At 66.5% G+C, this 113024-nt stretch carries 106 protein-coding genes, 3 tRNA genes and 1 other RNA gene (2 of these 110 cut by a window edge); 69 read left to right on the top strand and 41 right to left on the bottom strand.

Annotation, left to right across the window (positions count from 1 at the left end):
- Positions 1-727, bottom strand: the 5' end (the start) of a protein-coding gene (locus JO391_RS03990) for a xanthine dehydrogenase family protein molybdopterin-binding subunit (protein ID WP_220662904.1). The gene continues 1511 nt to the left of window position 1, outside the view; 727 of the gene's 2238 nt are visible here — the first part of the coding sequence; its start codon is at positions 725-727; its stop codon lies off the left edge, out of view.
- Between the two features lie 3 nt (positions 728-730).
- Positions 731-1198, bottom strand: a complete 468-nt coding sequence (locus tag JO391_RS03985; protein WP_220662903.1) for a (2Fe-2S)-binding protein — start codon at positions 1196-1198, stop codon at positions 731-733.
- Positions 1199-1288: 90 nt separating this feature from the next.
- Between JO391_RS03985 and JO391_RS03980 the strand changes: the two genes are divergently transcribed.
- From JO391_RS03980 to JO391_RS03965, 4 genes are all read left to right on the top strand, one after another.
- Positions 1289-1912 (top strand): TetR/AcrR family transcriptional regulator, encoded by a 624-nt coding sequence (locus tag JO391_RS03980; RefSeq protein ID WP_220662902.1) that lies wholly within the window; start codon positions 1289-1291, stop codon positions 1910-1912.
- A gap of 175 nt (positions 1913-2087) precedes the next feature.
- Positions 2088-3209, top strand: coding sequence for an efflux RND transporter periplasmic adaptor subunit (locus tag JO391_RS03975; RefSeq protein ID WP_220662901.1), 1122 nt, complete (start codon positions 2088-2090; stop codon positions 3207-3209).
- Positions 3206-6334, top strand: a complete 3129-nt coding sequence (locus tag JO391_RS03970) for an efflux RND transporter permease subunit (RefSeq protein WP_220662900.1) — start codon at positions 3206-3208, stop codon at positions 6332-6334. The genes JO391_RS03975 and JO391_RS03970 overlap by 4 nt, the downstream gene beginning before the upstream one ends.
- 26 nt (positions 6335-6360) lie before the next feature.
- Positions 6361-6873: a flavin reductase family protein gene (locus JO391_RS03965; RefSeq protein ID WP_220662899.1), complete on the top strand. Its 513-nt coding sequence runs from the start codon at positions 6361-6363 to the stop codon at positions 6871-6873.
- A gap of 173 nt (positions 6874-7046) precedes the next feature.
- Here the strand turns inward: JO391_RS03965 and JO391_RS03960 are convergent, their stop codons facing one another.
- The 4 genes from JO391_RS03960 to JO391_RS03945 form a co-directional block, all read right to left on the bottom strand.
- Positions 7047-7631 carry a HupE/UreJ family protein gene (locus JO391_RS03960; protein ID WP_220662898.1) on the bottom strand — a complete coding sequence of 195 codons (585 nt, stop codon included), beginning with the start codon at positions 7629-7631 and terminating at the stop codon, positions 7047-7049.
- 274 nt (positions 7632-7905) lie between these two features.
- On the bottom strand, positions 7906-8778 hold the full coding sequence (locus JO391_RS03955) for an amidohydrolase family protein (protein ID WP_220662897.1): 873 nt from the start codon (positions 8776-8778) through the stop codon (positions 7906-7908).
- A gap of 86 nt (positions 8779-8864) precedes the next feature.
- Complete coding sequence (locus JO391_RS03950; RefSeq protein WP_220662896.1) at positions 8865-9857, bottom strand: HAD family hydrolase; 993 nt, start codon at positions 9855-9857, stop codon at positions 8865-8867.
- 175 nt (positions 9858-10032) lie between these two features.
- On the bottom strand, positions 10033-11595 hold the full coding sequence (locus JO391_RS03945) for an arylsulfatase (protein WP_220662895.1): 1563 nt from the start codon (positions 11593-11595) through the stop codon (positions 10033-10035).
- 293 nt (positions 11596-11888) lie between these two features.
- On the opposite strand from JO391_RS03945, the gene JO391_RS03940 reads away from it, so the two are divergent.
- Complete coding sequence (locus JO391_RS03940) at positions 11889-12404, top strand: Crp/Fnr family transcriptional regulator (RefSeq protein ID WP_375155682.1); 516 nt, start codon at positions 11889-11891, stop codon at positions 12402-12404.
- Positions 12405-12406: 2 nt separating this feature from the next.
- Here JO391_RS03940 and JO391_RS03935 read toward each other — a convergent pair whose 3' ends face one another.
- The 4 genes from JO391_RS03935 to JO391_RS03920 all read right to left on the bottom strand — a co-directional run bounded on the left by JO391_RS03935 (position 12407) and on the right by JO391_RS03920 (position 17630).
- On the bottom strand, positions 12407-12973 hold the full coding sequence (locus JO391_RS03935; RefSeq protein ID WP_220662893.1) for a sarcosine oxidase subunit gamma: 567 nt from the start codon (positions 12971-12973) through the stop codon (positions 12407-12409).
- Positions 12966-15977, bottom strand: a complete 3012-nt coding sequence (locus JO391_RS03930) for a sarcosine oxidase subunit alpha family protein (protein WP_220662892.1) — start codon at positions 15975-15977, stop codon at positions 12966-12968. Before JO391_RS03930 ends, JO391_RS03935 begins: the two co-directional genes overlap by 8 nt.
- Positions 15974-16297, bottom strand: coding sequence for a sarcosine oxidase subunit delta (locus JO391_RS03925; RefSeq protein WP_220662891.1), 324 nt, complete (start codon positions 16295-16297; stop codon positions 15974-15976). Before JO391_RS03925 ends, JO391_RS03930 begins: the two co-directional genes overlap by 4 nt.
- A gap of 85 nt (positions 16298-16382) precedes the next feature.
- A complete protein-coding gene (locus JO391_RS03920; RefSeq protein ID WP_220662890.1) occupies positions 16383-17630 on the bottom strand; it encodes a sarcosine oxidase subunit beta family protein in 1248 nt (415 codons plus the stop codon).
- Between the two features lie 211 nt (positions 17631-17841).
- On the opposite strand from JO391_RS03920, the gene ccmI reads away from it, so the two are divergent.
- The 4 genes from ccmI to JO391_RS03900 all read left to right on the top strand — a co-directional run bounded on the left by ccmI (position 17842) and on the right by JO391_RS03900 (position 20310).
- Positions 17842-19056, top strand: coding sequence for a c-type cytochrome biogenesis protein CcmI (gene ccmI, locus JO391_RS03915; RefSeq protein ID WP_220662889.1), 1215 nt, complete (start codon positions 17842-17844; stop codon positions 19054-19056).
- Positions 19053-19544, top strand: a complete 492-nt coding sequence (gene ruvX, locus JO391_RS03910) for a Holliday junction resolvase RuvX (RefSeq protein ID WP_220662888.1) — start codon at positions 19053-19055, stop codon at positions 19542-19544. The genes ccmI and ruvX overlap by 4 nt, the downstream gene beginning before the upstream one ends.
- A complete protein-coding gene (locus JO391_RS03905; protein ID WP_220662887.1) occupies positions 19534-19764 on the top strand; it encodes a DUF1289 domain-containing protein in 231 nt (76 codons plus the stop codon). Before ruvX ends, JO391_RS03905 begins: the two co-directional genes overlap by 11 nt.
- A 162-nt stretch (positions 19765-19926) precedes the next feature.
- Positions 19927-20310, top strand: coding sequence for a GFA family protein (locus tag JO391_RS03900; protein ID WP_220662886.1), 384 nt, complete (start codon positions 19927-19929; stop codon positions 20308-20310).
- 15 nt (positions 20311-20325) lie between these two features.
- On the opposite strand, the gene JO391_RS03895 is transcribed toward JO391_RS03900, so the two are convergent.
- A complete protein-coding gene (locus JO391_RS03895; protein WP_220662885.1) occupies positions 20326-22743 on the bottom strand; it encodes an arylsulfatase in 2418 nt (805 codons plus the stop codon).
- A 439-nt stretch (positions 22744-23182) separates the two neighbouring features.
- A complete protein-coding gene (gene tpa, locus JO391_RS03890; protein WP_220662884.1) occupies positions 23183-24556 on the bottom strand; it encodes a hypotaurine--pyruvate aminotransferase Tpa in 1374 nt (457 codons plus the stop codon).
- Positions 24557-24790: 234 nt separating this feature from the next.
- Between tpa and JO391_RS03885 the strand changes: the two genes are divergently transcribed.
- The 12 genes from JO391_RS03885 to JO391_RS03830 all read left to right on the top strand — a co-directional run bounded on the left by JO391_RS03885 (position 24791) and on the right by JO391_RS03830 (position 36602).
- Complete coding sequence (locus JO391_RS03885; protein ID WP_220662883.1) at positions 24791-25165, top strand: superinfection immunity protein; 375 nt, start codon at positions 24791-24793, stop codon at positions 25163-25165.
- A gap of 4 nt (positions 25166-25169) precedes the next feature.
- A complete protein-coding gene (locus JO391_RS03880; RefSeq protein WP_220662882.1) occupies positions 25170-26315 on the top strand; it encodes an HlyD family secretion protein in 1146 nt (381 codons plus the stop codon).
- A 16-nt stretch (positions 26316-26331) separates the two neighbouring features.
- Entirely contained in the window at positions 26332-27720 is a 1389-nt protein-coding gene (locus JO391_RS03875) for an efflux transporter outer membrane subunit (protein ID WP_220662881.1), read from the top strand.
- A 60-nt stretch (positions 27721-27780) separates the two neighbouring features.
- Positions 27781-28854 (top strand): LacI family DNA-binding transcriptional regulator, encoded by a 1074-nt coding sequence (locus JO391_RS03870; protein WP_220662880.1) that lies wholly within the window; start codon positions 27781-27783, stop codon positions 28852-28854.
- Between the two features lie 192 nt (positions 28855-29046).
- Positions 29047-30369, top strand: coding sequence for an ABC transporter substrate-binding protein (locus tag JO391_RS03865; protein ID WP_220662879.1), 1323 nt, complete (start codon positions 29047-29049; stop codon positions 30367-30369).
- Positions 30370-30447: 78 nt separating this feature from the next.
- Positions 30448-31395, top strand: coding sequence for a carbohydrate ABC transporter permease (locus JO391_RS03860; protein WP_220662878.1), 948 nt, complete (start codon positions 30448-30450; stop codon positions 31393-31395).
- Complete coding sequence (locus JO391_RS03855) at positions 31392-32333, top strand: carbohydrate ABC transporter permease (RefSeq protein WP_220662877.1); 942 nt, start codon at positions 31392-31394, stop codon at positions 32331-32333. Before JO391_RS03860 ends, JO391_RS03855 begins: the two co-directional genes overlap by 4 nt.
- Complete coding sequence (locus JO391_RS03850; protein ID WP_220662876.1) at positions 32330-32518, top strand: hypothetical protein; 189 nt, start codon at positions 32330-32332, stop codon at positions 32516-32518. Before JO391_RS03855 ends, JO391_RS03850 begins: the two co-directional genes overlap by 4 nt.
- Before the next feature lie 5 nt (positions 32519-32523).
- Positions 32524-32889 (top strand): bleomycin resistance protein, encoded by a 366-nt coding sequence (locus JO391_RS03845; RefSeq protein ID WP_220662875.1) that lies wholly within the window; start codon positions 32524-32526, stop codon positions 32887-32889.
- Entirely contained in the window at positions 32882-33979 is a 1098-nt protein-coding gene (locus tag JO391_RS03840; protein ID WP_220662874.1) for an ABC transporter ATP-binding protein, read from the top strand. Before JO391_RS03845 ends, JO391_RS03840 begins: the two co-directional genes overlap by 8 nt.
- On the top strand, positions 33972-34967 hold the full coding sequence (locus JO391_RS03835; RefSeq protein ID WP_220662873.1) for an ABC transporter ATP-binding protein: 996 nt from the start codon (positions 33972-33974) through the stop codon (positions 34965-34967). The genes JO391_RS03840 and JO391_RS03835 overlap by 8 nt, the downstream gene beginning before the upstream one ends.
- A gap of 12 nt (positions 34968-34979) precedes the next feature.
- A complete protein-coding gene (locus JO391_RS03830) occupies positions 34980-36602 on the top strand; it encodes a dihydroxyacetone kinase subunit DhaK (protein ID WP_220662872.1) in 1623 nt (540 codons plus the stop codon).
- Between the two features lie 6 nt (positions 36603-36608).
- Here JO391_RS03830 and JO391_RS03825 read toward each other — a convergent pair.
- Positions 36609-36685 (bottom strand) — tRNA-His (locus JO391_RS03825).
- 109 nt (positions 36686-36794) lie between these two features.
- Here JO391_RS03825 and JO391_RS03820 point away from each other — a divergent pair.
- The gene (locus JO391_RS03820; protein WP_220662871.1) at positions 36795-37019 is read left to right on the top strand and encodes a DUF6324 family protein; all 225 of its coding nucleotides are present in this window, start codon (positions 36795-36797) and stop codon (positions 37017-37019) included.
- Here JO391_RS03820 and JO391_RS03815 read toward each other — a convergent pair.
- From JO391_RS03815 to JO391_RS03780, 8 genes are all read right to left on the bottom strand, one after another.
- Positions 37006-37485, bottom strand: a complete 480-nt coding sequence (locus JO391_RS03815) for an MmcB family DNA repair protein (protein ID WP_220662870.1) — start codon at positions 37483-37485, stop codon at positions 37006-37008. The two genes, JO391_RS03820 and JO391_RS03815, sit on opposite strands and share 14 nt — an antisense overlap.
- 322 nt (positions 37486-37807) lie before the next feature.
- On the bottom strand, positions 37808-38137 hold the full coding sequence (locus JO391_RS03810; protein ID WP_220662869.1) for a hypothetical protein: 330 nt from the start codon (positions 38135-38137) through the stop codon (positions 37808-37810).
- Between the two features lie 96 nt (positions 38138-38233).
- Positions 38234-38623, bottom strand: a complete 390-nt coding sequence (locus JO391_RS03805) for an META domain-containing protein (protein WP_220662868.1) — start codon at positions 38621-38623, stop codon at positions 38234-38236.
- 263 nt (positions 38624-38886) lie between these two features.
- Positions 38887-39348: a transcription antitermination factor NusB gene (nusB, locus tag JO391_RS03800; RefSeq protein ID WP_220662867.1), complete on the bottom strand. Its 462-nt coding sequence runs from the start codon at positions 39346-39348 to the stop codon at positions 38887-38889.
- Positions 39345-39845, bottom strand: a complete 501-nt coding sequence (locus tag JO391_RS03795) for a 6,7-dimethyl-8-ribityllumazine synthase (protein ID WP_220662866.1) — start codon at positions 39843-39845, stop codon at positions 39345-39347. Before JO391_RS03795 ends, nusB begins: the two co-directional genes overlap by 4 nt.
- A 3-nt stretch (positions 39846-39848) precedes the next feature.
- Positions 39849-40943 (bottom strand): 3,4-dihydroxy-2-butanone-4-phosphate synthase, encoded by a 1095-nt coding sequence (gene ribB / locus JO391_RS03790; RefSeq protein WP_220662865.1) that lies wholly within the window; start codon positions 40941-40943, stop codon positions 39849-39851.
- 70 nt (positions 40944-41013) lie between these two features.
- Positions 41014-41583 (bottom strand): hypothetical protein, encoded by a 570-nt coding sequence (locus JO391_RS03785; protein ID WP_220662864.1) that lies wholly within the window; start codon positions 41581-41583, stop codon positions 41014-41016.
- Positions 41580-42182 (bottom strand): riboflavin synthase, encoded by a 603-nt coding sequence (locus JO391_RS03780; protein ID WP_220662863.1) that lies wholly within the window; start codon positions 42180-42182, stop codon positions 41580-41582. Before JO391_RS03780 ends, JO391_RS03785 begins: the two co-directional genes overlap by 4 nt.
- Before the next feature lie 188 nt (positions 42183-42370).
- Between JO391_RS03780 and JO391_RS03775 the strand changes: the two genes are divergently transcribed.
- The 3 genes from JO391_RS03775 to JO391_RS03765 all read left to right on the top strand — a co-directional run bounded on the left by JO391_RS03775 (position 42371) and on the right by JO391_RS03765 (position 46956).
- Positions 42371-43663 (top strand): capsule polysaccharide biogenesis protein, encoded by a 1293-nt coding sequence (locus tag JO391_RS03775; protein WP_220662862.1) that lies wholly within the window; start codon positions 42371-42373, stop codon positions 43661-43663.
- Between the two features lie 146 nt (positions 43664-43809).
- Entirely contained in the window at positions 43810-44901 is a 1092-nt protein-coding gene (locus JO391_RS03770; RefSeq protein ID WP_220664437.1) for a polysaccharide biosynthesis/export family protein, read from the top strand.
- Positions 44902-44907: 6 nt separating this feature from the next.
- Complete coding sequence (locus JO391_RS03765) at positions 44908-46956, top strand: capsule polysaccharide biogenesis protein (protein WP_220662861.1); 2049 nt, start codon at positions 44908-44910, stop codon at positions 46954-46956.
- A 35-nt stretch (positions 46957-46991) separates the two neighbouring features.
- Here JO391_RS03765 and JO391_RS03760 read toward each other — a convergent pair.
- The 4 genes from JO391_RS03760 to JO391_RS03745 all read right to left on the bottom strand — a co-directional run bounded on the left by JO391_RS03760 (position 46992) and on the right by JO391_RS03745 (position 50751).
- Positions 46992-47068: transfer RNA gene (locus tag JO391_RS03760), tRNA-Asp, on the bottom strand.
- A 31-nt stretch (positions 47069-47099) separates the two neighbouring features.
- Positions 47100-47176 (bottom strand) — tRNA-Asp (locus JO391_RS03755).
- 184 nt (positions 47177-47360) lie between these two features.
- Entirely contained in the window at positions 47361-48299 is a 939-nt protein-coding gene (locus JO391_RS03750) for a pirin family protein (protein ID WP_220662860.1), read from the bottom strand.
- 97 nt (positions 48300-48396) lie between these two features.
- Positions 48397-50751: a Hint domain-containing protein gene (locus tag JO391_RS03745; RefSeq protein WP_220662859.1), complete on the bottom strand. Its 2355-nt coding sequence runs from the start codon at positions 50749-50751 to the stop codon at positions 48397-48399.
- A 282-nt stretch (positions 50752-51033) separates the two neighbouring features.
- Between JO391_RS03745 and JO391_RS03740 the strand changes: the two genes are divergently transcribed.
- From JO391_RS03740 to JO391_RS03715, 6 genes are read left to right on the top strand one after another with little or no spacing between them, the layout of a single operon-like run.
- Positions 51034-52632 (top strand): ABC transporter substrate-binding protein, encoded by a 1599-nt coding sequence (locus JO391_RS03740; protein ID WP_220662858.1) that lies wholly within the window; start codon positions 51034-51036, stop codon positions 52630-52632.
- Between the two features lie 46 nt (positions 52633-52678).
- Complete coding sequence (locus JO391_RS03735; RefSeq protein ID WP_220662857.1) at positions 52679-53746, top strand: ABC transporter permease; 1068 nt, start codon at positions 52679-52681, stop codon at positions 53744-53746.
- Positions 53743-54645 (top strand): nickel transporter permease, encoded by a 903-nt coding sequence (nikC, locus tag JO391_RS03730; RefSeq protein WP_220662856.1) that lies wholly within the window; start codon positions 53743-53745, stop codon positions 54643-54645. Before JO391_RS03735 ends, nikC begins: the two co-directional genes overlap by 4 nt.
- On the top strand, positions 54642-55472 hold the full coding sequence (locus JO391_RS03725; protein ID WP_220662855.1) for an ABC transporter ATP-binding protein: 831 nt from the start codon (positions 54642-54644) through the stop codon (positions 55470-55472). The genes nikC and JO391_RS03725 overlap by 4 nt, the downstream gene beginning before the upstream one ends.
- Entirely contained in the window at positions 55472-56245 is a 774-nt protein-coding gene (locus JO391_RS03720; RefSeq protein WP_220662854.1) for an ABC transporter ATP-binding protein, read from the top strand. The genes JO391_RS03725 and JO391_RS03720 overlap by 1 nt, the downstream gene beginning before the upstream one ends.
- Positions 56246-56297: 52 nt before the next feature.
- Complete coding sequence (locus tag JO391_RS03715; protein WP_220662853.1) at positions 56298-57365, top strand: dipeptidase; 1068 nt, start codon at positions 56298-56300, stop codon at positions 57363-57365.
- Between the two features lie 48 nt (positions 57366-57413).
- On the opposite strand, the gene JO391_RS03710 is transcribed toward JO391_RS03715, so the two are convergent.
- On the bottom strand, positions 57414-58868 hold the full coding sequence (locus JO391_RS03710; RefSeq protein ID WP_220662852.1) for a biotin carboxylase: 1455 nt from the start codon (positions 58866-58868) through the stop codon (positions 57414-57416).
- Between the two features lie 238 nt (positions 58869-59106).
- Between JO391_RS03710 and JO391_RS03705 the strand changes: the two genes are divergently transcribed.
- The 4 genes from JO391_RS03705 to JO391_RS03690 all read left to right on the top strand — a co-directional run bounded on the left by JO391_RS03705 (position 59107) and on the right by JO391_RS03690 (position 64210).
- Positions 59107-60201 (top strand): C45 family autoproteolytic acyltransferase/hydrolase, encoded by a 1095-nt coding sequence (locus JO391_RS03705; protein ID WP_220662851.1) that lies wholly within the window; start codon positions 59107-59109, stop codon positions 60199-60201.
- Positions 60202-60215: 14 nt separating this feature from the next.
- A complete protein-coding gene (locus tag JO391_RS03700; protein ID WP_220662850.1) occupies positions 60216-61106 on the top strand; it encodes a carbon-nitrogen hydrolase family protein in 891 nt (296 codons plus the stop codon).
- Between the two features lie 28 nt (positions 61107-61134).
- Complete coding sequence (locus JO391_RS03695) at positions 61135-62790, top strand: flavin monoamine oxidase family protein (RefSeq protein WP_220662849.1); 1656 nt, start codon at positions 61135-61137, stop codon at positions 62788-62790.
- A gap of 220 nt (positions 62791-63010) precedes the next feature.
- Positions 63011-64210 carry an SH3 domain-containing protein gene (locus tag JO391_RS03690; protein ID WP_220662848.1) on the top strand — a complete coding sequence of 400 codons (1200 nt, stop codon included), beginning with the start codon at positions 63011-63013 and terminating at the stop codon, positions 64208-64210.
- A gap of 175 nt (positions 64211-64385) precedes the next feature.
- Here the strand turns inward: JO391_RS03690 and ssrA are convergent.
- From ssrA to JO391_RS03660, 6 genes are all read right to left on the bottom strand, one after another.
- Positions 64386-64739: a transfer-messenger RNA gene (gene ssrA / locus JO391_RS03685) on the bottom strand.
- A complete protein-coding gene (locus JO391_RS03680; RefSeq protein ID WP_220662847.1) occupies positions 64724-65848 on the bottom strand; it encodes an NUDIX domain-containing protein in 1125 nt (374 codons plus the stop codon). The genes ssrA and JO391_RS03680 overlap by 16 nt, the downstream gene beginning before the upstream one ends.
- A gap of 1 nt (position 65849) precedes the next feature.
- Entirely contained in the window at positions 65850-66296 is a 447-nt protein-coding gene (locus tag JO391_RS03675; protein WP_220662846.1) for a TrgA family protein, read from the bottom strand.
- Between the two features lie 18 nt (positions 66297-66314).
- Positions 66315-67526 carry an SAM-dependent methyltransferase gene (locus JO391_RS03670; protein ID WP_220662845.1) on the bottom strand — a complete coding sequence of 404 codons (1212 nt, stop codon included), beginning with the start codon at positions 67524-67526 and terminating at the stop codon, positions 66315-66317.
- A 58-nt stretch (positions 67527-67584) separates the two neighbouring features.
- Positions 67585-68934, bottom strand: coding sequence for a cryptochrome/photolyase family protein (locus tag JO391_RS03665; RefSeq protein ID WP_220664436.1), 1350 nt, complete (start codon positions 68932-68934; stop codon positions 67585-67587).
- A 199-nt stretch (positions 68935-69133) separates the two neighbouring features.
- A complete protein-coding gene (locus JO391_RS03660) occupies positions 69134-70363 on the bottom strand; it encodes an aminotransferase class V-fold PLP-dependent enzyme (RefSeq protein WP_220662844.1) in 1230 nt (409 codons plus the stop codon).
- Positions 70364-70734: 371 nt separating this feature from the next.
- Here JO391_RS03660 and JO391_RS03655 point away from each other — a divergent pair, with 371 nt between their 5' ends.
- On the top strand, positions 70735-71787 hold the full coding sequence (locus tag JO391_RS03655; RefSeq protein ID WP_220662843.1) for an extracellular solute-binding protein: 1053 nt from the start codon (positions 70735-70737) through the stop codon (positions 71785-71787).
- A 72-nt stretch (positions 71788-71859) separates the two neighbouring features.
- Here the strand turns inward: JO391_RS03655 and JO391_RS03650 are convergent, their stop codons facing one another.
- From JO391_RS03650 to JO391_RS03640, 3 genes are all read right to left on the bottom strand, one after another.
- Positions 71860-73035, bottom strand: coding sequence for a Gfo/Idh/MocA family protein (locus JO391_RS03650; protein ID WP_259444815.1), 1176 nt, complete (start codon positions 73033-73035; stop codon positions 71860-71862).
- Positions 73036-73147: 112 nt separating this feature from the next.
- Positions 73148-74203 (bottom strand): sugar phosphate isomerase/epimerase family protein, encoded by a 1056-nt coding sequence (locus tag JO391_RS03645; RefSeq protein ID WP_220662842.1) that lies wholly within the window; start codon positions 74201-74203, stop codon positions 73148-73150.
- Positions 74203-75273 carry a LacI family transcriptional regulator gene (locus tag JO391_RS03640; protein ID WP_220662841.1) on the bottom strand — a complete coding sequence of 357 codons (1071 nt, stop codon included), beginning with the start codon at positions 75271-75273 and terminating at the stop codon, positions 74203-74205. Before JO391_RS03640 ends, JO391_RS03645 begins: the two co-directional genes overlap by 1 nt.
- A gap of 314 nt (positions 75274-75587) precedes the next feature.
- Between JO391_RS03640 and JO391_RS03635 the strand changes: the two genes are divergently transcribed.
- The 16 genes from JO391_RS03635 (at position 75588) to JO391_RS03560 (ending at position 91528) form a co-directional block, all read left to right on the top strand.
- Complete coding sequence (locus JO391_RS03635) at positions 75588-76820, top strand: ABC transporter substrate-binding protein (RefSeq protein WP_220662840.1); 1233 nt, start codon at positions 75588-75590, stop codon at positions 76818-76820.
- Positions 76821-76954: 134 nt separating this feature from the next.
- Complete coding sequence (locus JO391_RS03630; protein ID WP_220664434.1) at positions 76955-77782, top strand: carbohydrate ABC transporter permease; 828 nt, start codon at positions 76955-76957, stop codon at positions 77780-77782.
- The gene (locus tag JO391_RS03625; RefSeq protein WP_259444814.1) at positions 77775-78710 is read left to right on the top strand and encodes a carbohydrate ABC transporter permease; all 936 of its coding nucleotides are present in this window, start codon (positions 77775-77777) and stop codon (positions 78708-78710) included. Before JO391_RS03630 ends, JO391_RS03625 begins: the two co-directional genes overlap by 8 nt.
- Before the next feature lie 7 nt (positions 78711-78717).
- Positions 78718-79797 carry an ABC transporter ATP-binding protein gene (locus JO391_RS03620; protein ID WP_220662839.1) on the top strand — a complete coding sequence of 360 codons (1080 nt, stop codon included), beginning with the start codon at positions 78718-78720 and terminating at the stop codon, positions 79795-79797.
- A 133-nt stretch (positions 79798-79930) separates the two neighbouring features.
- Positions 79931-82312: a beta-mannosidase gene (locus tag JO391_RS21695; protein ID WP_220662838.1), complete on the top strand. Its 2382-nt coding sequence runs from the start codon at positions 79931-79933 to the stop codon at positions 82310-82312.
- Between the two features lie 11 nt (positions 82313-82323).
- Positions 82324-83073 (top strand): sugar phosphate isomerase/epimerase family protein, encoded by a 750-nt coding sequence (locus tag JO391_RS03610; RefSeq protein WP_220662837.1) that lies wholly within the window; start codon positions 82324-82326, stop codon positions 83071-83073.
- A 4-nt stretch (positions 83074-83077) separates the two neighbouring features.
- Complete coding sequence (locus JO391_RS03605; RefSeq protein WP_220662836.1) at positions 83078-84208, top strand: Gfo/Idh/MocA family protein; 1131 nt, start codon at positions 83078-83080, stop codon at positions 84206-84208.
- Positions 84209-84475: 267 nt separating this feature from the next.
- Positions 84476-86059: a glycoside hydrolase family 43 protein gene (locus JO391_RS03600; RefSeq protein ID WP_220662835.1), complete on the top strand. Its 1584-nt coding sequence runs from the start codon at positions 84476-84478 to the stop codon at positions 86057-86059.
- Between the two features lie 84 nt (positions 86060-86143).
- Positions 86144-86803: a GntR family transcriptional regulator gene (locus tag JO391_RS03595; RefSeq protein ID WP_220662834.1), complete on the top strand. Its 660-nt coding sequence runs from the start codon at positions 86144-86146 to the stop codon at positions 86801-86803.
- Positions 86804-86961: 158 nt separating this feature from the next.
- Positions 86962-88212 (top strand): chromate efflux transporter, encoded by a 1251-nt coding sequence (gene chrA, locus JO391_RS03590; RefSeq protein WP_220662833.1) that lies wholly within the window; start codon positions 86962-86964, stop codon positions 88210-88212.
- Positions 88213-88294: 82 nt separating this feature from the next.
- A complete protein-coding gene (locus JO391_RS03585; protein ID WP_220662832.1) occupies positions 88295-88744 on the top strand; it encodes an SspB family protein in 450 nt (149 codons plus the stop codon).
- 5 nt (positions 88745-88749) lie between these two features.
- Positions 88750-89325 carry a class I SAM-dependent methyltransferase gene (locus JO391_RS03580; RefSeq protein WP_220662831.1) on the top strand — a complete coding sequence of 192 codons (576 nt, stop codon included), beginning with the start codon at positions 88750-88752 and terminating at the stop codon, positions 89323-89325.
- Between the two features lie 63 nt (positions 89326-89388).
- A complete protein-coding gene (fumC, locus tag JO391_RS03575) occupies positions 89389-90798 on the top strand; it encodes a class II fumarate hydratase (protein ID WP_220662830.1) in 1410 nt (469 codons plus the stop codon).
- Positions 90798-90977, top strand: coding sequence for a DUF4169 family protein (locus JO391_RS03570; protein ID WP_220662829.1), 180 nt, complete (start codon positions 90798-90800; stop codon positions 90975-90977). The genes fumC and JO391_RS03570 overlap by 1 nt, the downstream gene beginning before the upstream one ends.
- A gap of 34 nt (positions 90978-91011) precedes the next feature.
- Positions 91012-91242 (top strand): N-(5'-phosphoribosyl)anthranilate isomerase, encoded by a 231-nt coding sequence (locus JO391_RS03565; protein ID WP_220662828.1) that lies wholly within the window; start codon positions 91012-91014, stop codon positions 91240-91242.
- A 61-nt stretch (positions 91243-91303) separates the two neighbouring features.
- Positions 91304-91528 carry a ribbon-helix-helix domain-containing protein gene (locus tag JO391_RS03560; RefSeq protein ID WP_220662827.1) on the top strand — a complete coding sequence of 75 codons (225 nt, stop codon included), beginning with the start codon at positions 91304-91306 and terminating at the stop codon, positions 91526-91528.
- A 21-nt stretch (positions 91529-91549) separates the two neighbouring features.
- Here JO391_RS03560 and JO391_RS03555 read toward each other — a convergent pair whose 3' ends face one another.
- Both JO391_RS03555 and JO391_RS03550 read right to left on the bottom strand, forming a co-directional pair.
- Positions 91550-92212, bottom strand: coding sequence for an alpha/beta hydrolase (locus JO391_RS03555; RefSeq protein WP_220662826.1), 663 nt, complete (start codon positions 92210-92212; stop codon positions 91550-91552).
- Positions 92209-92841 (bottom strand): DNA-3-methyladenine glycosylase family protein, encoded by a 633-nt coding sequence (locus tag JO391_RS03550; RefSeq protein ID WP_220662825.1) that lies wholly within the window; start codon positions 92839-92841, stop codon positions 92209-92211. Before JO391_RS03550 ends, JO391_RS03555 begins: the two co-directional genes overlap by 4 nt.
- A gap of 48 nt (positions 92842-92889) precedes the next feature.
- Here JO391_RS03550 and JO391_RS03545 point away from each other — a divergent pair, with 48 nt between their 5' ends.
- The 3 genes from JO391_RS03545 to JO391_RS03535 all read left to right on the top strand — a co-directional run bounded on the left by JO391_RS03545 (position 92890) and on the right by JO391_RS03535 (position 95638).
- A complete protein-coding gene (locus JO391_RS03545; RefSeq protein ID WP_220662824.1) occupies positions 92890-94119 on the top strand; it encodes an MFS transporter in 1230 nt (409 codons plus the stop codon).
- Positions 94120-94186: 67 nt separating this feature from the next.
- The gene (locus JO391_RS03540; protein WP_220662823.1) at positions 94187-94981 is read left to right on the top strand and encodes a hypothetical protein; all 795 of its coding nucleotides are present in this window, start codon (positions 94187-94189) and stop codon (positions 94979-94981) included.
- 198 nt (positions 94982-95179) lie between these two features.
- Positions 95180-95638, top strand: a complete 459-nt coding sequence (locus tag JO391_RS03535; RefSeq protein ID WP_220662822.1) for a GNAT family N-acetyltransferase — start codon at positions 95180-95182, stop codon at positions 95636-95638.
- Between the two features lie 45 nt (positions 95639-95683).
- Here JO391_RS03535 and JO391_RS03530 read toward each other — a convergent pair whose 3' ends face one another.
- On the bottom strand, positions 95684-97099 hold the full coding sequence (locus JO391_RS03530) for an arylsulfatase B (protein ID WP_220662821.1): 1416 nt from the start codon (positions 97097-97099) through the stop codon (positions 95684-95686).
- A gap of 120 nt (positions 97100-97219) precedes the next feature.
- Between JO391_RS03530 and JO391_RS03525 the strand changes: the two genes are divergently transcribed.
- The 13 genes from JO391_RS03525 (at position 97220) to JO391_RS03465 (ending at position 109623) form a co-directional block, all read left to right on the top strand.
- Positions 97220-97996, top strand: a complete 777-nt coding sequence (locus JO391_RS03525; RefSeq protein ID WP_220662820.1) for a 23S rRNA (adenine(2030)-N(6))-methyltransferase RlmJ — start codon at positions 97220-97222, stop codon at positions 97994-97996.
- A gap of 14 nt (positions 97997-98010) precedes the next feature.
- Positions 98011-98910 carry a PhzF family protein gene (locus tag JO391_RS03520; RefSeq protein WP_220662819.1) on the top strand — a complete coding sequence of 300 codons (900 nt, stop codon included), beginning with the start codon at positions 98011-98013 and terminating at the stop codon, positions 98908-98910.
- Between the two features lie 86 nt (positions 98911-98996).
- The gene (locus JO391_RS03515) at positions 98997-99434 is read left to right on the top strand and encodes a tellurite resistance TerB family protein (RefSeq protein WP_220664432.1); all 438 of its coding nucleotides are present in this window, start codon (positions 98997-98999) and stop codon (positions 99432-99434) included.
- Positions 99431-100201 (top strand): phosphate/phosphite/phosphonate ABC transporter substrate-binding protein, encoded by a 771-nt coding sequence (locus JO391_RS03510; protein ID WP_220662818.1) that lies wholly within the window; start codon positions 99431-99433, stop codon positions 100199-100201. Before JO391_RS03515 ends, JO391_RS03510 begins: the two co-directional genes overlap by 4 nt.
- A 117-nt stretch (positions 100202-100318) precedes the next feature.
- Entirely contained in the window at positions 100319-101095 is a 777-nt protein-coding gene (locus tag JO391_RS03505) for an ABC transporter ATP-binding protein (protein ID WP_220664431.1), read from the top strand.
- A gap of 42 nt (positions 101096-101137) precedes the next feature.
- Positions 101138-101896: a transporter substrate-binding domain-containing protein gene (locus tag JO391_RS03500; RefSeq protein ID WP_220662817.1), complete on the top strand. Its 759-nt coding sequence runs from the start codon at positions 101138-101140 to the stop codon at positions 101894-101896.
- A gap of 71 nt (positions 101897-101967) precedes the next feature.
- Positions 101968-102849 carry an ABC transporter permease gene (locus JO391_RS03495; RefSeq protein ID WP_220662816.1) on the top strand — a complete coding sequence of 294 codons (882 nt, stop codon included), beginning with the start codon at positions 101968-101970 and terminating at the stop codon, positions 102847-102849.
- Positions 102846-103673 carry an ABC transporter permease subunit gene (locus JO391_RS03490; protein WP_220662815.1) on the top strand — a complete coding sequence of 276 codons (828 nt, stop codon included), beginning with the start codon at positions 102846-102848 and terminating at the stop codon, positions 103671-103673. Before JO391_RS03495 ends, JO391_RS03490 begins: the two co-directional genes overlap by 4 nt.
- A 167-nt stretch (positions 103674-103840) precedes the next feature.
- Positions 103841-105178: a glutamine synthetase family protein gene (locus JO391_RS03485; protein WP_220664430.1), complete on the top strand. Its 1338-nt coding sequence runs from the start codon at positions 103841-103843 to the stop codon at positions 105176-105178.
- Between the two features lie 122 nt (positions 105179-105300).
- Entirely contained in the window at positions 105301-105981 is a 681-nt protein-coding gene (locus JO391_RS03480; protein WP_220662814.1) for a type 1 glutamine amidotransferase, read from the top strand.
- Between the two features lie 36 nt (positions 105982-106017).
- Entirely contained in the window at positions 106018-107373 is a 1356-nt protein-coding gene (locus tag JO391_RS03475; RefSeq protein ID WP_220662813.1) for a glutamine synthetase family protein, read from the top strand.
- A gap of 7 nt (positions 107374-107380) precedes the next feature.
- Positions 107381-108682 (top strand): NAD(P)/FAD-dependent oxidoreductase, encoded by a 1302-nt coding sequence (locus JO391_RS03470; protein ID WP_220662812.1) that lies wholly within the window; start codon positions 107381-107383, stop codon positions 108680-108682.
- A 104-nt stretch (positions 108683-108786) separates the two neighbouring features.
- Positions 108787-109623: an EamA family transporter gene (locus JO391_RS03465; RefSeq protein WP_220662811.1), complete on the top strand. Its 837-nt coding sequence runs from the start codon at positions 108787-108789 to the stop codon at positions 109621-109623.
- Between the two features lie 4 nt (positions 109624-109627).
- On the opposite strand, the gene JO391_RS03460 is transcribed toward JO391_RS03465, so the two are convergent.
- The 3 genes from JO391_RS03460 to JO391_RS03450 are packed head-to-tail and all read right to left on the bottom strand — an operon-like array spanning position 109628 to position 111982.
- Positions 109628-110335, bottom strand: coding sequence for a CDP-alcohol phosphatidyltransferase family protein (locus tag JO391_RS03460; protein WP_220662810.1), 708 nt, complete (start codon positions 110333-110335; stop codon positions 109628-109630).
- Positions 110336-110363: 28 nt separating this feature from the next.
- On the bottom strand, positions 110364-111293 hold the full coding sequence (locus JO391_RS03455) for a tyrosine recombinase XerC (RefSeq protein ID WP_220664429.1): 930 nt from the start codon (positions 111291-111293) through the stop codon (positions 110364-110366).
- The gene (locus JO391_RS03450; RefSeq protein WP_220662809.1) at positions 111290-111982 is read right to left on the bottom strand and encodes a DUF484 family protein; all 693 of its coding nucleotides are present in this window, start codon (positions 111980-111982) and stop codon (positions 111290-111292) included. Before JO391_RS03450 ends, JO391_RS03455 begins: the two co-directional genes overlap by 4 nt.
- A 338-nt stretch (positions 111983-112320) precedes the next feature.
- Here JO391_RS03450 and JO391_RS03445 point away from each other — a divergent pair, with 338 nt between their 5' ends.
- On the top strand, positions 112321-113024 hold the 5' portion of the coding sequence (locus JO391_RS03445) for a DUF1194 domain-containing protein (RefSeq protein WP_220662808.1). 22 nt of this gene lie beyond the right edge of the window; the window shows 704 of its 726 coding nt (coding positions 1-704); it begins with the start codon at positions 112321-112323; its stop codon lies off the right edge, out of view.

Here is a 113024-nt window from a genome sequence, read left to right as displayed (position 1 = left end):
CGGTGCCGGTGACCTTTGCCAGCATGTCGGTGCGGGGCAGCGAGGTGCCGAGCAGTTTCCACTGGTCGCGGGGTTTCAGGGGCGGGTCCTGCGTGACCGCGACCTTGGCCGCGTCCGCCGCAAGTTCGGTATAGGCCAGCCGCCTGCCATCAGGGGCGATGACGGCACCGCCTTCGGTCTTCAACTGGTCGGCGGGAAGGCCCAGCCGGGTGGCGGCGGCCTGCACCAAAGCGATGCGGGCGGCGGCGCCGGCGAGGCGCATCTTTTCATAGGCGTCGGGGACCGAGGAGGAACCGCCGGTGATCTGGAAGCCCAGGAATTTGGCGGGCACGCGCATGGCCCCGCGCATGGTCTGCGCAAGCGAGCTTTCGTCGATGGGGGCGAAGGGAACGCCCTCTTCCAGCACCGCGGCGTTGTAATAGGCGGCGGAGGCGGGGCCGTGGATCACCTTCACCGTGGACCAGTCGAGGTCCATCTCTTCGGCCACGAGGGCCGCGAGGGTGGTGTGGACCCCCTGCCCCATCTCGGCCCGCGGCGCGATGAGGGTGACGCCGCTGGCGTCGATCAGGACATAGGGGTTGAGCGTGGCGCCGCCGTCCGGCAGTTCGGAGAGAAGCGGGTTGGCATAGGGCGTGCGGTACTTCCACCAGCCGAAGGCCACGCCGCCGGCGATGGCGAGCGAGCCGAGGAGGAAGCTGCGCCGCGCGATGGTTCCGACCTTGCCCATGGTTCAGGCCTCCGACAGGCGGCGGGCAGCGTCGTGGATCGCGGCCCGGATGCGGGGATAGGTGCCGCAGCGGCAGAGGTTGCCCTCCATCGCGGCGTCGATCTCTTCTTCGGTGGGATTGGGCGTCACGGCCAGAAGCGAGGCCGCTTGCATGATCTGGCCGGACTGGCAATAGCCGCATTGCGCCACCTGGGCATCGGCCCAGGCGGCCTGCACGGCATGAAGCGCCTGCGGCGATCCCAGCCCCTCGATCGTGGTGACGCTGGTTCCGGCGGCATCCGACAGCGGAACCTGGCAGGAGCGCACGGCCTGGCCGTCGATGTGCACGGTGCAGGCGCCGCAGGAGGCGATGCCGCAGCCGAACTTGGTGCCGGTGAGGTTCAGCCCCTCGCGCAGGGCCCACAGAAGCGGCATGTCGGGCGGAAGGTCGAGCGTGACGGACTGGCCGTTCACGGTGAGGCTGGTGGTCATGGCGTCTCTCTCCGGTTCGCTTTGACAGATTGAGCGCGAAATGTCAGGATGTCAATTGACATTCTGAAATCGTTTTGTCAGTCTGTCGGCATGATGGACGATGCCTCACCTTCCGACCGTCAGGACACGATCCTGGACGCAGCGTTTCACGCCTTTGCCACCTATGGCTTTCGCCGCACCTCGATGGATGACATCGCGCGCGGGGCGGGCCTGTCGCGCACGGCGCTGTACCTGCATTTCCGCAACAAGGAAGACATCTTCCGGTCGCTGGCGGTGCGCTATTTCGACGAGGCGCTGCGCGACATGGAGGCGGCGCTGAACCGGCCCGGTCTGGATGCCGAAGCGGCGCTGATGGCGGCTTTCGTGGCGAAGGACGGCAAGTTCATGGAGGCGGTGCTGAGCACGCCGCATGGCGACGAGTTGATGGATGCGGGGTTCGCGATCACCGGCGACCTGGCGGCGGAGGGCGAGGCGCGCATCGAGGCTTGCCTGGCGGAATGGCTGGGCCAGCGCGGCGTGCCCGAGGATCTGGGCGGGCCGGATGAGCTGGCGCACGACATCCTGGTGGCGCTTAAGGGGCAGAAGCTGGCGGCGCGGGATTTTCCGATGTATCGGGCCGGACAGGCGCGGATTGCCCGGATTTTCGCCCGCGTGCTGGATGCGCCGCCGGTTGCGGGCTTGGGCGGGCGGGACAAAGCCGCGGTGCAGCGATAGCCTGCCGATTGGCTCTGGTAAGTGACGCTGCGTTGCGAGATGATCCGCCGCGACGAACTGACGCTGCCAGGCGATCCTTCGCACATCTGTCCCCGCCTGCGCCGCAGTCTTGCCAAAGCGGCGCCTTCGGTGTCGGCGATCTCTGCGGCGTCAGCAGACAGTACAGGAATTGACCATGAGTTCGTTTTTCAGACCCCACCGGCTTCTGGCGTTCGCCGTGCTGATCGGCGCCGGCGCCTGGGTTCTGACCGGGGAGTTCGCCTCGGTCGGCGGCGGGCACGGCGGCGAGCCGGCCTCGGCCGAAGCCGCGACGACGCCCGAGCCTGTGCCGGCCGAGGCGACGCCGCTGACCCGGACGGTGGGCGTGGTGACGCCGCAGTTCCGCGACCATTCGCGCGCGATCCGTCTGTCGGGCATCACCGCCCCGGACAAGAGCACGATGCTGGCCGCGCGGACCGAGGGCATCGTGAAATCGCTGGATCTGGAAAAGGGCCAGATGGTCCCCGAGGGCGCGGTGGTGATGACGCTGGAAGGGCCGGAGGTCCATGCCCAGGTCAAGATGGCCGAGATCACGCTGGAACAGGCCAAGCGCGACCTGGACGTGGCAGAGCGGCTGTTCAAGGGCGGCAACAAGGCCGAGACGGCCTATAACGCAGCGGTGACGGCCAAGGAATCGGCCGAGGCCGCGCTGGCGCTGGCCAACGCCGCGGTGGACCGGCTGACGCTGCGCACGCCCTTTGCCGGGATGATCGACACGGTCGAGATCGAGCCGGGCGAATGGGTGCAGGGCGGCGCGCCGGTGGCGAGCCTTCTGGCGCTGGACCCGATCATCGTGAAGATCGAGGTGGGCGAGCAGGACGTGGGCTATTTCGCGCCCGGCGGCGCGGCCAAGGTGACGCTGGTCACCGGGCAAAGCCGCGAGGGCACGATCAGCTATATCGCGCGCGAGGCCTCGGCCCAGACGCGGACCTTCCCGGTGGAAGTCACGCTGGCCAACCCCGATTACAAGCTGCCCGCGGGCATGACGGCTCAGGTCGAGCTGCTGGCGCCGCCGGTGCGGTCGGTCACGGTGCCGCGGTCGGTGATCACGCTGTCGGAAGACGGCGATCTTGGGCTGCGCGTGGTGGGTGACGACGACATCGCCAGCTTTGCGCCGGTCGGCATCATCGACGACACGCCGGACGGTCTGGTGGTGACGGGCGTGCCTTCGGGCAGCCGGATCGTGGTGGCGGGTCAGGATCTGATCCGGGACGGCGACAAGGTGAACACGGTCGAAGACGCGCAGGTCACGGAATGAGACTGGTCGAGACCGCCATTGACAATGCCCGGCTGACGATCTCGGTCCTGATGTTCCTGATCCTGGCCGGGGCGCTGGCCTATGTGAACATTCCCAAGGAAGCCGAGCCGGACATCCAGATCCCCATCATCTATGTCTCGATGAGCTATCAGGGGATTTCGCCCGAGGATGCGGAGCGGCTGCTGCTGCGGCCGATGGAAACCTCGCTGAAGACCATCGCCGGCATCAAGAAGATGACCTCCACCGCCTATCAGGGCGGGGCCAACGTGCTGATGGAGTTCCAGGCCGGGGCGAACCTGGACAAGGCGCTGGACGATGTGCGCAACAAGGTCGCCCAGGCGCGGCCGGAGCTGCCGCAAGGCACGGACGAGCCCACGGTGAACGAGGTCAACATCTCGGAATTCCCGGTGCTGGTGATCACGCTGGCGGGCGACGTGCCCGAACGGGTGCTGACGAAGGCCGGGCGTGAATTGCGCGACCGGATCAAGGAGTTGCCGGGCGTTCTGGATGCCGACCTGAAGGGCGTGCGCGACGATCTGGTCGAGGTGGTGGTGGAACCCACCAAGCTGCCGGGCTATGGCCTGCGGCCCGACGTGCTGTTGCAGGGTTTCCTCTCCGGCAACCAGCTGGTGGCCGCCGGCGCGCTGGAAGGCTCGCAGGGGCGCTATGCCATCAAGGTGCCCTCGCTTCTGGAAACCGCCGAGGACGTGGCGAACCTGCCGCTGATCGCCACCGATACCGCCACGGTGCGGGTGCGCGACGTGGCGACGATCCGGCCCACCTACAAGGACCCCGAAACCGTGACCCGGTTGAACGGCGCGCCCGCCGTGGCGATCGAGGTGTCCAAGCGCACGGGGGCAAACCTGATCGCCACGGTGGACTCGGTGAAGGAAATCGCCGCCGAGTTCCAGAAGACCCTGCCCGAAGGCACGGAAATCTCGTTCAGCCAGGACAAGTCGAAGGACATCCGCCAGCTGCTGGCCGACCTGCAGAATTCGGTGCTGACGGCGGTGATCCTGGTGTTCATCGTCATCCTGTACGCCCTGTCGGTGCGCGCCTCGCTGCTGATCGGCCTGGCCATTCCCGCCTCGTTCCTGATGGGGATGCTGGCGCTGTCGATGGCGGGCTATACCGTCAACATCGTGGTGCTGTTCTCGCTGATCCTGGCGGTGGGGATGCTGGTGGACGATGCGATCATCGTCACCGAATATGCCGAACGCCAGATGTCGATGGGCGTGCACCGGCGCGATGCCTTCGCCGCCGCCTCGCATCGCATGGCGGGGCCCGTGATCGCGGCCACCATGACACGGGTTGCCGCCTTTTCGCCCCTTCTGTTCTGGCCGGGCATCGTGGGCGAGTTCATGAAATACATGCCGATCACGCTGATCGTCACGCTTTCAGCCTCGATGCTCTATGCGCTGATCTTCGTGCCGACGCTGGGTGCGCTGATCGGCAAGGCCGAGCCGCACCCGGAAAACCACAAGGACGGCGCCTATATGTGGGTCGTGGGCAAGGCGGTGCGGCACCCCTGGACAGTCCTGGTGCTGGCCATCGCCCTCCTGGCGGCGGTTCCCTACGCCTATGGCAAGTATGGCAAGGGGGTGGAATTCTTCCCGAACGTCGAGCCGGATTACGGCCTTCTCTACGTGAAGGCGCGCGGCAACCTGTCCATCGAAGAGAAGGACAAGCTGGTGCGCATGGCTGAAGAGCGCATCCTGGGCTGGCCGGGCGTGGAAACCGTCTATGCCCGCACGGGCGAAGGCGGCGGCGCGGGCAACGATGCCGGGCCGGACGTGATTGGCGTGATCCAGTACGAATTCGTGGACTGGCGCGCGCGCAAGAACGCCAATGCCATCCTGGCCGACCTGCGCACGGCGATGACCGGCCTGCCCGGCGTGGACATCGAGGTTTCGGTGCCCCAGGCCGGGCCGCCCACCGGCAAGGCGATCCAGATCCAGCTTTCGGCGCAGGATCCGACCTACCTGAACGAGGTGGCGGTGGCGGTGGCCGACCGGCTGGCGCAGGTGCCCGACGTGATCGACGTGTCGAACGGCCTGCCCCCGCCCGGCGTGGACTGGGAGCTTGTCGTGGACCGGGCCGCCGCGGCGCGTTATGGCATCTCGCCCGCGACCGTGGGGGCGATGGTGCAGCTCGTCACCACCGGGCTGAAACTGTCGGACTATCGCCCCGCCGGGTCGGATGACGCGGTGGACATCGTGCTGCGCTTGCCGCCCGAGATGCGGACGATCTCGCAGCTGGACCAGCTGCGCATCCAGACCGCCGAAGGCGCGGTGCCGCTGGCCAATTTCGTGAGCCGTTCGGCCGCGGCCACCACGGGTACGCTGACCCGGATCGACAGCCGCCGGACGGTGACGGTGCAGGCCGGCATCCGCGAAGGTGTGCAGGCCGACAAGGTGCGCCAGCTGGTCACCGACCAGCTGGAGGCGGCCAACCTGGACCAGTACGGCATCCGCTGGAAGCTGGCGGGCGAGGACGAGGAACAGGCCGAAGCCGGGGCCTTCCTGGCCAAGGCCTTCGGCGCGGCGATGTTCCTGATCTTCATCGTGCTGCTGGCGCAGTTCAACAGCTTCATCTCGGTCGGGCTGGTGCTGTCGGCGGTGGTGATGTCCACCATCGGCGTGCTTCTGGGCCTTCTGATCACCGGCCAGCCCTTCGGCGTGGTCATGACCGGGATCGGCATCATCGCCCTGGCGGGCGTGGTGGTGAACAACAACATCGTTCTGATCGACACCTACGACAAGCTGCGCCACGAAGGCATGACCAAGATCGACGCCATCCTGGAAACCTGCCGCGAACGGTCGCGCCCCGTGGTGCTGACCGCGCTGACGGCCATTCTGGGGGTGCTGCCCATCGCCTTCGGGCTGAACCTGGAGCTCCTGAACCACGAGACGACGATCGGCGCACCCTCCACGCAATGGTGGATTTCGCTGTCCTCGGCCATCGTCTTCGGCCTGGCCTTCGCCACCGTTCTGACGCTGGTGGTGATCCCTTCGATGCTGATGATCGTAACCCGTGGGGATGGTCCGCGCCGGTCTTTCTGGCAAAGGCTGAAATTCTGGGGTCGGCGGTCGGGCAGCGCGTCGCGGGGCCAACCGGCGGAGTAAGACCGGGTGGCACGAAGATGGGCATCATGACGGCGCAGACAGCATTCACCGACGACCCGACGCCCGGCGATTTTCGCCATGCGATGCGGGCGATGGTAGGCAATTGCAGCCTGATCACCGCGGGCGCGGGCGACCGCGCCTCGGGCCTCGTGGTGACATCGGCCATCTCGCTTTCGGCCGAACCGCCCCTGCTTCTGGCCTGCGTGAACCGGTCTTCGTCCAGCCTGCCGTTGCTGTCGGAGTTCGGTTGCTTCGGCCTGTCCTCGCTAGGCGCCGCACATCAGGCGGTGGCCGAGCGATTTTCGGGCTTTGCCGGGGTGAAGGGCGCGGCGCGCTATGAGGGCGCCGAATGGGAGACTGCCGTGACCGGCGCGCGGCTTCTGAAAGGCGCGCCGGCGGCCTTTGACTGCACCGTGGACGAGATGATCGAGCGCGCCACGCATTGCATCCTCATCGGCCGGGTGCGCGCCATCCGCACCGCGCCAGAGGCCGGGGCGCTCATGTACTGGCACGGCACCTATCGCCCGATGCCGGGCTGACGGCTCAGGCCGGGTCCGCCGGGCGGCAGGGGTGGCCGTCAGCGGTTCCCTGCCCGTTGCCTGCGCAAAGGCTACATCACGATACGGGTACCGCTGAAGGCGGGTGGCATCCTCACCCGCCCGGCCCATGGCCCCCGGGTGTCGGCGGCGAGTATGATGGTGCAGGATACCGCTCAGCCCGCCATCAGCAGGTAAAGCCCGCTCGCCGCGATGCCCAGGCCCATGCCGCCCTGCAGGACACGGGCTGCGGTGCGGTTGGCGATACTGCGGGCGATGCCGATGCCGGCCAGGTGCAGCGCCAGGGTCGAGATCAGGAAGCCGGAGAGGTAGGCGGCGATGGTCCCTGTCGCCTCGGTGGCATGGGCATGGCCATGGGCCGAGGCGAACAGCGCGATGGCCCCCAGCGAGGCCGCGGTCTGCCATTGCGGCTGGCCGGGGCGTGACAGCAGCACCAGAAGGCCGAACACGATGACCGAGGCGAGGATCACCGTCTCGACCGCCGGATAGGCGATACCGGCCCAGGACAGCCCGGCCCCCAGGGCCATCGCCCCCATGAAGGTGGCTGCGCCCATCCAGAACCGGTTGGGCAGCACGAAACCCGACCACAAGCCCACCGCCAGCATGGCCAGCAGGTGATCGGGCCCGGTCAGCGGGTGCAGCACGCCATGCAGGAACCCATGCGCATCGCCCTGTCCGGTATGGGCCAGCGCCGGGCCGGCGGCCAGGGCGACGACGGCGGTAACGGCAAGCTTCTTCATGGTGTTCCCCTTGGCAGGCTTTGACGCGGGCCGGTCCGGCCCTGTCCGGTGACATGACATGGCCGGACAATGCCAGACAGGGATCGAAGCTGTGAAGTGCGCGAAGGTTCACGACCGGCCGTTCGGGGGGGACCACGGGCCTGTTCATCACGCAAGGCCCGAAAAGCGCCCATTTTTCCGGCAGTAGGGCACAGGAATCGGTCGCCGGGCCTTGTCCCGGACCCGCCGCCCGCGCGGCCAATCCCGCGCGGCCAATCCCGTCAGGCCAATTCCATCAGGCCCGCCCCAGAAGCCGCAGGGCGTTTTCCTTCAGGATCAGGGGGCGCACCTCTTCGCGGAATGGCGCCTTGTCGAAGGCATCGAGCCACTTTTCCGGAGCGATCATCGGCCAGTCCGACCCGAACAGCATCTTCTTCTTCAGGATCGTGTTGGCATAGCGCACGAGGATCTCGGGGAAATACTTCGGCGACCAGCCCGACAGGTCGATGAAGACATTTGGCTTGTGCTGCGCCACCGCTAGCGCCTCGTCCTGCCAGGGAAAGGACGGATGTGCCAGGATGATCGGCATGTCGGGGAAATCCACCGCCAGATCGTCGATGTACATCGGGTTGGAGTATTTCAGCCGCATCCCGTTGCCGCCCCGCATCCCCGACCCCACGCCGGTCTGGCCGGTGTGGAACAGCGCCGGCTTGCCCGTCTCGGCAATCGCCTCATAAAGCGGCCAGGCCATGCGGTCGTTGGGGTAGAAGCTCTGCATCGTCGGGTGGAACTTGAACCCCTGCACCCCGTGGTTGGCCACCAGGTCCCGCGCCTCGCGCGCGCCCAGCCTGCCCTTGGCCGGGTCGATCGAGACGAAGGGAATCAGGATGTCCGCCTCCCGCGCGCAGGCATCGGCCACCTCGTAATTGTCGTATCGGCGATGGCCCGTCTCGCGCTCGGCATCGACGGGAAAGATCACCGCGGCGATGTTCATCGCCCGGTAATGCGCGGCCGTCTCGGCAATTGTTGGAGGATGGCTCCAGGGCGCGCCAAAGTACTTTGCCATCGTGGACTGCAGGTCGTCATAGCCGTCGTCGGCATGGCAACCGCAGGGCTCCTCGGCATGGGTGTGGAAGTCGATCGCCCGCACCGTGCTGAAATCGACCATCCCCGCCCCCCGGCCCTGCCCCGCCCCGACCGGCGGCAGGCCGCATGGTTAGGCACGCCCCCTGCGGCTGTCAAACACCGCCGCCCTCACTCGGGGAAGACGGTCTTCCAGTCCTTGGCCATGTCGATCAGCACCCAACCCTGCTTGGGTGCATCGTCCATTGCCTTGTCCAGCCGGCCAATATGGGTATCGCGGTCATAGGCGTATTCCCGCGCCGCATCGGTATGATGCACGATCATCCCCAGGCGCGCGCCCTCGGCCCCCAGCGTCGTATATTCCAGCATCTGATAATCGCCGTCCGAATTGCCAAAGGCCGCGATGGGCCGCTTGCCGATATGGCTCAGGATGCCCACCGGCTTGCCCGCCTTGTCGTCCACGAAATTGATCTCGGGCAGGCGCATCAGCACGCCCTTGCCATCGACCACCTTGTATTCGGTCTTGATCGACGATCCGACGACATTCTGCGGCGGCACGCCATAGACCGCTTGGGTCCAGGGCCGCATGAACTCGATCCCGCCGCCCGAGACGATATAGGTCTCGAACCCGTTGGCCCGAAGGTAATCCATCAGCTCCAGCATCGGCTGATAGACCAGCCCGGTATAGGGCTTGTTCCAGCGCGGGTCGCGCGCGGTGGCGATCCAGTCGGTCACCTCGGCTTCGAAGGCCTCGGTCGTCATGCCGCCATGGGTGGCCCCGATGATTTCCATCAACCCCTTCTCGCCCGCCTCGGCCAGCGCCTTCACATCCTGTTCCAGCACAGCCTGAAACGGTTGCGTCGTCGCCCATTCGGGATGCTCGGGTGCAAGCTGCTTCACGCGGTCCAGCGCAAAGACGAGTTGCGTATAGATCGGGTGTTCCACCCACAGCGTCCCGTCATTGTCGAAGGTGGCGATGCGGTCCTCGGGGGCAACATAGGTCGGCGCACCCTCGGCGGTCACCTTGTCCACGAACTCCAGGATCGCGGTCTTTGCCGCGCCCTCGTTCCATGAAGGCAAGGGGTCCTCCTGTGCCAGAACCGGCAGGGCAAGCGCCAGCGCGGCAAGACTGGCGGCGAAGGAACGGATCGCGGAAAGACGCATGTGTCAAGGCTCCCTGAAACAGGACCGGCGCGGGTCGCGCCGGCTCATCGAAGGACAGGGCGGCGTGCCCCGTGAAAACAGAAAGGCCGGGCCCGCAGCGCACCTCCTGCAGGCCCGGCCAGACCCTCACAGGCAATGCGGGCAGGTCAAACCTGCCCGCAAGCCCCTTGGGGTATCAGTTGCCGACACCTGCGCGAAGCTGCTCTTCGATCTTGCTCAGGTTGAACGAACCCGGCGTCTGGCTCGGCGGATAGTCCTGCATGGTCTTCAGGAACTGGGCCGCAAGCGCCTGGATCGGGACGACGACGAAGGGGCGCTCCAGGAACCAGTCGTTGTAGGTGTTCGAATTGTGCTGCGCCTTCTCGAACGGATCGCGGCGCAGGTTGAACAAGAGCGGCACGCGCAGCTCTGTGAAGGGCTCGCGCCACACGCCAAAGGCCTCGCCGCGGTTTTCCAGGAAGACCACCTTCCAGTCGTCGTAACGGGCAGCGACCACCTGGCCATCGTCGTTCACGTACCAGAAGTTGTGGCGCGGAGCGTCGCCCGTGCCGGACAGATAGGCGTTCTGGTCGAAGCCGTCGATGTAGTTGCGGTAGGTCCGCCCGTTCAGCTCGACCCCCTCGCGCAGCTGCTCCTTGATGTCAGGATTGCCGGCGACGGCGGCAAAGGTCGGAAGCCAGTCCTCGTGGCTGACAATGCCGTTCAGCGTCACGCCCGCCTGGTAATGGCCCGGCCAGCGGACAAAGGCCGGAACGCGATAGGCGCCTTCCCAGTTCGAGTTCTTCTCGGACCGGAAGGGCGTGGTGCCCGCGTCGGGCCAGGTGTTGTAATGCGGGCCGTTGTCGGTGGAATAGAAGACGATCGTGTTGTCGGCGATGCCCAACTCGTCCACCAGCGCCAGAAGTTCGCCGACCTGCATGTCATGCTCGACCATGCCGTCGGAATATTCGTCGCCATTCGGGCCGGACAGGCCGGTGTGCTCTTCGCTCACATGGGTGCGGAAGTGCATCCGCGTAGCATTCCACCACACGAAGAAGGGCTCCTTCTTTTCCACCGCGTTGCGGATGAAGCCTTCGGCGGCGTCGACCGTTTCCTGGTCAATCGTTTCCATCCGCTTCTTGGTCAGCGGGCCGGTGTTCTCGATCTTCTGGGTGCCGTCGGGCTGCGCCCAGGAATGGATCACGCCGCGGGGACCGAACTGCTCCAGGAAGGTCTTGCCGTTGGCCAGAACCATGTCGCGCGGATAGTCGCGGTTCTCCGGCTCTTCCTCGGCATTCAGGTGGTAGAGGTTGCCGAAGAACTCGTCGAACCCGTTGTTCGTGGGCAGATGGGCATCCTGATCGCCCTGGTGGTTCTTGCCGAACTGGCCCGTCACATAGCCCTGCGCCTTCAGCACCGTGGCAATGGTGACATCGGTGGTCTGCCAGCCTTCGGGGGCGCCCGGCAACCCGACCTTGGTCATGCCGGTGCGCACCGGCACGTTGCCGCCCAGAAACGCCGCGCGGCCTGCCGTGCAGCTTTGCTGCCCGTAATAGTCGGTGAAGCTCACGCCTTCCGCGGCGATCCGGTCGATATTGGGCGTCATGTAGCCCATCATCCCGCGGTTGTTGTGGCTGATGTTCCAGGTTCCGATATCATCGCCCCAGATCACAAGGATATTGGGCTTCTCAGCCTCCTGCGCCGCGGCGGCCCCGGCCGCCAGCACCGCGAGCGCAAGCCCGCAAAGCAATCTTTTCATATGGTAGCCTCCGGTCCTGAAGTTGGCGGAAGTCAAACAACCACAGGCACCGGAAAATCCAGTTTGCCATAGCCGCATGCCCGCGCCTCGGTTAGCATGAGCTATCGCAGAGGGAGAATTGGCTCATTCGACTCACTTGGACGCGGAAATCCGTCGATCTCGCCCCGCTGGACCGCTATGGCTGGCTGGCAGATCAGCCCCAGGACCTGCAAGACTGGTTCGCGCAGGTGGGGCGCTGGCACAGGTTTTCTCCGGGGCAGCTCCTCTACCAGGCAGGAGACAAGCCCGACGGCATGTATGGCCTTGCCGAAGGCGCGCTTGAAATCACATTCCCCCTCGTCGCCGACGAACCCGTCACCATCTACCGCGCCGAGCCGGGGTTCTGGATCGGCGACGCCGCGCAGTTCTCGCGGCGCCAGCGCATGATCGGCATTGCCGCCGCCACGCCTGTCCGCATCTTGCGCGTCTCGGGCACAGAGCTTGAACGCCTGCTGGCGGAAAGCCCCCGCTTCTGGCCCTGCTTCTACGACCTCAGCAGCCGCAACGTCGAAACGGCGCTGACGCTCCTCAGCGAAAGCCTGGCGCTCACCGTCAAGGCCCGCGTCTGCCGCCGCCTTCTGACCCTGGCCGAACGCGACCGCGACGTGCAGATCACCCAGGACGATCTGGCAAAGCTCGTCGGCGTGGCCCGCGCCACCGTGCGCCGCGCCATCGCCGACCTTGCCGCAGCAGGCGGCGTGGAAACCGGCTACCGCTCGCTCCGCCTAAGGGATCTGGACGTGTTGCGCCGCCACAAGGACGAGCAGTAGCCTCAGCCCAGTTCGCTGCCCGGTTGTGCCGAATGGGTCAAAAGCCCCATCACATAGCCCGCCACCGACCGGAAGCAGACCAGCGTGAACCCGTCGCCCTCGCGCCAGAACGCCCCCGCCACCTGCGCAATCCGCGTGCGGCGCAACTCGTCGGGCTCCATCCTGTCGATGTCGGCCGGCGCCAGCTTGCGCAGCACCTGGTCGGCCTTGGACCCCTCGATGCGGAACACCGCCCGGGCATCCGAGACATTGACCGCCAGGTGATGCTGCCCCTTCAGCGCCGCCGAAACGGCCGCCACCACGGCCTCGGCCTCACCATGCGGCACCACCAGAAGCCATTCGTCCGGGCTCATCCAGCCCACCGCCCGCTCGCCGTTCCGCACGATCCTGCGCTGACCCGGCAGTTTGCATCCCGTGGCGGCCTTCACCGCCTCGGCCAGACCCGCCGCATCGGGCTTGGCCCGAAGCGTCACCATGCCCACCGGCCCGATCTCGCGCACCGTGGCAAAGCCGTCGAAGGACACGCCCCCCAGGGCCGAAACCGCCCCTGCAAAGACCGGATCAGACATTCTGCTTCTCTCCGTCCTTGTCATAGAACACCGGATCGACGATCCGCGCCTTCACCCTTTGCCCGCCGGGGTTGGTGAACTCGATGGTCTCGCCCATCCGCTCCGGCCCATGTTTCACCAGCCCCATCGCGATCCCCCGCTTCAAGGTCGGGCTGTAATAGGTCGAGGTGATGCGCCCCTCGGTATTCCCCTGCCCGTTCGCATTCACCCCCGGCGCCACCGCATAGGCGCCATCGGGCAGAACCGATCCGTCCAGGCTCTCCAGCCCCACCAGCCGCCAGCGGTCGGGCGAGGCGAGATAGGGCCGTTCCTGACCGCGCTTGCCCAGATAATCGGCCTTCTTCTTCGAAATCGCCCAGCCGAGGTTCAGATCCTGCGGAATGACGGTGCCGTCGGTTTCATCGCCGATCATGATGAAACCCTTCTCGGCCCGCATCACATGCAGCGCCTCGGTGCCATAGGGCATCAGGCCAAATTCCTGCCCCGCCTCGACCAGCCTTTCCCAGAAGGCCAGACCCATCGAGGCCGGCACCGCGATTTCATAGGACAATTCACCGCTGAACGAGATCCGGTACACCCGCACCGGGAAATTGCCCAGCGACCCATCCGCCCAGGTCATGAAGGGCAGCGCCTCTTTCGAGACATCCATGCCGCCCAGCTTTTCCAGCAGCTTGCGCGCATTGGGGCCCACCACGGCGACCTGCGCGTAATGCTCGGTGACATTGGCCACATAGACCTGCCAATCCCACCATTCGCACTGCAGCCAGTCCTCCATCCAGGCATGGATGCGATCCGCCCCGCCCGAGGTCGTGTGGCACAGCCAGGTGTCCTCGTCGATGCGCGCCACCACGCCGTCATCCGAAAGGAAACCCTGCTCGTTGCACATCAGCCCATAGCGGCACTTGCCCACCGGCAGGGTGGACATGACGCCGGTATAGAGCATGTCCAGGAACTTGCCGGCATCCGGCCCCTTCACGATCAGCTTGCCCAGCGTCGAGGCATCCAGAAGCCCCAGCGCCGAGCGGGTATTCGTCACCTCGCGGTGCACCGCCTGCTCATGCGTCTCGCCGGTGCGAGGATAGCAGTAGGGCCGGCGCCACAGACCCACCGGCTCCAGATAGGCGCCCTTTGCCTCGTGCCAGCCATGCATCGGCGTGCGGCGCAGCGGCTGGAAGATCTCGCCCCGCGCCTCGCCCGCCAGTGCGCCCAGCGTCACCGGCGCATAGGGCGGGCGGAATGTGGTGGTGCCCACCTGCGGAATCTCTTCGTTCAGCGCCTGAGAAAGCACCGCCAGACCGTTGATGTTGCTCAGCTTCCCCTGATCGGTCGCCATGCCCAGCGTGGTATAGCGCTTGGTGTGCTCGACCGATTCATAGCCCTCGCGCGCCGCCAGCTGCACATCGCTGACCTTCACGTCGTTCTGGTAGTCCAGCCACATCTTCATGCGCAGCGCGGGCGGTGCGCCCTGCGGCATCACCCAGCTCGGCTCCATCGCGGCTTCCGCCGGAATCTCCAGCGCGGGCACCGCCACCTTGCTGTGCTTCAGCCCGCTCGCCTTGGCGGCCCGCCGCCCGGCGGCATCGGCCGCTTCCAGAAGGCCCGCATCCGCCAGAAGCCCATCCGCCGACCCCGCGGCAATCACCATCTCGCTGCCATCGAAGGTCCGCGGCGGCGCATCGGGGTTGGGCCGGAAATGCGCCTGCGCATCGTCCCACACCAGCTTGCCGCCGCAATGGCTCCACAGATGCACCACCGGCGACCAGCCGCCCGACATGGCGATGGCATCGCAGGCGATCTCTTCCAGAACCGACCCCTCGCCCGCCTGCAGGCAGACGGCCACGCCGGTCACGCGCTTGGCGCCCTTCACCTTGGCAATGCCCTTGCCCGCCTCAACGCGAATGCCCATGGCCCGCGCCATTTCCGGCAGCGCGCCCGTCACCCTGGCCCGCGCGTCCAGGATGACCGGCACTTCCAGCCCCGCCTCCTTCAGCGCGATGGCGGTGCGATAGGCGTCGTCGTTGTTCGTCACCACCACCGTGCGGTCGCCCGGCGACACCGCCCAGTTCACCACATAGTCGCGCACCGCCGAGGCCAGCATGACCCCCGGAATGTCATTGCCGGCAAAGGCCAGCGGCCGCTCGATCGCGCCCGTCGCGCTGATGATGCGCGTGGCGCGGATGCGCCACAGCCGGTGCTTCGGCCGCCCGTCGCCGGGCGTATGATCGGCCACCCGCTCGTCGGCCAGCACATAGCCATGGTCATAGACCCCGGCCACCATGCAGCGCGCGCGCAGCGTCACATTCTCCATCTTCGCCAACTGGGTCAGCGTGGCCTCGACCCAGTCCGCCGCCGGCTTGCCCCCGATGGTTACGCCATCCACAACGGCCCGCCCGCCCCAATGCGGCGTCTGCTCCATCACGATCACGCGCGCCCCGGCGCGGCCCGCCGCCAGCGCCGCCTGCAGCCCGGCAATGCCGCCGCCCGCCACCAGCACGTCGCAATAGGCATAGGCCTGCTCATAGCGGTCCGCGTCGCGGTCCTTGGGTGCGCGGCCCAGACCCGCCGACTGGCGGATGATCGGCTCGAACAGGTGCTTCCAGGCCGCGCGCGGATGGATGAAGGTCTTGTAGTAGAAGCCCGCCGGAAGGAAGCGGCTGACATAATTGTTCAGCACGCCCACGTCGAAATCCAGACTCGGCCAGTGGTTCTGGCTCGTGGCTTCCAGCCCGTCGAACAACTCGGTCGTCGTGGTGCGCTGGTTGGGTTCCAGCCGCGGCCCGGACCCAAGGTTCACCAGCGCATTGGGTTCTTCCACGCCGCTCGCCACCACGCCACGCGGGCGGTGATACTTGAAGCTGCGTCCCACCAGCATCTGGTCATTGGCCAGAAGCGCCGCCGCCAGCGTATCGCCGACAAAGCCCTTCATGCGGCGGCCGTCGAAGGTGAATTCGGCCTGGGCGCTGCGGTCGATCAACCGGCCGCCCTTCGCGAGTCTCGTGCTCATTTCCAGCCCTTCCAGTCCGGCCGCTTCGCCTTGATCTTCGCCTGCAGTTCCTCGGGCGGTTCGTTGGACTGCGCCGGATAGGTGCCGAACACCTCCAGCGTCGCGGTATCGCGCGCCGCCAGGAACCACTTGCCGCAGCCATAGGAATGCCGCCAGCGTTCGAAATGCACGCCCTTGGGGTTTTTCCGGGCGAACATGTAATTCTCGAAATCCTCGTCCGAGGACCCCGGCCCGAACCGCTTCAGATGCGCCTCATAGCCGGGCGAAAGCTCGGTCTCCTCGGCTTTGACGCCGCAATAGGGGCATTCAAGGATCAGCATGGCAGATGTCCCGTCTGGCGGAGAGGCCGGGGGGCCGTCTGCCCCCCGGACCCCCCGAGGATATTTGTGAACAGAAGAAGGGCAATCAATGCGCCACCCCGGCCGCCACCGACTCGTCGATGAACTGCCCCTCGCGGAAGCGCCACAGGTTGAAGTCGGCCGCCAGCGGCCCCGGCTCGCCCTTGGCCATCAGCTCCGCCATGGCCCAGCCCGAGCCCGGAATCGCCTTGAACCCGCCGGTGCCCCAGCCGCAGTTGATGAAGCAGTTGCCAAGCGGCGTCTTCGAGATGATGGGCGAGCGGTCGCCGGTCATGTCCACGATGCCGCCCCATTGCCGCAGCATCTTCAGCCGGCTGATCATCGGGAAGGTCTCGACCAGCGCGCGCAGCGTCTCCTCGATGTGGTGGAACGAGCCGCGCTGCGTGAAGTTGTTGAACCCGTCGGTGCCGCCGCCGATCACCATCTCGCCCTTGTCGGATTGCGACATGTAGCCGTGCACCGTGTTGGCCATCACCACCACGTCCATGCAGGGCTTGATGGGTTCGGACACCAGCGCCTGCAGCGCCACCGCCTCGACCGGCAGGCGGAACCCCGCCATGTCCGCGACCTGACCCGAATGGCCGGCCACGACGATGCCCAGCTTCTTGCACCCGATGAAGCCCTTGGTCGTCTCCACCCCGGTAACGGCGCCGTTCTCCGACCGGACGCCCTTCACCTCGCATTGCTGGATGATGTCCATGCCCATGGCCGAACAGGCCCGCGCATAGCCCCAGGCCACCGCATCGTGCCGCGCCGTGCCGCCGCGCGCCTGATAGAGCGCCCCCAGAACCGGATAGCGCGGCCCGGCGATGTTGATGATCGGCACCAGCTCCTTCACCCGCTCGGGCCCGATCCATTCGGTCTGCACGTTCTGAAGCGAATTCGCATGAACCGTGCGCAGATAGCCGCGCACCTCGTGATGCGTCTGTGCCAGCATCAAGAGGCCACGCGGAGAGAACATCACGTTGTAGTTCAGGTCCTGGCTCAGGTCCTCATACAGCGCCCGCGCCTTCTCGTAGATCGCGGCGGACGGGTCCTGCAGATAGTTCGACCGGATGATCGTGGTGTTGCGGCCGGTGTTGCCACCGCCCAGCCAGCCCTTCTCGATCACCGCGACATTGGTGATGCCGTAGTTCTTGCCCAGGTAATAGGCCGTGGCCAGGCCATGCCCCCCGGCGCCCACGATCACGACATCGTAAGACGATTTCGGCGCGGGCGAGGCCCAGGCCCGATCCCACCCCTGGTGGTAGCGCAGGGCTTCCCGCGCGATGGCGAAGACGGAATAACGTTTCATGAAGGCCCCTTCGACCGGCACCAGCTTGCGCCCGTATTGGAACGCCCTCGGGTCTAGCCCCCTGCCGCCAGCGGCACAATCGGGAAAAATGCGACATCGCCCTGCGGCATCCCGACCTCTGCCCGCCCTGCCCCCTTTCAACGCGGGGCCGCGAAAGCTACATGGACCGCAGCGCGAAACGGCGGCAGGCAGCGAAAAGAGGCTGGGGCGGATGGACGAGACTACCCTGTTCTGGGCGCTGGCGCTCGCCATGGCCGTAGGCACCGCCGCCGCGCTCGCCCGCCCGCTCTTGCGCGCGGGCCGGACGTTCGAGGTTGCCCCCGACCTGCAGATCTACCGCGACCAGCTGGCCGAGGTCGAGCGCGACCTTGCGCGCGGCCTGATCCCGCCCGACGAAGCCGCCCGGCTGAAAACAGAAGTCTCGCGCCGCCTGCTCGAGGCCGACCGCGCCGCCCAGGCCGCCGCACCCGCCCCGCAGGCCCGCCGCCTCCTCCTGCCCGCCGCCTGCATCGGCCTCGCGCTGGCCGGCTCGTTCTTCGCCTATGACCGGCTTGGCGCGCCGGGATACCCCGACCTGCCCCTGAAGCTGCGCTTCGCCATGTCGGAAGACCTGCGCCAGACCCGCCCCACCCAGGCCGAGGCCGTGGCGAACCTGCCCCCCGCCACGCCCGCCCCCGCCGACCCCGCCTTCCTCGACCTGATGGAAAAGCTCCGCGCCGCGATGAAGGACAGGCCGGGCGATGTGCGCGGCCAGGAGCTTCTGGCCCAGAACGAGATGCTTCTGGGCAATTTCGCCGCCGCCGAGGCTGCGCAACGCGCCCTCATCGCCGCAAAGGGTGATGCCGCCACCGGCGCCGACTATGCCGCACTGGCCGAAATCCTCATCCGCCAGGTGAACGGCTATGTCTCGCCCGAAGCCGAGGCGATCCTCGTGCAATCCCTCCAGCGCGCCCCGATGAACGAGGCCGCGCGCTTCTATTCGGGCCTGCTCTTCGCCCAGATCGGCCGCCCCGACCAGACCTTCCGCCTCTGGCGCCCGCTTCTGGAACAGGGCAGCCCCGATGCGCCCTGGGCGCCCGTCATCCGCGCCGAAATCCCCGGCATCGCCGCCGCGGCCGGCGTCGATTACACCCCGCCCGACGCGGCGCCGGGCCCTTCGGCCGAAGACATCGCAGCCGCCCAGGACATGAGCCCCGAAGACCGCCAGCAGATGATCCGCGGCATGGTCGACCAGCTCTCCGACCGGCTCGCCACCCAGGGCGGCACCGCCACCGAATGGGCCCGCCTTATCTCGTCGCTTGGCGTCCTGGGCGAGTTGGACCGCGCCGAAGCGATCTGGGCCGAGGCGCAGAACCGCTTCGCCGACCGGCCAGAGGATCTGGCCACGGTCACCGAGGCCGCCCGGCAGACGGGGCTGATCCAATGATCCATGACACGATCGAAGCCTTCGCCGCCAGCCTGCCCCGCGACGGCGCCATCGCCGGGCTGGATCTCGGCGACAAGACCATCGGCGTCGCCCTCTCGGACCGCCGCCGCGTCGCGGCCACTCCCATCGAGGTGATCCGCCGCGTGAAGTTCACCGAAGATGCCACCCGTCTTCTCGCGCTTCTCAAGGAACGCGAGGCGGTGGCCATCCTTCTCGGCCTGCCCCTCAACATGGACGGCAGCGAAGGCCCCCGCGTGCAATCCACCCGCGCCTTCGCCCGCAACCTGACCCGGCTCACCGACCTGCCCATCGGCTTCTGGGACGAACGCCTCTCCACCGTCGCCGCAGAACGCGCGCTCCTGGAGGCGGATACGTCCAGAAAGCGTCGCAGTCAGGTCATCGACCAGGTCGCCGCCGGCTTTATCCTGCAAGGGGCGCTCGACCGCCTGGCCCATATCACCCGGGAAACACCGACCCATGAAGGATGACATCTGGATGCGCGACGAGGTGCAAAGCCCCTGCGTCAAGCTCTGCGTGGTGCATCCCGAGGAACGCATCTGCGTGGGCTGCTTCCGCACCATCGAGGAAATCTCGACCTGGTCGCGCCTGACCCCGGCCGAACGCACCGCCATCATGGCCGAGCTTCCCTCGCGCGCGCCCCGCCTGTCGAAACGCCGCGGCGGGCGGATGGGCCGACTGGACCACTGACCGCGCCGCAACAGGCCGCTTCATCCGATGAAACGGCAAAGTCCTTCGCAGGGATTTGGCCAGTGCTTGCACCGGCACAGGGCAGCAGCCGGCACGGTCCCTGCGGCTTGACCCGTCGCGTCCGGCCCATAGCTTTCCGCACAAGGCAACGGGAGGCGGCCCATGACATCACATCTCGAAGGCGGCTGCCTCTGCGGCCATATCCGCTTTCGCACCACGGGGGAGCCGGGATTCCCCCACACCTGTTCCTGCCGCATGTGCCAGCGGCATACAGGCGCGCTGACCGCCGCCTGGGTGGAGTTTCCCGCCGATGCCGTCACCTGGACCGGGCCGGGCGGCGCACCGGCGGTCTATCGCTCCTCCGACAGATCCTCGCGCGCCTTCTGCCCCCGCTGCGGCAGCTCCCTCGGCGCCGTGGACGACGCCCCGGTGATCGCGCTGCTGACGGGATGTTTCGACAAGCCGCAGCTCAAGGCGCTGAAACCCGCCAGCCACTCCAACCGCAACGCCCGCCCGCGCTGGTGGCACCCCGAGGTGGATGCCTGACCACCCGCCACCGCCTCATGGCCCAGGGTTCACCTCGACCGTGACCGTCGCAATCTTCCCGTCGAACCGGGTATCCGCGCCGCCACGGAACACCGCAGCCACCGGCGTCTGCAGGTCGATCCCCACATCCGCCGTCTCGTCGGCCGAAAACAGCAGCGGCTGCGTCCGCCCGATCCGGCCCTCGCCCACGGCCTTTCCGTTCACCGAAAGCCGCCCCAGCCCGCCGCGCCCCGGACCGCCGCCGTCATAGGCAAAGTCGAAGCGGATCGTCGCCGGTCCGGGCGGCAGCGCATCTTCCCCCGTCACGACAAAGCGCTCCAGCCCAAGGAAATTGTACTCATAGGCCGGCACGCCGTCCTTCATGTACAGCGCCCAGCCGCCGAAACGGCCGCCCTGCACCAGGATCGCACCGTTTCCGCCACCTTCGGGAACCACAACCTCGGCGGTGATCGACAGCGACCGGTTTTTCACGTCCAGAAAGACGTTCTCCCCCATTCCCGTCATGCCCTCGGCCAGCACCAGCGCGTTGCGCCCCGCCATCAGATCCGGCCGCCCGGCCAGCGCCGGGATGGCGCGCTCCAGCGTGCGATCATCCATCGGCAGGGCAAAGTTGCGGCTCGCCTCCTCCAGGAACAGCGCCCGCAGTTCGGCCAGCCGCTCGGGTTCGGCGGCGGCAAGGTCATTGTTCAGGCTGAAATCGCTGCGTGTGTCGTAAAGCTCCCACCGGCTGTCCTTCAGTGCCGAACGCGGCTGCGCCTCCCAGGGTGCCCGGTGGATGCTGCGCGCCAGCCAGCCCTCGTGATAGATCGCCTGGTTGCCGAACATCTCGAAATACTGCGTCACATGCCGCTCTGGCGCGGCCGCATCGCCGAAGGCATAGGCCAGACTGGTGCCATCCATTGGCCGTTGCGCCGTGCCGTTCACCGAAACCGGCTCGGGAAGGCCCGCCGCCTCCAGGATGGTAGGTGCCACATCGACGACATGGGTGAACTGGCCGCGCACCCCGCCGCCGGCCGGCACGCCGCCTTCGGGCCAGCGGATCGCCATGCCCACCTTGGTGCCGCCAAAATCCGAGGCCACCTGCTTGACGTATTCATAAGGCGTGTTGAACACCATGGCCCAGCCGCCGGCCCAGTTGGGCAGGGTCTCAGGCCCGCCCCAACGGTCCAGATAGGGCAGAAGCTCCTCCACCGTCGGCTCGACATTGTTGAAATAGGTGAACTCGTTCATCGTGCCGTTGCGCCCGCCCTCGGCGCCGCTGCCATTGTCGCCGGCGACAAAGATTACCAGGGTATTGTCCAGCTGCCCGGTCTCGCGGACCGCCTCGATCACCCGACCGATCTCGTGGTCGGTGTATTCCAGGAACCCCGCAAAGACCTCGGCTTGGCGTGTGTACAGCCGCTTCTCGTCGTCGGTCAGGCTGTTCCAGGCGGGAATCGCCTCGGGTCGCGGCGTGAGTTCCGTGCCCGCGGGCACGACGCCGGCCTCGATCTGGCGCGCCAGCGTCTCGCGCCGCATCTCGTCCCAGCCCTGATCGAACCTGCCCTTCCAGCGCGCGGCCCAGTCCTCTGGCACATGATGCGGCGCCCGCACCGCACCGGGGGCGAAATAGGCAAAGAACGGACGGTCCGGGGTGATCGCCTTCTGGAACCGGATCCAGTTCACCGCCTGGTCGGTCACGTCCTCCATGAAATTGTATCCAGGGCGGTCCGGCGCCGGCAGGCGCACCGTTCCGTCGATGATCGCGGGCGCCCATTCATTGGTGGAAAAGCCGATGAAGCCATAGAACTTGTCGAACCCCTGCCCGGTCGGCCAGCGGTCGAAGGGGCCCGAGACCGAGGTTTCCCAGGGCGGCGTCTGGTGCCACTTGCCGAAAGCAGCGGTGCTGTACCCGTTCAGCCTCAGGATCTCGGCGATCGAGGCGACTTCGTTCGGGATCTGCGTGGTGTTGCCGGGGAAGGCCGTCCCCGATTCCGCGATGCCGCCCATGTTGGCGACATGGTGGTTGCGGCCGCTCAACAGGGCCGCCCGCGTGGGTGAGCAGGTCGCCTGGGTGTGGAAGTTGGTGAACCGGACCCCCTCCTGCGCGATGGCATCGAACGAGGGCGTCGACACCGGTCCGCCAAAGGCGCTGGTGCCGCCGAAGCCCAGGTCGTCGATCAGGATCAGCAGAACGTTCGGCGCGCCCTCCGGCGCCGTCACCTCGAAGATCGGCGGCGCCACGGCATCGCGCACGTCCAGCACGGTCGATACCGGCCGCGGCGGCTCGGCCAGCGGCAGCACGGTGCGGTCGGGCTCGGCAAAGGCGGGAACGGCGGCGAGCACGGCGAGGGCAAGCACCGTGCCACCCCGAACCAGCGCACCAGCGCCGAATCGCGCTCTCGTCAGGGGCGCGCCGCCCCGCCCCCCGGTCATCCAGTGCGTTGTTGGCATGTGTCCTGCTCCCCGACCTGTCGCGTCCCGCGCCACGACACGGGCACGCGATCCGGTGCCCCTCGGGGGCGGCAGCAGGCCGCCCGCCACAGAACGATATGGCGCGCGGCCCATCGGTCAAAGGGGCATGATCGCGCCAACTGAATCATTTGGATCAATGCCGGCAGGTTGCGGCCGGCGCAGGCTCTCCTGGCCAGTCTGCCGTTGCAGTCTGTCAGTGCCTCATCCGCCAATGGCCCACGGGCTTCGGCCTGCACCCGGAACCGCCCGACCGAGCCTGACGCCCCGCGCGCGCGCTCAGCCTCCCACGCTTCGCGGCAGGGCAAGGCACAGCAGGCGCGGCCCGGACAAAAGTTAAGTCCAAGTTAATCAGCGCCCGTAACCCATTGATATTCCTGATAAGGAAGGGGCGTCCGAGCTCGGACGCCCCCCTTTCATCTCAGCCAAACACCCGGCCCAGCGCCCCGTCCACGGCATCGGTGATCTGGTCGATGTCCGAGGCGGTGGCGATCAGGGCCGGCGAGAAGGTCAGGGTATTGTTCAGCCCCGGCACCGACCGGTTGGTCATGCCGATGATGACCCCCTGGGCGTTGCAGTCGGCCACCACCGCGGCCACCTTCTTCTCGTCGGCGGGCTCCTTCGTGGCCCGGTCGGCCACCAGTTCCGCCCCGCAGAACAGCCCCTTGCCCCGGACATCGCCGATGACCCGGTGCTTCTCCATCAGGCCCTTGAGGTTGCCCATGAACCGCTCGCCCATGGCCACCGTATTGGCCAGAAGCCCCTCGTCCTCGATGATCCGCATATTCTCCAGCGCCGCGGCGGGACCGGAGGTGCAGCCCCCGAAGGTCGAGATGTCGCGGAAATAGGACATCGGGTCGTTGGGGTCGTCCTTGAACATCTCGAAGACCTTCTCGGTCGTCACCGTGCAGGAGATCGCCGCATAGCCCGAAGCCACGCCCTTCGCCATGGTCACGAAATCCGGCTCGATCCCGTAGTGCTGGTAGCCGAACCAGGTGCCGGTGCGCCCCACGCCGCAGACCACCTCGTCAATATGGAGGAGGATGTCATACTTCTTGCAGATCTGGCTGACCCGCTCCCAGTAGCCCTTCGGCGGCACGATCACGCCGCCGCCGGCGGTGATCGGCTCCAGCACCAGCGCGCCAACGGTATCGGGCCCCTCGCGCAGGATCACCTCCTCGATCGCATCCGCCGCCCGCTCGCCATAGTTCTCGACATCCCACTGCTTGCGGTACTCCAGGCAGTGCGGCACGCGGACGAAGCCGTCGGGGTAAGGCCCGTACTGCATGGCCCGCTGGTCCTGACCAGAGGTCGCAAGCGTCCCGATCGTGGTGCCGTGGTAGTCCCGCTCGCGGTAGAGGATCTTCCACTTCCGCCCGCCGTGATGCCGGTGCGCGATCTGGCGCACCATCTTGTAGACCTTCTCGTTCGCCTCGGAGCCCGAGTTGGAATAGTAGACCCGGCTCAGCCCCGGCATCTTTTCCAGAAGCCGCTGCGCGAACTGCGCGCCGGGGACCGATCCTGCAGCACCCGCGAAGTAGTTCATCTTCACCAGCTGCTCATAGACCACCCGCGCAATCGACTCGCGCCCGTAGCCCACGTTCACCGTCCAGACGCCGCCGGACACCGCGTCGAGGTGCTCCTTGCCCTTCGCGTCCCACACGCGCAGGCCCTTGCCCTCGACGATGACACGGGGATCGACGGTCTCGTACTGCTTGTGCTGGCTCAGGTGGTGCCACACATGCTTGCGGTCCGCCTCGACCACCTGCGAGATGTCGTTGATGTTGCCGTCCATGGCTTCCCTTTCCAATGACCCGCGGGGCGCCAGCCGGCACCCGATCGGGGCATCATCGGAGATGCGGCCAAAGATGCTTAGGACCAGATCGGACCGTCTGTTAGGGCCAGTTTACAGGCAACGCGCCCGCCATGTCGCCCAAGCCTGTCGTGGATTCGTGGCAACAGTCAGGATAAGCAGGTCAAGGCCGGGCGAGTCGAACCCGGCGCGATGCGGATCTGCTGGCGAGGATACATGTCTTCCATCCTGGAAAAGTTCGACTTCTGGCAGCTGGTGACCCTGGGGTTGCTGTTCTCGACCGTGGTGATCTTCCTGACGGTGGTCGTGGCCATCCTCACCCTGCCTGGCCGCATGGCGATAGCGCGGAAACATCCGGATGCCGAGGCCGTGCGGACCATGGGTCTTCTGGGCTTCCTTGCCGTGGTTCCCTGGATGCAGGCCTTCATCTGGGCACTGAAACCAACAGACAAGGTGGACATCCGGCGCCTGCCCCGCGAGGAGCGCGCGTTCACCGAGCGCGAGATCGAGCGGCTCAAGGCGCAGCGCGGCAATCTCTTGCCCGAGCCGCGCAAGCCGGAGTCCCCGGTGAAGCCGACGGTCGAGGGCTGACCGGATGCTCGCCGTATTCGTCATCACCGCCGTCTACATCGGCTTCATCTGGCTGTTCTTCGCCAAGCTGCGCTGGATGCGGTTCACGGCCGGTTGGGCGGCTGTCTCGGGCTTCTTCCTGATCCACCTGCTTCTGGTGCCGATTGTCGGCCTGCGCTTCACCGCGCCGCCCTCGGCCGACCTGCGCGTGGTGCAGCACACCATCCAGATCACCCCGCGGCTGACAGAGCCGACCCTTGTGACCGAGGTTCTGGTTCAGCCGAACCAGAAGGTGAAGAAGGGGGACGTGATGTTCCGCTTCGACAAGTCGATCTATCAGGCCCGGGTCGATCAGGCGGCGGCCCAGTTGGCAGCGGCGCAGAGCCAGGCACAGATCCTGGTGGCCGATGTCGAGATTGCCCAGCAGACGCTGGACCGCGCCAAGGCCAGCCTGTCCTACGCCCAGGCCGAGAATGACCGCTACAGCGGGCTGGCCAAACAGGGCGCCGCCTCGACTGAGGATGCGCAGAAGTGGCAGGCCAAGTTGGACGAGACGACCGCTGCCGTTGCCGAGGCACAGGCCAACCTGGAGCGGGCGCAACTTGCGCAGGCCTCGCAGATCGACGGGGTGAACACCTCTGTCGCCGAAGCCCAGGCCAATCTGGCGCAGGCGAAGTACTACCTCGATCAAACCGAGATCCGCGCGCCGGAAGATGGGCAGATCTTCAACCTTCAGGTCCGGCCCGGCATGGTGGCAGGTGACGTGCGCATCGGCGCCATCGCCAGTTTCGTGGTCGACAGCGACCGCTATCTGCTGGCGAGCTACACCCAGGAGTTCCTGCTGGATGTAGAGCCCGGCCAGCCTGTGGAATTCGCGCTGGACCTTTACCCCGGCCAGATTTTCACCGGCAAGGTGGAAGAGATCTGGTGGGCCAACGGAAACGGCCAGTTCCTGCCTTCGGGTCTTGTGCCGACATTCGTGAACCCCGATCCGCTGCAGACGCGCTTTGCGGTCAAGATCCGGCCTGACGCGGATGTGAAGGTGAACATGCCCATGGGGGCGATGGGGGCGGCGACGATCTACACCGGCGGCGGCGGCTTTGCCGACCTGGGCCGTATCGGCATCCGGACCTACAGCTTTGCCAACTGGCTTTATCCCCTGCCCTTCTGAGAGAGCCACGCGGCCGATGATGATCCGAACCCTGACCCGACCGCTGGCGCTGTGCCTTGTCCCTGCCCTGACGGGCTGCGTCGTGCCGCCGCCGCCCACGCAGCAGGACGTGCTGGCCCAGGCGGTTCCGGCCTCGGGCCAGCCACCGGGCAACTGGACCGCGCCGCATGACGGCGGATCGGTGGCGACAGGCTGGGTTTCGGCCTTTCGCGACAAGCGGCTGAATGCGCTGGTCAGCGAGGCGCTGGCCAACAACACCGACCTGAAGATCGCGGCCGCACAGGTCGAACTGGCGCAGGCGGCGCTTGCGCTCGCCGGCTCTCCGCTCTTCCCGGCGGTCAATGCCGATGCCGGCGCCAATGCGCGCCGCCAGGGCGGCAGCAGCACGACCGACACGGCGTCCGGTCTGGCTGTCGGCCTGGATTGGGAGCTGGACTTCTGGGGACGCATCCGCAGCTCGCAGGCGTCTTCTGCCGCCCGGCTTCGGGCGACCGAGAACGATCTGGTGGCGGCGCGGCTTTCCGTGGCGGGCCTGGTGACGAAAAGCTGGTTCACCCTGATCTCGCTGAACCAGTCCCTCAGCCTCGCGCGGCAGCAGGTGGACATCTACCAGGCCCAGCTTGGGCTTGTGGAAGACAAGTTCAACGCGGGCCAGGTGGATCAGGTCGACCCGTCCCTGGCCAATGCGAGCCTTTCCGGTGCCGAAGCCCTGGTGGCCGAGGTCGAGGGGAAGATCCAGGCCACGACCCGCGCCCTTGAGGTGCTGCTTGGCCGCTATCCGGCCAACGAGATCAAGGCGGCCGCAAGCTTCCCGCCGCTGCCATCGCGGGTGCCGGCCGGGGTTCCGGCCAATCTTCTGAACCGCCGGCCGGATGTGCTGGCGGCCCAGGCCAAGGTGGACGCGGCGTTCTTCGACGTGAAGGCGGCGGAACTTGCGCTTCTGCCTTCGTTCAGCCTGACCGGTTCTGCCGGATCGGCGGATGTCGAGTTGCTGAATGTGCTGAACCTGGCCCCTGATGTCCTGAGCATCGGGCTTGCCGTTCTGCAACCGATCTTCAACGGCGGCGCGCTGAACGCTGGAATCGCCGGCGCGACGGCCACCCAGAAGGCCGCCATCGCGGCTTATGGCACCGAGGTGCTGGACGCTTTCCGGCAGGTCGAGACCTCGCTTGGCAACGAGACCTACCTGCGCAAGCGCCTGGGCCTGATCGAAGCTCAAGCCGGCTATTACAAGGAGGCCGTCGCCTTGGCCGAGGACAAGTACAACGCCGGCACGATCTCGTTGCAGAACCTGCTGCAATTGCAGAACGACCTGCTGGCCAGTGACCAGGCCGTGATCGGCGCGACCTCGGGCCTGCTGATCAATCGCGTCGACCTCTATCTCGCCTTGGGTGGAACGCCCTGACCACGCCGCATGATTGACGTACCTCACCTTCGCCGCTAGGCCTGACGGCAGGAGGAGTCCATGCGCCCTACGGTGAACGACATCGCCCGGGAAGCAGGCGTAAGCCTTGCGACGGTTGACCGCGTGCTGAACGGGCGACCGGGCGTGCGCGACAAGACGATCCGCGCGGTGAACGAGGCGATCGACCGGCTTGGGTATGTGCGCGACATGGCCGCAGCCAACCTTGCGCGCCAACGCGACACACGGCTTGCCTTCTTCCTGCCCGACACCGGCAGCCAGTTCGTGGAAACACTGGTGTCCGCCCTGGAAGGTTCGGCCATGCTGGCGCGGGGTATGCGCGCCGAAACCTCGCTACACCGGTTTCCGGCCGAAGACCCCCACGCCCTCGCGGCGGCGCTGGCGCGTCTGCCCGGGGCCGGCGTTGAAGGCGTGGCGCTGATGGCGCCGGAAACGCCGATCCTGCGCGATGCGATCCGCGACCTTCGGCTGAAGGGAATTGCTGTTGTTGCAATGGTTTCCGACCTGCCCAACACCGCGCGCGACCATTTTGTCGGCATCGACAACCGCGCCGCCGGGCGGACGGCGGGCGTGCTGATGGGCCGTTTCCTTGGGCCCGGCGCGGCGCGGGTTCTCGTGCTGGGCCAGTCCATGCAACTGCGCGAGGCGGCCGAACGGCGACGCGGCTTCGACGAGGTGATGCTGGACCGCTTTCCCCGCATCGACGTGTTGCAGACTCTGGAAAACCACGGTCGGCCCGATCTGCTGCGCGCCGGCCTGATCCAGATGCTGGACCACTCGCACGGGGTGCGGGGCATCTATCTGCTGGGCAGCGGTCATCGGATGCTGACCCAGACGCTGGAGGAGTTGGGCCTTGCCGGGCAGGTCGTGGTGATCGGTCACGAGTTGACGCCGCACGCCCGCGCGTCACTGATCGCAGGGACAATGGATGCCGTCATCACCCAGAACGTGGGCCATGTGGTGCGGTCGGCCCTGCGGCTTCTGAAGGCACGGACGGACCGCCTGCCCATCGACCCGAGCCAGGAACAGGTGCGCATCGAGATCGCGCTGGCCGAAAACCTTCCGGAACCGGCCGGACTGACCCCCTCAGCAAGCCTGGAGCGCGGCGCGGCCTGAGCGCGGCCCAGCCAGCATGGCACAAATCTTATATTTTTCAATGATTTGCATCAGCCCAAAGGGCTTTGAATGTTTCTGAGGTACGTTCCTCATTTTTCCGTTTACAGACTCGGAAACCCGTGTCTAACCTTGGGGCAATGAAACGGGACGGCGGCGAGGAGGCCGCACGGACCTCAACTCGGGAGGAACCACATGAACCGGAAGACCCTCGCCGCGGGCACCGCGGCGGCGCTTGTCCTGGCCGCCGCAGGTGGCGCCAAGGCCGAAGACCTGACACTCTGCTGGGCCGCCTGGGACCCGGCGAATGCGCTGGTCGAACTGTCCAAGGACTTCACAGCACAGTCCGGCATCGGCATGAAATTCGAATTCGTGCCGTGGACCAACTTCGCCGACCGGATGCTGAACGAGCTGAACTCGGGCGGCAAGCTCTGCGACCTGATGATCGGCGACAGCCAGTGGATCGGCGCCGGGGCGGAAAGCGGCCACTATGTCAAGCTGAACGATTTCTTCGACGCCAACGGCATCAAGATGTCGGACTTCGTGGCGGCCACCGTGACAGGCTATTCCGAATGGCCCAAGGGCACGCCCAACTACTGGGCCCTGCCGGCCTTTGGCGATGTGGTGGGCTGGACCTACCGCAAGGACTGGTTCGAACGCCCTGATATCCAGGCCGCCTTCAAGGAAAAGACCGGCCGCGACCTGACCCCGCCGCAGACCTTCCCCGAACTCAAGGAAATCGCCGAGTTCTTCCAGGGCCGCGAGATCGACGGCAAGACCGTCTACGGCGCCTCGATCTACACCGAACGGGGCTCGGAAGGCATCACCATGGGCGTGATGGACGTGCTTTATTCCTACGGGTTCAAGTACGAGAACCCCGAAAAGCCGTATGACATGCAGGGCTATGTGAACTCGCCGGGGGCGGTTGAGGGGCTGGAATTCTACAAGTCACTGTACGACTGTTGCACCGCGCCGGGCGCATCGAACACCTACATGGGCGAAGGCATCGACGCCTACAAGTCGGGCCAGGTCGCGCTGCAGATGAACTTCGCCTTCACCTGGCCGGGCTTCGAATCCGACCCGAACGTGGGCGGCGGCAAGACGGGCTATCTGGTGAACCCGGCCGGCCCCACGGGCGAGCGCTTTGCCCAGCTTGGCGGCCAGGGCATCTCGGTCGTGTCCTATTCTGAAAAGCAGGACGCGGCGCTGCAATACATCAAGTGGTTCGCGCAGCCCGAAGTGCAGCAGAAGTGGTGGTCGATGGGCGGCTTCTCCTGCCTACGCTCGGTCGTGGAAGACCCTGCCTTTGCGGCCAGCCAGCCCTATGCGCAGACCTTCCTCGACTCGATGGCCATCGTGAAGGACTTCTGGGCCGAACCGGCCTATGCGACCCTGCTGCAGGACGCGCAGAAGCGGTTCCACGACTATGTGGTGGCCGGCAACGGTACGGCGCAAGAGGCGCTCGATGGCCTGGTCGAGGACTGGACCGTGACGTTCGAGGACGAAGGCAAGCTCTGACCTCGACGAACGGGGCGCGCCCGGGCCAAAATGGCGCGCCCCTCCCTGCCCCGGCCCGCAATGACCAGGACCCCCGACATGCCAGACACACCCATGGACCGCCTTGCGCGGGCCACGCCACAACAGTTGTCACGCCGTGTGCGCGGCCTGTCCGACCGGGCCATCGCCTGGGTCTTCGTGGCGCCGACGATCCTGCTTCTGCTGGCCATCAACATCTTCCCGCTGATCTGGACGATCCGGCTCAGCTTCACCAACTACGCGGCCAACAAGCCGAATGCCGAGGTCAAGTGGGTGGGCCTGCGCAATTACCAGCGCATCCTGACCGACCCGGATATCTGGGCCACGATGCAGGCCACCGCACATTTCCTGATCTGGACCATCGTGTTCCAGGTCATCCTCGGCTTCGGCCTCGCCTGGCTCATCAACCGCAAGTTCAAGGGCAACGACCTGCTGACCACGCTGATCGTGCTGCCCATGATGCTGTCGCCCGCCGTCGTGGGCAACTTCTGGACCTTCCTGTACGAACCGCAGATCGGGCTGTTCAACTATGCGGTCGAGGCGCTGACCGGCATCCCCGCCTCGTCGTTCACCATGCTGGGTTCGGTGCCGCTTGCGCCCTGGGCCATCGTGATCGTGGACACATGGATGTGGACGCCCTTCGTCATGCTGATCTGCCTCGCGGGGCTACGGTCGATCCCCGACTACATCTACGAGGCGGCCGAGGTGGACCGGGCCAGCAAGTGGCGCCAGTTCTGGACGATGACAGTGCCCATGGTGCTGCCCTTCCTGATGCTGGCCGTGCTGTTCCGCGGCATCGAGAATTTCAAGATGTTCGACCTGGTGGTGCAACTCACCGGCGGCGGCCCCGGTGACACGACCCTCCTGACCTCGATCGAGCTGAAGCGCGAGGCGTTCGAGAAGTGGCGGACGGGCTATTCCTCGGCCTATGCCATCATCCTTTTCGTGACGGTCTTCGGCCTCGCCTCGATCTACGTGAAGGCCCTGAACAAGGTGAAGGACAGATGAGCGCCGTTTCCATCACCGAACCGACCCGCCGGTCGAAATGGGTCGCCGGGATCCTGGTCGGACTCTACACGGTCATCACCCTGCTGCCGCTTCTGTGGATCATCTCCACCGGCTTCAAGACCGGGCCAGATTCGATCTCCTATCCGCCGAAGATCCTCTTCTCGCCCTCGCTGGAAGGCTATGTGAACCTGTTCACCACGCGAACCCGCGCCACGGCCGAACAACTGGCCACCATGCCCCCGCCCGAGAACTGGGTGGACGAGATCGTGCAACGCCGCGACGAGGTGATCATCGGGCCGTCCCGCTATGGCGAGCGGTTCATGAACTCGGTCATCATCGGCTTCGGCTCGACCTTCCTGTCGATCTTCCTGGGCACGCTGGCGGCCTATGCCTTCTCGCGCTTCCGGGTGCCGCTGAAGGACGACCTGATGTTCTTCATCCTGTCCACCCGCATGATGCCGCCCATTGCCGTGGCCATCCCGATCTTCCTGATGTTCCGACAGCTTGGCCTGTCGGACACGCATCTGGGCATGATCCTGCTTTACACGGGCGTGAACATCTCGCTGGCGGTCTGGCTGCTGAAGGGCTTCATCGACGAGATCCCGCGCGAATACGAGGAAGCGGCGCTGATCGACGGCTATACCCGGTTCCAGGCCTTCCGGAAGGTGGTTCTGCCCCAGGCGGCGACCGGCATCGCCAGTACCGCGATCTTCTGCCTGATCTTCGCCTGGAACGAATATGCCTTCGCGGTGCTTCTGACCTCGGGCAACGCCCAGACAGCGCCGCCCTTCATTCCGACGATCATCGGCGTCGGCGGCAAGGACTGGCCGGCGGTCGCCGCGGGCGCCACGCTGTTCCTGCTGCCGGTGATGATCTTCACCATCCTGCTGCGCAAGCACCTCTTGCGGGGCATCACCTTCGGAGCCGTCCGCAAATGACCGATTTCCTGTCCGGCCTTGCCCGTTTCCGCCGCGGCCCGTGGGAGATGCTGGCCTCATGCCTCATCGCGCTTGGCGTGGTCATGCTGATGCAGCCCTTCTTCCTTTGGGCCTTCACCTGGTCCTTCCTCGTCACGCTGACCGGCACAGTGATGTTCATCGTCACCAGCCATTTCCCCGAATGACCCCGATGCTGGAAAAGCTCTCCCCCATCCTGCCCTCGCGTGACATCGCCCGGACCGAAGCCTTCTGGCACGGCCTTGGCTTCGAGACCGAGTACATTGACGCGGACTACCTGCTGATGAAGCGCGAGGGGGCGGAAGTGCATTTCTTCGCCCACTCGACGCTGAACCCCGCGCAGAACGACCACGGTGCCTATCTGCGCCCCTCCGACATTCGCGCGCTCCATGCCGAATGGTCGGCGCTTGACCTGCCCGACCGCGGCATCCCGCGCTATGTCGCGCTGGAAGAGAAACCCTGGGGCATGGCGGAACTGGCCCTGATCGACCCGGACGGCAACCTTGTGCGCGCCGGGCAGGAGTTGCCCCTTGGCTGAGATCGTGATCCGCAACCTCCGCAAGGAATTCGGCAGCTTTACCGCCGTGAAGGGGTCCTCCTTCACCATCGGCGACGGCGAGTTCTTCATGCTGCTTGGCCCCTCGGGCTGCGGCAAGACCACCACGCTCCGCATGATCGCCGGGCTGGAACTGCCGACCTCGGGCGAAATCCTCATCGACGGCGAGGATGTCAGCCAGCGCCCCGCCAGCCAGCGCGACATCGCCTTCGTGTTCCAGATGTTCGCGCTCTACCCGCATCTGAACGTGCGCCGGAACATCGCCTATCCGCTTGTCTCGCAGGGCCTGCCCCGCGCGCAGGTCCAGGCCAAGGTGGCCGAGGTCTCGCGCATCCTCGGCATCGAGCATATCCTGGACAAGGGCGTGTCGGGCCTGTCGGGCGGCGACCGCCAGCGCGTGGCGCTTGGCCGGGCCATTGTGCGCAACCCCAAGGCCTTCATGATGGACGAACCGCTTGGCGCGCTGGATGCCGAGTTCCGCGAACACATGGCCGAGGAACTTCGCGCCCTCCATGACCGGATGCGTGCCACCACCGTCTACGTCACCCACGACCAGCTTGAGGCGATGCAGATGGGCGACAAGATCGTGGTGATGAACCACGGCGTCGTCGAACAGTTCGGCACCCCGCAGGAAATCTACGACCACCCCGCCACGCTCTTCGTGGCCGATTTCATCGGCTCGCCCTCGATGAACACGCTGCACTTCGAGGGCAGCTTCACGCGCGGCGATGCGCGCATCACCCTGGGCGGCATCGACATCGCCACGCCACAGCTGCGGGAAGAGGCGCTTGGCCGCAAGCTCGTCCTGGGGGTGCGGCCCGAACATGTGACGCTTTCCGACGACGGCGCCTATCGCGGCCGGATCGAGGCGGCGGAATACCTGGGCACCACGCAGATCATCACGCTGTCCACCCCGCACGGGGCGCTCAAGGCGCGTGTGCCCTCGGACCGGGTGGTGCGCACGGGCGATGCCGTCGGCCTGACCTTCCGCGCCGAGAGGCTGTCACTGTTCGATGCCGGCACAGGCCGCGCCTTCCGGACCAAGGCGAACGAGGGGGTGTTTCATGGCTGAAGTCGCCCTTTCGGGTCTGTCAAAGTCCTTCGGCGCAACACAGGCGCTGACGGATGTGACCATGACCATCCCCGACGGATCCTTCGTCGTGCTTCTGGGGCCCACCGGCGCCGGCAAGACCACGACGCTGCGCCTGATCGCCGGCCTCGACAGGCCCGATGCCGGCGACATCCGCATCGGCGGCGCCTCGGTGATGAACGACACACCGGCGCAGCGCGACGTGGCGATGGTGTTCCAGCAATACTCGCTTTACCCCCACCTCTCGGTTCGCGACAACCTCGCCTTCCCGCTGCGCTCGCCGGTCATCAACCTGCCGGAAACCCAGATCGCCGAACGCATCGCCCAGGTGGCCCAGGTCCTGCGCATCGCGCACAAGCTGGACAACAAGGCCACCCAGCTTTCCGGCGGAGAGATGCAGCGCGTCTCGATCGGCCGGGCGCTGGTGCGCAGCCCCCGCATCTACCTGATGGACGAGCCGCTGTCCTCGCTGGATGCGAAGCTCAGGGCCGAACTGCGGATCGAGCTGAAGCGCATCCACACCGACATGGGCGCCACGTTCCTTTATGTCACCCACGACCAGATCGAGGCGATGACCATGGCCAGCCATGTCGGCGTGCTGGATCACGGCCGCCTGGTGCAGTTCGGCACGCCGCGGCAAATCTACGAAGACCCGGTTTCCGCCCATGTCGCCACCCGGCTTGGCCAGCCGCGCATCAACCTTCTGCCCGCAGACCTTTTTCCGGGTGCGCCCGTTCGGGCCACCCAGATCGGCCTGCGCCCCGAGAACATCGAAGAGGGCGAGGGCCAGGAGGCCGAGGTGCTGCGCCTTGAACACCTGGGCGACCAGACCCGCCTGCACCTGCTGTTGAAGGGCCAGCCGCTTGTCACGCTTGCCGGGGCACACACCCGCCTCTCGCCCGGCGACCGCCTGTCCATCCGACCGCGCGCCCCCCTGTGGTTTGACGCCGAAGGTCAACGAATCCGCTGAAGGAGTCTCCCGATGAAACAGTTCATGAATGCCAAGGAAACCCTCGTCACCGAGGCGATCGACGGGCTTTTGCGGGTCTCGGGCGGTTCTCTCGCGCGGCTCGACGGCTATCCGCATATCCGGGTGGTGGTCCGCACCGACTGGGACAAGTCCAAGGTCGCCCTCGTCTCGGGCGGCGGATCGGGGCATGAACCCAGCCACGCTGGCTTTGTGGGGCGGGGGATGCTCACTGCCGCCGTCTGCGGCGATGTGTTTGCCTCGCCTTCCGTCGATGCCGTGCTGGCCGGGATCCTCGCCGTCACCGGCAAGGCGGGCTGCCTGCTGATCGTCAAGAACTACACCGGCGACCGGCTCAACTTCGGCCTTGCCGCCGAACGGGCGCGCGCCTTCGGGCTGAAGGTCAGCATGGTGATCGTCGATGACGACGTGGCCCTGCCCGACCTGCCACAGGCGCGCGGGGTGGCCGGCACGCTGTTCGTGCACAAGATCGCGGGCGCCCTGGCCGAACAGGGCGCCGACCTCGACACCATCACCGCCGCCGCCCGCCGGGTGATCAACGGGGCCATCTCCATCGGCATGAGCCTGGACACTTGCACCGTTCCCGGCAGCCCGAAAGAGGCGCGCATCGGCCCCGGCAAGGCCGAGCTTGGCCTTGGCATCCACGGCGAGGCCGGCGTGGAACAGGTAGAATTCGAAGGCGCCCGCGCTGCCATGGCCATGGTTGTGGAAAAGCTTTCGCCCCACACCGGTCCCGGCGCGCATGTGGCACTGCTGAACAACCTCGGCGGCGCCACGCCGCTGGAAATGAGCGTTCTGGCCGAGGAACTGGCGCGCTCCGCCCTGGCAGACCGGGTGCAATGGATCATCGGCCCCGCCGCCCTGATGACCTCGCTGGACATGCAGGGCTTCTCGGTCTCGCTCCTGCCCGTGACCGAAGCCGAAGTGGAACTGCTGGATGCGCCGGTCGGCCCCCATGCCTGGCCCGGCCTTGCCGCGCTGACCCCGGTGGCGGTGCGTCCCCTGCCAGATGGCCTTGCCCCCATCCAGCCCCTGCCATCGCCGCATCCCGCCCGCCGCGCCCTGATCGAAAGCTGCTGCGGAGCCCTGATCGCGGCGGAACGCGACCTGAACGCTCTGGACGCCAAATCCGGCGACGGCGACACCGGATCGACCCTGGCCGGCGCAGCCCGCGCCCTCAAAGCAGCGCTGGACCGGCTGCCGCTGGCCGACACCACCCAGCTTTATCGGGCAGTCGGCAACGAACTCAGCCAGACCATGGGCGGATCGTCGGGTGTGCTGCTGGCCATCTTCTTCGCCGCCGCCGGCGATGCCGCGGCCTCAGGCAAAAGCTGGATCGGCGCGCTTCAGGCCGGGCTGGACCGCGTCAGCCAGGTGGGCGGCGCCCATCCCGGCGACCGCACCATGATCGACGCGCTGGCCCCGGCACTCGCCGCCTTGCCCGACGGTCTGCCCAAGGCTGCCGCCGCTGCCCGTGCCGGCGCCGATGCCACCGCAAAGATGACCCGAGCCAAGGCCGGCCGTGCCAGCTATCTGTCGCGCGACAAGCTGGAAGGCCACAACGACCCCGGCGCCGAGGGCGTGGCGCGGCTCTTCGAACATCTGGCACAGGCATGAGGGGGATGGTACCGCCTCCCCGGCTCGAACGGGGGACCCCCAGATCCACAATCTGGTGCTCTAACCAACTGAGCTAAGGCGGCACTGGCGGCGATTTACCCACGCCCGCGCGGGATTGCAAGAGCCCTTCGGACCGCCCCTTGCCAGCGATGCGAGGGGAGGCTACCCGGTATGGGAATGTGGAGACGGGCCATGAGCATCAACAAGGAAAGCGACGTGGGCGGCGACCTGCAGATCGGGCCGACCGATCTGGGCATGGTGCGCATCTACCTCGCCGCCGACAACGGCAACGAGTTCGCGCTGGATTTCGACCCGGAAGAAGCCGAGGACATCGCCGAGGAACTTCGCGCCGCGGCCGAAGCGGCCCGCGCCATGGGCGCCAGGCCCGCGCCGAAGGGCAAGCCTAAACCCCGCTGATCCCGGCCGCCGGGTCGCGCAGGGCTTGCAAGCGCAGCGCCGCGTGGCGCGCGAACTTCTGCACCATCACCTTGCGCCGGGCCGGCGGCAGCGGCGTCTCGGGGCCCATGCGCATGATCTCGGCATCGTAGGAATCGGCCAGGATCAGGCCGGTATCTTCGGGCAGAAGCTCGGTCGGGAAGTCCTGGTCCACCGCCCAGAAGAACCGGTCGCACCAGTCCAGATAGCCGTGCCACTTGCGGTCGGACTGGAAATCCGCCCGGCCGGACTTGCACTCCACCACCCAAAGCTCGCCCTTGGGGCCAAGCGCCAGCACATCGACCCGAAGGCCAGTGGCCGGCACGAACTCTTCGATCACCGCGAAATCCAGGGCGCGCAGGTGCCGGCACACGCCGCGCGCCAGCCGCTGACCGGGCATTGTGGGCAGGCTGGCATCCGGGATGGGGTCAAGTGTCGTCTGCGTCATGCGGAAAATCATGATTCAAACGTGAACACCACGCAAGACCCATGCTTCCGGGCGCTTCCGCCCTTGGCGCCCTTCCCGTCAACGCCTATCTTGGAAGGTGGCGGGTGCTGCTCTTCGCGTGCGAGGCAACTTTTCCAGTGGCCGATAAGCAAGCGAACGGGGGCTGGCTCTGCCGGGATCCTGGTCCCGGTATCTGGTTCCCACCTGAGACCTCTGGCTCTCGGGAAAACCAAGCTCTCCACGGTCGCTGCGGGCCCGCCACCCTTTCCCGCAAATGAAAAGCGCCCCCGCAGGGGCGCCGATCCGACAGAGGCGCTTGGTGTCAGCGGCGGCGGGGGCCGACCAGACCCTTGCGCGCCACGGCTTCCTGCGCGACCGGCACCAGTTCGTCCGTCACGCGCACGCGGCGGCCACCGCGCGGCCCCTCGTCGCTTTCGGCCATGCGCATGATGGCGATGGCAAACTGGGCGCCCGAAAAGACGATGCCGTTGAACACGATGACCATCAGGGCGGCAAGCCAGCCCATGTTCGACCCAAGGATCAGATGCCGGAGCCCCGCCACATCCTGCCACATCATCATGGCCAGGAACACCGCCGAAAGGGCGAAGCCGATCAGGATGCTCTGGATGTAAAGGCGGATCAGCTTGGGCATGAGGTCTCTCCCGCGATTCCAAGAACCGGACAGACCGAACTTAGTGGTTCAGCAGCAAAGTGCCAGCCCAATCTTGCCGCAGTTGCGAAAAATGGCTCAGTTGCCCGCGGCAACGTAATGAAGTTTCACGCCGTTCACGGTCGACAGGTACAGATCCGGTCCGACCAGTTCGGCAGAAACAACGCCTTTCAGCACCGCAAAGTACTGGTGCTCCATCTCGAGCATCTGGCAGGTCATGCGGGTGGCGGCGACCTGGGTGACCTGGAAGGCCGGCAGAGCGCCCGCGGCTGTGCCGGAATACTGGTTGCAGGGCGCCTGGCCAGCAAAGGTGCCGGGGCCGGTCATGACCAGGGTCGCCCCCCCATAGAACGGCGCACGGTCAATGTCGGTCAGGGTCCAGGTGCCCTGATAGGCCGCCGGCACTTGCTGCGCCCATGCCGACCCCGCCAAAAGGACCGCTCCCGCCGCCAGACCCAGGTGCCGCATGACCGCCTCCCTCCCATCGCGTCGGGGCGCGCCCGACACGCCACGTTGTCCAGAACCGCAATCACGACCTTCGAAACCTTCCCCGCGGGGAAGGTGATCGCCGCAGACTCGACAGATCTCAGGATCGTTATCCTGCGGGGAGTCGTCAATGCGGTGCGTTCCGCCCCTATCATGCGGATCAGCGGGCGCGACACGGGGCCGTCCACCGCTGGCCGAACATGGTCCCGTTCACGATACGTGAAGGCACCGCACGGCCACCTCCGTCAGAACGCTTCCGGGCGCGCCTCCCGCGCCATGTGGTCGAGCACCGCGTTCACGAACTTGGATTCCTTCCCCGCGGGGAAGAAAGCCTTCGCAACCTCGACATATTCCACGATCGCCACCTTCGGAGGGGTCGGCAAGGCCACCAGTTCCGCCCCCGCCGCCCGGAACAGGGCACGCAGCACCGGGTCGATCCGGTCGATGGGCCATTTCGCCACCAGGGCACGGTCGGTCATCTGGTCGATCTTCGCCTGCCAGTTCACCGCGCCGTCCACCACCTGACGGAAGTGGTCCACGTCGCCGTCCAGAAACTCGCCTTCTTCGTAGGTCGCCCCGAACCGGTGCGACTCGAATTCCCGCGTCACGGCCTCGACGGTCTGGCCCGAGCTTTCCATCTGGAAAAGGGCCTGCACTGCATAGAGCCGCGAGGCCGATTTCCGTTGCTTCTTCTCGTCCGACTTCATGCGCGGAATCCGATCCCCTTGGTCTTTCCGGCCCATTTCCGCGACAAGGCAATCAGATGCAAGGCCGCCGCAGCGGCACCGCCGCCCTTGTCCTGCCCGGCAGGATCGGCCCGCACCACGGCCTGGTCCCGGTTTTCGACCGTGAGGATGCCGTTGCCGATGCAGGCGCCGCCCAGGCCCAGCATCATCAGCCCGCGCGAGCTGTCGTTGCAGACCGTGTCGTAATGCGTGGTTTCGCCCCGGATCACGCAGCCCAGGGCGACGTAGCCGTCAAAGTCGGCCATACGCCCGGCCAGGGCGATGGCCGGCGGGATTTCCAGAGCGCCCGGCACCTCGATCAACTCGACCTCGGCCCCTGCCTTTGCCGCCACCGCCCGCGCCCCGGCCACCAGGTCATCCGCGATGTCCTTGTAATAGGGCGCGACCACGATCAAGAGCTTGACCGGCTTGTCGAAGGACGGCAGGTCCAGCGTGTAGTGGGTCTCGGTTCCGGCCATGGTTCACTCCGCGATCGGGCGCGTGCCCGCGATGGTCAGGCCCCAGCCATCCAGCCCCACAGCGCGAGGGGCCTTCGAATTGGTGACAAGGGTAATCTCCGAAAGGCCGAGCGAGGCCAGGATTTCGGCCCCGAGGCCGTATTGGCGCAGCGTGTCGGGCGAATGCTCGCCGGGGGCGACCATCTTCATCGAGGTGTCGCGCAGCAGGACGACTACCCCCCGCCCCTCGGCCGCGATCAGCCGCATGGCCGCGGGCAGTTTGCCCCCTGCCCCGATGCCCAGGACGTCCTCCAGCGGGTTCAAGGCGTGCATTCGCACCAGCACCGGTCCCGGCGCGGTGAGGTCACCTTTCGTCAACACAACATGTTCATCGCCGCGCGCATCGTCGGCGAAGACGCGCATCAGCCAGTCGCCGCCATGGGTCGAGGTGACGTGGCTGACCGAGCGTTCCTTCACCAGCGCGTCGTGCCGGCGGCGATAGGCGATCAGGTCCGAGATCGTTCCGATCTTCAGCCCGTGCTTCTGGGCAAAGGCGATGAGGTCCGGCAGGCGGGCCATGGTCCCGTCGTCCTTCATCACTTCGCAGATCACGCCACTGGGGTTCAGGCCGGCAAGTCGGCTGACATCCACCGCGGCTTCGGTATGGCCGGCGCGGACCAGCACGCCGCCATCGCGAGCGCGCAGTGGGAAGATGTGGCCGGGCGAGGCGATGTCGGCTGCGCCCTTGGTCGGGTCGATCGCCACGCTGACGGTGCGCGCCCGGTCGGCGGCGGAGATTCCGGTGGCGATGCCTTCGACCGCTTCGATGGACAGGGTGAAGGCCGAGGAATGCCGCGAAGAGTTTTTGCGGTCCATCAGTTGCAGACCCAGTTGGTCCACCCGTGCCGCAGTCAGCGCAAGGCAGATCAGGCCACGTCCATGGGTGGCCATGAAATTGATCGCATTCGGCGTGCACATCTGGGCGGGAATGACCAGGTCACCCTCATTCTCGCGGTCCTCATGGTCCACCAGGATGAACATGCGCCCGTTGCGGGCATCCTCGATGATCTCCTCGACCGACGAGATCGCGTCGGCGAATTCGCTTTTCTCTGCGGTCATGGGCCCCTCCGCGCTGGTTGCCTTGCCCTTATCCCGTCAGGCCCGCGAAGGCCAGAGCCGAGGGAAACCCTCAACCGGCGAAGTAGCGCTCTGCCGGAAGCCAGCCGGCCAGCCGACCGGCCATCACCCAATCCCGTTCCAGCGAATGGTCGCCCACCAGGAGGACCCGGTCGCCGGGGATGCGGCCCAGGACATCGCGCAGGCGCGTGCGCGCCTCGGCAAAGCTGCCCAGAAGTGCCGGCGCGGGATGGGCGGCGTCCAACAGGCCATTGGCCGCCGCAAGAACCGCCTCAGGGCGCGCGGCTTGTGCAAGGGCGATGCGACCGCAGGCTGTCATGGCCGCCAGCCGTGCCGCGCGGTCGCCCGGCAAAGGCATGGGCGGGGCAAGCCGCAGGGCGTTCTGCGAAAAAAGGAAAGCCACGATGTCATGTCCGGTAGAGGCCCGGACCCCGGCATAGGTCTTGTAGTCAAGCCCAAGCTCGGCCGCCCGCTTCACGCGCAGGCGGACCACCTCGATGGGCAAGGTCGGCAGGAGCCGTTCGCGCGCCTGGGTCCAGCAATGGCGGCGCCAGCTGACGCCGGTCTCCATCGAGGGGCCGCCGTTGTGGCCGGGGCCGGCATGGGCCGGACCGGCGGTCATGCCCATTCCCTCAGCCGGGCGACATAACGCGCCATCGTGTCGACCTCGAGGTTCACGGCATCGCCCAGGGCCACCGCGCCCCAGGTCGTCACCTTGCGGGTATGCGGGATGAAGTTGATTCCGAAGTCGCAGCCTTCGACCTCGTTCACCGTAAGCGAAGTGCCGTTCAATGCCACCGAGCCCTTGGGCGCGATGAACTTTGCGAGCGCCTTTGGCGCGCGGAAGGTCACGCGCAGGCTGTCGCCTTCGGGCCGCAGCGCGACGACCTCTGCCACACCATCGACATGGCCCGAGACGATGTGGCCGCCCAGTTCATCCCCCACGCGCAAGGCGCGTTCCAGGTTGATGCGCTTGCCCAGGTGCCAGCCGTTGTGGCCAATGTTGGTCTTGGAGACCGTCTCCGCCGAAATCTGCACGTCGAACCAACCGCGCGGCGCGGTGCCGGTGTCCACCACCGTCAGGCAGACCCCGTCGCAAGCGATCGAGGCGCCGATGTCGATGCCGGACACGTCATAGGCGGTGGCGATGCGGGCGCGAAGGTCGCCTTGCTGGTCCAGCGCGCTGATCTCGCCCATGTCGGTCACGATCCCGGTGAACATCGCCGTCTCCTTCTTTGGTGGTTCCGAGGTAGCCCTGCCGGGCGTGTCAGGCAAGCCCCAGGCCTGTGCCGGTTCCGCCGCGCCTTGGTCAAAATTGCGCCCAGCAGCTCGGCAAGACTGGCCCCCGCGTGCCCCGCCGCGCTATCCGTTGCAGGAAGGAGGTCCGGCCAGGCCGGAACAGCATAACGATGCAGCCACTTTCCGGCACGGGCCGCCGCATGTTGTTCCTTCAGGGGCCGCATGGCCCCTTCTTCAAACGCCTGGCCCGCATGCTGCGCGCATCGGGGGCCGAGGTCTGGCGCGTTGGCTTCAACCATGGCGACGAGGTGCTTTGGGGCGACAAGGCAAGCTTCATTCCCTGGTCCGGGAGCGGCGAGGATTGGCCAGAACGATTTGCGCAGCTGATCGACGAGTACCGGCTGACCGACATCGTGCTTTACGGCGATACCCGGCCGGTCCATGCGCAGGCCGTCGCCGTGGCGCGCGCGCGGGGGCTGACGGTGCATGTCTTCGAGGAAGGCTATCTGCGGCCCCATTGGGTGACCTATGAACGCGGCGGATCGAACGGCCATTCGCGGCTGATGCAGCTGAGCGTACCGGAAATGCGGGCGGCGCTGGAAAAGTCCGACATGGACCTGCCCGATGCGCCGGCCCGGTGGGGCGACATGCGCCAGCACATGTTCTGGGGCGCCTTCTACCATTTCTGCGTGATGCTGGGCACGCGCCGCTATCCGGGTTTCCGGCCGCACCGGTCGCTGACCGTGGGCCAGGAGTTCCACCTGTACCTGCGGCGCCTGGCACTGCTGCCCTTTCATTCGCTTGAACGCCGTGCGGCGACGTTCCGTATCCGGCATGGCGGATTTCCCTATCATCTGGTGCTGTTACAGCTGGAACATGACGCGAGCTTCCAGAAGCATTCGCCCTTTCGCAGCCTGACCGATTTCATCGAAGTGACGATGGATGGCTTTGCCAGGGGAGCGCCGCCGCATCATCACCTGGTCTTCAAGGCGCATCCGCTGGAGGATGGCCGCTCGCCGGTGAAGGCCACGATCCGCCGGCTGGCAGAGCGTCACGGTGTGGCCGACCGGGTGCATTTCGTGCGGGGCGGCAAGCTCGCGGTGCTGTTGAACCATGCCCGGTCTGCCGTGACCGTCAATTCCACGGCAGCGCAGCAGGTGCTTTGGCGCGGACTTCCGTTGAAGACATTCGGGGCCGCCGTCTATGGCAAGCCCGAGTTCGTCTCGCCCCAGCCTCTGCCCGAATTCTTTGCCCATCCGTCCCGTCCGGACAGCCGCGCCTATCGCGACTACCGGCATTATCTGCTGGAAACGAGCCAGATCCCCGGCGGTTTCTATTCGCTGCGGGGGCGCCGCCAGTTGTTGCGGCAAGTGGTGGACATGATGCTGGCCCCCGAGGATCCCTATGATGCGCTGGTGTCGGGAAACGCGGCGCCGCGGCAACACTTGCGGGCAGTGAACTGACCATTCGGCCACGGTCTTGCACGAACGTCTTTCTTTTCAGGCCCTCGTTCATTAGTCTGACAAGCAAAACTTGAGGCATCTCCAGTCAAGGAGCCCGGGCAGTGACGATCGACAAAGGCAGAAGGGCCAGCTTGCTGGTCCTTGGAATGGGATTCGTATCGTTGGCGGGCTGTGGCCTGCCGCGATCGGGCCCGACCAAATCGGAAATCTTTGCGGGCTCCGTGCTCCAGGAAGGCGATGCCTTCGTGGTAAGCGTGAACAGCCGTGTGACGCGGGCAACGGCAGTGACGCCGGCTTTCGGCTTTTCCTCCGGCTTCCGCAATGCGGGTGTCATGGGGTCCGACACCATTGCCGCGGGCGACCGGCTGTCGATCACCGTGTTCGAGAACGTCAAGGACGACCCGCTGCTTGGCAACACCGGCCAGCGCGTGACCCCTCTGGAAGAGGTGCAGGTTGACGGCCAGGGGTTCATCTTCATTCCCTATGCGGGACGCATCAAGGCCGCGGGCCAGACGCCCGAAGGGCTGCGCGACGCCATCACCCGCAAGCTGGACACGCAGACCCCGGACCCTCAGGTCACGGTGACACGGCTGGCCGGGGACGGATCGACGGTGTCGGTGTCCGGTTCGGTCGCGGCGCAGGGGGTCTATCCCATCGAACGGCCGACGCGCACACTGACGGCGATGATCGCCAAGGCCGGCGGCGTGGCCATCGAGCCCGAGGCGGCGCTGGTCCGGGTGACGCGTGGCAATTCGTCGGGCCAGGTCTGGCTGACCGACCTTTATGCCAATCCGAAGAACGATATCCCGCTGCGGCCGGGCGACCAGATCGTCGTGGAACGGGACACCCGCGCCTTCACCGCGCTTGGCGCCACAGGGTCGCAGACCCGCGTGCCCTTCGAGACGCAGACGCTGTCGGCGGTAGAAGCCATCGCCTCGGTCGGCGGGCTGAATACCAACTGGGCCGACCCGACCGGCGTTTTCGTGCTGCGGAACGAGCCGGCAGAAATTGCCAACGAGGTCCTCGGCCGCAGCGACCTGCGCGGCGATCAGCGGATGATCTATGTGCTGGACCTGACGCAGCCGACAGGGATGTTCGAGGCGCGCGATTTCCTGGTGCGCGACGGCGATACGCTGCTGGTCACCGAGGCGCCTTACACGCAATGGACAAAGGCCCTGGCCGCCATCAACGGCACGGCCTCCGGTGCGGCCGCCATCGACACGCTTGCCGGCGGCTGAGCCGTCTTGGCGCCGCAGCCTGATCCGAAACCCGCCGCCGGAGAAGGAATTCCCCGGCGGCTTCGCTTTCTGAACCTGGGCTTCCTGCGCCAGGCACGGCTGCGCCGCATCCTGGAACTCGCGGGCCACGATCTGCGCCTGGGCCTGCCGGCGCCTGGCGATGGAGTGGTGGTCTGGGGGCGGTCGCCTTATGCCGCGCGCGGCGAGCGCGCGGCGGCGGCAAGGGATGCGCCGCTTGTGCGGATCGAAGATGCCTTCCTGCGGTCGGTCAAGCCGGGACGAAGCGGCGCGCCGCCGCTTGGGCTGATGCTGGACCCGGTGGGGGTGCATTTCGACAGCGCGGCGCCCTCGCGGCTGGAGCAGTTGCTGGCCAGGCATCCCCTTGACGAGACGCCACTTCTTGCGCGCGCGCGCGATGGCATCGCCCGCCTGCGCGCAGCGCAGTTGTCGAAGTACAACCTTCATGATCCGGCCCTGCCCCCGCCTGCGCCGGGCTATGTGCTGGTCGTGGACCAGACGCGCGGCGATGCCTCGATCCGGCATGGCGCGGCGTCGGAGGCCACCTTCCGCGAGATGTTGGCGCGCGCCCTGGATGACCATCCGGGCGCGCGCATCGTCATCCGGGCGCATCCCGAAACCACGGCAGGACATCGCCCTGGCCATTTCGGGCCGGCGGACGCCCAGGGGCGCGTCAGCCTGCTGACCGATCCCGTCTCGCCCTGGTCGCTGCTGGATGGCGCAATCGCGGTTTATACGGCGACCTCGCAGCTTGGGTTCGAGGCCATCCTGGCCGGCCACAGGCCAAGGGTCTTTGGCCAGCCCTTCTATGCCGGATGGGGCCTGACCGCAGATGAACAACCCCTGCCGCGCCGTGGCCGCCGGCTGACACCCGTGCAACTGTTTGCGGCGGCGATGATCCTGTCCCCGGTCTGGTACGACCCGTGCCGTGACCGGCTGTGCAACTTTGAAGAGGCGGTGGATCAGCTGGAGGCTGAGACTCGCGCTTTCCGCGAGGACCGGCACGGCCATGTCGCCATGGGAATGCGGCTTTGGAAGCGGTCCACGCTGCAGCAGGTCTTTGGGCGCGAGCGCAGGCTGGTGTTTGATGACAAGCCTTGGTCGGCCCTTGCCCGCGCGCAGAAGGATGGCCGGGGTCTGCTGGTCTGGGCCGGCAAGGAACCGCCGGGCCTGACGGGCCCCATGCCCATTCGCCGTGTCGAGGACGGGTTCCTGCGGTCCCGCGGGCTTGGGGCCGAGCTGGTGCCCCCCCTTTCGCTGGTCGCCGACGACCTTGGCATCTACTACGACCCCTCGCGCGAGAGCCGGCTGGAACGGCTTGTGGCGGTGCCCCTGCCCGAGCACGCGCGCCTGCGTGCGGCCCGGCTGAGGGCGCGGTTGGTTGGCGCGGGTGTGACGAAGTACAATCTTGGCCCCGGGCGGTTCGACCTGCCGGAAGGCCACCGCATTTTGGTGCCTGGTCAGGTGGAAGACGACGCTTCGATCCGGCTTGGAGCGGGAACGGTGCGCAGCAATCTGGACCTCTTGCGCGCGGTGCGGGCGGCCAATCCGGAGGCCGTCATTCTCTGGCGGCCGCATCCGGATGTGCTGGCGGGTCTGCGGCCCGGAACCGTGGCCGAGTCCGACCTTGCAGGACTTGCGGATGCGACGGTGGCGGGCGGCAGCCCCGCGGACTTGCTGGCACAGGTGCAGGAGGTCTGGACGATCACCTCGACCCTGGGCTTCGAGGCGCTGCTGCGCGGGGTGACGGTGACCTGTCTTGGCCTGCCCTTCTATGCGGGCTGGGGCCTGACCCGCGAAGTGATGCCGGCGCCGCTGCGGCGGCTGGCCGTGCGGGGCGTGGACCTCGACCGGATGACGCATGCGGCGCTGATCGCCTATCCGCGCTATACCGACCCCGTCAGCGGCTTGCCCTGCCCACCTGAGGTTGCGCTGGAACGGCTTGCCACGGGCGCGATTCCACGTCCCGGCGCGGGCCTGCGGATCCTGTCAAAGCTGCAGGGCGTGATGGCCAGCCGGGCGCAACTCTGGCGCTGAGACTGAACTGACGTTTCCTGAAAATGAAAAATGACTGGCGCGGTTGACGGGGCTCGAACCCGCGACCCCCGGCGTGACAGGCCGGTACTCTAACCGACTGAGCTACAACCGCGCTGGTCTTTCACGTTCGGAGCGGGCGGTGATGGCGCGGTTGACGGGGCTCGAACCCGCGACCCCCGGCGTGACAGGCCGGTACTCTAACCAACTGAGCTACAACCGCGTATCCACCATCCGGGCCCGCCCGAACGTGTGGGGGGTATTACGGGGGGCGGCGCGCGGCGTCAAGGGTGGAATGGCGTACATGTGGGGCCGCCAATCGGTTCCCTGAAGGCGCAGCGCCGCCTATGACCGGGGGCGACCGCTGGCGCCCACATCCACTGGGCCGAAACGGCCAGGCACGTCGCTCAACGCTCTGGTGCGGGGATGAACTCGCCGTCGTCACCAGGCGGCAGGCTGAACCGGCCATGCGCCCAATCGCCCGCGCGCCAGGCTTCCTTGGCGGCTTCGATGCGTTCCCTGGACGAGGCGACGAAGTTCCACCAGATGTAGCGCGGCCCGTCCATCGTGGCGCCACCCAGCAACATCACGCGGGCGCCCTCGGCACCGGCCTTCAACGAGATCCGGTCGCCAGGGCGGAAGACCAGCATATGCCCCGGCCCGAAGACCTGGCCCGACACAGTGATTTCGCCCTTCAGCACATAGGCGCCGCGGTCTTCGTGGTCATCCGGCAGGGGAATGGCCGCGCCCGGAGCCAGTTCGGCATCGGCATAGAACACCTCGACCGGCATGGGCATCGGCATGGCCTCGCCCCAGGCATTGCCGAGGATCAACCTAACGGTCTTGCCCTCGCCCTCGAGCACCGGCAGCTGCGACGCGCCGGCATGGACGAAGCCAGCCGGGTCATCCTCGCGGTCCTTCGGCAAGGCCAGCCAGGTCTGCAGGCCGAACATCGACTGCGGCGCGCGGCGCGCTTCGCCATCGGTGCGTTCGGAATGGGTGATGCCCTGGCCGGCCAGCATCCAGTTCACTGCGCCCGGTTCGATCCACTGGTCGGTGCCAAGGCTGTCGCGGTGATGCAGGCGGCCCTTCAGCAAATAGGTGACGGTTCCGAGGCCGATGTGCGGATGCGGACGCACGTCGATCCCTTCGCCTGTCAGGAACTCTGCCGGACCCATCTGGTCGAAGAAGATGAAGGGGCCGACCATCTGGCGCTGTGCCGAGGGCAGCGCGCGGCGCACCTCGAACCCACCCAGGTCGCGCGCCCGGGGGACGATGACCGCCTCGATGGCATCGACGGCATCACCGATCGGAATCGTGGGGTCCAGAATGGGGTTCCAGCTCATGGCGCTTGCTCCTGCTTTGGCTGCAAGATAGCGCAATGACCCGCCGATTGCGCCGGGCACGGGCGCAGAGACACCCTGCACCCGTGCACAGCCGGTGTCAGCCGTGGCGCAGGATCCGCGCCTCATGCCCCTTCAGCGAGCGGCGCGCGCTGGCATAGGCAGCGCGGCCGGCGCGTTCCCGCAGTTCGGGGAAGATGGAATAGATCTCCTGCCGCTGATCCTCGCCCATGCCGCTCATGGATTGGTCGCCGGGCTGGAAGCTTTCCGACCATGCCCCATCGGAAAGGACCACCTCGTGCCGGTCGCAGAGGAAGTGGACATAAGTGGTGCGAAGCGGGTTGATCTGCTGGATCGACGCGCCGTTCACCAGATGCTTGGCGGCGGCGAGCACTTCATGTTCGCCGAACCACAGTTCGGTGCGCATGCCCGACATCAGCATCCGGTGGTTGGGGCTGACCACCATGTCGCGTTCGGGCACATTCTCGCCGAAGGCGCCGCGGCGGATCAGTACCGGCCGCAGGTCGGGGTTCTGCGCCAGGTCCACCGCGCCAAGGCTGCGCCGACCGATCCAGCGGATTTCCTGGAAGCCGTTGTCGCGCGTCAGGACGCGGTCGCCTTCGGACAATTCCTCGACCGGCAGGCGGCCATGTTCGGTGGCGATCAGGGTGCCCGGCGTAAAGCAGGGCACCATCTCGATGTTCTGGAACTCGATCGTGCCGGTGACGTTCCCGTTCGAGTCGAGGATTTCGATCCGGCCGTCCCAGCCGTTGCCGTCGCTGTCGGGCACGCGGACGATGCGGTAGTTCGCGATGCCGGTCAGGTCGATGATGTCTTGGTCGCCATCGACATTGCCGCCGTAAATCGTGTCGCCGGCTTGGGCGTAGATCGTGTCGTTGCCGGCGCCGCCGGTGATGATCGAGTTGCCGCCGCTGTAGATGGCGTCGGCCCCTGCCCCGCCCAGGATTGTATCGCCCGAACCGCCATAGATGCTGTCGTTGTCGTCGCCCCCGTCCAGGAGGTCCGCGCCAGCGCCGCCGTGAAGGGAGTCGCTTCCCGCGCCGCCATAGACGCTGTCGAGGCCGTCGCCCCCGTAGAGCAGATCGTTGCCGGCATCGCCGGACAAAGTGTCGTTGCCGATCCCGCCGAGGATCGTGTCGGTGTCAGCCCCCCCGGACAGGCTGTCGTTGCCGTCGCCGCCGTCGATGCTGTCATTTCCGGCATCGCCCGACACGGTGTCGTTGCCGGTTCCGCCGGCGATGGAGTCGTTGCCCGAACCGCCCGAGATAAGGTCGGCATCGGTGCCACCGTCGATCGTGTCGTTTCCGGCATCGCCACCGATGGTGTCGGCACCCGAACCGCCAAGGATCTGGTCATTGTCGTCGCCGCCATAGAGCGAGTCGCCACCGGCAAGACCCGAGATCGTGTCATTGCCGCCGTCGCCGTAGAAGACGTTGGTGTAGATGTCGCCGCCAGTCGTCGCCTCGCCATCGAAGCCGGTCAGCGAATCGGCGAAGGCCGAGCCGATCACACCGTCGACACCGCCGCCATTCACGTCGCCCGCGGCTTCACCGCCAGAAAAGACGTTGGTGCTCAGGTTGACAGTGACTGCGCCCGTCGAGTTCGAGTAGTCGACCATGTCGAGCCCCGAACCACCATAGAAGGTGTCGTTGCCCAGGCCGCCGCGCATGGTGTCGTTGCCCGCGCCGGCATCAAGGTTGTCCGCACCGTCACCGCCATCCAGCGAGTCGTTCCCGTCCCCGGCGTAGAGCGAGTCGTTGCCGGCACCGCCGACCAGGGTGTCATCGCCCGCATCGCCCGTGATGAAATCAGCGTCTGCGCCGCCATCGATGCTGTCCGCGCCGTCGCCACCGTAGAGCGTGTCGAGACCGGCCCCGCCCAGCATCGTGTCATTGCCGGCGCCACCGCCGAGGAGGTCGTTCTCTGTGCCGCCGTCGAGGCTGTCGTTGCCGTCGCCCCCGTAAAGCGTGTCGACCCCGACGCCGCCAAGAAGCGTGTCATTGCCAAGGCCGCCGTCCAGGCTGTCTGCACCGTCGTCGCCCGTCAGGCTGTCGGCATCGTCGCCGCCGAAGAGCGAGTCGTTGCCAGTGCCGCCTGTCAGCGTGTCGAGGCCCGCTTCACCATACACCTGGTCATTCGCAGCGCCGCCGTCGAGAACGTCGTTGCCAGCGCCGCCAAGCAGCGTGTCGGCATCGTCCTCCCCGCGCAATGTGTCGTTGCCGGCCCCGCCCTCCAGCGAGTCGGTACCGGTTCCGCCCCCGATCGTATCGTTGCCATCGCCGCCATAGAGCCGGTCATTGCCGGATCCGCCGTACACGGAGTCATCGCCGCCACCGCCGTACAGACTGTCGGCGCCGCCATTGCCGGAAATGCTGTCAGCCGAGTCGCCCCCGAAGTAGGTGTTGTTGAAGTTGTTGCCGTTGTAGGTTGCCATACCGAAATGCCCTGGTCCTGCCGGCGGACAGACTGCCCCCGGAGTGTTTACCGACAGTGGATAGCGGTAAGACCGGTGCGGATTGCGGGCGGAACGACGGAGTAATTTCGATCAATTCCGACCGGAATCGGGCGCAACCGGCCCGCCGCCGCTGCGTTGCCGCATTTCGGCCTGCAACAGTTCCTTGACAACGGAGGCGCGAAAGGTCCCAATCTTGGTTGGGACAGTCGCAGACCGCCTGCGGTAGCCGAGATGAAGCCCAATAAAAACAGGGAGTTGAGAATGACTTTCGAAGCACGCCTGCGCCGCGCGGGCGCCGTTGGACTTGCCGCCCTTCTGCTGGGTACCGCGCCGGTCGCCCTGATGGCGGCGACGCCGGCCGACACGCTGGTCATCGCCGATGCCATCGACGACATCGTCTCGCTTGACCCGCACGAGGCCTATGAGTTTTCGGGGCTCGACGTGGTGAACAACACCTATGACGGGCTGATCGAGCTGGACCCGGTCTCAAAGGAGCTGGTGCCCGGCCTGGCGGAAAGCTGGTCGGTGGCCGATGACGGTGTGACCTACAGCTTCAAGATGAAGCCGGGCATCACCTTCGCGTCGGGCAACCCTGTCACCGCGGCGGATGCGGCCTTCTCGCTGCAACGCGCCGTCAAAATCAACAAGACCCCGGCCTTCATTCTGAACCAGTTCGGCTGGTCGGCCGAGAACGTTGACCAGATGATCACCGCAGACGGCGACACGCTGACCTTCAAGGTCGACAAGGCCTATGCGCCAACCTTCGTCTACAACATCCTGACCGCTGGCGTCGCCTCGATCGTCGACCAGAAGACCGTCATGGAGCATGACGCAAACGGCGACATGGGCAACGAATGGCTGAAGTCGAACTCGGCCGGTTCGGGCGCCTATGTCCTGAAGTCCTTCAAGCCGAACGAAGGCTATGTGCTGGAGGCCAACCCGACGCATTGGCGCGGGCCGGCGAAGATTTCGAAGGTCTTCATGCAGCACATTCCGGAAGCCGCGACTCAGCGCCTGCAGCTGGAAAAGGGCGACATCGACATCGCGCGGGAACTGACCCCCACCGACATCGAGGGCCTGGCCGGCAACGCGGCGGTGAAGGTGCAGCCGGATGTCGGCGGGCAGATCTTCTACCTCTCGTTCAACCAGAAGAACGAGATGTACAAGAACCAGAAGTTCCTGGATGCGATGCGCTATGCCATCGACTACCAGGGCATGGTGGACACCTTCCTGAAGGGCACCGAGGTGGTGCACCAGTCCTTCCTGCCCATCGGCTATTTGGGCGCGCTGGAGGACAACCCCTACTCGCTGGATATCGAGAAGGCCAAGGCGCTGGTGGCGGAGTCGGGCGTCCAGAACCCGAAGGTCGTGCTGGACGTACGCAACGCGTCGGACCGGATGGACATGGCGCAGTCGATCCAGAACACCTTCGGTCAGGCCGGCATCACGGTGGAACTGAACGTCGGCGAAGGGGCAGAGCAGCTGAAACGCTATCGCGCCCGCCAGCACGATGCCACGCTGCAAAGCTGGGGCCCGGACTATCCCGACCCCAACACCAACTCTTCGACCTTTGCCGAAAACCCCGACAACTCGGACGAGGCGCAGAACACGGGCTACCTTGCCTGGCGTAATGCCTATGATCCGGGCGAACTGACGGCGATGAGCCAGGCGGCCGTCATGGAAATGGACGCCGGCAAGCGCAAGGCGATGTACGAGGAACTGCAGAAGAAGCACCGCGAGACCTCGCCCTTCATCGTGATGTTCCAGATCGGCTACCAGACCGGGATGCAGGCGAACGTCGAGAACTTCTACACCGGCGGCGCGATCGACTCGGCCGCCTACTGGCTGGTCACCAAGTGATCCGGCGGCGCGCCGGAGCGATCCGGCGCGCCAGCCTTTCCCCCGCATGACCTCCCCCGCCCTTTCCTCGCCGCGCCGCAGCGCAACTGGCCGAGTCTTGCGCCAGACCGCCGGCATCGCGCTATCGCTGGCCGCAACCTTCCTCGGGCTGTTGCTCGTGACCTTCCTGATCGCCCGCGTGGTGCCGATCGATCCTGCGCACGCCATCCTGGGCGAGCGGGCCTCGGCCGAGCAGATCGCCGAGCTGCACCAGAAACTGGGCCTGGACCTGCCGCTGTGGCAGCAGTTCGGCATCTATGTGCGCGACGTGATGCAGGGCGATCTGGGTCTTTCGGTGCGAACCCGCGACCCGGTGCTGGAAGAGATCAAGCGCTACTTCCCCGCCACGCTGGAGCTTGCCACGCTGGCCACCATCCTGGGGGTTCTGGTGGGCGTGCCTGCGGGCGTTCTGGCCGCCACAAGGCCGGGTTCGTGGATCGACCAGCTGGTGCGGCTGGTGGGCCTGATGGGCTATTCCATGCCGGTGTTCTGGCTGGGCCTGATGGGGCTTCTGCTCTTCTACGGCCAGTTGGGTTGGGTCGGCGGGCCGGGGCGCCTGGATGTTGCCTACCAGATGACCTTCGACTTCGAGATGGAGCCGATGACCGGCATGATCCTGGTCGATACCGCCCTGGCCGGACAGTGGGACATGTTCTGGAACGCCTTCTCCCACATCATCCTGCCGGCCGGGATTCTGGGTTATATCTCAATGGCCTACATCAGCCGGATGACGCGCAGCTTCATGATGAACGAGTTGGGCCAGGAATACATCACCACCGCCCGGGTCAAGGGGATGCCGGAACGGCGGGTGATCTGGGTCCATGCCATGCGCAACGTGCTGGTGCCGCTGATCACCGTCATCGCGCTCAGCTATGCCTATCTGCTGGAGGGCGCGGTCCTGACCGAGACGATCTTCGCCTGGCCCGGCATCGGAAGTTACATAACCGACGCACTGATGGTCAGCGACATGCCGGCGGTCCTGGGCGGAACCATCGTGGTGGGCTTCTGCTTCGTCGGCCTGAACATGTTGTCCGACATCCTGTACCGCCTTGTCGATCCGAGGGCACGCGCATGACCCTGACCGAATGGCTGCGCGACCCCTCTCCCGCCTCGCGCTGGCAGGCCCGCCTGGGGCAGGCCTGGCTCAGCTGGCTGCGGCTGCGCCGCAACCCCCTGGCGATGATCGGCCTCTTCATCGTGCTGGCGCTGGTGCTGATGGCAGCTTTCGCGCCCGTGCTGGCGCCGCATGACCCGATCACGCAGGACTTGTCGCGCCGCCTCTTGCCGCCCGGCACGCCCGGCAACTGGCTGGGCACCGACGATTTCGGCCGCGATATCCTGTCGCGCATCATCTACGGCGCCCGCATCACCCTGACCATCGTGGTCATGGTGGCGCTGACTGCGCCGGTCTTCGGGCTGCTGGTCGGCACGGTCGCCGGCTATTTCGGCGGCTGGACGGACGAGATCCTGATGCGGATCACCGATATCTTCCTGGCCTTCCCGAAGCTGATCCTCGCCCTTGCCCTTGTCGCCGTGCTAGGTCCTGGGATGGAAAACGCGGTTCTGGCCATCGCCGTCACCTCCTGGCCGCCCTATGCCCGCGTGGCACGGGCAGAGACGCTGACGGTGCGCAAGTCCGACTACATCGCCGCCGTGCGCCTGCAAGGGGCCGGAGCGGCGCGCATCATCTGGGGCCACATCATGCCGATGTGCCTGCCTTCGGTCATCATCCGCGTCACACTGGACATGGCAGGGGTGATCCTGACGGCCGCGGGCTTGGGCTTCCTGGGCCTCGGGGTGCAGCCCCCCCTGCCGGAATGGGGCGTGATGATCAGCGCCGGCCGCAAGTTCCTGTTCGAACAATGGTGGGTTGCCACGATGCCCGGCCTTGCCATCTTCACCGTCTCGCTTGGCTTCAACCTTTTGGGCGATGGCCTGCGCGACGTGCTGGACCCAAGGAGCGCCGGGCGATGACGCTGCTTTCGGTGCGAAACCTGCGCGTGACCTTCGACACCGAGGCCGGCAAGGTCGAGGCGGTGCGCGGCGTCGATTTCAGCCTTGGCCGTGAACGGCTTGGCATTGTGGGCGAAAGCGGCTCGGGCAAGACCATGACCGGGCGATCCGTGCTGCGCCTGATCCGGCCGCCGGGGCGGATCGACGCTGACGAGATGACCTTCGACGGCATCGACCTGACCCGCGCCAGCGAGACAGAGATGAGGGGTCTGCGCGGGCACCGCATGGCCATGGTGATGCAGGACCCCAAGTTCTCGCTGAACCCGGTGATGCGGGTCGGCGCGCAACTGATGGAAGGCCTGCGTCGCCGCGACCATGTCAACAAGACCGAGGCGCACAAGCGCGCCGTGGCTGCGCTGGAAGCGGTGCAGATCCGCGATCCCGACCGGGTGATGGACAGCTATCCGCACGAGCTTTCGGGCGGCATGGGCCAGCGCGTGATGATCGCGATGATGCTGATCCCGAACCCCGATCTTTTGATCGCGGACGAGCCGACCTCGGCGCTGGACGTCACGGTTCAGGCCGAAGTGCTGTCGATCCTCGATGCCCTGGTGCGCGACCGGGGCATGGGGCTGATCTTCATCAGCCACGACCTTCGGCTGGTGGCGCGGTTCTGCGACCGGGTTCTGGTGATGTACAAGGGCAAGATCGTCGAGGAACTGGCGGCGCGCGACCTGTTGAACGCGAGACACCCCTATACGCGAGGGCTTCTGAACTGCCTGCCCCGCATCGGCGGCCCGCGCGAGCCGCTGCCGGTGCTGGACAGACAAGCGGATTGGGCGCGCTGATGGCCTTGCTGGAAATCGACACCCTTTCTGTCACCTTCGAGGTCAAGGGCCGTGACGTCCGCGCTGTGCAGGATGTGACCCTCAAGGTCGAGGCGAAGGAAAGCTATGGTCTGGTGGGTGAATCCGGATCGGGCAAATCCACCATCCTGCGCGCGATCTGCGGGCTGGCCCCGATCAGCGGCGGCACCATCCGGCTGGATGGCAAGCCCTTGCCTTCGCCGCGCGACGCGGGCTTCTCGCGGCGGGTGCAGATGGTGTTCCAGGATCCCTATTCCAGCCTGCACCCCCGCCACACCATCGACCGCACCCTGAGCGAGCCGCTGGCGATCCACGGAATCCGCGACACCGATGCCCGAGTGACCACGGCGCTGACCGATGTCGGTCTGCCTGCGAATTTCCGCTTCCGTTATCCGCACCAGTTGTCCGGCGGCCAGCGCCAGCGCGTCGCCATCGCCCGCGCGCTGATGCTGGAGCCGGAAATCCTGCTGCTGGACGAACCCACCTCGGCGCTGGACGCCTCGGTGCAGGCGGAGACTCTGAACCTCTTGAACCGCCTGCGCGCCGAGCGCGGCCTCACCTTCCTGATGGTCAGCCACGACCTTGCCGTGATCGACCACATGTGCGACCGCGTGCTGGTCATGCAGCATGGCCGCGCGGTCGAGGAATTACGCCACGCCGACCTCTCGGCCGGTCGCATGACCACCGATTATGCGCGTAGCCTGTTTGCCGCCTCGGCGGACAGGATGCTCGATCCGGTCTCTGGACCCTCCTGAGCCGCTGCTGCATCCTGTCTCCGAATCCCCGGCCGCCCGGAAAGGACACCTCATGACCGCCCCCCTGCCCGTGATCGACGGCCACAACGATTTTCTCCTGCGGCTGTTGCACGCCCCAGACGACCGGGTGTCGATCTGGCTTCAGGGCGACGGCAAGGGGCACCTTGACCTTCCGCGCATGAAGGCAGGCCATTTTGCGGGCGGTTTCTTCGCGATCTACATCTCCTCGCCCTCGACCGAGGATCTTGATGCCCATGACGCGCTCATGGACAACCCGCCCTATGACCTGCCGCTGCCCGACCTGATCCCGGCCGAGAAGGCGCAGCCGGTGGCGCTGGCCATGGCGGGCCATCTTCTGTGGATGGAACGTGCCGCGCCAGGGTCGTTCAAGATTGCCCGCTCGGTCGCCGATATCCGCGACTGCATGGCCAAGGGTACGATCTTCGGCATTATGCACATGGAAGGCGCCGAACCCATCGGCGAGGATCTGGACGCGCTGTACCTCTATCACCAGATGGGCCTGCGGTCGCTTGGCCCGGTCTGGTCGCGCCCCACGGTGTTTGGCCACGGCGTGCCCTTCCGTTTTCCCGGCCACCCCGACACGGGGCCGGGCCTGACCGAGGCGGGCAAGGACCTGATCCGGCTCTGCAACGAGCTTCGCATCATGGTGGATCTCAGCCACATCAACGAAAAGGGCTTCGACGACGTGGCCCGCATCTCAAATGCGCCCTTGGTCGCCACCCATTCCAACGCCCATGCCGTCACCCAGACCACCCGCAACCTGACGGACCGCCAGCTGGCGGTGATCCGCGATTCCGGGGGCATGGTGGGCCTCAACTTCGCCACCGTCTTCCTGCGCGACGATGGTCGCCAGTCGCCCGACATGACGCTGGACCCGATGCTGCGCCACCTGGACCACCTGATCCATCACGTGGGCGAGGACCATGTCGGGCTGGGGTCGGACTTCGACGGGGCGACGGTGCCCAAGGACATCGGCGATGTCACCGGCCTCGTGCGGCTGCAAGACGCGATGCGGGCCCATGGCTATGATGATCGGCTCATGCGCAGGCTCTGCCACGAGAACTGGATCGGCGTGCTGGAGCGCACCTGGGGCGGCTGACCGCTTTCCCCGCCGGCGGCGGGGAAAGCCCTCATTTGGTGGCGCGGGTCAGTACCACTTGCCCGAGGCGAAATCCGGCGGCGGTGCCATGTCCATCTGCGGCGTCAGCGGAACGCTCACGAACTGCGACTTGATCCCGGCATTCCACTTCTTCGCCCGGTCCAGAAGCTGCCGATCGGCCGACTGCATCCGCCCCCGCGTCATCAGGATCCCCAGGTCCGCGCCGTGATAGCAATAGTCGCCCTGGCCATAGACGCGCAGGTAGAAGGCCTCGCTCTCGTCGCCCAGGGACTGCACGTTCAGCGCGGGCCGCAGGAAATGCACCGACCCGTCCGGCGCCATCTTCCAGATGCCTGAGCGGGGCGCCTTGGTCAGAAGCTCCACCTTGTCCTCGGTCTGCTTCAGCACAAGCTGGGTCCAGTTGTCATAGTCGCTCCAGCGGTCCTGCACCTCTTTCAGGTCGATCTCCCAGTCGACATCCATGAATTCCAGCAGATGGAAGAGGAACAGGGGCACCCCTCCGTAGGTCGAGGTGATAAGGTTGGTCGGCGGCGAGGCGCCCGAGATGCGCGGGTTCAACTCGCCCAGGTAGACCTCGTGCGTGTCGGTATCCAGAAGGAAGTCCAGGCAGAACACGCCCTTGTAGCCCTCGGCATAGAGCCGGTCGCCGAACTTGCGCGCCATCTTTCGCACCTTGTGCGGCACGCCGTGGGGCAGGATGTCGGGCGCCATGTCGTTGCCGCACCAGCCGCCCTTGTAGGGCGTGATCTCCTCGAACCCGGTGATGTCGGTCATGACCGGCCCGACGAGCGTGCCGTGCCGCGTGGCGCAGCCTTCGATCGTGCCGGGCAGGTGGTTGATCCGCTTCATCACCTTCAGGTCCTGGCCGATGATCTTGGGCGCATAACGCTCCCAATCCTCGGCATCCTTGATGAAGAAGGTCGTCCGGCCGCTGTCGCCATAGGGCGTCTGCACCACAAGATCCTGGCCCAGCTTCGCCTTCTTGGCCAGCTTGCAAAGCTCTTCGTAACTGTCTGCCGTGCCAAGCACATTGGGCGCCGAGGCGACGCCGGCCTCGTTGCCAAGCCGCGTCGTCTCGATCTTGCTGTCCAGCCGGTTGCGCAAGCCGAAGGGCGGCAGCGCCAGGTCCACGCCGACCTCGTCGCACAGCGCCTCGGTCTCTTCGTCGAACATCACGAACAGCGCCTTGCCGCGCGGACGCGCCTTCACGTGGGCGCGAAAGTCGGGATGGTCCAGGAGGTAGTTGCCCACATCCTCCATCGACTTGAACTCGGGCTTTTCGCCGATGCGCGGAATGAAGCAGCGCGGATGCGCCCCTTCGAAGATGTCGAAGTAGTTGACGTACTCCAGGCCACCGACCCACTGGTCCAGGCCAAGAAGGCTGAAGGGCGTCGGCGTGATCATGTAGATCGGCGTCTCGTTCCGCCGGAAGAAGCGGTAGATTTCGCTGAGCGATTTCAGCTTTGGCCGATCCTTCGTCATCGTTCACTCCCCTGGGGCCGCCCCTGTGATCGGGGCCTGACCCGACCTTCGCGCGCCAAAGGCCGTCGCGTCAAGCGCGGCCTGCCGAGGCACCCCGGGCGCATCATGGAGCATGATGTTGTCTTCGAAGATGCGATGAGCGGCGCTATCCGGCTACGGCCGAGCGCCAAACGAAACATTCGCGGGGGAGAATTCCGTCCTTGACACCACCCGAGGCGCGGGTGGATCGTTCTCCGACATGACCCATGATGCCGAAAGACCAGCCCGCACGCCCCGCACCGATCCGGTAGCGGTCCGGCTGCGCTGGCTTGCCGAAGAGGCGCCGGGGGCAGCCTGGGCGCAGGTGTTCTGGAACGGCTGGCCGGGCTGGTCCGGCTGGCTGGGCGAGCGCGCTGGCGGCGAGGCCGACCTTGCGCGCGCCGAACGGGCGCTGCGCCGTCACATGCCAGAGTTCGTGCCCATCTGGGAGCGCCTGGTCGCCGTGGTGGGTGGGGATGTCCGGGCCGCCTGTTTCCTGACCTTCTGGTCGCCGCCCCGTTACCTGATGCATTGCGCGCAGGCGGTCGTGGTCGATGAGGACGGCCCCTGCCTGATCCGCAACTACGACCTCGATCCGCGCCTCCTTGAAGGCGTGCTTTTCCGCACCGCCTGGGGCAGCCGCCCGGTGATCGGCATGGTCGATGGCCTGGCCGGCCTGTCCGACGGCATGAACGCCGCCGGGCTGGCCGTTTCGCTGGCTTTTGGCGGGCGGGCAGCCCATGGCCAGGGCTTCGGCGTGCCGCTGATCCTGCGCTATGTGCTGCAGATGTGCCGCGACGTGCAGGACGGGGTCGAGGCGCTGCGGGCGCTGCCCTGCCACATGGCCTACAACCTGACCCTGGTCGATGCCTCGGGCGCCCATGCCACGGTGCTGATGTCGCCCGACCGCCCTGCCCTGGTGTTGGCCGACCGCTTTGCCACGAACCACCAACTGGGCGTCGAATGGCCCTGGCACGGGCGGCTGAGCCAGAGCGCCGAGCGGTTCTCGGCCCTCGCCGCCGCCATGGGTGACGGCCCGTTCACCGCGACCTCGCTCCTCCATCGCTTCCTGTCGCCGCCCCTGCACTCCACCCGCTATGGCGAGGGGTTCGGCACACTGTTCACCGCCCTCTATCGCCCGGCGCAAGGCCGCATGGAACTGCACTGGCCGGGCCTGCCAGCCACGCGCCAGTCCTTTGCCGATTTCCGCGAAGGTTCGCGCGAACTTGTCTTTACCCACGGACGCCTGGCCGAAGAGCCGCCGCGCCCGCACCATCCCAGCCACAGCTTCGGCGCGGCCCATTCCGCCGCCTGAAGGAAAGGAGCCCCATGACCCCCTTCGCGATCGCCGGCGTCCAGATGTATCTGGGCATGAACAACAACATCGAACACCTGCGCCAGCGGCTGGACGTGCTGATGCACATCTACCCCTGGGTGCAGATGGTGGTGTTCTCGGAACTCGCTGCCCATGGCCCCGCGCCGCATTCGGCCCAGCCCACCGGCGGCGAATACGAGCAGGATTTCTGCGACATGGCGCGCAAGCACAAGATCTGGCTGATCCCGGGCTCGCTGTTCGAACGGCGCAACGGCGCGATCTACAACATGTCGCCGGTCATCAACCCCGAGGGCGAGGTGATCGCCCGCTATCGCAAGATGTTCCCCTTCGCGCCCTATGAGCCTGCCACCACGCCGGGCGACGAGGTGGTGGTCTTCGACGTGCCGAACGTCGGGCGCTTCGGCATGGCGATCTGCTATGACATCTGGTTCCCGGAACTCCTGCGCCAGATGACCTCGATGGGCGCCGAGGTCATCATCAACCCGGTGCTGGCGCATTTCCTGGACCGGCCGGCAGACCTGGCCGTGGCGCAGGCGGCGGGCGCGATGTTCCAGTCCTACGTCTTCCACATCAACGGGCTTGGCGTGGGTGGCAACGGCCAGTCGCTGATCGTGGACCCGGCGGGCCGCATCATCCACCAGGCCCTGACCGCCGAGGTCTTCCTGCCGGTCGAGATCGACCTCGACGTGGTGCGCCGCCAGCGCGAACGCGGGCTGATGGGCCTGGGTCAGCCGATCAAGAGCTTCCGGGACAACACCCACCACTTCTCGGTCTATGACCGCAAGGGCTTTGACCGCAGCTATCTGGACTCGCTCGGGCCGCTGGAACGGCCGGGCCGGGCCGGCGAGGAGACTTCCCTGCCGGGCGTCGAAGCGGCAGAGTGACGGCAGACCGGCGAAGGGGAGGATGCAGATGACCAAGGGCCGCGTGACGATGTTCGGGCCGGATTTCCCCTTTGCCTATGACGACTGGATCACGCATCCGTCTGGCCTTGGCGCGATCCCGGCCGATCGGCACGGCGCCAAGGTCGCGATCATCGGCGCAGGGATTTCCGGGGTTCTTGCCGGCTATGAACTTATGCGCATGGGTGTGCGGCCCATCCTCTATGAAAGCGGGCAGTTCGGCGGGCGGCTGCGCAGCCAGGCTTTCGAGGGCGCGGAAGGAGTGATCGCCGAGCTTGGGGGGATGCGGTTCCCGGTTTCCTCCACCGGCTTCTACCACTATGTGGACAAGCTGGGCATCGACAGCCGGCCCTTCCCCAACCCGCTGACCCCGGCGGCGGGGTCCACCGTGATCGACCTCTTCGGCGAGACCTTCTATGCCGAAACGCTGGCCGACCTGCCGCCTTTGTTCCGCGAGGTAGCGCAGGCCTATGACGCGGCGCTGGAGGAGGGGGCGAACTTCTCGGCTCTGAAGCAGGCGATCCGCGACAGGGATGCCGCGCGGATCAAGGAGATCTGGAACCCGATCGTCCGGGATTGGGACGAGCGAACCTTCTATGACTTCGTGACCTCCTCCCGCGCCTTCCGGGGTCTCAGCTTCAAGCACCGCGAGGTCTTTGGCCAGGTGGGCTTTGGCACCGGGGGATGGGACAGCGACTTCCCGAACTCGATGCTGGAGATATTGCGGGTCAATGTCACGGAATGTGACGAGAACCAGCGGTTCATGGTGGGGGGCGTCGAACAGGTGCCGCAGGGGCTGTGGCGGCACGCGCCCGACAAGATGGTCCACTGGCCGGCCGGCACGACGCTGGCCAGCCTGAACGGCGGGGCGACGCGGCCGGGGGCGCGGAAGCTCTACCGCGGCGCAGACGGGCGGCTGACCATCACCGACCAATGGGGGCGGACCGACAGCTTCGACGCGGTGATCGCCACCTGCCAGACCTGGCTGCTGACCACGGCGGTGGAGACGGAGGAGAGCCTCTTCAGCCATGAGATGTGGATGGCTCTGGACCGGACGCGGTACATGCAGTCGTCCAAGACCTTTGTCATGGTGGATCGGCCGTTCTGGAAGGACCGCGATCCGGAGTCAGGGCGGCAGGTCATGTCGATGACGCTGACCGACCGGCTGACGCGGGGGACCTATCTGTTCGATCTGGGCGACGACAGGCCGGGAGTGATCTGCCTGACCTATTCCTGGATGTCGGATGCCCTGAAGATGCTGCCCCAGCCGATCGAGCGGCGGGTGGAATTGGCGCTGGCGGCGTTGGAGAAGGTCTACCCCAAGGCCCGCATCCGGGACCATATCATCGGGGACCCGATCACGGTCAGCTGGGAGAGCGATCCGAACTTCCTTGGGGCCTTCAAGGGGGCGCTGCCGGGGCACTACCGGTATAACCACCGGATGTTCGGGCACTTCGTTCAGGATGCCCTGCCCGACCACCAGAAGGGGCTGTTCCTTGCGGGGGACGATATCAGCTGGACGCCGGCCTGGGTGGAGGGGGCGGTGCAGACCGGGCTGAATGCGGTCTGGGGGGTGATGACCCATCTTGGGGGCAAGAGCCCGGCCGACAATCCCGGACCGGGGGACCGCTTTGCCGAATGGGGGCCTGTGGCCCTGCCGGGGTGAGGCGTCCGAGCTCGGACGCTCCGCCGGACCCTTTGTTATCAATAACTTGCGAGTCCATCTTAACTTGGACTTAACGATTGGCCACCCCGGTCAATCCCGCCCGGATTCGCTTTGGGGATAGCGGCGCCCTGCCCGGCCAATAGATTGATGCCACCAAGTCGCGGGTCCGCGGTGGGGCGGCGGCCCTGGGCGGCATCCAGATCCGGAGGGTCATTTGGTCATGACAGGTTTTCGTCCGCTTGCCGCATTGGCCCTTGCCCTGGCCCTTTCGACGGGCGCGCCTGTGCTGGCGCAGGAAGACCTCCGGCAAGTCGAAGTGCATTTCCCGGCCGGCAGCACCGGCACGACGCTGACAGGGAAGGTGACGGGGCGGGAGAGCATTTCCTATCTGATCGGTGCCGAGGCCGGTCAGCGGATGGACGTGAAGCTCTCTTCCCGCAGCACATCGCTGTACTTCAACCTTTACGCGCCGGGCCGGGGTCCGGGCGACGAGGCCCTGGCGTTGGGGGAGATGACGCCGGAAATGAACCATTTCATCGGCACACTGCCCGCCTCTGGCATCTATACGGTGAGCGTCTTCCTGTATCGGAATGCGGCGCGCGAGGGGAAATCGGCAGATTTCACGCTGGATGTCTCGATCACCGGCGCCACGGGGGCCGTGGTCGAGGGCGACTTCGCGGATGCACTGGCCGGCGGACCGGACTTCTTCGAGGTCAGGACGACCGGCGGCGGAACCTTGAACCTGCGCGCCTCGGCCTCGGCCGGAGCGGCCGTGGTGACGAAGCTGTCCGGGGGCACGACGGTGCGCAACCTTGGTTGTCGCATGGCCGAGGGCCGGCGCTGGTGCCATGTCGCCACCCTCGCCGATCCGGGCTTCGAGGGCTGGGCCGCCGGGGACTTCCTGGTGGAAGGCAGCGCACCGGGCGCGACCCCTCCGCAGCAGAAGCCCGCGGTGTCGACAGCAGCCTTGCCGGAAGACGCTTGCCGGGCCGCCGTGGCGGCACAGGTGGAGCCGGGTTATGCCGTGGTGGTGACCGGCTCCGAATTCTCTCAGGCCGGCACGATGGTACAGTTGGCCGTCGGTCCCTGCAGCGTGCCGTGGCAGTGCATCGCCTATTCCGACGGATCGACGGACGGCGGCATGTTCATGGGCAATGACGGTGACGGCCTCTGCGAAGCCGGAATGGCTGACCAACAGGCCGCGCAGCTTCCGGCGGTCACGCCCTCGGTGGAAGAGCAAGCCTGCCTTGCAGCCGTTTCGCAAGAGACCGGCAATGGCGATGTGGCGGTGCTGAGCTCCGAATTCTCGCAGGCCGGTACGCTGGTCATGGTGGGCGTGGGCGCGGACCGGGCGCCGTGGAAATGCATCGCCTATTCCGATGGCAGCACGGCAGGCGTGGAGTTTCAGGGCGAGGGTTGAGGCGGGGTCTGCATGGGCGTGTCTGTACAGGCGGAATTGCCCTGTGCGGCGGCGCGTCTCGAACTCTCTGCGCAGATCTGTTCCCTGCCCCTGCCTTCGGACGCGAAGCCCCGACCGCATAAAGGCAGATGGCCCAGGCGGCACGGTCTGAAGCAACCCAGGGCAGTGAGGTGAAAGTGCAGGCTTCTGTTGCCAGGTGCCTGCGAACCCCGCCTTACGCGGCTAAGCGCAAGGGCTTAGTTTTCGGTACTCGAACTGCTTACGCAGCCAGAGCCACCGGAGCACGGTTGTCGTTGGCAACTGTACTTTTGCACCGATAACGGTGGTAGCTCACCGAGCGAAAGCTGGCCTCTTTGAACGTCCGTCGATCCTGTTTCGGCCCCATGACCGCGCAACGCCGCGGGGTTTGGTGGAGCCGCCGGGTACCGCCCCCGGGTCCGAGCCGTCTATTGCAGGTGCGTTTATCGCCATAGTCCGGGTTGCCCCGGACAGGCCCAATATAGGGCGCGCCGCTCAGACCTGCAACGCCCCGCGCAACCGCGGGCGCTCGCGTTGCAGCCAGAGCGCGGTGATGATGAGGGGGGCGTTGGAGATCTCGCCCGAACCGACCAGTTCCATCAGACGGTCGAAGGGGATCACATGGGTGCGGATGTCCTCGCCCTCTTCCTCGACGCCATGCGTCCCGGCCAGACCGTCCGGCAGGTCGCAGGGGGCGACGAAGGAATAGAGGTATTCGGAGACCGCCCCGATCGACGTGTAATACTGCGCGACAGGGAGCAGGTCGCCGAGCGTGAGGCCCGCTTCCTCGACCGCCTCGCGGCGTGCCGTCGCCTCGGGCGTCTCGTCCGCGTCCACGCGGCCCGCCACGGCCTCGAGTTGCCAGCACTGGCGGTCGCCGCGCGCCAGCGCGCCGGTGCGGAACTGCTCGACCAGCAGCACCCGGTCGCGCACCGGATCGTAGGGCAGGACCGTCACTGCATCGCAGGCGATGAAGGCCGCCCGCAGGATGGGCTTGCCCTGATCGCCCTGGAACAGGCGGTGCGTCAGATCGTATTCCTCGACCGCGAAGAAGCGTGCATAGGGGGTGCGGCGCGACAGCACCTGCACGTCACCCGGCTGCGCCGCCAGCCGGAGCGCGGTAGGCGCGGCATCGGTCCTGGCGCGCAGGCGCGACGCCCCGCGCACCAGCATCTGCGGATAGCGCGCCAGAACGGCATCGGCGGGCATGGTGCCGTGCAGCGCCATCACGTCATGCGCCGTTTCGGTGACCACATCGCCCCACCGGGCCTGCCAGTCGGCCAGCACCCAGGGCGCCCCCGCCTGCCATTGGCCGGGCCGGGGCCGATAGACGCGCGCCATTTCCGGCTGCGTCGTCTGGACGGTCATCTCGACCGTGTCGAAGGCGAAGCCGCCTTCGTAGTGATCCAGCCGCGCGATTTCGGCCAGCCCGATGTCGCGCACCACGATGCCTTCGGCCCGCGCCCCCGGCTGTTCGACCAGCACGGGGAAGGCGCCCTCCATCGCCTGCCGCACGGCATGGCCGGGCAGCCAGGCGGCCTCGCCCGTGACCGGCCGCCCGAGCACCACCGACAACAGCGGCAGGTGCCGCAGCGTTCCGTAGAAGAAGAACTCTGCCATGTTACTTCCAGCGCTTCCCGGCCCATTCCGCGGCACAGCCGGCCAGCACGCCGCCCACCGCCAGGATGCCGAGGATTTCGACGGTCAGGATGCGCCGGCCATTGACCATCATGATGTTGAACACGTCCAGCACGGCCTCCATCGGGCCGTCATAGCGCAGCTTGGTGGACAGAAGCACCATGTCGTAGATCGCGAATCCCAGCAGCGCCCAGAACAGGATGGTGACCGAAACGCGCAGTCCCGAGGCCGCCGCCTCGCCATAGCCCCGGCCCACCAGCCCGCCCATGACGATCCAGCCGCACAGGAAGCCGATTGCGGCGGTGATTTCGGAAAACAGGCCGAACTGCGTGCCTTCGGGCATGACGCCGGGCGCCTTGACGCCCTGGGCCGCGAAATAGGCCACCAGTGCAAAGGCAAGGGCGGCAACGGCTTTTGCGGCTGTGGGCATCGGGCTCCTTCGCCGGCCTCAGTTGGGCCGGGTCACCGTGATCTGAGTCACGTCGCAGATTTCACCCCGGAAGGCGCCAGCGCAAGAGGTGAGGTAGAAGTTCCACATCCGGCGGAAGCGGTCGTCGAAGCCCATCTGCGCCACCTCGTCCCAGCGGGCGTTGAACACCTCGTGCCAGCGGCGCAGCGTGTCGGAATAGCTTTGACCGAATTCGAAGCTGTCGCGCAGCCTGAGGCCCGCGCGGTCGATCTCGCGCCGGAGCGCGGCGGGCGAGGGCAACATGCCGCCCGGGAAGATGTATTTCTGGATGAAGTCCACGCTCTTGCGGTAGGTCTCGAACCGGCGGTCGGGCACGGTGATGATCTGAAGCGTCGCGTGACGGCCGGGCTTCAGCCTTTCGCGCAGGGTTTCGAAATAGACCGGCCAGTATTTCTCGCCCACGGCCTCGAACATCTCGATGCTGGCGATGCCGTCGTATTGCCCGCGTTCGTCGCGGTAGTCCTGCAACTTGAAGGTCACGCGGTCCGACAGGCCGGCCTTCGCGATGCGTTCCACGGCGAAATCGTATTGCGCCTGGCTGATGGTGAGGCCCGTCACCTTCAGCCCGCGCTCGCGGGCGGCATATTCGGCGAAACCGCCCCAGCCACAGCCGATTTCCAGCACATGATCGCCGGGCTGGGCGCCCATGCGGTCCACCATGCTGGCGTATTTCTGCGTCTGGGCGCGTTCCAGGCTTTCCTGCCCGGTCTGGAACAGGGCCGAGGAATAGGTCATCGTGTCGTCCAGCCAGAGCCGGTAGAAATCGTTGCCCAGATCGTAGTGATAGGCGATGTTCTTGCGGGCCTGCCGTTTCGAGTTCGATTGCAGCCAGAAGCGCATCTTCTCGTAGGCGCGCACCAGGCCCATGCCGGGAAAGCCGTCGTAGACTCCGTCGTTGCCGCCCTGCACCAGATCCATGAAGGCCTGCAGATCCGGCGTGGACCACCAGCCTTCCAGATAGGCGTCGGAAAAACCGAGATCGCCTTCGCGGATCAGGCGGGCGATGCAATCGGGGTTGTGGATGACGATCTCGGCCACCGGGCCGGGCTGGTGCCCCTCGACGCGAAAGCGCCGGCCATCGGGCAGGACAAAGTCCAGCCGCCCGCGTTCCAGACGCCTTGCTACCTCCAGCGCCGCCGAGAAATACCGCGGCAGGCCGGATTGCCCCTTCGTCGTCGTCAGGACGTCCATCGTTCCCTGTTCCCCGTTCTTGTTTTTTGAAGGAAGGTTCCAGAAAAAGCCCTGCGGCTCAAGCCCCCCGCGCGGCCAGTGCCGCAAGGGCACGGGCGCGGCCTTCTGCCAGGTCGACCAGCGGGCGCGGCGGCGGCTGGCCGGGATCAAGCCGCCAGGATTTTGGTACAGCCGCGAAGTAGGACAACGCCTCTGGCGCGGGGTTGCGCCGCCCCTCGGCCAGCCAGCGCGCGCGATACCGGCCTTCGGGATCGAACTTTTCGGCCTGGGTGGCCGGGTTGAAGATACGGAAATAGGGCGCGGCGTCGGGGCCGGACCCTGCCACCCATTGCCAGCCCATCGCGTTCGAGGCCGGGTCCCAGTCAGTCAGGCAGTCGGCGAACCAGTCCAGGCCGATCTTCCAATGCGTCAGCAGGTGCTTGGTCAAGTAGCTTGCGACGATCATGCGTGCCCGGTTGTGCATGGTGCCGGTCACATACATCTCGCGCATGGCGGCATCGACGACCGGCTCGCCGGTCATGCCCTGCCGCCACCTCTCAGCCGCCTCGCTTTCGCCGGCCCAGGCAAAGCCGTCCCATTCGGGCCGCCAGTTGGCCGTGGCGATCTGGGGCGTGTGGTACATCAGATGCCAGGCGAAATCGCGCCAGGCGAGTTCCTTGCGGAAATGCTCCGCCCCGCGCGCACCCGCCCGCTCGGCCTCGGCCGCCGCGTGCCAGATCTCGCGCGGGCCGATCTCGCCCCAGGCGAGGTTTTCCGACAGGCCCGAGGTCGCGGGCAGGTCAAGCCTGTCGCGGTCGTCGCGGTAGCGGTCGATCTTGCGATCCAGAAAGCCCATCAGACGCGCCCGCGCCGCGGCCTCTCCCACCACGGCATGAGGCAGAAGCACCGACGCCCCCCGCCGCATCGCCGCGCCGAGATGCCAGTCTTCCAGCCGGTCCGAGGCGGGCCAGGCGTCCGGCACGCGAAGCCGCGCCGCCGGCACTGGGGCGGGCACGCCCCGCGCCGAAAGTGCTTTCCAGAACGGCGTGTAGACCTTGTAGAAACCGCCCTCGCCGGTCGTCACCTCCCAGGGTTCGGCCAGCGTGGCACCGGAATGGCTGTCTGCCACAAGGCCCCGCGCCTTCAGCGCCGCCTTGACCGCGGCGTCCCGCGTGATCGCGGCCGGCTCGTAGCTCCGCGTCCACATCATCCCGGCTGCGCCCGTTTCGGCGAGCAGCGATTCAAGCACCCCTAGCGCCGGCCCGCGCCGCAGCACCAGCCGGCTTCCCTCCGCCTCCAGCCGCGCGGCAAAGGTGGCCAGCGCGAGGCCAAGCCGCCACTTGGCCGCGGCACCGATTGCCTCGGTCTCGGGGTCCAGCACGAAGACCGGGATGACGGGGCGACCGGTCGCCCCGGCGGCAGCAAGCATCGGCAGGTCGGTCAGCCGCAGGTCGCGGCGGAACCACAGAAGCAGGGGCGCGGTCACGGAATTCCCTCGGGTTTCACAGGGATACGCGGCCCCTGCCCGGCCGGATCACCTTGCATCATGAACCGGATGGCCCCGAAGGGGGCCCCGGACCTGCCGGGGCCGTCGGGGGGCCTTGGGGGGCAGCGCCCCCCGTGGAGCGTCAAAGCTCTTCTTCCAGCGCCCGGATCAGCCGGGCCACGTCATCGGGGCCAGTGTAGTGCACAAGGCTCATGCGCAGCACACCCTTGTCCAGGTTCACCCCCATCGCCTCCAGCGGACGCACGGCATAGAAATCGCCGCCCCAACAGTTGATGCCATGCCGCGCCAGCCGTTCCGCCACCGTCTCTGCCGCGCCCTGAAGCGCCACCGCCACTGTCGGCGCCCGATCCTTCGCACCACGCGGCCCGATCAGCCGCAGGTCATTGCGGGCCGCCAGATAATCCAGGAGGGGCGCCACTGCCTCGATCTCCTGCACTCGCATCAGATCGTGCACCGCGCGGTTGCGCGCCGCGGCGTCCGCCTGGCCGCCCACATGCCGCGCGTAAAGCGCATCGACATAGTCCGCCATGCCCGCACAGGCGGCGATCTGCGCGTGGTCCGGCCCCGCCGGCGTGAAGCGCTTGTAAAGCGTGCCCGCGTTGAACCAGTGCCCCTGGGCGGGCAGCAGATCCCCGAAGCCCCGGCGGATGACCATGATGCCCTGGTGCGGCCCATAGGTCTTGTAGGCCGAGAATAGATAGACATCCGCGCCAAGCGCCGGAATGTCGGGGAAGCCGTGTGGCGCATAGCTGACGCCATCCACCACGGTGAAGGCGCCGGCGGCCTTGGCCATCGCGCAGATTTCTGCCACCGGGTTGATTTCGGCCACCACGTTGGAGCAATGCGGGAAGGCCACCACCTTCACCTGCCCATCCTCCAGAAGGCGCGCCAGGTCAGCCGGGTCCAGGTGCCCGGTTTCGGGGTCGATCCGCCATTCCCGCACCTCGACGCCGCTTTCGGCCAGACGCCGCCAGACGCCGGAATTGGCCTCGTGGTCCTGGTTCGTCACCACGACTGCACCTTTGCCGCCCATCCAGCCCCGCACCGCCTGGGCCAGCACATAGGTGTTGGCACTGGTCGAGGGGCCGAAGCTCACCTCGTCCCGCGCCACGCCCATCATCGCCGCCAGCCGGTCGCGCGCCTCGTCCATTTCCGCCCCGCCCAGTTGCGCGGCGGCATAGGGCGCATAGGGCTGGACCTTGCGGTCGGTGTAGAACCGGGTCAGCCGGTCCACCACCTGCCGGCAGGGATAGGACCCCCCGGCATTCTCGAAGAAGCTCTGTCCCGCCGTCACCGGCGAGGAAAACGCCGGGAACTGGGCGCGCACGAAGGTCAGGTCAAGCTGGGTCACGTCATCAAGCCTTTCGCATCCTCTGGGAAGGCTTCGGCACAGCCCGGCCAGGCCGGGACATCCCGAAACCTGACAGGTCTTCCTGCCGAGCCGGGGCATCCCCCGGCAGACCGCGTGAGGCATTCCTCGCGCCATCAGCCGCGGTTTTACCCGCAGCCACGACCGCCGGCAAGGGCACGCGCCTGCCGCGGAATTCGCCAGATCGCCGTTGAAACCGCCCAAATCCCGGGCAACCGCTTGACGCTGCGGCAACTTTCCTCACGAGGATATTATTCCTTGAGCATGACGACGCGCTATTCTAGCGTCACCCGGTCAAGAGTTGCAGGGCCCCACGCCCGAAGCCACCCCGACCACAACAGCCGAGGAGCACCATGACCCGACTTTCCCGCCTTCTTGCCGGCGCCGCGCTGGCCGGCGCCCTTGCCGCCCCCGCCCTTGCCGCCGACCAGGACCTGATCGTCTTCGACTGGGCCGGATTCGAGAATCAGGCCCTGATCGAGGATTACGTCGCCAAGTACGGCCAGATGCCGACCTATGCCTTCTTCGGCGACGATGACGAGGCATTCCAGAAGGTGTCTTCGGGCTTCAAGGCCGACGTGGCGCACCCCTGCTCGCAGATGGTGCAGAAGTATCGGGACGCCGGCCTGATCGAGCCCTGGGATGTCAGCCGCATTCCGGAGTTTGCCAACATCGCGCCGCGCTTCCTGAATTCGTCGATCTTCAAGGATGATACCGGCGTCTGGTACATCCCGACCGACTACGCCTACACCGCCATCGCCTTCAACACCGACCAGGTCCCGGCCGAAGACGTGGCCTCGCTTGCCGTGTTTACCGACCCGAAATACGCGGGCCGCATCTCGCTGCCCGACAACACCGATGACACCTGGTCGCTTGCGCTTCTGGCCACTGGCGTCACCGACTGGACCAACGTGACCGAGGAACAGTTCCAGGCCGCCGCCGCCTGGCTGCGCCAGGCCCATGCCAATGTGCGCACCTATTGGGCCGACCCGTCGGAACTGTCGCAGCTGATGAAGACCGGCGAGGTTGTCATCGCCTGGACCTGGAACGACGGCGTCGCCGCGATGAAGCGCGAAGGCGTCCCGGTCGAGTTCAACCGCACGCCGAAGGAAGGCGTGGCGTCGTGGTTCTGCGGCTATGTGAACTTCAAGGACCAGCCGGGCAGCGAAGACAAGGCCTATGACTTCATCAACGCCTGGCTCGCGCCGGGTTCGGCCAAGGGTCTTCTGGAAAACTTCGGCTATGCCCATGCCAACGACAAGGCGATGGCCACGATCACCGTGGAAGAGCTCAAGGCCGGCAATGTCGACCCGATCGACGGCATCGTGCTGAGCCAGACCCCGATCGACCCGGCCATGCGCGACCGCATGACCCAGGAGTTCGAGACTATCAAGGCCGGCTTCTGATATTGGCCTGACCGGAAAAGGAACCGCCCGGAAGTCACCTTCCGGGCGGTTTTTCATTTTGTGTGCAACAGGTTACAGGTTCAGCGCGACCCATGCGGCGTCACGCTTCGACGACCGCACGCAGGCGTCGACGAAGGCCACGCCCTCCAGGCCCTCCTTCAGGCCGGGGAAGGTGACGGCGGGGTCCAGCGGCGTGCCCTCGCGCCGGGCGATGATGGCGCGGGCGGCTTCGGCGTAGATGTTGGCGAAGCCTTCGAGATAGCCTTCCGGATGGCCCGAGGGCACGCGCGTCACCCGTGCCGCCGCGGCCCCCGTGCCCGGCCCGCCCCGCGTGAGCCGGTAGCGCGGCGCACCAAGCGGCGTGACCCAGAGGTAGTTCGGGTTCTCCTGTTCCCATTCGATCCCGGCCTTGGTGCCATAGACCCGCAGCCGCAGGCCGTTCTCGCAGCCGCTCGCCACCTGCGAACACCAGAGCATCCCCCGCGCGCCGCCCTTGAAGCGCATCAGCACATGGCCGTTGTCATCGACCCGCCGGCCGGGAACAAAGCTCTGCAGGTCGGCCGACAGCGCCTCCAGCTCCAGCCCGGTGACAAAATTCGCCAGGTTGAAGGCGTGGGTGCCGATGTCGCCGGTGGCGCCGCCTGCGCCCGAGCGCGCCGGGTCGGTGCGCCAGTCGGCCTGCTTCTGGCCCGAGGCCTCCAGCGGCTCGGCCAGCCAGTCCTGCGCATATTCCACCTGCACCAGCCGGATCTCGCCCAGCTCGCCTGCCGCCACCATGGCCTGCGCCTGCCGGATCATCGGATAGCCGGTGTAGTTATGCGTCAGCGCGAAGACCACGCCCGAGGCCTCTGCCGCCTTGGCCAGCTTCTTCGCCTCGGGCAGGGTTGCCGTCAGCGGCTTGTCGCAGATCACATGGATGCCGCGCTTGAGGAACTGCAGCGCCACGGGGGCGTGCATGTGGTTCGGCGTCACGATCGCCACCGCCTCGATGCCGTCCTTCTTGCGCGCCTCGCGCATCGCCATCTCGGCGAAACTCTCGTAGGTGCGGCCGGGGTCGATCCCCAGGTCGGCGCCCGAAGCCTTCGACTTCTCGGGGTTCGACGAGAAGCAGCCAGCGACCAGTTCGTACTGGTCGTCGATGCGGCTGGCGATGCGGTGCACCGCCCCGATGAAGGCATCGCGCCCGCCCCCCACCATGCCCAGCCGGATGCGCGGGCTTCGCGCCACATGCGCCGCAGTGATCGCCATGTCCTCTTCCTTTCCTCTCGCGGGCGGACGGGCGCAAGGCGCCCCCTCCCCCCTTCATCCTGGCTCTATCATCCCCATGGGGATGCGGGGCTGTGTCCCCGCTTCCGCCCTGTCAGCCGATGCCCAGCATCTTGCGGTTCGCGGCCATGTCTGCCCCCGAATCGGCGAAATCGTCGAAGGCCTTCTCGGTCACGCGGATGATGTGGTGCTTCACGAATTCTGCGCCTTCCCGCGCCCCGTCCTCGGGATGCTTCAGGCAACATTCCCACTCCACCACGGCCCAGCCATCAAAGCCGTATTGCGTCAGCTTGGAAAACACCTGGCCGAAATCCACCTGGCCGTCGCCCAGCGACCGGAACCGACCGGCGCGGTTCACCCAGGACTGATAACCGCCATAGACGCCCTGCCGCCCGGTCGGATTCAGCTCAGCATCCTTGACGTGGAACATGCGGATGCGGTCGTGGTAGATGTCGATGTTCTCAAGGTAATCAAGGTGTTGCAGGATGTAGTGGCTGGGGTCGTACAACATGCAGGCCCGCGCATGGTTGCCCGTGCGTTCCAGGAACATCTCATAGCTGATACCGTCGTGCAGGTCCTCGCCGGGGTGAATCTCGTAACAGACATCCACGCCCATCTCCTCGGCATGGTCGAGGATCGGCCGCCAGCGCGCCGCCAATTCGTCGAAGGCGGTCTCCACCAGCCCTGCGGGCCGTTGCGGCCAGGGATAGAGATAGGGCCAGGCCAGCGCGCCCGAGAAGGTGGCATGGGCCGAAAGCCCCAGGTTGCGGCTCGCCGTCAGCGCCTTCTTCACCTGATCCACCGCCCAGGCCTGGCGTGCCTTGGGGTTGCCGCGCACTTCCGGCGCGGCAAAGCCGTCGAAGGCCGTATCATAGGCGGGATGAACCGCCACAAGCTGGCCTTGCAGGTGGGTGGACAGTTCCGTGATGGCGATGCCGCTTTCCGCAGCCACCCCCTTCAGCTCGTCGCAATAGTCCTTGGACGACGCCGCCTTGTCCAGATCGAACAACCGCCCGTCCCAGGACGGGATCTGAACGCCCACATAACCGCAATCCGCCGCCCAGGCCGTGATCGACTTCCACGAATCGAACGGCGCCGCATCCCCCGCAAACTGCGCCAGAAACAGCCCGGGGCCCTTCAAGGTCCGCATCAAACATCCTCCCGCGGGGCCGCGCCCCTGTCCTTCTCCGGTGCCGCCACCTCGGCCGGTACCTCAAGCTCCTGACTCTGGTCTGGCGCCCGCCGTTCGATGGCGGCTACCACGGCGCGGGCCAGGAAATCCCCCGCTCGCCCCACATCCTCGGGCACGACGATCATTTCGCGCCGGAACCGGCGCAGGAACTGGATCGCCTCCTTGGCGACCACATCCACGTCGCGCCCAAGCTCCAGCCCCGACAACTCGATCGCGCTGACGGCCCCCATCGCGGCCGTGGTCGAGCCCAGCACCATCCCATCCGGCACGGGCGCCCGGCCAAGCCGCCGCATGAGCGCGCCTTCCGTCAGCGAGGCACCGGAATCCGAAGTCACATCCTCCACCACCTCGGCCGAAAGGCCAAGCCGGGCCGCCTCGTCGCGGAACCCCGTAACCATGTGTTGCGCATAGTTGTGCGACAGCGGCGGCGCCACCATCAGAATCCGCCTGCGCCCCCGCGCCGCCAGCGCCCGCACCGCCACCCGGCCATAGGCTTCGTTGTCGAAATCGAAATAGGGATGGTCGATCCCCATCTCCGTCCGCCCATGCGTGGCAAAGGGGAAGTGACGTTCGGCCATGTAGCGCACCCGCGGATCGTCGGCCCGCGTCTGGTTCAGGATGACCCCGTCCGCGCTTTCGGTTTCCACGATGTAGCGGATCGGCTCCATCGGATCCTGATCGGGAAAGAACGGCATGACCACCAGGTGATAGGCCGTGCCCCGAAGCCTGTTGGCGATGGAATAGATCAACCGCGAGGTGTGGTTCATCATGTCGGCCTCGGTCGACAGGACCAGCGCGATCACATTGGTCTTGCCGGTCCTGAGGCGCACCCCCGCCCGATTCGGGCGATAGCCCAGGCGCTCTGCCGTCTCACGCACCCGCCGCTTCGTCTCTTCGCCGATGTCGGGCGCATCCTTCAGCGCGCGGCTGACGGTGGCCACGGCAAGCCCGGTTTCGGCCGCGATGGTCTTGAGCGTCGGGCGTTCGTGGTGGTCCTCTGCCAGGAGAATCGGCGCCGCCCCTGTCATGGCCTCCGCCTCCCGCAGAGCGCCGGCATCGCATCCCCCGCTGGGCCGGGCGCGCCGCTTCGAATCACCGCCCCGCGCCAACCATGCACAGTGGCCGGCGCCCCCCCGATCCCTTTGGACTCAAGGCTTTGGCAAGTCACGGCCTGGCAGGATGCTACGGCGGACGGCATGGGCAAAAGGCACTTTCAAAGCCAAGGAATCGCGCATATTCAAAACCGCCCAAAAGCCCGGCATCAAGCGAAAAGATTGCTTGCTTCACAAAACTACAACGTTATAGAAATCGCCTATAACGATTTAGAAACCGGGAGGACTGCATGAAACTCACGAAACTGGCGGCCGCGCTTTGCGCGACGGCGGCCCTGCCTTTGGCTGCCCACGCGACCGAGCTTGAGGTCACCCACTGGTGGACCTCGGGCGGCGAAGCGGCCGCCGTGGCAGAGCTTGCCAAGGCCTTCAACGCCTCGGGCGATGTCTGGGTTGACGGCGCCATCGCCGGCGGCGGCGACACCGCCCGCCCGGTGATGATCAGCCGCATCACCGGCGGCGACCCGATGGGTGCCACCCAGTTCAACCACGGCCAGCAGGCCCTGGAATTGGTGGAAGCCGGCCTGATGCTGGACCTGACCGACGTGGCCGAGGCGAACAACTGGAAAGAGATCGTCTATCCGCCGTCGCTCTTGGATGCCTGCACCGTCGACGGCAAGATCTACTGCGCCCCGGTGAACATCCACTCGCCCGAATGGCTGTGGCTGTCCAACAAGGTCTATGAAGACCTGGGCCTTCCGGTCCCGACCACCTGGACCGAATTCGTGGCCTCGGCGCCGCAGGTCGAAGCCGCCGGCAAGATCCCGCTCGCGCTCGGCAACCAGAACTGGCAGTCGAACCTCGCCTTCGGCGCCATCACCATCGGCGTCGGCGGTCTTGACCTGTGGAAGCAGGTGAACGTCGACAAGAACATGGATGCCGCCGCGGGCCCGGAAATGCTCGCCGTCTTCCAGGCCGCAGCCGATGCGCGCAAGCTCGCCGCCAAGTCCACCGTTCAGGACTGGAACCAGGCCACCAACCTCGTCATCACCGACCAGGCCGCCGGCCAGATCATGGGTGACTGGGCGCAGGGCGAATTCCAGGTCGCGGGCGAAGTGGCCGGCAAGGACTATACCTGCCTTCCGGGTCTTGGCCTGAACGAGTACATCTCGACCGGCGGCGACGCCTTCTACTTCCCGAAGAACAGCGATCCGGAAATCGAGGCCGCGCAGAAGCGCCTTGCCGCCCTGCTCGTCTCGCCGGAAGTCCAGGTCGCCTTCAACCTCAAGAAGGGCTCGCTGCCGATCCGCGGCGACGTCGACCTCGCCGCCGCCAACGACTGCATGAAGAAGGGCCTCGAAATCCTCGCCGGCGGCAACATCGTTCCGGCCGGTGACATGATCTGGTCGCCCGACGTCCAGACCCAGCTGGGCGACCTGCAGGCCGAATTCTGGAAGGGTCAGGAAATGACCCCCGAAGAAGCTCAGGCCCGCTATGTCGAGATCCTGAAGTCCGGTCTCTGAGACCTCACCACTCCAGTCGAGCCGCCCCTCACCGGGCGGCTCGCGTCACTCTGGACGACTTGGGAGGATGCTCCGTGGCCGACCGAAAGGCACTTCCGTTCCGCAACCTGAACGCCAAGATCGCCGCCATTCCCATGGTGGCCACCACGCTTGTGGTGTTCGTGGGCGGCACGCTGTGGACCGTGCTTTATTCCTTCACCAGTTCGAAGCTTCTGCCCAAGCTCAGCTTCGTGGGCTTCGACCAGTACGAACGCCTCTGGTCTTCCAGCCGCTGGCTGACCTCGATCCAGAACCTGATGATCTACGGCGTGCTCGCGCTGGTCTTCACCATCGCCGTGGGCTTCCTGCTGGCCGTGCTGATGGATCAGAAGATCCGGTTCGAGGACACGTTCCGCACCATCATGCTTTACCCCTTCGCCCTGTCCTTCATCGTGACGGGCCTGGTCTGGCAATGGATCCTGAACCCCGAGCTGGGCATCCAGCACATCGTCCGCTCAATGGGATGGGAAAGCTTTGCCTTCGATCCGCTGAACAACCCCGATGTCGTGCTGTACGGCCTTCTCATCGCCGGGCTCTGGCAGGGCACAGGATTCGTGATGTGCCTTATGCTCGCCGGCCTGCGCGGCATCGACGAAGACATCTGGAAGGCCGCGCGCGTGGACGGCATCCCCCGGTGGAAGACCTATCTGTTCGTCGTCATCCCGATGATGCGTCCGGTCTTCATCACCACGCTGGTCATCGTCGCCTCCGGCATCATCAAGCTTTACGATCTGGTCGTGGCCCAAACCTCGGGTGGCCCCGGCACGGCCAGCCAGGTGCCCGCGATGTATGTCTATGCCTACATGTTCCAGGCGCAGAACCTGGGCCAGGGCTTCGCTGCCTCGACGATGATGCTCCTGTCCGTGCTCATCGTCCTCATTCCTTGGGCCTATCTCGAATTCGGGGGCAAGAAGCATGGCTGACGTCTCGACCGATTTCCGCCAGACGACACAGGCCATGACTGGCCCCATGACGGGCCCCCGCGGCGCGCGTCCCCGGCGCACGCTCTCGCCCGGCAACATCATGCTTTACGGCACGCTGATCGTCGTGTGCCTGTACTACATCCTTCCGCTGTGGGTCATGGTTATGACCTCGCTGAAGGGGATGCCCGAAATCCGCATGGGCAACATCTTCTCGCCCCCGGTCGAAGTGACCTTCCAGCCCTGGGTCAAGGCCTGGGCCGAGGCCTGCACCGGGCTGAACTGCGACGGGCTCAGCCGCGGCTTCTGGAATTCGGTGCGCATCCTGGTGCCCTCGGTGATCCTGTCGATCGCGGTGGCCAGCGTGAACGGCTATGCGCTGGTGAACTGGCGCTTCCGCGGATCGGACGTGTTCTTCACCATCCTGATCTTCGGGTCCTTCATCCCCTATCAGGTGATGCTGTACCCCATCGTGATCCTGCTGCGCGAAATCGGACTGTACGGCTCGCTCTGGGGCCTGATCATCGTGCACACCATCTTCGGGATGCCGATCCTGACGCTTCTCTTCCGCAACTACTTCTCTTCCATACCGGAAGAGCTGTTCAAGGCGGCGCGGGTCGATGGCGCCGGGTTCTGGGGCATCTACTTCCGCATCATGCTGCCGATGTCGCTGCCGATCTTCGTGGTGGCCATCATCCTGCAGGTGACGGGCATCTGGAACGACTTCCTCTTCGGTGTCGTCTACACCAAGCCCGAGGTCTATCCGATGACCGTCCAACTGAACAACATCGTCAACTCCGTGCAGGGGGTGAAGGAATACAACGTCAACATGGCGGCCACGCTGCTCACCGGCCTGGTGCCCCTGTTGGTGTACTTCATCTCTGGCAAGCTCTTCGTCCGCGGCATCGCCGCCGGTGCCGTGAAAGGCTGATCGACCCATGGCTCAAAGCATTTCCGTCAAGAACCTGAAGCTGAATTTCGGCGCCACTTCGGTGCTGAAGGACCTGAACCTCGATGTGCAGGAGGGCGAGTTCATCGTGCTTCTCGGCCCGTCGGGCTGCGGCAAGTCCACGCTTCTGAACTGCCTTGCCGGGCTTCTGGACATCACCGACGGCCAGATCTGGATCAAGGGCAAGAACGTGACCTGGTCCGAGCCGTCGGACCGCGGCATCGGCATGGTGTTCCAGTCCTATGCGCTGTACCCGCAGATGTCGGTGCGCGGAAACCTGTCTTTCGGCTTGAAGAACGCCAGGGTTCCCGCGGCAGAGATCGAAAAGCGCGTGGCCCGCGCGGCCGAAATCCTGCAGATCGGCCCGCTTCTAGACCGCAAGCCGGCGGCCCTCTCGGGCGGCCAGCGCCAGCGCGTCGCCATCGGTCGCGCCCTGGTGCGCGATGTGGACGTGTTCCTGTTTGACGAACCGCTCTCGAACCTCGATGCCAAGCTGCGGTCGGAGCTGCGGGTGGAAATTAAGCGGCTGCACAACCGCCTGAACAACACCATGGTCTATGTGACTCACGACCAGATCGAGGCGCTGACGCTCGCCGACCGCATCGCGGTGATGAAGGGCGGCGTGATCCAGCAGCTGGATGCGCCGCAAACCATCTACAACCGCCCTTCCAACCTGTTCGTTGCCGGCTTCATCGGCTCGCCTTCGATGAACTTCCTGCCGGGCAAGACGGTGGACGGCGGCAAGGCGTTCGACTTCGCCGGCACCCGCATCGCGCTGGATGGCTATGACGGCGGCGCCGTGCTGGACCGCCCCGAGGCAATCCTGGGCCTGCGCCCCGAGCACCTGGTCATCACCGACACCGCCGAACCCGGCCGCAGCATCCCAGCCGTGGTCGAGATCGACGAGCCGATGGGCGCCGACAGCCTGGTCTGGCTCAAATCCGGCAGCTCGAACATCTCGGTCCGCGTGCCGGTCGAGAAGCGCCCCGCCCATGGCACCCAGGTCCACCTGAAGGTGGACATCCGCCACGCCTCGATCTTCGACGCCAAGACCGAAATGCGCATCTGACCCTTCCGGCCGCCGCGACCGCGGAGACCGGGTGAGGGGGGCCGTCCGCCCCCCTCGGCGCCGGGGGCGCCTCTCCCCCCCGAGGATACCTGACGACAGACAACGGCAGGGCCTCCCCTGCCCCGAGGAAACCATGGCCCTGGACCTGACCGGACGCTGGACGCTCACCGACGAGACCGCCGCCCACACCGTCCCCTTCGATCTTCCCGGCGACGCCATCACCGCCCTGCACAAGGCCGGCGCCATCCCCGACCCCTACTGGGGCCGCAACGAATACGACTGTCGCTGGATCGCAGAACGCGACTGGACCGCCACCCGCCGCTTCGACTGGCCCGGCGGCCCGGGCGAACTGGTGATCGAGGAGCTGGACTGCGTGGCCGAGATCACCCTCAACGGCCAGCCCGTCCTGCAAGCCGCCAACGCCTTCCGCCGCTGGCGCACCGATGTGACCCCCGCCTTGCGCGAGGGCGCGAACGAGATCGCCATCACCTTCCGCTCCTCCGTCCGCGAAGGCGCCGCCCGCCAGGCCGCCCAGCCGTTCTTCGTGCCCTATGCCGCACAGAACTGCCCGATCCCCGATGGCAACATGCTGCGCAAACCCGCTTGCGACTTCGGCTGGGACTGGAACATCGCGCTGGCCCCCTTCGGCCTCTACGGCCGCATCGCCCTGGAAAAACCCGCCCCCCGCATCCATGACATCGTGGTCACCCAGGTCCACGAACCCGGCCGCGCCCATGTCACCCTCGCCGTTCATGCCGACGGCACGGAAGCCACCGCCAGCCTCTGCGGCACCACCGCCACCGCGCCCATCCGCAACGGCGTGGCCCGCCTGACGCTGACCATCGACACCCCCGATCTCTGGTGGCCCGCCGGCCTCGGCCCCCAGACTCTCCACACCCTCACCGTCACCGCCGGCCCCGCCACCGCCACCCGCCGCATCGGCCTGCGCGAAATGGTGCTGCGGTCCGAACCCGACGCCGCCGGCCGTTCGTTCGGCATGGTGGTCAACGGCCACCCCACCTTCGCCCGCGGCGCCAACTGGATTCCCGCCGACGCGCTCGCCGGCCGCATCACGCCCGAAGCCACGCGCGACCTCCTGCAATCCGCGGTCGATGCGAACATGAACATGATCCGCGTCTGGGGCGGCGGGCGGTATGAACCCACCTGGTTCTACGACCTCTGCGACGAGCTGGGCCTCATGGTCTGGCAGGACTTCATGTTCGCCTGCAACCTCTACTCCTGCACCCCCGACTTCCTCGCCGAAGTGGCCGAAGAGGTGCGCGACGTCACCCGCCGCATCAACCACCACGCTTGCCTGGCCGTCTGGTGTGGCGACAATGAACTCATCGGCGCACTCACCTGGTTCCCCGAATCCCGCAAGGACCGCGACCGCTATCTCGTGGCCTACGACCGCCTTAACCGCACCGTGGAATCCGCCCTGGCCGAGGTGCTGCCCGGCGCCAACTGGTGGCCTTCGTCCCCCAGCCCCGGCCCGCTCGCCTTCGGCGACGCCTGGCACGACGACAGCTCGGGCGACATGCACTTCTGGTCGGTCTGGCACGAGGGAAAGGACTTCGACCACTACCGCGACGTGAAGCCCCGCTTCTGTTCGGAATTCGGCTTCCAGTCCTACCCCTCGATGGAGGTCATCCGCCGCTTCGCCGACAGGTCAGATTTCAACATCGCCGCCCCGGTGATGGAAAGCCACCAGAAGAACGCCGGCGGCAACGCGCGGATCGCGGAAACCATGTTCCGCTACTTCCGCTTTCCGAACAGCTTTGAAAACTTCGTCTATCTCAGCCAGATCCAGCAGGGCCTCGCCATCAAGACCGCCGTCACCCAGTGGCGCTCGCTGAAGCCGCATTGCCAGGGCACGCTCTACTGGCAGCTGAACGATACCTGGCCGGTCTGCTCCTGGTCCTCGCTCGATCACGGCGGCGGCTGGAAGCTCATGCACCACATGGCGAAACACTTCTTCCAGCCGCTGCATGTCTCGGCCGTTCCGGTCGAGGGCGCCATCGAACTGCGCACCATCAACGACACGCGCGACACCGTCACCCTGACCGTCGGCGCCGCAGCGGTGAAGATGGACGGCACAACCCGGCCCCTCACCCGCGCCACCGTCACCGTCGCCCCCGATGCCGCGACGCTCGCCCTCACCCTGCCAAAGGACGCGCTGGCCGAAGGTGAAATCCTCGCCTTCACCTGGACCCACCAGGACGGCACCCGCATCTCGGGCGACATCTTCGCGCCCAAACCCTGGAAGGCCTTTGCCCTGCAAGACGCGGGCCTGACCCACAGTGCCACCCGCAAGGGCGATGCCTGGGAAATCACGATCAGCGCGAAAGCCCTCGCCCTTTTCGTCGCCGTCGAATCCGACCAGCCGGGCCGGTTCTCGGGGAACGCCATGGCGCTCTTCCCCGGCCATGACGCGACCATCACCTTCACCCCCGCCGATCCCTCGGTGGAGCCGACCTTCACCCTCCGCGACCTCGCCTCGGCGACCGCAGCCTGACAGGAGTCCGCATGTTCAGCTACCAGCTCTATTCCTCGCGCAACTTCCCGCCTCTGTCCGAGACGCTGAAGATGGTCGCCGCCGCCGGCTACACCGGCACCGAAGGCTATGGCGCGCTTTATGCCGACGATGCCGCCGTGGCCCAGTTGACCGCCGCGCTGAAAGAGACCGGCCTTTCCATGAAGACCGGGCATTTCAGCCTGCAGATGCTGGAAGACGAACCCGAAAAGGTGCTGGCCATCGCCCGCGCCGTGGGCATCGAAGACATCTACTGCCCCTACATCATGCCCGATGATCGTCCCACCGATGCCGCAGGCTGGCGAGCCTTTGGCGCCCGGCTGGAAAAAGCCGGCAAGCCCTACCGCGACGCCGGCCTCGGCTTCGGCTGGCACAACCACGATTTTGAATTCAAGGCGCTGCCCGACGGGTCCATCCCCCAGGCCGCGATCTTCGAGGGCGGCCCCAACCTGCAATGGGAAATGGACGTGGCCTGGGTCATCCGCGGCGGCGCCGACCCGCTGCCCTGGATCGAAAAGCACAAGGGCCGCATCACCGCCGCTCATGTGAAGGACATCGCGCCTGCGGGCGAGAACAAGGCCGAGGATGGCTGGGCCGATGTCGGCCACGGCACGGTCAACTGGCCGCAGCTTTACGCGGCGCTCAGGGCAGCGGGCTGCAAGCATTTCGTGATGGAACATGACAACCCGGCCGATCACGCGCGCTTCGCCGCGCGCTCGATCGCCTCGGCCAAGAAGTGGTAAGCAGATGGAAAAGCTCGGTCTCGGCATCATCGGATGCGGCAATATCTCGACCTCGTACCTGCGCCTCGCGCCCTTGTTCAAAGGGCTGGAGGTGCGCGCGGTCGCGGACATCAACATGGACGCGGCGATTGCCCGCGCCGCCGAATTCAACACGAAGGCACAGTCGGTCGATGACCTTCTCGCCAACCCGGAGGTTGATGTCGTCATCAACCTGACCATCCCGGAAGCGCACTTCCCGATCACGAAGCGCGTCCTTCAGGCCGGCAAGCACGCCTATTCGGAAAAGCCCTTCGTCCTTACTCTCGACCAGGGCGTCGAGCTGCGTGAACTGGCGAAATCCAAGGGCCTCGCCGTGGGTTCGGCGCCGGACACCTTCCTCGGCGGCGCGCACCAGCAGGCCCGCGCCCTGATCGACGAAGGCAAGATCGGCACCATCACCGCCGGCGGCGCCGCCGTGCTCAATCACGGCATGGAACACTGGCACCCGAACCCCGACTTCTTCTTCCTGCCGGGCGCCGGTCCGATGCTGGACCTCGGGCCCTACTATGTCACCAACCTGATCCACCTGATCGGCCCGGTCCGTCGCGTGGGCGCGCTCACCTCCTCGGCGCAGTCCGAACGCACCATCTCCAACGGCCCGCGCAACGGCGAAAAGGTCCCGGTCAAGACCCCGACCAACATCCACGCGCTTCTCGAATTCCACAACGGCGCCACGGTCACGCTCTCGACCTCCTGGGATGTCTGGCACCACAAGCGCAACCACTTCGAGCTCTACGGCACCGAAGGCACGCTCTACGTCCCCGACCCCAACTTCTTCGGCGGCAAGCTGGAAATCGCGGGCCGCGACGGCGCGCTCAGCGAAGTCGCGCCCTGGGATCATCCCTTCGGCAAGGCAAACCAGGACAGCCCGCGCGGCCCGCTCGCCAACTACCGCACCGCAGGTCTCGCCGACATGGTGGCCAGCCTGCGCGAGGGCCGCGACGCGCGCTGCTCGCTCGACCGGGCGCTGCACGCGGTCGAGGTGATGCAGGCCTGTCTCACCTCGGGTGAAACCGGCCAGTTCGTGACCCTGACCACGACCTGCACCCAGCCCGCCCCGCTGCCGCCCGCCGCGGCGGCTGCGCTGCTGGCCTGACAGACCCGAAGCCCCGGCCTTCGTCGGGGCTTCGCCCAAAGGGACAGGGCGTGCGCGCCAAGCCCCTTCTTCCGTTCCAAAATATCCCACGGGGGGTGCCACCGGTTTCGCCACCGGTTCAAGAAACCGGTGGCACGGGGTGTGACCCCCCCCGCTCCGACACCAGCCGCAAGTGTTAAGTCCAAGTTGAAGCGGCTTCATAACCCGTTGTTTTCAAATAACCCGACCAGGCGTCCGAGCTCGAACGCCCCCGGACAGGAGGCCCAGATGATCCGCAACCCCGTGCTCAAGGGCTTCAACCCCGACCCCTCGATCTGCCGGGTGGGGGCCGATTACTACATCGCCACCTCCACCTTCGAATGGTACCCCGGCGTCCAGATCCACCACTCCACCGACCTCGTGAACTGGCGCCTGGTCTCGCGCCCCCTGAACCGCAAGGCCCTTCTGGACATGCGGGGCAACCCCGACAGCTGTGGCGTCTGGGCCCCCTGCCTGTCCCACGCCGACGGCCGGTTCTGGCTGGTCTACACCGACGTCAAACGCTTCGACGGCGCCTTCAAGGACGCCCACAACTACATCACCACCTGCGAGACCATCGACGGAGAATGGACCGACCCCTGGTACATCAACTCCTCCGGCTTCGACCCCTCGCTCTTCCACGACGAGGGGGGCAAGAAATGGTTCCTCAACATGCGGTGGAACCACCGCGGCCCCGGCACCGGCCTGAACCCGGCTCACGACCGTTTCGACGGGATCGAGCTGCAGGAATGGTCACCAAAGACTGGACTGACCGGCCCGGTCCACACCATCTACACAGGCTCGCCCCTCGGCCTGACCGAAGCCCCCCATCTCTTCAAGCGGGGCGGCTGGTACTACCTGACCGTGGCCGAGGGCGGCACCGGCTATGACCATGCCGTGACCATGGCCCGATCCCGCAGCATCACCGGCCCCTACGAGACCCATCCGAACCAGCACCTGATGACCGCCCGCTTCGACCCTGCCTCGCCCCTGCAGCGCGTGGGTCACGGCCAGTATGTCGAGGCGCCGGACGGCACGCCCTGGCATACCTTCCTGTGCGGTCGCCCCCTGCCCGGCACCCGCGCCTGCCCGCTTGGCCGCGAGACCGGCCTCGCCCGCTGCGAATGGCGCGACGACGACTGGCTCTACCTGACCGGCAACGCCATGGTCCCGTCTGACACCCTACCCGCCAATGCCGAACCGCAGCCCCAGGTGCCAAGCGAGACCCGCTTCGACGGTCCCGCGCTGCCGCCCGAGTTCCAGTGGCTGCGCACACCGGAGCCTGACCGCATCTTCCGGCTCACCGGCAGTGCCCTGCGGATGATCGGCCGCGAGAGCCTTGGTTCCTGGTTCGAGCAAAGCCTGGTTGCCCGCCGCCAGGAACACCACGCCTACCGCGCCGAGGCCAGCTTTCTGGCCGACCCGCCCGGCTGGCAACATGCGATCGGCCTGACCACCTATTACAACCGCCACAAGTTCCACGCCGCCCTGATCACCCGCGAGAAGGGCCAGCGCTGCCTGACCCTTGTTTCCTGCCTGGGCGACTGGCCCGGCGAAAAGCTGACCTATCACGGAGCCCCGATCCCGCTTGCCGAGGGCGAAGTGCGGCTGGCCGTCGAGGTGAACGGCGCCGCGCAGCGCTTCCATCTTTACGGCGCCGGGGGCTGGGCGCCGGTGGGTCCGGTCCTCGACGCCTCGATCATCTCGGACGAGGGCGGGCGGGGAGAACATGCGAGCTTCACCGGGGCCTTTGTCGGCCTGGTGGCGCATGACCTGACCGGCCAGGGCTGGGCCGCCGATGTTACCTACTTCCGCTATGAGCCGCGGAGTTAGCATCATATGATCAAATCGGCTTGACACCGGGCCGCAAGGAACGATGTAAGCGCCAGTCCGAGGGATCAGACGCAGGGCCGAGCGATGGACGACCTGACGCGCAAGATACCGACCCATGAGGTCACCTATGCGCAGCTGCGCGACATGATCCTGTTCGGGGTTCTCGAACCGGGCCAGCCTGTCACCATCCAGGGCCTGATCCAGGACCTCGGTGCCGGCATGACGCCGGTGCGCGAGGCGATCCGGCGGTTGACGGCGGAAGGCGCGCTGCTACCCCAGGGCAACCGCCGCGTCGCGGTGCCCAAGCTGACCGCCGGCACGCTGGACGAAGTGGCCCTTGTGCGCCTTTCGGTCGAGCCGCGCATGGCCGAGCTGGCCTGCGCCCAGGCCACACCCGAATTCGTCGCCCGCCTGGAAGCGCTGGACAACGAGGTAACGGAAGCGATCCGCAAAGGTGACATTCCGGCCTATCTGGAAAGCAACCACGCCTTCCACTTCGCGCTTTACGAGGCTTCGGGCGCGCCGATCCTGCTGGACATCGCGCGAGGGCTGTGGCTGCGGTTCGGCCCCTCGCTGCGCGCGGTTTGCGCGCGTGTGGGCTCGGCCGAACTGCCCGACCGGCATCTGGAGGCTCTGGCCGCCCTGCGCGCCGGGGATGCCGCGAGCGTGGCCAGCGCCATCGAGCGCGACATTGCCCAGGGCGTGGACCAGATCCGGGCGGCGCTGGCGGCCGGGGAGATCTGACGCGGGCTGGTCTTTGGTTGGTCTTCGCGGCGAATGGCGGCGCTGGAGTCATCGGCATGTCGCAGATGCCCGCTACTTTGGTGGCCGCGCTGCTGCCGCTTGACCAGACGGTGCCGACCTGCTGCCCTTTGGCTCCCCCGTTCTGACCTGCGGACGCAATGACCCAGAGCCTGCCCGAGATCACGCGCATGTTCCTCCGCATCGGCTGCCTGTCCTTTGGCGGGCCGGCCGCTCAGATCGCAATGATGCACCGCGAACTGGTGGACGAGCGGAAGTGGGTGGACGAGAAGGAATATCTCTCGGCCCTGTCGTTCTGCATGTTGCTGCCGGGGCCGGAGGCGATGCAGTTGGCGACATGGATGGGCTGGCGTCAGCACGGCACCTTGGGCGGCCTGATTGCGGGCGGGCTGTTCGTGCTGCCGGGCGCTTTGGTCGTTTTGGCCCTTTCGGCGATCTATGCGGCCTTCGGGGACCTGCCCCTTGTGAGCGCCGCCTTTGCCGGAGTGCAGGCCGCAGTCGTGGCCATCGTCGTCGAGGCACTGCTGCGCGTCTCGAAACGGGCGCTGAAGGGCCGGGCGCAGTGGATCATCGCCGTGCTGGCTTTCCTCGGCCTGTTCCTGCTGAACCTGCCCTTTCCGGTGATCATCCTTGCCGCCGGACTTTGGGGCTGGCTGGCGACCGACCGCCAGGCGAGCGGACCTCTGCCGCCCGCGCCGCGCCACGCCCATACCCTGACCACCATCGCGATCTGGGGCGCGGTCTGGCTGGTGCCGCTTGGCCTGCTGATGCTGGTCGAGCGCGGGCTTCTGGCCGAGATCGGGCTTTTCTTCTCGAAACTTGCGCTGCTGACCTTTGGCGGGGCATATGCGGTGCTGGCCTGGATGGCGCAGGAGGTGGTCGAAGCGCGGCAGTGGCTGACCCTGCCAGAGATGATGGCCGGGCTGGGCCTCGCGGAAACGACGCCCGGCCCGCTTATCCTGGTGACGCAGTTCGTGGGTTTCATGGCGGGATGGCACGCGGGCGGGCTGCCGCTGGCCCTGGCCGGGGCGGCGGTCGCGCTGTGGATGACCTTTGCGCCGTGCTTCCTGTGGATCTTCGCGGGTGCCCCCTGGATCGCGCGCCTGACCGCCCTGCCCCGCCTGTCTGGCGCACTTTCCGCGATCACCGCCGCGGTGGTGGGGGTCATCGCCAATCTGTCGCTGTGGTTCGCGGTGCATGTGCTGTTTTCCGGGGTCGAGACGCTTACCCTCGGGCCGCTCCGCGTGATCCGTCCCGACGTCGCAACGCTCAATCCCCTGGCGCTGGCCATCGGCCTCTTTGCAGCCTGGGCGCTTTTGCGGCGCCACTGGGGGATGATCCCGGTGCTGGGTCTTTCGGCTGCGGCGGGTCTTGGGCAAGCGCTGATGTGAGGCCGCGGATTTTGGCGCACCCCGCCCCTTTCTTTCGGAAGCGAATCCCCTATGCTGCCGGAGAAGGCAGGGAAAGGCGCGCATGGCTCGGTCGATCGACTACGGAACCCTGATGCACCGCGCGATGCGGGGCCTGATCCAGACCGTTCTGCGCGATGTCGCCGACAACGGTTTGCCCGGCGCGCATCATTTCTTCATCACCTTCGACACCACTCATCCCGGCGTGGCAATCGCGGATTGGCTGAAGGCGCGCTATCCGTCGGAAATGACCGTTGTGATCCAGCATTGGTACGAAAACCTGAACGTCGACGATGACGGTTTCTCGATCACGCTGAACTTCGGCAACCAGCCCGAGCCGCTGGTCATTCCCTTCGATGCTGTCCGCACCTTTGTTGACCCCTCTGTCGAATTTGGCCTGCGCTTCGAATCTCACGAGGACGATGGCGAAGACGAGGATGAAGACGACGGGGACGACGATCCCGATCCGCCGCGCGAGGCCGAGGTCGTGCGTCTGGACAAGTTCCGCAAGTAGCGCCGATGTCCACGGGTCTGCCCCTCTTCTTCCGCCAGTTGCTGCGCGGGCCCCAGGCGATTTCGGCCGTTGCGCCCTCGTCGCCGGCCTTGGCGCGGGCGATGGCGGCCCCATTGGTGCGCGGCATGAAGGTGGCCGAGTTCGGCCCCGGCACGGGCGCGCTGACCGCAGGGATTCTGGCGCGCATTCCGGCGCAGGATGTCACGCTGTTCGAGATGAACGTGGAGTTTGCTGCCCACCTGGCGGCAACCCTGCCTGGCGTGACCGTCCACAACGCCCCGGCGCAGGAGATCGGACGCCTGGGCGGGCATGACTTCGATGCCGTGGTTTCGGGCCTGCCGCTTCTGTCGATGCCCGAACGCCTCCGGGAAGAAATCTATGCCGCCGCCTTCGACGCGCTGAAGCCGGGTGGATTCGTGGTGCAGTTCACCTATGGTCCCCGTGCGCCGATGCCGACCGACCTGTGCGAGCGGTTGGGGCTGGTCGTGGCCACTGGCCCGCGAATCTGGCTGAACCTGCCGCCGGCCCGTGTCTACATTTATTCGCGCCGCGCCGACGGTATGCGACGGTATGCCAATTGATTTCACTGCTGCTGCGTCCTAGGACGGGCGCGCCGCATCAAGGACGCATCAGGAGGCCCACCCGTGACCGCGACCAAATCCACCGCAACCCGCACCGAGACCGACAGTTTCGGCCCGCTGGAAGTGCCCGCCGAAAAGTACTGGGGCGCGCAGACGCAGCGTTCCATCATCAACTTCCCCATCGGCTGGGAACGCCAACCCGTGCCGATCATCCGCGCGCTTGGCGTCATCAAGCAGGCCTGTGCCCGGGTGAACATGGCGCAGGGCGACCTTGACCCGGTGCTGGGCCAAGCCATCGTCGCAGCGGCGCAGGAGGTGATCGACGGCAAGTTCGACGACAACTTCCCGCTGGTGGTCTGGCAGACCGGCTCGGGCACGCAGTCGAACATGAACGCGAACGAGGTGATCTCGAACCGCGCGATCGAGATGCTGGGCGGCGTAATGGGCTCGAAGAAGCCGGTCCACCCGAACGACCATGTGAACATGGGCCAATCCTCGAACGACACCTATCCGACCGCCATGCACGTGGCCATCGGGATGCAGACGCGCGACGGGCTGATTCCGGGGCTGGAAAAGCTGTCAAAGGCGCTGTGGGCCAAGTCGGCCGAGTTCAAGGACATCATCAAGATCGGCCGCACCCATACCCAGGATGCGACGCCCCTGACGCTTGGCCAGGAATTCTCGGGCTATGCCACGCAGGTGGACAAGGGCATCGCCCGCATCAAGTCTTGCCTGCCCGACATCTATGAACTGGCGCAGGGCGGCACGGCCGTGGGCACCGGGCTGAACACCAAGAAGGGCTTCGACGTCCGTGTCGCGACCGAAATCGCGGCCATCACCGACCTGCCCTTCATCACCGCACCGAACAAGTTCGAGGCGCTGGCGGCCCATGACGCGATGGTCATGTTCTCGGGCGCGCTGAAGACTGTGGCGGCGGCATTGTTCAAGATTGCCAACGACATCCGGCTTCTCGGCTCCGGCCCGCGCTCGGGCCTGGGCGAGTTGATCCTGCCGGAGAACGAACCTGGCTCCTCGATCATGCCGGGCAAGGTGAACCCGACCCAGGCCGAGGCGCTGACCATGGTCTGCGCCCATGTCATGGGCAACGACGCGGCCGTGGGCTTTGCCGGCAGCCAGGGCCATTTCGAGCTGAACGTCTACAACCCGATGATGGCCTATAACGTGCTGCAGGCCATGCGGCTTCTGGGAGATGCGGCTTCGTCCTTCACCGACAACATGGTGGTTGGAATCCAGGCCAACACCGTGCGGATCGAGAAGCTGATGAAGGAAAGCCTGATGCTGGTGACGGCGCTGGCGCCGACCATCGGCTATGACGCGGCCACCAAAGTGGCCAAGACGGCGCACAAGAACGGCACAACGCTGCGCGAGGAGGCCATCGCGCTTGGCTATGTCGATGGCGAGACCTTCGACCGCATCGTGCGGCCTGAAGATATGGTAGGCCCCAAGGACTGATGGCCGAAATCGTCAACCTTCGGCAGGCGAAGAAGCAGGCGGCCCGCAAGGCCGCCCGCGTGAAGGGCGACGAGAATGCGGCGAAGTTCGGCCGCAGCAAGGCCGAGCGCGTCCTGCAAGAAGCGCGGGCGGAGAAAGCCGCCCGCGATCTGGACGGGCATCGGCGCGACGGGGATTAGGCTCTCGTTAGCCTTGGTCGGCGAAGATGTCGCCATGACCATGTTGCCCGCCCCCATCACGCCTGACCGCTGGCTCGTCCAGTTGTTTACGGCACGAACCGTGGCCCGGGGCGGGATTGTCAGGCGGCAAGTGAAGGATGTCGAGCGGCTGGTTGGGCGCGACAACTTCCTGCGCGAAGTTCACCGCCGCGGCTTTCGCGTGGTTGAAAACGCTGGCCATTTCGTGATTTTCTGCAATACGGATCCGGTCCTGTTGTTGCGCTGACATCCTGAGAGGCAAATTTCTTCCAAGAAATTTGCAAATTCCTTCGAAGGAATTTGCCTTGATGACCACCCGCCCCGAAAAACACTCGCTCACCCTTTCCGGCCATCGCACCTCGGTCTCGCTGGAGCCGGAATTCTGGGAGGCCCTGGTGGCGCTGGCAGCCGCGCGCGGGATGACCGTCAACGCGCTGGCGGCAGAGATCGACGCGCAGCGCGCGGGGGCCGAGGGACTTGCCTCTGCCATCCGCGTGCATCTTCTGGCCGAGGCGCGGGCCGGGCGGCTCTGACGCCGGAACTCGGACCTACAATCAGGCCGGCAGGCGATCCTTCAGAAAGCTGCGCGCGACCGACAGCCCGTCCGGCGCGATGCCGTGGCCGGTGCCCTTCATGACATGGCCGTAGGTTTCGAACCCCGCGCCGACCAGCGCGTTGCCGGCCTTGCCCATGTCCTCGAACGGCACCACCGGATCGGCGTCGCCATGGACAAGCAGCACCGGCGGCTTGACCACCGCCTCGGTTGCCAGAAGCTCGGGGCGCAACAGACGACCCGAGATCGCGACGATGCCCGCGATGGCCACGGACCGGCGCGGGGCGACGTGCAGGCTCATCATCGCGCCCTGGCTGAAGCCCACAAGAGCCAGCGACCGGGGCGAGAGGCCCGCCTCTTCCAGACGTGCATCAAGAAAAGCGTTCAGGTCGGACGACGACGACTCCAGCCCCGCCGCTGCTGCGGCTTCGCTGGACCCGTCCAGCCACGGGATCGGGAACCATTGACGGCCGAAAGGATTGCCCACGCAGGGCTCGGGCGCATCGGGGGCAAGGAATTCGGTATCTGGCAGGTGCGGTGCCAAGGGATCGGCGAGGCCCAGAAGGTCGGCACCATCGGCGCCATAGCCGTGCAGGAAGACGACGATGCTTTTCGTCACGCCCGAGGCCGGGCCCTTCCGTCCATAGTCCAGCGCGCGCGTCATGATACCCCTTCCCGGCCCTTGGCCACGCGGTAATAGGCCCACAGCCCCCGCGCCGCAACCGCGCGCCAGGGCGACCAGGCCAGCGCCATCTCGCGCAGTGCGCGTTCGGAGGGCCGGTCGTCCAGGGCAAACAGCAGCCGAGCGCCTTCTTGCAAGGCCAGGTCGCCGGCCGCCAGAACATCCGCCCGGCCAAGCGCGAACATTGCATAGATTTCAGCTGTCCAGCGGCCGATCCCCGGCAAGGCGACGAGTTCGGCGATGACCTCCTCATCTGGCCTGATGCGCAGACCGGCGAAATCCACACCAGACCGCGAAAGGGCAAGCGCATAGCGCACCTTGGGACGGCTGAGCCCCACCGCGCGCAGATCATCCTCGCAGGCCGCGGCCACGGCGGCGGCGTCCAGGTATCCTGCCGCCTCGACCCGCGCCCGGATTGCCCGCGCCGAGGCGACGCTGACCTGCTGGCCGATGATCGCATCCATCAGTGCGGCAAATCCGTCGTCCTGCCGGCGCAGCGGCCAGGGGCCGGTCTCTGTCAGCGCACGGGCAAAGGCCGGCTCGCGCGCGCAAAGCCAGGCCGTTCCCTCGGCCACGCAATCCGGGCCTTCGATGATGCGTCCGACGGTCACCCCCGCTTCCCCTTGCTCCTGCCCGTCCCCTCGCCTAACGCTTGGAGCATGACCGCCGCAAGCCTTGATCATCCTGCCGACGACCGCCTGGCCAAACGCAATGTGGCCGTGCTGGTGGCGGCACAGGCGGTCATGGGCGCGCAGATGCCGGCGATCTTCACCATTGCCGGGCTTGCAGGGCAAAGCCTGGCCCCCAATGCCTGCTGGGCCACCCTGCCGATTTCCTGTGCTGTGATCGGCTCGATGCTGACCGCGACGCCGATCTCGGCCTTCATGCAGCGGTTCGGCCGGCGCGCGGGCTTTGTGGCAGGCACGCTGGGCGGCGCACTTGGCGCGGCGCTCGGTGCCCTTGGCCTGATGACCGGGTCGTTCCTGCTGTTCTGCCTCGGCGGCCTGTTCACCGGCAGCTACATGAGCGCGCAGGGCTTCTACCGCTTTGCCGCTGCCGACACCGCCTCGGACGCGTTCCGCCCCCGCGCCATCTCCTGGGTCATGGCGGGCGGACTTCTGTCGGCCGTGCTGGGACCAGAGATCGTGAAACTGACCGCCGATGCCATGGTGATCCCCTTCCTTGGCAGCTATCTGGCGGTGATCGCGCTGAACCTTGTGGGCATGTGGCTTTTCGTGCTGCTGAAGATTCCCCGGCCCCGGCCGCCGGTGGCAGGCGCGGCCACGGGACGCAGCCGCATGGAGCTGTTGCAGACCCCGCGCATCGCGGTGGCCATGATCTGCGCCACGGTATCCTATGCGCTGATGAACCTTGTCATGACCTCCACGCCGCTGGCTGTGGTCGGCTGCGGCTTCGACAAGGCGGATGCGGCCAATATCGTCTCGGCCCATGTCGTCGCGATGTTCGCGCCTTCGTTCTTCACCGGAGCGGTCATCGCCCGCATCGGGGTCGAGAAGACCATGGCCATCGGGCTTGTCATCCTCGCCCTGTCCGGCGCCGTGGCGATGACCGGCGTGGAACTGGAGAACTTCTTTGCTGCGCTGATCCTTCTGGGCATCGGCTGGAACTTCGGTTTCATCGGTGCGACAGCCATGCTGACCGCCGAACAGACACCCGAGGAAAAGGGCCGGCTACAGGGCCTGAACGACATGATCGTCTTTGGCGGTGTCACGCTGGCATCCTTCTCGTCCGGCGGGCTGATGAACTGCTCGGGCGGCACGGTCGAGGCCGGCTGGCAGGCCGTGAACCTTGCCATGCTGCCCTTCCTCGTGCTGGCCGGCGGGGCTCTGATCTGGCTGGCGCTGCGCCCGAAGGATCGCCTGATCTGACGCCGGCGCGGGGATTGCGCGGGCGGGTCAGAGGACCTAGCCTAAGCGCAAAACCTTTGGGACAGCGATGCAATCCACCCTTCTGACCCTTGCCCTGTGGAACGTCTGGGCGTTCACAGGCGTCCTTTTCGTGATCGGCGGCACGCTGTTTGTGGCGGGCTATTTCAGCGGACGCCGCCGGATGAGCGCCGGCAATGAACCGACCGAGGGCGCGAAACTCGTCTCGGGTGCCATCCTCGCGCTCACGGCCTTCGTGCTGGCGCTGACACTGTCCTTCGCCACCAACCGGATGCAGGAGCGGAGGGACGAAGGCAAGGAAGAGGCCAACGCCATCGGCACAGCCTGGCTCCAGGCCAAGGCCATCGGTGGACCGGAAGCAGAGCGGATCGCGGTCTTGTTCGAAGATTACATCGTCCTGCGGCGCGACTCGCTGCTGCTGGATGCCGACAGTCCGGAGATTGCGGTGGTCGCGGCAAAGGTCGGCGATCTGCAGACCCGCATCTGGGCCGAACAGACCACCCTCATCCGGACGCGGCCCGACCCATCCGTGGTGTCGCTGATGAATGCGGTCAACCACGCCTTCGACATGACCACGGCGCAGCGGCTGGCGGTGAACAACCAGATGCCCCCGCAGTTGACTTACCTTCTGCTTGGCCTCGTCTTCGCGGGGATTTTCGTCGTCGGCCTGCAACTTGGCTTCGTCGGTCGCTCGCACATCGTCCTGTCGGTCGTGCTCATCGCGCTTTGGACCTATGTCGTGGTGCTGATCCTCGACTTCGGCAATTCCCGCGCCGGCGTGTTCCGCACCTCGACCGCGGCCTATGACATGACCATAGCCGGCTTCGGCCCCCCGCAGAACTAGGCGAAAGGTCTTGACCCGCCATCCGCCACATGGCACCCAAAGCGCATGATCCGCATCGCCACCCTGGCTTCGGCCGCCCGCTGGTACTTTACCGCCTACACCTGACGGGCGGCCTTGGATCATGTGACCCGAAAAGCCGCCGCGAGGCGGCTTTTTCGTTCGGCTCCCTCGCGGCCCAAATCCTGAAAGCGAGCTGAAATGACCCGCCCCACCATCCGACCAGCCCGACCCGAGGACCTGCCTGCGCTTCTGTCCATGGTCCGCGCGCTGGCCCTGCATCACGGCGACACGCCCGAAGTCACCGAGGCCGACCTGAAGCGCGATGTCTTCTCGTCCGCTCCCTGGCTGGCCGTCCTTGTGGCCGACGGCCCGCAAGGCCTGTTGGGCTATGCCGCCCTCATGCCACTGGCACAGTTGCAGAACGGCCTGCGCGGCATGGAACTGCACCACCTCTACGTCCGCGACAATGAACGCAATCTCGGCACCGGCAGCCTGTTGATCGAGGCTGCGGTGGCCCACGCCCGCCGCCAGGGCTGCGCCTGGGTCACCGTGGGCACCGCCGAGAACAACGAAGCCGCGCGCGCCTTCTACGAACGCCGCGGCTTCCTCGTGCGGCCCGCAATCGGGCCGCGCCTGTCTCGCCGGCTTGCGGCCTGAGACCCGCGACGCGGGGCCCGCTCATGCGGGCCTCGCGTCGGGCCATCAATCGCCCTGCCCGAACAGGATCGTGGGATCGCCCGTCACGGGCGGCACATAGAACGTCAGCCGGATCGCCTCCAGGATCAGAAGCGGCGGCGCCATCTGCGTGGCAAGCTCGGTCACGCGCGCCTGCAACCGCTTGACCACATCCGGGTTCTGCGCCGACTGGTCGGTCGTCTCGGACGGGTCGGCCAGCAGGTCGAACAGTTCGATCTTGGGCGGCAGTGCAGCCTTCCAGACAAGTTTCCAGTTGCCATCGCGCAAGGCACCCGCCAGCGGGTCGACGTTGTAGACGATCTCGCTGCGCGGAGACGCCGCGCCTTCCGCAATGGTCGGCCAGACGTTGCGCCCGTCCAGCGGCTTTCCCGCGGGCTTGGCCCCGGCCAGTGACGCCAGCGTCGGCAGCATGTCGACCACATGGATCAGCCCGTCCACCGGTTCCGCCTTTACATGGCCCGGCCAGTTGGCAATGGCCGCCACCTTCGTGCCACCCTCGTACAGCGTGCCCTTGCCATCGCGCAGCGGGGCGTTCGAGGCGGGAAGCCCGCCCTCGACCTTGCTGTCGCCGGCGAACAGCGAATTGGTCACGCCGCCATTGTCGGAATGGAACAGGATCAGCGTGTCGTCGCGCATCCCCTTATCTTCCAGAGCCTTGACGACCCGCGCCACCCCGTCGTCAACGATCGAGACCATGGCGGCATAGGCCTTCGCATTCGGGTCCTCGATGCCGGGGTACCTGGCCAGCCAGTCCTCGGGCGCCTGATAGGGCGTGTGCGGCGCCGTGAAGGCAAGGTACAGGAACAAGGGCTTCGAAGGGTCGTGCCCCTCGATCACCTTCACCGCCTCGTCCGCGAACAGGATGTTGTCATAGCCCTCGTCGGTCGCCGGCTCGTTGCCCCGGTACCAGTCCGGCACACCGTGCGAGGAATGAGTGAAATGGTCGATCTCGCCCACCAGAGCGCCATAGAAGCTGTCGAATCCGCGCTGCATCGGCCAATAGTCGGCCGAGCCATGGCCCAGATGCCACTTGCCCACCATCGCGGTCTGGTAGCCCGCCTCCTGCAGCACCTGGGGCAGAAGCTGTTCATCGAGGGGGATGCCGTACAGGCCTGCTCCGGGGATCACCCCCGTCTGCAGGCCATAGCGCAGCGGATAGCGCCCGGTCATCAGCGCGGCGCGCGTCGGCGTGCACATCGGCTGGACATAGAAATCCGTCAGCCTCGCCCCCGTCGCCGCCAGCGCATCAAGCGCCGGCGTCTCGATCGTCTTCGATCCCGTGTAGCCTGTATCGGCATATCCCAGGTCATCGGCCACGATGTAGATGATGTTCGGCGGTGTCTGGCCGCTGGCGGCGGCGGCAAGGCCCAGGGTGGCGGCGAAGCCCAGCAGAAGAGAGGCAAGGCGGGATCGGGTTATCATTTTTGGTCCGTGTCTGCTCTGGCGTGACACCCGGTCTCTTGCCGGGACCCGTCCTGTCTATCGCCGTGCCGGCTTGTGCGAAAGGCTTGGCGCGAGGATGTGAAGCGGGTAATCGGGGCCATGCTTTCCTATCAGCACGCCTTCCACGCCGGAAACCTGGCCGATGTCCAGAAACACGCGCTTCTGGCCGTGGCGCTGGATTACATGACCGCCAAGGACAAGCCGATGTCCTATATCGAAACCCATGCCGGGCGGGGCATGTATGACCTGGGCGGGTCAGAGGCGCTCAAGACCGGCGAGGCCGCAGCCGGCATTGCGCGGATCGAGGACCGCTTTCCGGTGGGCCACCCCTACCGGCGCCGCCTGGCCGAGGAGCGCGGGCGGTTCGGGCCGATGGCCTATCCCGGCTCCCCCCTCATCGCGGCCCCGGCGTTGCGCGACGACGATGTGATGCACTTGTGCGAGTTGCACCCCCAGGAACATGCCGCGCTGGTCAAGGTCATGGCGCCCTGGGGCGCGCATGTCCGGCGCGAGGACGGGCTGAAAGCGGCGCTTGCCCTGACCCCGCCCACGCCCCGCCGCGGGCTCATGCTGATCGACCCGTCCTGGGAGGTGAAAGCCGACTACGAGACGGTGCCCAAGGTCATCGGGCAGGTGGCACGCAAATGGAACGTGGGCGTCATCATGCTGTGGTATCCGCTGCTGACGGGATCGCCCCATGCCCGGATGCTGAAGGCTCTGGAGGCCGCCCATCCCGGCAGCCTGCGCCATGAGGTCCGCTTTCCACCCGCCCGCGAAGGCCACGGGATGATCGGGTCCGGCATGTTCGTCATCAACCCGCCCTGGGGGCTGGAGGACGAGGCAAACCGCCTGACCGCGATCTTCAAGGCGCTCTGACCGGGGGAAAACCGATGCTGCCCTTCCACACGCTCGACGTCTTCACCGACCGCGCCTTCACCGGCAATCCTCTGGCGGTGGTGCTGGAGGCTGGCGGTCTGAGCACGGGCCAGATGCAGACCCTCGCGCGGGAATTCAACCTGTCCGAGACGATCTTCGTGCAGCCGCCCCGCGACCCGGCGCACCGGGCGCGCGTGCGCATCTTCTTCCCCACGGCCGAGATTCCCTTCGCCGGCCATCCCACCATCGGCTGTGCCATCCTGCTGGCAGAAACCGACCACGGCCCTAGCGATTTCGAAACCACCTTGGTGCTGGAGGAAGAGGCCGGCCTGGTCCCGGTGCGCGTTCGCCGCCTGGCCGGCCGGACCACCGCCGAATTCACCGCGCCGGTCCTGCCCCATGCGGCGCGCGGCAACGCCGAGCCCGCCCTGATCGCCCGCGCATTGGACCTTCCGCCCGGCGACATCGGCTTTGGCCGTCACCGCCCCGCAATCTGGCAAGGCGGGCCTCGCTTCCTCTATGTGCCCGTGGCCAGCCTGTCGGCCCTTGGTCGCGCCCGCCCCATTGAACCGCACTGGTCTGCGCTGATGGCCGCCGCCGGTGTGGACAGCGCCTATCTCTATACGCCGGGCGAGACGGAAGACTACCGCGCCCGCATGTTCTCGCCCACCGCCGGCATTCCGGAAGACCCCGCCACGGGATCGGCCAGCGCCATCCTCGCGGCCCAACTCCTGGCTGCCGGCACGATACATCCTGGCGAAACCCGGTTCCGCCTCCGCCAGGGGGTCGAGATGGGCCGCCCCTCCGACATCGGCCTGTCCGTTATCGCCAATGCCGCAGGCCTAACCGAAGTGCGCATAGCCGGTACCGCCCTCCGCATCTCGGAAGGACGGGTCACCATTCCCCCCGGCTGAATCTTCCGGCTCTCGCCACCTCACGCTGGCATCAGCACGGCGCGAGGCGCATTGGCATGACCGTTGAGCCGCCTTATGGTCTGCCCATGTTCGACCATATCCTGCGCCGCCTCCTGGCCCCCGCCCCCGACCGCCTGCCCGAACCCGATGCGCGCCTGGCGCTTGCGGCCCTTCTCGTGCGCGCGGCCCGCACCGATGGCACCTATGACTCAGCCGAGATGGAGCGGATCGACCGCATCCTGATCGAGCGCCACAAACTCTCGCCCTTTCAGGCCGCCGCCCTGCGGGCCGAGGCCGAGGATCTGGAGGCGCAGGCGCCCGACACCGTGCGCTTCACCCGCGCGCTGAAGGCCGCCACCGCACCCGAAGACCGCGGCGCCCTGATGGAGGCGCTCTGGTCGGTGACGCTGGCCGATGGCGGCCGCGATGCCGAGGAAGACCGGCTGATGCGTCTGGTGGCCAACCTTCTGGGCCTGACAGATGTCGAATCGGCCCTGGCCCGCCAGCGGGCCGAAAAGGCATGATCGCCGCCCTGGGCATGTATGACCGCGCCGAAACCGCAGGCGCGAACGACCGTCTGTGGGGGCTGGTCCGCGACGGCCTGCGCGACCGCGGCATCGAAGCGCCCGACGCGCTGACGCGCGGAGACCTTGCCTACATGCCGGGCTGGACCTCGCCAGACCTTCTAGTGTCGCAGACCTGTGGCCTGCCCTTCCGCGCCCGTCTTCACGACCAGGTCACCCTTATCGGCACGCCCGACTACGGTGTCGAAGGCTGCCCCCCCGGCTTCTACCGCTCGGTCCTGGTGGCGCGCGCCGACGATCCGCGCGGCGACCTCATCCGGTTCGCCGGCGCTCGGCTCGCCTACAACGACAGCCTGTCGCAATCCGGCTGGGCCGCCCCCCTCGCTCGCGCCGCAACGCTGGACCTTCGCTTTGGCGAAACGTTGGAAACCGGCGGGCACCGCCTGTCGATGCTGGCCGTGGCCGAAGGCAGCGCGGACATCGCCGCGCTGGATGCCGTGACCTGGCGCCTCTTGCAGCGATGGGAACCCGCCGCGGCGCGGGTCAAGGTCGTGGGCCTGACCGACCCCACACCCGGCCTTCCGCTGATCTCTCGCGCCGGGGCCGATGCCCCCCCCCTGTTCGCCGCCATCAGCGCCGCCATCGCCGCGCTTTCCCCGGCAGACCGCGACACGCTCTGCCTCAAGGGCCTTGTCGCGATTCCGGCTGCGGACTACCTCGCGCTGCCCCTTCCGCCCTCGCCTGCGCAGTATGCGCAAGGTCATTGAGCAGTTTGCGCAGCGTCGCTGCCTTTTCCGCTGAAATTGCGTTGCAAAGCGGCGGCACTTGCAGAGTATGAGGCGACCGACAGGGACAACAGGCGGAACGCCGTGAACGCATCAGCAATGACCAAGGGCGGGGATGTCCCCGTCATCGAAATCCGCAACCTCCACAAGAGCTATGGCCAGCTCGAAGTGCTGAAGGGCGTGGACATGGTGGCCCCCAAGGGCCACGTCGTTTCGCTGATCGGGTCATCGGGCTCGGGGAAATCCACCCTCCTGCGCTGCTGCAATCTGCTGGAAGACAGCCAGGACGGCGAAATCCTGTTCGAGGGCGAGGCTGTGCACTGGCGCGGCCAGGGCCTGGGCCGTCATCCCGCCGACAAGGCCCAGGTCACGCGCATCCGTACCAACCTGTCCATGGTGTTCCAGCAGTTCAATCTCTGGTCCCACATGACCATCCTTCAGAACGTGATGGAGGCTCCGGTCACGGTGCTGAAACGCAACCCGGCCGAGGTCGAGAAAACCGCGCGCGAATACCTGGCCAAGGTCGGCATCGGCGACAAGGCCGATGCCTGGCCCGCACAGCTATCGGGTGGCCAGCAGCAGCGCGCCGCCATCGCGCGCGCCCTGTGCATGGAACCCCGCGCGCTTCTGTTCGACGAGCCCACCTCGGCGCTGGACCCCGAACTGGAACAGGAAGTCGTGAAGGTCATCAAGGCGCTGGCCGAGGAAGGCCGCACCATGATCCTCGTCACTCATGACATGCGGCTGGCGGCGGATGTTTCCGACCATGTCGTCTTCCTGCACAAGGGCAAGATCGAAGAGGAAGGCCCGCCCGAACGGCTGTTCGGCAATCCCCAGACCGAACGCCTTCGCGGCTTCCTTTCCGCCACGGCCTGACCTTAGACTGACAACCACAACAAACCACCAGGGAGTAACCCGATGAAGAAACTGCTTCTTGCCACCGCGCTGGCCGGTCTTTCGGCCGGCGCCGCCTTTGCCCAGGATGTCGTGCGTCTTGGCACCGAAGGCGCCTACCCTCCCTACAACTTCATCAACGACGCCGGCGAAGTCGCTGGCTTCGAACGTGAATTCGGCGACGAGCTTTGCAAGCGCGCGGGCCTGAACTGCACCTGGACGACGAATGAATGGGATTCGATCATCCCGAACCTGCAGTCGGGCAACTACGACGTCATCATCGCCGGCATGTCGATCACGCCGGAACGGGCAGAGATCGTCGATTTCAGCCAGGGCTACCTGCAGCCCACACCCTCGGCCTACCTGGCGGCGTCCAAGGATGCCGACCTGAAATCCGGCCCGGTCGCGGCGCAGACCTCGACCATCCAGGCGGCCTTCGTGGCCGAAAACGGCATGACGCTGGTCGAATACGCGACGCCGGAAGAAACCGTCGCCGCCGTCAAGAACGGCGAAGCGGTCGCCGTGCTGGCCGACAGCGACTACCTCAAGCCCATCGCCGACGAATCGGGCGGCGCGCTGGTGCTGCTTGACCAGACCGAGATGATCGGCGGCGGGGTCGGCATGGCCTTCCGCAAGTCCGATGCCGAACTGCGCGCAAAGTTCGATGCCGCGATCAAGTCGATGAAATGCGACGGCACGCTGGATGCGATGATCACCAAGCCCGAATACTTCGGCCCGGATTCGCCGCTCGTCTGGGGCGACGCTGGCAAGGAAGGCTGCTGAGCCTTCCCGGGGCGGGGCCCGAAAGGCCCCGCCCTTCCTCTATCCGCTGACCGCCGCCCGGGATTTTGCCGATGTTCACTTCCTGCGCCGAGCCAAAGACGCTCGAGGGCCTGCACTGGTTCTACTGCTACCTGACCTCAGGCAAGCATGTGGATTTCTACTGGTCCTTCGGCACCGTCCTCGTGCTTCTGGCCATCACCGCACCGATCGCCATCGCCTTCGGCTTCGTGGGCGCCACCGCCGCGCGGTCGCACAATCCCATCCTGCACTGGGCCGGTCGCATCTACATCGCCATGGTCCGAGGCGTGCCGGACATCGTCTATTTCATGTTCTTCGTGATCGTGCTGGACCAGGTGATCGAATACCTGAAATTCGTCGCGGTCTGCCCCTCGGGCACGCCCTGGCCCTGGCAGGGTCTGGAATTCCGGGTCTGCCCCGCTGCCAAGGTGCCCGCCGCCACGGCCTCGCCCTTCATCCACCAGGCCTACGGCTTCTCGCTGGCCGTGGTGACCTTCGCCATCGTCTTCGGCGCCTTCACCGCCAACGTACTTTATGGCGCGATGAACTCGGTGCCCCGCGCCCAGCTTGAAACCGCCGAAGCCTATGGCATGAGCCACCGGCAGGTCTTCCGCCGCATCCTCGTGCCGCAGATGTGGGTCTATGCCCTTCCCGGCCTGTCGAACCTCTGGATGATCCTCATCAAGGCAACGCCGCTCTTGTTCCTGCTTGGGGTCAAGGACATCGTTTATTATGCGAAGGAGCTTGGCGGGTCCAAGACCCAGGCCTACGAGTTCCCGCACGGCGACTGGCGGCTCTACTACTTCCTCGTGCTTCTGGTGTTCTACCTCGCGATGACGCGCGTCAGTGAAATCGCGCTCGGCCGGTTGTCGGCGCGCCTGTCCAGGGGTCAGGCCACCGCTGCGGGTGAACGGATGCGGAGGGCCGCGGCATGACCTGCTGGGACATCATTCAGGCTTACGGCCTGCGCTCCATCGGCATCGGCGAGCAGCTTCTGCCCAAGAACGAATTCACGCTGTGCAAGCAGTTCACGCTCATCGGCTCGGGCCTGATCTGGAACTTCTACTACGGCTTCCTCGCGCTGTTCTTCGGCTTCTTCCTCGCCAATGCCGTGGCGCTCGCCAAGGCCGCGCACAACCCCTTCCTGCGCAAGCCTGCGGAATGGTTCATCTTCATCTTCCGCGGCTCACCCCTCTTCATCCAGTTCTTCCTCGCCTACGAAGCACTGGTGATGCTGCCAAAGGCCGGCATCGACGTATTCGGCATCACCGTCCAGACCTCCTGGACAACGAAGGCCTGGGCCGGGGCGCTGTTCGTGATGTTCCTCAACACCGGCGCCTATGCCGCCGAGATCTTCTACGGCGCGCTGCAATCCATCCCCAAGGGAGATCTGGAGGCAGCCGAAGCCTACGGCATCACCGGCTGGCAGAAGTTCCGCCGCATCCAGTGGCCCACCATGCTGAGGCTTGGCTGGCCCGCCTATACCAACGAGGCGATCTTCCTCTTCCACGCCACGACGCTGGTGTTCTTCTCCAGCTTCCCGGCGTTCCGGCAGATGGGCGACGCGCTCTATTACGCCAACTACTTCGCCGACAAGACCTTCAACCCCTTCATCCCCTACCCGATCATCGGGCTCTACTTCGTGCTGATCACGCTGTTCATCACCTGGCTTTTCGGCCGCGTGAACGCCCGGCTCAACCGGCACCTGCCCTCGAACCAGCGCAGCAGAATCCGCTTGCGTCCAAGGGCGCTCCGGTAGTAGGCTATTTTTGATCAAATTATCCGGGCACCCGCCCGGACCTGCCGATCAACGCTTCGAGCAACAGGGGCGCGGCGGGAGGGAGATCGAAAAGGGGAATGGACCAAGGGCATGGTCCGGTTCGGCGAAGGCGCCGTTCTGCCCGTGCCCCGGCCTGATTTGACATGATGAAGGACTGGCTGAGAAAGCATCCCGATGTGCGGACGATCCGCGTCGCGGCTGCCGATCTGAACGGACAGGCGCGCGGCAAGCGCATTCCGGCACGTTTCGCGGACAAGGTGGTGAAGGATGGAACCCGCTTCCCCTTCTCTGTCCTCAACCTCGACATCTGGGGCGAAGACATCGACGACAGCCCGCTGGTGTTCGAACAGGGCGATGCCGACGGCATCCTGAAGCCCACCGAACGCGGCTTCATGCCGATGCCCTGGCTCGAAGCCCCGACCGCGCTTCTGCCGATCTGGATGTTCCGCGAAAACGGCCTGCCCTATGAAGGCGATCCGCGCCACGCGCTGCGCGCCGTGGTCGACAGGTTCAAGGCCCGCGGCCTGACCCCCGTCTGCGCGATGGAGCTCGAATTCTTCCTCATCGACGACAGCGGCAAGACGCTACAGGTCCCGCCCTCGCCCCGCTCGGGAAAGCGCCGCAAGGCGGCCGAAACGCTGTCGATCCGCGCGCTCGACGCTTTCGACACCTTCTTCACCGACCTCTACGACGCCTGCGAGGCCATGGACATCCCGGCCGACACCTCCACCTCGGAAACCGGCCTCGGCCAGTTCGAGGTGAACCTGATGCATTGCGACGACGCGCTGCGCGCTGCCGACGATGCCTGGCTGTTCAAGATGCTGGTGAAGGGCCTCGCCCGCCGCCACGGCTTTGCCGCAAGCTTCATGGCCAAGCCCTACCCCGAATACTCGGGCTCTGGCCTGCACACCCACTTCAGCCTGCTCGACAACGACGGTCGCAACGTGTTCGACAGCGGCGGCCCAAAGGGCACCGCGATCATGCGCAATGCCGTAGCCGGCTGCCTTGGCGCGATGCACGATTCCACGCTGATCTTCGCGCCGCACCAGAACAGCTACGAACGTCTGGTCCCCGGCAAGCATGCGCCCACCGCCATCGCCTGGGGCTATGAGAACCGCACGACCGCCATTCGCATCCCGGCCGGCAACCCCTCGGCCCGCCGGATCGAACACCGCGTGGCCGGCGGCGACGTGAACCCCTACCTCATGCTCGCCACCATTCTGGGCGCCGCCCTGGACGGGATCGAGCGCGAGCTGGACCCGCCGCCCCCGATCGCCGGCAACGCCTATGCCTTCGCCGATCTGGACCAGATCCCCGACAGCTGGGAACATGCGATCGACGCCTTCGAGAATTCCGAAGTCGTGCCGAACTTCCTGCATCCGGAACTGATCCGGAACCTCGTGCAGACCAAGCGCCAGGAACTGCACTACATCGGCGAGCTTTCGGAAAGCGAACAGGTCGAACTCTACCTCGACACGGTGTAACGACAGATGCCCGGTCCTTGCGCAAAGGGCCGGGTACGCCGCCGCGTTTGATCAAATGCCGCGGCGTTCCTCTTGCCGGAATCCGGCAAGGACATTACCTTCAGCGAAAACCAAGTGACATCATGCTGATCGGCATCCTCCAGACCGGCCTTGCCCCCGAAGCGCTCCAGGACGCCAACGGCGACTACCCGGACATGTTCCAGCGCCTGCTGGATGGCCACGGCTTCACCTTCCGCACCTGGAAGGTGGTCGAGGGTGAGTTTCCCGCCTCGGTGCACGATGCCGATGGCTGGCTCATCACCGGCTCGCGCCACGGCGTCTATGAAGACCACCCCTGGATCCCGCCGCTCGAGGATTTCATCCGCCAGGCCTTCGCCGAACATGTGCCCATGGTCGGCGTCTGCTTCGGCCACCAGATCATCGCCCAAGCCATGGGCGGCAAGGTGGAACGCTTTGCCGATGGCTGGGCCGTGGGGGCCACCGATTACGACTTCGACGGTGAAAAGATCACCCTGAACGCCTGGCACCGCGATCAGGTCACCCAGGTGCCTCCGGGGGCGAAGGTTATCGCCACCAACGATTTCTGCGCCAACGCCGCGCTCCTGTATGACGACCGCGCGCTGACAGTGCAGGCGCACCCCGAATTCCGCCCCGAATTCGTGGATGGGCTGATGAAGACCCGGGGCAAAGGTCTGGTCCCCGAAGCTGTCATGGCGGCCGCCTCGCAGAGGCTGGCCGAACCGCTGCAAGACCGGACAATGGCGGGCAGGATCGCCGCCTTCTTCAAGGAACCCCGGGCGTGACGTCCGGGGGCAACCCCACAAATCATAGTGTGACACATGTCCAAATGGACTGAACAGCTGCCCGAGGCGGCGCGCGACTACATTGGCAACCGCCGTGTGGACGAGGTGGAATGCATCATCGGCGACATCGCCGGCGTGGCGCGCGGAAAGGCCATGCCCGCCGCGAAATTCGCCAAGCAGACCAACTACTTCCTGCCGAACTCGATCTTCCTCCAGACGATCACCGGCGAATGGGCCGACAACCCCTTCGACGCCTTCACCGAACCCGACATGATCCTGGAACCGGACTGGACCACCGCCACCGCGGCGCCCTGGACGGCCGACGTGACCCTTCAGGTCATCCACGACGCCAAGGACCAGGAGGGCAACCCGGTGCCCTATGCACCGCGCAATGTGCTGCGCCGCATCGTGAAACTCTACAACGATCAGGGCTGGACCCCGGTGGTCGCGCCCGAAATGGAGTTTTTCCTCACCGCGCGCAACATCGACCCCAACCTGCCCGTCATCCCGCCGATGGGCCGTTCCGGACGCCGCGCGGCCGGCAAGCAGGCCTACTCGCTCTCGGCCGTGGACGAATACGGCAAGGTCATCGACGACATCTATGACTTCGCCGAAGCGCAGGGACTGGAAATCGACGGTATCCTGCAAGAGGGCGGCGCGGGCCAGGTCGAACTGAACCTCGCCCATGGCGATCCGGTCCGCCTGGCCGATGACGTGTTCTTCTTCAAGCGCCTCATCCGCGAGGCCGCGCTGCGCCACGACTGCTTCGCCACCTTCATGGCCAAGCCCATCGCGGGCGAGCCGGGCTCGGCCATGCACATCCACACCTCGGTCGTGGATACCAAGACCGGAAAGAACATCTTCTCGGGGCCCAAGGGCGTGGAAACCCCCGCCTTCTTCGACTTCATCGGCGGTTTGCAGAACCACCTCTCCGCCGGCATCGCGCTGCTGGCGCCTTACGTGAACAGCTACCGCCGTTACGTCCCCGACTTCGCCGCCCCCATCAACCTAGAATGGGGCCGCGACAACCGCACCACCGGCCTGCGCGTGCCGATCTCGGGCCCCTCGGCGCGGCGCGTGGAAAACCGCCTGCCGGGCATGGACTGCAACCCCTATCTCGGCATCGCCGCCACGCTGGCCTGCGGCTACCTCGGCCTCATGGAAAAGAAGGGCGCCCGCCCCGAATTCACCGGTTCGGCCTATATCGACAACGAGGACATCCCGGTGAACCTCGGCGACGCGCTCGACATCCTGGACGAGGACGAGGCGCTGAAAGAGGTGATGGGCGTCGAGTTCGTCAAGGTCTACGACTCGGTCAAGCGGAACGAATACAAGGAGTTCCTTCAGGTCATCAGCCCGTGGGAGCGCGAGCACCTTCTGCTGAACGTGTGAGGCGGCGATGAACCTCCTTCATGTGAACGACCGGGCCGGGGAATACCCCGGCTCGTACTACGCCGCCACGCGCGCCGACCTGGCCCCCTTCCCCGCGCTGAAGGGCGCGGCAAAGGCCAATGTCTGCATCGTCGGCGCCGGCTACACCGGCCTCTCCGCCGCACTTCATCTCGCGCAGCGCGGCTATGACGTGGTGGTGCTCGAAGCCCACCGCGTGGGCTTCGGCGCCTCGGGCCGCAACGGCGGCCAGGTGGGCTCGGGCCAGCGGCAGGATCAGGTCTGGCTGGAAAAGGTCGCAGGTCGCGAGGCCGCAAAGGCGCTCTGGTCGCTGGCCGAGGAGTCAAAGGCTCTCGTCCGCGACCTGATCCGCGATCATGCCATGCCTGTGACCTTCCACCCCGGCGTGGCCCATGCCTGCTGGTCCGATGCCGAAGTCCGCGATACCCATGCCTATGCCGAGAAACTCCACCGCGACTACGGCTATGACCAGCTGGAGCCGCTGGACCGTGACGGCATCCGTGCCCTCATCGGATCGCCCGTCTACAAGGGCGGCGAGATCGACTGGGGCGCAGGCCATGTCCACCCGCTGAACTACGCCATCGGCCTCGCCGCCGCCGCGTCCAAGGCCGGCGCGCGCCTGCACGAAGGCTCGGAAGTTCTGAACATCCGGCACGGCGCGCATCCGGTGGTGGAAACCGCGCATGGGCATGTGACCTGCGACCACGTCATCCTCGCCGCGAACGGCTATCTCGGCCACCTGGAGGAAGAGGTCGCCGCCCGGGTCATGCCGATCAACAACTTCATCGTCGCGACCGAACCCTTGGGCGATCGCGCGAAGGACGTGCTGTCGAAACCCGTAGCCGTGGCCGACACCAAGTTCGTGGTGAACTACTGGCGCCTCTCCGAGGACAACCGCCTCCTGTTCGGCGGCGGCGAAAGCTATGGCTGGCACTTCCCTGACATCATCAAGACGGTGTCGAAACCCATGCTGGAGGTCTATCCCCAAATGAAGGGGGTCAAGATCGACTATGCCTGGGGCGGCACGCTGGCCATCACCATGAACCGGATGCCCTGCTTCATCCGGCCCCACCGCAACGTGCTTTCGGCCTCCGGCTATTCTGGCCACGGCGTCGCGATGGCGACGCTCGCCGGCAAGATCCTCGCCGAAGCGGTGGCCGGCCAGGCCGAACGCTTCGACCTCATGGCCTCGCTTCCCCGCCCCCGCTTTCCCGGCGGCGTGGCGCTGCGCTGGCCCATGCTGGTGCTGGCGATGACCTGGTTCTCCATGCGCGACCGTCTCGGTCTCTGACCCCTCGCCCCGGCAAAGGCCGGGGCCTCGGTCCCCGCGCCCCCTTGCCCTTCCCGGCGCCGGGGCCTAAGCCGCACATGACAGTTTCATGACAGGCGCATCACGTGAGCCTCGGCGTCCTCCTCGCGGTCCTCGCCGCGGCCTTTCTCCACGCGCTGTGGAACGCGCTGATCAAGACCGGAACCTCAAAGATCGGGGCAATGGTCATCCTCTCGGTGGCCGAAGTCCCCATCGGCCTCGCCGTCGCCCTCACCCGCCCCTGGCCCGAAGCGCAGGTCTGGCTCTGGATCGCGGCCTCCGCCACCACGCATTTCTTCTACAAGACCTTCCTCACGCTGGCCTATGACCGCGGCGACCTTTCCCGCGTCTATCCCATCGCGCGCGGCGCGGCGCCCCTCGTGGTCACGCTCGTCGGGCTCGTGACCCTGCCCGACACCGTGACGCTCCCGCAATATGCGGGCATCGTGATGCTGGGTCTCGGCATCCTGATGATGGCCCGCGGCGTCTTTTCCAGGGGCGAGAACCGCCGCCTCCTGCCCTTCGCGCTCGGCTCGGCCGCCGCCACCGCCTGCTACACCCTGATCGACGGCATGGGCGCCCGCGTCTCGGGCGACGCCATCGCCTATGTCGCCTGGGTCTTCGTGGCCGATGGCGCCGCCTTCGCCATCGGCTCCATCCTGATCCGCGGCATCGACGTGCTGCCGCGCGACCGGCGGTCCTGGGGCATGGGCTTCATCGCCGGCGCGGCCAGCTACGGCGCCTATGCCGTCTCGGTCTGGGCCATGACCATTGCCCCCATCGCCCTGGTCGCCGCCCTGCGCGAAACCTCGATCCTCTTCGCCGTGCTGATCGGCTGGCTGGCCTTCGGCGAAAGGATGACGCGCGACAAGGCCATGGCCGCGCTGACCATCGTGGCCGGGGTCATGCTCACCCGGCTCTGACCCGTCAGCCCAGGCGCTGCACCCGGCTTTCCGGCACGATCTGCTGCACGATCCCCGCCAGCGCCAGATAGACCGAGGTCGCCACCAACCCCCAATGCGCCCAGGTCTGGGGATCGAAATCCACCATCGCCGCCCATCCGGCAAAGAAGACCCAGGCCAGCGCCACCGGCAGCGACACCTCGCGCCACCGCTTCGTGCGCACCGGATGGATGAACTTCAGGTTGGTGAACATCGCCACCGTCAACAGGATAACGATGGCCAGGATCACCCCGGTCGAAGGCTTCAGCGCGAACATCACCAGGATCACCATGTTCCAGCAGGCCGGAAAGCCCGCGAAACTCTTGTCCTTGGTCTTCATCCGCGTGTCGGCGAAATAGATCACCGAGCCATAAACGATCACGATGATCGCAATCCACCCGGTCCAGCCCGGCAACAGCCCCGACTTGAACAGCGCATAGGCCGGGATGAACACATAGGTCAGGTAATCCACGATCAGGTCCATCAGGACGCCGTCGTAGGTCGGCCAGTTCACCGTCACGTCATAGCGCCGCGCCAGCGGGCCATCCAGCCCGTCCACCAGGAAGGCGCAGACCAGCCACAGGAACATCAGGCTCCATTGGCCCTCCACGGCGGCCAGCATCGCCAGCATCGACAACACCGCACCGGTCGCGGTCAGCAGGTGAACACCCAAGGCCTTGTAGCGAAGCTTCATCTCTCTCCCCGCCCCGGTCCGGCCCGTCTCAGGCCCTGGGATGCGCCTGCTCATAGACTTCCATCAACCGGGCGGCGTCAACTGCCGTATAGCCCTGCGTGGTGGAAAGCGAGGCATGGCCCAGCAGTTCCTGAATCGCCCGCAGATCACCCCCCGCCGCCAGAAGATGCGTCGCAAAGCTGTGGCGCAGCGCATGGGGCGTGGCGCTGGCCGGCAGGCCAAGCCGCGCCCGCGCCTTCTCCATCGCCAGGGCCACCAGCCGCGGGTTCAGCGCCCCTCCCCGCACACCGCGAAACAGCGGCTCGCCAGCCGTCATCTCATGCGGGCAGGCTGCGACATAGGCCGTCACCGCCGCCCGTGCGGCGGGCAGAACGGGCACCAGCCGTTCCTTGCCACCCTTGCCGCGGATGCGCAGCACCTCGGGCAAGGGATGATCGGCCCCGGTCAGCGACAGCGCTTCCGAAATCCGCAGGCCCGAACCATAAAGCAGCGTCACCACCGCCGTATCGCGCGCCGCCACCCAGGGCAGCCGCGCCCCCTCGCCCACGTCGTCCAGCATGGCGCGCGCCCCGTCCTCCGACAGGGGCCGCGGCAGGCGCCGCTTCAGCTTCGGCCCGCGCGCCGACAGCACCGCAGTGGCATCCGCGCCCGACCGGTCCGCAGCCCAGGCTGTAAAGGTCTTTACCGCCGACAACGCCCGCGCCAGCGACCGCGCTCCCAGGCCCCGGTCCCGCTCATGCGCCATCCAGGCCCGCAGGTCGGCCACCGGCAGCGCCGCCAGCGGCGCCACCCCCTCGGTGCCGCCGCGATGGCGCGCCATGAACCCCAGATACCGCGCCACATCGGCGCCATAGGCGCGGATCGTGTTCTCTGACGCCCCGTCCAGCGCGCGCAGATGCGCAAGCCAGTCCGCCAGCGCCGCCGAGACCTCGGGCGACAGAAGCACAGGCGTCGTCAGCCCAGCCAACGCCGCATCATCCGTTCAAAGACCCCGCCGAAAAAGGCCAGAAGGTCAGAGCCTTGCGTCGGCCGGAACAGATGCGGATCCTCCGCCCCCAGAACCAGAAGCCCCGGCAGCCGGCCCTTGCCCAGGTCCAGCCGCAGCAAGGCCTCCGACCGCACCCATGCCGCCCGCTCGCCATACAGCCCGTCGCCTTCGGGCAGGGTCTGGCGCAGCGTCACCGCCCGGAACGGCGTGTTGCGCCCGGCCGCGATATAGCCTTCGATGAAGCCGGGCTCCATGATGCGCAGCGCCGGCCCCAGCCGGCTCAGCGCCGGATCGTCCCCGCCGCCGGCCGATTCCAGCACCAGCCGCACGCAATCCACCCTCAGGATGCCTGCCACCTCCGCGCCAAGCGCAGTCAGGAACCCCTCAAAGCTCGTCTGGTCCAGAAGCGTCAGCACCGCCCGGTGAATCTGGTTCGTGCCCGCCAGGTTCTCGTAGGCCGCCGCGATGACGGACCGGTGGGTATCCTCCAGCCGGTCCAGCCGCGCGCCCATCCGCTCCATGGCGATGCCGCGCAGGTCAATGACATTGGCCCCCATCGCGCGCTCGTTGGCGGCAATCAGCGCCTCCATCACGTCGCGGTCGTCCAGCAATACTTCAGGTTCCGCAATGATGCGGTCGCGCATGTCCTGGTCGATCATACCGTCCTGCTCGTTTCCTTAGGGGTCTCTTGCCGGACCCCATCCGGTGATTTGCAGGCAACCATAACAGGCCACCAAGACGGATTCCGCATTTTTCTTCGCACCAGCACGGGCTTGCACGGCGTTGTTGCAGCAAAGCACGAGTGCCCCCGCCCCATGCCTTTCCGATGTGCCCACGCGCGCTTCACGCAGGGTTCACGCGGGGCTGGTTTCGTAAGCCATGCCCGGCCCGAGAAGGTCCCAGCCGGTCATGCCCGGTTCGGGCCTTTGCCCCAAACGGCAAAGGTCCGAACCGGACTGCCAGGTTGCCCCGATCCCTCTCAGCACGAGCGCATTTCATGACCGACACAGTTCATTCCCTGCCCCGCCCCATTGCCGCGATCATGGCCCTCGCCGGGCTCTGCCTTGGCGGCGCGCCCTCCGCCTCGGCCGCCTGCATCGACCTGCGGCTGATCCTGGCCATCGACAGTTCCGGCAGCATCGACGCCGCCGAATATGCGCTTCAGATCGAAGGCTACGCCCTGGCGCTGCGCGACCCGCGCGTTCTGCGCGCCATCGACGGCGCCGGGCAGGTCGAAATCGGCGTGATCCTCTGGGCCGACAATGACACGCCCCTCGTCGTGTTGCCGCCGCGCCGCGTGGATGAAGGCGACGGACTGGAAACCCTGGTGCAGGACCTTGCCACGTCCGGCCGGGCTGCGCAGGGCAGCACCGGGATCGGTCGCGCCATCGACGCTGCGGCCACCCTCGCCGATCAGGGCGCCTGCGCCCGGCGACGGGTGATCGACGTGTCGGGCGACGGCCGAGAATCCCGCCGCCCCCGCCCCGTCAGCTTCCTGCCCCTGTGGCTGGCGCGGCAACGGGTCCAGGCGCTCGGCATCACCGTGAACGGCCTCAGCATCGGCGGCGAAGACCGAATGATCCGCGACTACTACCTGAACGAGGTGATCACCGGCCCCGATGCCTTCGCCATGCATGTCGATGACTGGACCGGCTTCGCCGTCGCCATCCGCGACAAGCTCATGCGGGAAATCCGGCTGCC

It is taken from the genome of Neotabrizicola shimadae (assembly GCF_019623905.1).
GTDB classification, from domain to species: domain Bacteria; phylum Pseudomonadota; class Alphaproteobacteria; order Rhodobacterales; family Rhodobacteraceae; genus Neotabrizicola; species Neotabrizicola shimadae.
This window is presented reverse-complemented; position numbering and strand designations above follow the sequence as displayed.

Excerpts from the sequence above, each read along its gene's own strand:
- JO391_RS03985 (WP_220662903.1), bottom strand. The coding sequence starts at position 1,198 with ATGACCACCAGCCTCACCGTGAACGGCCAGTCCGTCACGCTCGACCTT.
- JO391_RS03980 (WP_220662902.1), top strand. The coding sequence starts at position 1,289 with ATGATGGACGATGCCTCACCTTCCGACCGTCAGGACACGATCCTGGAC.
- JO391_RS03975 (WP_220662901.1), top strand. The coding sequence starts at position 2,088 with ATGAGTTCGTTTTTCAGACCCCACCGGCTTCTGGCGTTCGCCGTGCTG.
- JO391_RS03970 (WP_220662900.1), top strand. The coding sequence starts at position 3,206 with ATGAGACTGGTCGAGACCGCCATTGACAATGCCCGGCTGACGATCTCG.
- JO391_RS03965 (WP_220662899.1), top strand. The coding sequence starts at position 6,361 with ATGACGGCGCAGACAGCATTCACCGACGACCCGACGCCCGGCGATTTT.
- JO391_RS03960 (WP_220662898.1), bottom strand. The coding sequence starts at position 7,631 with ATGAAGAAGCTTGCCGTTACCGCCGTCGTCGCCCTGGCCGCCGGCCCG.
- JO391_RS03955 (WP_220662897.1), bottom strand. The coding sequence starts at position 8,778 with ATGGTCGATTTCAGCACGGTGCGGGCGATCGACTTCCACACCCATGCC.
- JO391_RS03950 (WP_220662896.1), bottom strand. The coding sequence starts at position 9,857 with ATGCGTCTTTCCGCGATCCGTTCCTTCGCCGCCAGTCTTGCCGCGCTG.
- JO391_RS03945 (WP_220662895.1), bottom strand. The coding sequence starts at position 11,595 with ATGAAAAGATTGCTTTGCGGGCTTGCGCTCGCGGTGCTGGCGGCCGGG.
- JO391_RS03940 (WP_375155682.1), top strand. The coding sequence starts at position 11,889 with ATGTATGGCCTTGCCGAAGGCGCGCTTGAAATCACATTCCCCCTCGTC.
- JO391_RS03935 (WP_220662893.1), bottom strand. The coding sequence starts at position 12,973 with ATGTCTGATCCGGTCTTTGCAGGGGCGGTTTCGGCCCTGGGGGGCGTG.
- JO391_RS03930 (WP_220662892.1), bottom strand. The coding sequence starts at position 15,977 with ATGAGCACGAGACTCGCGAAGGGCGGCCGGTTGATCGACCGCAGCGCC.
- JO391_RS03925 (WP_220662891.1), bottom strand. The coding sequence starts at position 16,297 with ATGCTGATCCTTGAATGCCCCTATTGCGGCGTCAAAGCCGAGGAGACC.
- JO391_RS03920 (WP_220662890.1), bottom strand. The coding sequence starts at position 17,630 with ATGAAACGTTATTCCGTCTTCGCCATCGCGCGGGAAGCCCTGCGCTAC.
- ccmI (WP_220662889.1), top strand. The coding sequence starts at position 17,842 with ATGGACGAGACTACCCTGTTCTGGGCGCTGGCGCTCGCCATGGCCGTA.
- ruvX (WP_220662888.1), top strand. The coding sequence starts at position 19,053 with ATGATCCATGACACGATCGAAGCCTTCGCCGCCAGCCTGCCCCGCGAC.
- JO391_RS03905 (WP_220662887.1), top strand. The coding sequence starts at position 19,534 with ATGAAGGATGACATCTGGATGCGCGACGAGGTGCAAAGCCCCTGCGTC.
- JO391_RS03900 (WP_220662886.1), top strand. The coding sequence starts at position 19,927 with ATGACATCACATCTCGAAGGCGGCTGCCTCTGCGGCCATATCCGCTTT.
- JO391_RS03895 (WP_220662885.1), bottom strand. The coding sequence starts at position 22,743 with ATGCCAACAACGCACTGGATGACCGGGGGGCGGGGCGGCGCGCCCCTG.
- tpa (WP_220662884.1), bottom strand. The coding sequence starts at position 24,556 with ATGGACGGCAACATCAACGACATCTCGCAGGTGGTCGAGGCGGACCGC.
- JO391_RS03885 (WP_220662883.1), top strand. The coding sequence starts at position 24,791 with ATGTCTTCCATCCTGGAAAAGTTCGACTTCTGGCAGCTGGTGACCCTG.
- JO391_RS03880 (WP_220662882.1), top strand. The coding sequence starts at position 25,170 with ATGCTCGCCGTATTCGTCATCACCGCCGTCTACATCGGCTTCATCTGG.
- JO391_RS03875 (WP_220662881.1), top strand. The coding sequence starts at position 26,332 with ATGATGATCCGAACCCTGACCCGACCGCTGGCGCTGTGCCTTGTCCCT.
- JO391_RS03870 (WP_220662880.1), top strand. The coding sequence starts at position 27,781 with ATGCGCCCTACGGTGAACGACATCGCCCGGGAAGCAGGCGTAAGCCTT.
- JO391_RS03865 (WP_220662879.1), top strand. The coding sequence starts at position 29,047 with ATGAACCGGAAGACCCTCGCCGCGGGCACCGCGGCGGCGCTTGTCCTG.
- JO391_RS03860 (WP_220662878.1), top strand. The coding sequence starts at position 30,448 with ATGCCAGACACACCCATGGACCGCCTTGCGCGGGCCACGCCACAACAG.
- JO391_RS03855 (WP_220662877.1), top strand. The coding sequence starts at position 31,392 with ATGAGCGCCGTTTCCATCACCGAACCGACCCGCCGGTCGAAATGGGTC.
- JO391_RS03850 (WP_220662876.1), top strand. The coding sequence starts at position 32,330 with ATGACCGATTTCCTGTCCGGCCTTGCCCGTTTCCGCCGCGGCCCGTGG.
- JO391_RS03845 (WP_220662875.1), top strand. The coding sequence starts at position 32,524 with ATGCTGGAAAAGCTCTCCCCCATCCTGCCCTCGCGTGACATCGCCCGG.
- JO391_RS03835 (WP_220662873.1), top strand. The coding sequence starts at position 33,972 with ATGGCTGAAGTCGCCCTTTCGGGTCTGTCAAAGTCCTTCGGCGCAACA.
- JO391_RS03830 (WP_220662872.1), top strand. The coding sequence starts at position 34,980 with ATGAAACAGTTCATGAATGCCAAGGAAACCCTCGTCACCGAGGCGATC.
- JO391_RS03820 (WP_220662871.1), top strand. The coding sequence starts at position 36,795 with ATGAGCATCAACAAGGAAAGCGACGTGGGCGGCGACCTGCAGATCGGG.
- JO391_RS03815 (WP_220662870.1), bottom strand. The coding sequence starts at position 37,485 with ATGACGCAGACGACACTTGACCCCATCCCGGATGCCAGCCTGCCCACA.
- JO391_RS03810 (WP_220662869.1), bottom strand. The coding sequence starts at position 38,137 with ATGCCCAAGCTGATCCGCCTTTACATCCAGAGCATCCTGATCGGCTTC.
- JO391_RS03805 (WP_220662868.1), bottom strand. The coding sequence starts at position 38,623 with ATGCGGCACCTGGGTCTGGCGGCGGGAGCGGTCCTTTTGGCGGGGTCG.
- nusB (WP_220662867.1), bottom strand. The coding sequence starts at position 39,348 with ATGAAGTCGGACGAGAAGAAGCAACGGAAATCGGCCTCGCGGCTCTAT.
- JO391_RS03795 (WP_220662866.1), bottom strand. The coding sequence starts at position 39,845 with ATGGCCGGAACCGAGACCCACTACACGCTGGACCTGCCGTCCTTCGAC.
- ribB (WP_220662865.1), bottom strand. The coding sequence starts at position 40,943 with ATGACCGCAGAGAAAAGCGAATTCGCCGACGCGATCTCGTCGGTCGAG.
- JO391_RS03785 (WP_220662864.1), bottom strand. The coding sequence starts at position 41,583 with ATGACCGCCGGTCCGGCCCATGCCGGCCCCGGCCACAACGGCGGCCCC.
- JO391_RS03780 (WP_220662863.1), bottom strand. The coding sequence starts at position 42,182 with ATGTTCACCGGGATCGTGACCGACATGGGCGAGATCAGCGCGCTGGAC.
- JO391_RS03775 (WP_220662862.1), top strand. The coding sequence starts at position 42,371 with ATGCAGCCACTTTCCGGCACGGGCCGCCGCATGTTGTTCCTTCAGGGG.
- JO391_RS03770 (WP_220664437.1), top strand. The coding sequence starts at position 43,810 with ATGGGATTCGTATCGTTGGCGGGCTGTGGCCTGCCGCGATCGGGCCCG.
- JO391_RS03750 (WP_220662860.1), bottom strand. The coding sequence starts at position 48,299 with ATGAGCTGGAACCCCATTCTGGACCCCACGATTCCGATCGGTGATGCC.
- JO391_RS03745 (WP_220662859.1), bottom strand. The coding sequence starts at position 50,751 with ATGGCAACCTACAACGGCAACAACTTCAACAACACCTACTTCGGGGGC.
- JO391_RS03740 (WP_220662858.1), top strand. The coding sequence starts at position 51,034 with ATGACTTTCGAAGCACGCCTGCGCCGCGCGGGCGCCGTTGGACTTGCC.
- JO391_RS03735 (WP_220662857.1), top strand. The coding sequence starts at position 52,679 with ATGACCTCCCCCGCCCTTTCCTCGCCGCGCCGCAGCGCAACTGGCCGA.
- nikC (WP_220662856.1), top strand. The coding sequence starts at position 53,743 with ATGACCCTGACCGAATGGCTGCGCGACCCCTCTCCCGCCTCGCGCTGG.
- JO391_RS03725 (WP_220662855.1), top strand. The coding sequence starts at position 54,642 with ATGACGCTGCTTTCGGTGCGAAACCTGCGCGTGACCTTCGACACCGAG.
- JO391_RS03720 (WP_220662854.1), top strand. The coding sequence starts at position 55,472 with ATGGCCTTGCTGGAAATCGACACCCTTTCTGTCACCTTCGAGGTCAAG.
- JO391_RS03715 (WP_220662853.1), top strand. The coding sequence starts at position 56,298 with ATGACCGCCCCCCTGCCCGTGATCGACGGCCACAACGATTTTCTCCTG.
- JO391_RS03710 (WP_220662852.1), bottom strand. The coding sequence starts at position 58,868 with ATGACGAAGGATCGGCCAAAGCTGAAATCGCTCAGCGAAATCTACCGC.
- JO391_RS03705 (WP_220662851.1), top strand. The coding sequence starts at position 59,107 with ATGACCCATGATGCCGAAAGACCAGCCCGCACGCCCCGCACCGATCCG.
- JO391_RS03700 (WP_220662850.1), top strand. The coding sequence starts at position 60,216 with ATGACCCCCTTCGCGATCGCCGGCGTCCAGATGTATCTGGGCATGAAC.
- JO391_RS03695 (WP_220662849.1), top strand. The coding sequence starts at position 61,135 with ATGACCAAGGGCCGCGTGACGATGTTCGGGCCGGATTTCCCCTTTGCC.
- JO391_RS03690 (WP_220662848.1), top strand. The coding sequence starts at position 63,011 with ATGACAGGTTTTCGTCCGCTTGCCGCATTGGCCCTTGCCCTGGCCCTT.
- JO391_RS03680 (WP_220662847.1), bottom strand. The coding sequence starts at position 65,848 with ATGGCAGAGTTCTTCTTCTACGGAACGCTGCGGCACCTGCCGCTGTTG.
- JO391_RS03675 (WP_220662846.1), bottom strand. The coding sequence starts at position 66,296 with ATGCCCACAGCCGCAAAAGCCGTTGCCGCCCTTGCCTTTGCACTGGTG.
- JO391_RS03670 (WP_220662845.1), bottom strand. The coding sequence starts at position 67,526 with ATGGACGTCCTGACGACGACGAAGGGGCAATCCGGCCTGCCGCGGTAT.
- JO391_RS03665 (WP_220664436.1), bottom strand. The coding sequence starts at position 68,934 with ATGCTTGCTGCCGCCGGGGCGACCGGTCGCCCCGTCATCCCGGTCTTC.
- JO391_RS03655 (WP_220662843.1), top strand. The coding sequence starts at position 70,735 with ATGACCCGACTTTCCCGCCTTCTTGCCGGCGCCGCGCTGGCCGGCGCC.
- JO391_RS03650 (WP_259444815.1), bottom strand. The coding sequence starts at position 73,035 with ATGGCGATCACTGCGGCGCATGTGGCGCGAAGCCCGCGCATCCGGCTG.
- JO391_RS03645 (WP_220662842.1), bottom strand. The coding sequence starts at position 74,203 with ATGCGGACCTTGAAGGGCCCCGGGCTGTTTCTGGCGCAGTTTGCGGGG.
- JO391_RS03640 (WP_220662841.1), bottom strand. The coding sequence starts at position 75,273 with ATGACAGGGGCGGCGCCGATTCTCCTGGCAGAGGACCACCACGAACGC.
- JO391_RS03635 (WP_220662840.1), top strand. The coding sequence starts at position 75,588 with ATGAAACTCACGAAACTGGCGGCCGCGCTTTGCGCGACGGCGGCCCTG.
- JO391_RS03630 (WP_220664434.1), top strand. The coding sequence starts at position 76,955 with ATGGTGGCCACCACGCTTGTGGTGTTCGTGGGCGGCACGCTGTGGACC.
- JO391_RS03625 (WP_259444814.1), top strand. The coding sequence starts at position 77,775 with ATGGCTGACGTCTCGACCGATTTCCGCCAGACGACACAGGCCATGACT.
- JO391_RS03620 (WP_220662839.1), top strand. The coding sequence starts at position 78,718 with ATGGCTCAAAGCATTTCCGTCAAGAACCTGAAGCTGAATTTCGGCGCC.
- JO391_RS21695 (WP_220662838.1), top strand. The coding sequence starts at position 79,931 with ATGGCCCTGGACCTGACCGGACGCTGGACGCTCACCGACGAGACCGCC.
- JO391_RS03610 (WP_220662837.1), top strand. The coding sequence starts at position 82,324 with ATGTTCAGCTACCAGCTCTATTCCTCGCGCAACTTCCCGCCTCTGTCC.
- JO391_RS03605 (WP_220662836.1), top strand. The coding sequence starts at position 83,078 with ATGGAAAAGCTCGGTCTCGGCATCATCGGATGCGGCAATATCTCGACC.
- JO391_RS03600 (WP_220662835.1), top strand. The coding sequence starts at position 84,476 with ATGATCCGCAACCCCGTGCTCAAGGGCTTCAACCCCGACCCCTCGATC.
- JO391_RS03595 (WP_220662834.1), top strand. The coding sequence starts at position 86,144 with ATGGACGACCTGACGCGCAAGATACCGACCCATGAGGTCACCTATGCG.
- chrA (WP_220662833.1), top strand. The coding sequence starts at position 86,962 with ATGACCCAGAGCCTGCCCGAGATCACGCGCATGTTCCTCCGCATCGGC.
- JO391_RS03585 (WP_220662832.1), top strand. The coding sequence starts at position 88,295 with ATGGCTCGGTCGATCGACTACGGAACCCTGATGCACCGCGCGATGCGG.
- JO391_RS03580 (WP_220662831.1), top strand. The coding sequence starts at position 88,750 with ATGTCCACGGGTCTGCCCCTCTTCTTCCGCCAGTTGCTGCGCGGGCCC.
- JO391_RS03570 (WP_220662829.1), top strand. The coding sequence starts at position 90,798 with ATGGCCGAAATCGTCAACCTTCGGCAGGCGAAGAAGCAGGCGGCCCGC.
- JO391_RS03565 (WP_220662828.1), top strand. The coding sequence starts at position 91,012 with ATGACCATGTTGCCCGCCCCCATCACGCCTGACCGCTGGCTCGTCCAG.
- JO391_RS03560 (WP_220662827.1), top strand. The coding sequence starts at position 91,304 with ATGACCACCCGCCCCGAAAAACACTCGCTCACCCTTTCCGGCCATCGC.
- JO391_RS03555 (WP_220662826.1), bottom strand. The coding sequence starts at position 92,212 with ATGACGCGCGCGCTGGACTATGGACGGAAGGGCCCGGCCTCGGGCGTG.
- JO391_RS03545 (WP_220662824.1), top strand. The coding sequence starts at position 92,890 with ATGACCGCCGCAAGCCTTGATCATCCTGCCGACGACCGCCTGGCCAAA.
- JO391_RS03540 (WP_220662823.1), top strand. The coding sequence starts at position 94,187 with ATGCAATCCACCCTTCTGACCCTTGCCCTGTGGAACGTCTGGGCGTTC.
- JO391_RS03535 (WP_220662822.1), top strand. The coding sequence starts at position 95,180 with ATGACCCGCCCCACCATCCGACCAGCCCGACCCGAGGACCTGCCTGCG.
- JO391_RS03530 (WP_220662821.1), bottom strand. The coding sequence starts at position 97,099 with ATGATAACCCGATCCCGCCTTGCCTCTCTTCTGCTGGGCTTCGCCGCC.
- JO391_RS03525 (WP_220662820.1), top strand. The coding sequence starts at position 97,220 with ATGCTTTCCTATCAGCACGCCTTCCACGCCGGAAACCTGGCCGATGTC.
- JO391_RS03520 (WP_220662819.1), top strand. The coding sequence starts at position 98,011 with ATGCTGCCCTTCCACACGCTCGACGTCTTCACCGACCGCGCCTTCACC.
- JO391_RS03515 (WP_220664432.1), top strand. The coding sequence starts at position 98,997 with ATGTTCGACCATATCCTGCGCCGCCTCCTGGCCCCCGCCCCCGACCGC.
- JO391_RS03510 (WP_220662818.1), top strand. The coding sequence starts at position 99,431 with ATGATCGCCGCCCTGGGCATGTATGACCGCGCCGAAACCGCAGGCGCG.
- JO391_RS03505 (WP_220664431.1), top strand. The coding sequence starts at position 100,319 with ATGACCAAGGGCGGGGATGTCCCCGTCATCGAAATCCGCAACCTCCAC.
- JO391_RS03500 (WP_220662817.1), top strand. The coding sequence starts at position 101,138 with ATGAAGAAACTGCTTCTTGCCACCGCGCTGGCCGGTCTTTCGGCCGGC.
- JO391_RS03495 (WP_220662816.1), top strand. The coding sequence starts at position 101,968 with ATGTTCACTTCCTGCGCCGAGCCAAAGACGCTCGAGGGCCTGCACTGG.
- JO391_RS03490 (WP_220662815.1), top strand. The coding sequence starts at position 102,846 with ATGACCTGCTGGGACATCATTCAGGCTTACGGCCTGCGCTCCATCGGC.
- JO391_RS03485 (WP_220664430.1), top strand. The coding sequence starts at position 103,841 with ATGAAGGACTGGCTGAGAAAGCATCCCGATGTGCGGACGATCCGCGTC.
- JO391_RS03480 (WP_220662814.1), top strand. The coding sequence starts at position 105,301 with ATGCTGATCGGCATCCTCCAGACCGGCCTTGCCCCCGAAGCGCTCCAG.
- JO391_RS03475 (WP_220662813.1), top strand. The coding sequence starts at position 106,018 with ATGTCCAAATGGACTGAACAGCTGCCCGAGGCGGCGCGCGACTACATT.
- JO391_RS03470 (WP_220662812.1), top strand. The coding sequence starts at position 107,381 with ATGAACCTCCTTCATGTGAACGACCGGGCCGGGGAATACCCCGGCTCG.
- JO391_RS03460 (WP_220662810.1), bottom strand. The coding sequence starts at position 110,335 with ATGAAGCTTCGCTACAAGGCCTTGGGTGTTCACCTGCTGACCGCGACC.
- JO391_RS03450 (WP_220662809.1), bottom strand. The coding sequence starts at position 111,982 with ATGATCGACCAGGACATGCGCGACCGCATCATTGCGGAACCTGAAGTA.